Source organism: Polynucleobacter sp. AP-Sanab-80-C2 (assembly GCF_035012965.1).
Classification (GTDB): Bacteria; Pseudomonadota; Gammaproteobacteria; order Burkholderiales; family Burkholderiaceae; genus Polynucleobacter.
Window position 1 is genome coordinate 1 of the sequence record NZ_JAYGQS010000002.1, and the last position, 115,343, is coordinate 115,343.

Here is a 115,343-nt window from a genome sequence, read left to right on the forward strand (position 1 = left end):
GATATGGAGTCTTCAAGGGTACAAGCCCTAGAAAACCCATTTGGTCCCAAAGTATTGGGGATGTGATTGGTAAAGGTGTAAACCATGTGGTCGGTACCGGACGTAAAGCATGTGTCCGGTACGTACCTTAGTATTGCTGGTGGGTCGGGCGAGATTCGAACTCGCGACCAACGGATTAAAAGTCCGCTGCTCTACCGACTGAGCTACCGACCCAGTTAAGCCATAAATTATAGCAAGAAGTTTGTAGGCGATCCCTTGGTCTGCTGTGTCTGCCCGTAAGCCCTTGTAGTTACATGTAGCTTATGAGTTTGCTCTTCTGGCGACTGGTGGATTTTTGGAAAAATAATCCTTAATCCCCTTCAGAATAGCCTCAGCAATGCGGTCCTGGTAGCCATCATCATTCAGCCTGACTTCTTCTTGAGGATTGCTAATAAAGGCAGTTTCTACCAAGATAGAAGGAATGTCTGGTGCCTTTAAAACAGCAAAGCTGGCTTGCTCTACCTTTCCTTTATGTAAGGGCGCAAAACCACTAATTTGCTTCAGAATAGAGTTTCCAACCTGCAGCGAGTCTTTAATCTGAGCAGTGGTTGACATATCTAGGAGTAGATTAGCTACCTGTCGATCTTGGGTCTTGATATTGATGCCACCAATCAAGTCTGAAGCATTTTCTTTATTGGCCATCCAGCGTGCCATTGAACTACTAGCACCCATTTGCGAAAGCGCAAATACGGAAGCACCTTTAGCATGTGGCTGAATAAATGCATCCGCATGGATAGAAACAAAAAGATCCGCCTCAACTCGTCTGGCTTTTTGTACTCTCACATGCAGAGGTACAAAATAATCCCCATCTCTAGTTAAAAAAGGGCGCATATAGGCTTCACTCTCTATCTTGTCTTTGAGTCGCTTTGCAATCGAGAGAACTACATGCTTTTCTCTAGAACCTAATGAACCGATTGCACCCGGATCTTCGCCACCATGACCAGGATCAATGGCAATGGTGATCAGGCGTTTGTACTTAGCAGCTGCCGGAGCTTCTTTAGCCTCTGGTATGGCTTGTGCCACTGGCGACTTTGGCGCTTCCTTTTTAGTAGCAAACTGCGCAATGAAATCTACTTCTTCATTTGATTTAGCTAGAGCACTTTCCTTACGAGCGCTGCTTTTTACTAACTCCATCAAGGGATCAGGTGGAGTGGTAGGGTACAAATCAAAGACCATGCGGTAGTTGTATTCACCAACGGGGTCTAATGTGAAGAGTTGAGGCTTGATCGGTTCTTTTAAGTCGAATACTAAGCGCACTACTCCTGGCTGAAACTGACCTACTCTTACTTGCGCAATATAAGGATCATTAGGCTTGACCTTGGCTACTAAATCTCTCAAAGTGGGATTGAGCTCTAAGCCTTGCACATCAACTACCAGGCGATCAGGATTGGTGAGGATCTGCTGGCTAATAGGCAATGGTGTATCGGATTCCAGAGTGATGCGGGTGTAGTCCTCTGATGGCCAGACACGTACACCCAATATCTTGGCGCCCCAAGCAATCTCCACTTCTGTAAAAAGCAGTGCAAAGCTCAAGAACTTCGCTGAAGTTTTGAAATGCTGCCTTCTCGCAAGATTCGTTTGTCGAATAGTTTTTTTAATGCCCATTTACTTGCTTAAATTCTGTATTACATGATTCAGAACATGGTGGCCATCATTCAGGAGTGCTGTTATCGTCACTGATCTCTCATTCTCATCTACGCCCGGGAGTAATTCAATTTGTAGATCGAATGGTGGTAGAGTGCCTACAGCTTTTTCTGGCCACTCAATTAAACAAAAGCCAGGAATGTCAAAATATTCTCCAAAACCAGCTTCTTGCCATTCCAGAGGATCACGCATTCGGTAGAGGTCAAAATGATGCGCGGTAAATTCACCGCTATTGGTTTTGAGTGTGTAAGGCTCGCACAAGGTATAGGTTGGACTTTTGACCTTGCCCGCATAAGCCATTGATTGGATCAAATATCGTGCGAAGGTGGTCTTGCCTGCCCCTAAATTGCCAACTAGGGAGATATTGAGGTGTCCCTGTGGATTTTGTTCCATAAAACCAGTAATGCTGACGGCAAGTTGTCTGGCTAGGCTAGCGGTATCTGCTTCCTGCCTACAATGTTGCTTGATTATTGCTAATGGTGTTTCTGGGGTTTGAGCCATTGTTCTAGTTTATTCAATTATTGCGCTACATTCTCTATTCATATGCCTTTATCTGCCCATTCCTCTGCTCTAGACGAGTCTAAGTTACGTGCTTGGCTTGGAGAAAAGGCTATAGAGTTGGGATTCGATGGTTTGCGCATTACGGATACCCACCTGGGCTTGGCAAGCAAGCGTTTGCAGGAGTGGTTGGCAGATGGGCGTCATGGCCAGATGGAATACATGCAACGCCATGCGGATCTGCGTGCTGATCCACAGCGATTAGTGCCAGGTACTGTACGCGTCATTTGCGTCATCATGAACTATCTGCCACCCGATATCAATCTTGATACTGAGTGGCAACGCTTAGAGGATCCCTCTCAAGCAGTGGTCTCAATGTATGCCAGAGGTCGCGACTATCACAAGGTTTTGCGTCATCGCTTGCAAGAATTTGCCAAAGCTATCGAAGAAAAAATTGGCACTTTTGGATATCGTGTATTTACGGATTCAGCCCCTTTAATGGAAGTTGAGCTTGCTCGTAAAGCGGGTTTAGGTTGGCGTGGAAAACATACGCTCTTACTCAATCGTGAATCTGGCTCTACCTTTTTCTTGGGTGAGATCTTGGTCGATGTACCACTCCCAATCGATGAAGCGCAAGACGAACATTGTGGTACTTGTCAGTCGTGTATCGATGTTTGTCCAACACAAGCCATTACTGCGCCATATCAATTAGATGCACGCCGCTGTATCTCCTATCTCACCATTGAGAACCCTCAGGCCATTCCAATGGAGTTTCGCAGAGCAATGGGTAATCGCGTTTATGGTTGCGATGATTGTCAGTTGATTTGTCCATGGAATAAGTTTGCTAAGCGCACACAATTGCCAGACTTTGCACAGCGTCATGGTTTGGGACAGGCTAGTCTTTTGCATTTGTGGTCATGGACTGAAGCAGAGTTTGAAGAGCGCCATGAAGGCAGTGCGATTCGACGCATTGGTTATAGCCGCTGGCGCCGTAATCTCGCGGTCGCAATGGGTAATGCCCTAGCCAATCCAGTAGTAGCTAATGCAGACAAGAAAGCTATTCGAAAAGCCTTGAGTGAAGGTCTCTTATCAGCAGATGCACTCGTTGCGGAACATATTGAGTGGGCTCTCAATCCCATTCCTTAGGCAAGCTTAGACAATAATGGAGCCTAGCTCTTACAATTAGCCTATGTCATCAGCCGACCAACCTTATATTGATCCTAGCGAAATTGCACTAGAGGGTTCGGCAGCGGAGCGCTTTAAAAGTCCTCGCGATGCATTCTGGGTGGGAATGCGTGATGCAGCTGGAGCACCAGCCATGGTGCTCTTTGCTGGCATGGTGGGTTTTGGAGCCATGGGCAAAACCAATGGCTTTGATGTTTGGTTCACCACCTCTACCTCATTTTTTATGTTTGCCTTGCCAGGGCAGGTGGTCTTACTAGAAATGGCAATCACTGGTTCATCCGTCATTGCAATTGCTTTGGCAGTAACCTTAACTTCGACCCGCTTCATCACGATGACGGTGACACTCTTTCCGCAGTTTCATCAGAAGGATCGCAATCGAAGCTTATATGCTTCCGTCCATTTATTGGCCATGACGGCATGGGCAATTTCAATGCGTGAGTTTCATGCGATAGAGACCAAGCACCGCTTGGCCTATTTTGTAGGCCTTGGTTTACTCTGTTGGTTAATTTCGATTCCTGGAACGATCTTGGGTTTCTATTTAGCTGGCATGGTGCCGCCTGCTGTAACGCTGGGTCTAGTCTTTATTAATCCACTCTTCTTCTTATTAACGTTTACCGAAGTCAAACCTTGGATTAATCGTATTGCTCTTTTCATGGGTTGTATTTTTGGCCCGATCTTCTTTTTAATTGATCGCGATACCAGCTTACTGACAGCAGGTCTTGTAGGTGGGACTCTGGCTTACTTTATTGATCGCAAGTTCTTGCGTAAGAAAGCCGGAGTAGTAGGGTAATGAGTCCAATGGATACGATGACAAACGCGCTCTCGGGATGGGGTTTGTGGATTGCTCTAGTAGGCGCCTGTATTGGCACTTATTTCTGCAGAGCGATTGGTGTCATGCTTTCTCAAAGCATTAATCAAGAAAGCGAAATCTTTCGTTGGTTAGCGGCGGTGACCTACACCATGGTTGCTGCCTTGACGATTCGCCTGATCGTCATGCCTTTGGGTTTAATGGCTACCGTGCCTTTGTGGATTCGGATTTTGATTTGCGCCTTAGCGATTGGCGTGATGGTTTCTAAACCTTCTAAGCGTTTGGTTCCAGCCTTATTGACTGGAACCTTGCTGATGGTGGGTTATGGCGTGATTCGCTAAGCTTTTCATTCAACTGAAAGATGTGCCGCTAATATTCTGGCGATATGTACCGCTTCACGTTGCGTGCCGTCTGCAATTTGATGACGGCAACTAGTGCCATCCGCTACTACCCAACTATCGGGTGATTTACGAATGCTCGGCAATAGGCTCGCTTCAGCCATTTGCTTAGATACCTCGATATGCTCGGCTTCATAGCCAAAGCTACCGGCCATGCCGCAGCAAGATGATTCAATTAACTGAGGCTCTGCGTTAGGAATGAGTTTAAGTAGTTCCATGGCAGGTGTCACAGCTGCAAAAGACTTCTGATGGCAATGTCCATGAAAAAGGACTGGCTTACTGGCGGCTTTGAGTTGCAGGTTGAGTTTGCCTGCTTTCGCTTTGCTGGCTAAAAACTCTTCTAAGAGTTGCGCTTGCTGCGATACGGTCACGGCCCGCTCACCAAAACCCATCACTAAAGCCTCATCTTTTAGGGTAAAGAGACAAGAGGGCTCAAGACCAATAATTGGAATATTCTTTTGCGCGTAGGGCGCGAGATGATCGATGAGTTCACCGAGTGTTTCCTTGGCTTTATCCACCATGCCAGCTGCAAGGTAAGTTCTGCCGCAGCAAAATTCTTTGGAGCAAGTGTTTTGTTCTTTATTTTTAGCCTTGTTCTGACTCTTGTGCGGAATATGAATACGATAGCCAGCAGCAGTAAGAACGGTTATTGCCGCCTGCAGATTTTCATCTTCGAAGTAAGCATTAAAGGTATCGGCTAATAGCACTACCCCTGGTTGATTTGATAAGGCCTCAGGACTAAATTGATAGGGTGCGATTGCTTTTGGCTTACTCCAGAAAGTATTACCTTTCCAAATTGGCAAACTTCTTTGGGCGGAGATACCCATGATCCATTCTTGTAGCTTGGCAATCGGTGCAATGTGATTGCGCAGATTGAGGATCACTGGCAAGAGTGGAATACTGCTAATCGTGCCGGCATACTTGGGAAGATACGCCACTGCTAGATCACGTAAAGAATGACCAACCCGTTTCTTATAGGCTGATAGAAACTCAATTTTCATCTTGGCCATATCAACGCCAGTAGGACATTCACGCCGACAGGCTTTGCAACTCACACACAATTCCATCACCTCTTTAATGGCATCGCTGCCAAGTGGTGAAGTCTCGTCTTTGATATCGAGTTGATTGGAGAGTGCTAAGCGTAAGGTATTTGCTCTGCCGCGGGTCAGGTGTTTCTCATCCCGAGTCACACGATAACTGGGACACATCACCTCCGCATCAAACTTACGGCAGTGGCCATTGTTATTGCACATCTCTACCGCTTTAGCTAAGCCCATTGCAGGATCACCACCCGTGCCGGGCGCGGTAGTTTCTTCAGTAACAGGATTATTTTGTACGTTCCAGGCTGACCAATCTAATGCAGGCTGTAATGGAATCACTTGATAACTTGGCGAAAATCGAAAGTTACTCGCATCATCCATCTTTGGTGGATTAATAATCTTGCCTGGATTAAATAGTCCCTGAGGATCAAAGGCATGCTTGATTTCTGCAAGGGCTTCAGTGATCTTGGGGCCAAATTGCCATGAGATCCATTCACCACGACACAGGCCATCACCATGTTCACCACTGTAAGCACCTTTGTATTTACGTACCAAGGCAGATGCTTCTTCGGCAACAGCACGCATCTTTTGGGCGCCATCTCTGCGCATATCAAGAATGGGTCGGACATGCAAAGTACCAACTGAAGCATGGGCATACCAAGTGCCGCGTGAACCGTATTTAGAAAAGACATCCGTTAAGGCTTGGGTGTAATCTGCCAGACTCTCTAGCGGAACTGCGCAGTCCTCAATAAAGCTCACTGGCTTGCCATCACCTTTTAAGCTCATCATGATATTTAGCCCCGCTTTACGCACCTCCCATAAATTCTTTTGCAAGGAAGCGTCTGGCATAGATACCACTGAACCGGGTAAGCCTAAGTCACCCATGAGCTCTTGTAATGCCATGATTTTTTCAAGCAAGGGAGCATGCGCTTCCCCTGAAAACTCTACCAACAGAATCGCTTCTGGAGTTTGCGCAGTATGGTCAATCAGTGCAGTCTCAATCGTCTTCTTAAAACTGGGATTACTGCGTGCTAGATCAATCATGGTGCGATCGACTAACTCTACTGCAGTAGGTCCAAGTTTCACAATGTGTTGAGCACTATCCATGGCTTTGTAAAAGCTCGCAAAGTTCACAATGCCAAGCACCTTATGTTTCGGTAGTGGTGCAAGTTTGAGTTTGAGAGATTTAAAGTAAGCCAGCGTACCTTCGCTACCCACTAAAAGATGTGAGAGATTCACGCTGCCATCTTGCGTATAAGGTAGTTCACTTTGAGGGTGAAAGATATCGAGGTTGTAACCAGCGACTCGTCTGAGTACTTTCGGAAAGTGAGCTTCGATCTCTGGTTGAAGTGTGTTTGCTAAACCTTTTACAAAGTCACCTAACTGCTTAGCAACACCAGAGCTATTGGCGTAATTACCAAACTCGGCAATTTGACCATTCGCCAGCCAAGCATTGATACCCAAGACGTTATGCACCATATTGCCATAAGCAATAGAGCGGCTTCCACAAGAGTTATTACCTGCCATGCCTCCAATCGTGGCCTGCCCAGCAGTGGATACATCTACTGGATACCAAAGACCATGTTGCTTGAGGGAGCCATTGAGATGGTCCAGCACAATACCTGGCTCAACTTCCACGTAGCCTTGATTGAGATTGAGATCAAGAACATTTCTGAAGTATTTGCTGTTATCAATCACCAGTGCAGCGCCAGTAGTCTGGCCACACTGACTGGTGCCACCACCCCTTGGTAATACTGGTACACCAAGCTCAGCCGCAATCTGAATGGCTGTAGCAATATCTTCTGCGGTCTTGGGGACAAACACTGCCACTGGCATGGCTTGATAAATAGAGGCATCGGTAGCATAGCGACCACGACTTGCGCTATCGGTCATCACTTCGCCAGACGTTTCTTGGCGTAGGCGCTTTGCTAAGGTCGCTTGATCAATCATGACTTCTTTGAGGTCTAAGGGCTTATTCATTTAGCCATCTCCAGGCTGCCTGTTTCTGCTTTCAGAAGTTGTACGACAACATCACGCTTGTTCTGGACGTGCTGAATCATGATCTTGCGCATTCTCTGGCTATCACGTGCTTTTAAGGCATCGAGCATCTCTTGATGTTCTTCAACTGCCTTTTCCCATTTGACGCCGTCTTGGTTGGAGCGAAAGCGTAGCGCCTCGATACGAGTATTTACTTGAGTAAAGAGACGAGAGAGTACAGGGTTGTTCGCTGCTTGATTAATTAAATGATGGATACGTAGATTGAGTTTGTAATAACTCGATAAATCACGGCGCGCATACGAAGCCATCATTTCATACTGGAGTGCCTCTAATTCAGAGAGGCTGGCATCAGTAATATGATTTGCAGCCAGCTCTCCAGAGAAGCCCTCTAAGTCGGCAATCACATCAAAGGTGTGAATGACATCTTCCAAACTCAATTGCACAGCAATCGCTCCACGATTGGCGATCAACTCTACTAGGCCATCGGCAGCCAAGCGACGAATCGCTTCCCGAATCGGTGTGCGAGAAACGTTCAGGCTTTCAGCTAATTCACGCTCATTCAGTTTGCTGCCTGGTGCAATCTTTCCCTCTACCAAGAGTGATCTGAGTTTTTGGAAGATTGCCTCATGCAGATTCTGGGAATTTGGCTGCTCTGTGACCGTCATATTGAGAACCTATAATTTGTATACAAAAATATCAATAAGTCATGATAAAGCATAAATTATGGCTTTAAATGCTTAAATTAGGGTTTATTTTTATATTAAATGAAAATAAATTGTATACAAAATGGAAAATTGCCAAAATTTGTCATACACTAGCGGCTGAAACGAGTTCCTAGAATTCACCCCCTTTTAAATACCTAAACCCATCCATAGCGAGACAAAGCATGTTGAAACTTGATAACCACCCATCAGGACGCCATTTTTTACATATTCCTGGCCCAAGCCCAGTGCCTCCACGCGTATTACGCGCCATTAGCTATCAAACCATTGATCATCGTGGCCCCGAGTTTGGTGCGTTTGGCTTGAAGGTTTTGGATGGTATCAAGAAGATCTTCAAAACAGAGCAGCCGGTGATCATTTATTCCGCTTCCGGAACGGGATCATGGGAAGGCGCTTTAGTGAATGTTCTCAATCCTGGTGACACAGTCTTGTTTTATGAAACTGGTCAGTTCGCCAATTTATGGCGCGCACTTGGGCAACGCCTCGGTCTGAAGGTCGAGGTCGTTGGTAAATCTGGACAAGATTCTTGGCGTTGGGGCGTAGATGCTGCCGTGATTGAAGAGCGTTTGCGTAAGGACACTCAGCATGAAATCAAGGCTGTATGCGTAGTGCATAACGAAACATCGACTGGCGTTACTTCAAACATCGCCGCAGTACGAAAAGCGATCGACTCCTTAAAGCACCCCGCTTTGTTGTTAGTTGATAGCGTCTCTGGCCTTGGATCTGCAGACTACGAGCATGACAAGTGGGGCGCGGATGTTACTATTTCTGGTTCGCAAAAAGGTTTGATGTTGCCTCCAGGTATTGGCTTTAATGCCTTGTCAGCAAGAGCCATTGAAGTGAGCAAGCAAAACAAAATGCATAAAGCGTATTGGGCATGGGATGAAATATTGGAGTCCAATAAAAACGGTTACTGGCCAACTACACCCAGTACGAATTTAATGTACGGTTTGCATGAAGCGATGGACATGATGATGGCTGAAGGTTTGGACACAATCTTTGCGCGTCATCAGCGTTTGGCTGCCGCTTGTCGTGAAGCTGTTCATGCTTGGGGGCTCGAAATTCAATGTCAGGATAAGGATTGCTACTCTCCAGTGTTAACTTGTATCGCTACACCTGAAGGTATGGATGCCGACAAATTACGCAAACATGCTTTGGAGAAATTTAATCTCTCCTTAGGAACAGGCCTTGGAAAAATTAAGGGCAAAGCATTCCGGATTGGTCATTTGGGTGACTGTAATGAGCTCAATTTGATGGCTGCTTTAAGTGGGGTTGAAATGAGCTTGGGTGCTATGGGCTTTAAGCCTAAGGCTAGCGGTGTAGTAGCTGCTCAAGAATTCCTAAAATAACCACCATTTAGGCCCTTTCAGCTGCGTATAGGGCAAAGGCAGGGTGCAGATCGTCCGGGGTCAGACTTAAAGGGCTGAGCCTGGCTGCAGCCTTTATAATTCAGGCACTTGTATTGATGGCACTTTCATCACATAAAACATATTCGAGACAATAGTATTTAAAAAGGATTCAACATGTTGGCAACTAAACCTTATTTAACTCAAGCGGATGCTCAAAAGATTTTGGATGCAGCCAACAAGCATGCCGCTGAAAATAATTGGGCAGTCACGATCGCTGTTTGTGATGATGGTGGACATGTACTAGGTTTGACCCGTCGTGACGGATGCGCACCAGTATCTGCTTACATTGCTCAAGAAAAAGCGCGCACCGCTGCAATGGGTAAACGTGAAAGCCGTGTGTACGAAGAAATTATTAATAACGGTCGCACCTCTTTTTTATCTGTCCCACATATTTCGGGCATGTTAGAGGGTGGGGTCAATATCGAGGTAAATGGGTTTACCATCGGCGCAGTCGGCGTTTCCGGCGTTAAATCGACCGAGGATGCCGAAACCGCTAAGGCCGGCATTGCGGCCATCCTGTAAGTTACCTTGATCAATACTGCTACTGAAATAAATTCATCTACAGGGCTTGGCGACTTAGTCGTTCCTAGCGCCGCCCCTAGTGTTACCCCTCCAGCAACAATTACTTTTGCTGATTTTGGTTTAGACCCGCTGATTCAAAAAGCGGTTGCTGAACAAGGCTATAACACTCCTACTCCGATTCAAGCGCAATCAATTCCGCATGTTTTAGCGGGGAGCGATTTAATGGGTGCTGCACAAACTGGCACTGGCAAAACAGCAGCCTTTGTATTGCCAATTATTCAAAAGATTTTGCGTCATGCTAGCAACAGCGCCTCACCCGCACGCCATCCGATTCGCGCCTTAGTCTTAACTCCAACCAGAGAGTTGGCGGTGCAGGTAGCAGAGAACGCTGCTAACTACTCGAAGCATACGGATCTGCGCGCAGCTGTGGTCTATGGTGGCGTGGATATGAAAGAGCAAGTTGCTATCTTGCGTAATGGTATTGAGATCTTGATTGCCACACCAGGTCGCTTACTTGATCACATTGGGTCTAAAGTGGCTAATTTGTCCCAGGTAGAGATTCTGGTGCTAGATGAAGCCGATCGTATGCTCGATATGGGTTTCTTGCCTGATCTACAACGCATCATTAATTTGATTCCTGCGCAAAGACAGACCCTGTTGTTTTCGGCAACCTTCTCACCAGAAATTAAGAAGCTCGCGCAGAGTTATTTGCGTACACCGGTGACGGTAGAAGTAGCTCGTCAAAATGCTGCGGCCGACACGGTTAAGCAAGTCATTCATATGGTGTCAGCAAGTGATAAGCAGCGTGCAATTGTCCAAGTCTTAGAAAACCGTACGCGTCAAGGTTTATCGCGTCAGTGCATCATCTTCACCAATAGTCGTTTAGGTTGTGCCAAGTTAGCACGGGCCTTAGAGCGTGATGGTATTAAAGCAGGTGCGATTCATGGCGATAAGAGTCAGGGTGAGCGTACCTTAACTTTGGATGCATTCAAGTCTGGCGCGATTGAAGTGTTGGTGGCGACAGATGTGGCAGCGCGGGGTTTGGATATTCCAGATATGCCTTGCGTGATTAATCATGAGTTGCCTTATAACGCTGAAGACTTTATTCACCGCATCGGTCGAACAGGTCGTGCTGGTAGTACAGGGGATGCGATTGCTTTAGTAGATGCCAGTGAAAAGCGTTTATTAGACGATATTGAAAAGCTAATGAAACGTAAGTTGGATATCCAGCCTTTGCCTGAGGGTACTCCTGCTTATGCCAAGCCATCTACTAGTAGTAATGCCCCAGCAAAAATGTCAGACCCATTTTTCTATAAACCTTATGAGCCTAGCGCCGCACCACAGTCATCCGATGTAGTAAAGCCAGAAGTGAAAAAAGTGGGTATTGTGGCCGCTAAGCCAGCAGTTGGCGCCTTATTGGGCGGTTTCAAAAAGAAGTAATTAGCTCCAGGCATGAGTGGCTGCCAAGAGCCACTCTGCAATGGTGATCCTCTCACCATCAGGTAACCCAACCAATCCTAAATGTGTTGCAGCCTTGCGAAGCTCTACAAGAGAATGTGTTTGATCTTGTGTATTAATTTGGGTTGCTAAGGTTTGCTTACTCAATTTTTCGCCGTGTTCATCTAATACCAAGGGGAGATGTTTGTAATGAGGCGTTGTGTATCCCAAAAGAGTTTGTAAATATATTTGCCTAGCGGTGTTGCTTAGCAAATCTTCGCCACGTACGATATGGGTAATACCTTGCTCTGCATCGTCTACGACTACGGCGAGTTGGTAAGTAAAGAGACCATCACTTCTGCGCAGGATAAAATCCCCGACTTGTTGATTGAGATTCTGACTTTGAGTGCCAAGGGCTAAATCCTCAAAATCAATCTGGCAATTTGGGGGCAGCGCAACTCGCCAAGCTGCCTTCAGGCCTAAAATTTCAGAACTTGTATGGCTCTCTAGTTGACTTGCTCTGCACGTCCCCGGATAAACCATCTCTTGATTGCGCGGCGTTTGAACTCCAAGCTCCGCTAGGTTATTGGTAATTGTTTGCCGAGAACAGGTACAGGAATAGAGGCATTTGAGCTCATTGAGGCGTTCTAAAGCCTTTTGGTAGCGATCCTGATGTTTTGACTGAAATGTGGGAGCTTCATCCCAGAAAAGGCCACATGCGAGCAATTGGGACTGAATGAGCTGATCAGCCCCAAGGGTGCATCTAGGGGGATCCAGATCTTCTATTCTGAGCAGCCATTTACCACCATTTTTACGGGCATCTAACCAGCTTCCTAGGGCCGCAACCAGCGATCCCGCATGGAGTGGTCCAGTAGGCGAGGGGGCAAATCGCCCGCGATAGCCGTCGGCTGGGGATGAAGGGTTTTTGAGCTTGGACACAGCTAAAATCATCTCATGGCTTTACCCCGTTTTGTACATCTCCGCATTCATTCCGAGTTTTCGATTACGGATGGAGTCGTGCGCATTGATGATGCAGTAGCTGCAGCTGCCAAAGATGAAATGGGTGCCTTGGCTCTCACCGATTTAAGTAATTTGTTTGGCCTAGTGCGGTTTTATACAGCCGCTCGCTCTGGTGGTATTAAGCCGATTGCCGGCGCAGATGTTTGGGTGAGCAATTCCCAAGATCCCGATCAGCCTCACCGACTGTTATTGCTAGTACAAAACCATTCTGGCTACCTCAATCTTTGTGAGTTACTCAGTAGAGCCTCTTTGGATAATCAATCACGTGGTCGTGCTGAAGTCGATTCAGCTTGGTTTAGTGAACCTGCTGCAAAAGCGGAAGATAAGAAAGCCAATAGAACACTCTCTTACGGATTAATTGCGCTGTCAGGTGCGCGTATGGGTGAGCTTGGTGCCGCATTGTTAGCAGGTCAAGAAGATCAAGCTCAAAGCGTGGCGAGACGTTATGAAAAACTCTTCCCCAAATCGTTTTACATTGAAGTGCAACGCGGTGGTCATCCGCAAGATGAAAAGCAACTTCAGCTGGCATGCCATTTAGCCAATGAGTTAGATCTACCGGTAGTAGCGACACACCCAGTGCAGTTTATGCAAAAGAGTGACTTTACGGCGCATGAGGCGCGCGTTTGTATTGCTGAGGGTGAGCTGCTGGGCAACCCGCGTCGTCAAAAGAAATTTAACGATCAGCAGTATTTTTTGACGCAAGCAGAGATGGAAAAGCGCTTTGCAGATTTACCAGCAGCTTTGGCGAACTCAGTTGAGATTGCGAAGCGTTGCAACTTATCTCTGGTTCTAGGTCAGCCACGCTTGCCAGATTTTCCGACGCCACCAGGCATCACGTTGGATGAGTATCTTTTAGCGCAATCTGAAGTTGGTCTCAAGCGTCATATGGAGCGCAACTTTCCAGACCCAGAAGAGCAGGCTAAGGAGATGTCTCGTTATCACGAGCGCTTAGTGTTTGAGGTTAAGACGATTTCTCAAATGGGCTTTCCTGGTTACTTCTTGATCGTTGCAGACTTTATTAACTGGGCTAAAAACAATGGCGTCCCTGTCGGTCCAGGTCGTGGCTCAGGTGCAGGTTCTTTAGTGGCTTACTCTCTCGGCATTACCGATCTCGATCCACTCCGTTACAACTTACTCTTTGAGCGTTTCTTGAATCCAGAGCGGGTATCAATGCCCGACTTTGATATCGACTTTTGTCAGCACGGTCGTGACCGTGTGATTCAGTACGTGAAAGATAAATACGGTAAGGATGCCGTCAGCCAAATTGCGACTTTTGGCACGATGGCTGCCAGAGCAGCGATTCGCGACGTGGGCCGGGTTTTAGAGCAGGGCTATAACTTTGTTGATGGGATTGCGAAGCTTGTCCCCAATAAGCCAGGTCAATACATGACCATTGAAATAGCGAAAAAGGAAGAGAAGCAATTAGCCGAGCGTGAAAAGAATGAAGACGAGGTCCGTCAATTACTCTCATTGGCGCAGCAACTCGAGGGTATGACGCGTAACGTTGGCATGCATGCTGGCGGTGTTTTAATTGCCCCAGGTCGACTGACAGATTTTTGTCCGCTCTATACCCAAGAGAGCAAAGATCAAGATAGTAGCTCTGTGATTAGCCAATTTGATAAGGACGATGTTGAGGCCATTGGCTTGGTGAAGTTTGACTTCTTAGGTCTTACGACGCTCACTATCTTGGCAGCAGCAGAGCGCTGGATTAAAGCACTGCATGCTGATCGTAAGGATTGGAGTATTAGCGATATTCAACTCGATGATGAGCGAGCTTTCGACGTATTGAAACGGGCGAATACGGTTGCGGTATTCCAGCTAGAAAGTCGCGGCATGCAAGGCATGCTGCGCGATGCTAAGCCTGACCGCTTTGAAGACATTATTGCGTTAGTGGCTCTATATCGTCCTGGTCCGATGGATTTGATTCCAGACTTTATTGAGCGTAAGCACGGTCGTCAAAAAGTAGAGTATCCAGATCCGCGTATTGAACCCGTTCTGCGTGAAACCTACGGCATCATGGTGTATCAAGAGCAGGTGATGCAGATGGCACAGATGATCGGTGGCTACTCACTTGGTGGTGCCGATATGCTCCGCCGTGCTATGGGCAAGAAAAAGCCAGAAGAGATGGCACAGCATCGCAAGATCTTTAGTGATGGTGCAAAAGCAGGTGGCATCTCCGAAGGAAAAGCCAACGAGATCTATGACTTGATGGAGCGTTTTGCAGGGTATGGATTTAATAAATCTCATGCTGCTGCCTATGCTCTCTTAGCTTATCAAACTGCTTGGCTCAAAGCCTATTACCCTGCTGAATTCATGGCAGCCAACTTATCGCTCGCGATGGATGACACCGATAAGGTGAAGATTTTGTATGACGATTGTTTGGCAAACCAAATTCGGGTGTTCTCGCCCGATATCAATACGGGTGTCTATGAGTTCACGCCCTTGCGGGCACCCGATGCTGCGCCTGATGCGCCGATCAGTCATATTCGTTATGGCTTAGGAGCGGTTAGGGGTACTGGTGAGGCAGCGATTGAAGCCATTGTCAAAGCACGCGAAGCCGATGGACCATTCAAGGACCTGTTTGATTTCTGCGCTCGCGTAGATCGCAGACAAGTGAATCGGCGTGCTATAGAAGCACTGATGCGTGCAGGTGCGTTTGATAGCCTCTATAAGGACTCCCTAGCAGCTGGCGGCAATCTCTATGATGTTCGCTCTACCTTGTTGGCTTCTTTGGCAAGAGCGATTGAAGCGGCTGAACAGGCAGAAGCCTCGATTCATCAGGTAAGCTTATTTGAGGTTGCGGGCGAGGATCATCAACACCAGCCTGAGCTGGTACGCGAGCCTATTTGGTCTGAGAAAAAACGTCTCCAAGAAGAAAAAACGGCTTTAGGACTATGTTTGACGGGTCATATGTTTGATGCCTACCGCGAAGAGACCTCTCACTTCATTCGCCAGCCATTAGCGAAAATTACCGAAGGCAAAGATCAGCTGATTGCCGGCATTGTGACATCAGCACGCATGTTGACAGGTCAACGCGGCCGCATGATGATTGCGACGATTGATGATGGTACTGCCGCGCTAGAGGTCACTTTGTATAGCGAGGTCTATGAGCCCAACCGTTCCTGGCTAAAAGAAGATGAGCTCCTGATTGCTAAAGTAAATGTGACGCCAGATAAGTTCTCTGGTGGCATGCGAATTGTGTCTGAGGTGGTCATGGATATTACTGGGGCGCGGATGCGCTTTGCGCGCAATGTGCATGTATACCTGGATTCAGCGGTAGACATCAGAATGCTGCGTAGCCAAATTGGACCTTACCTCATGGCCAATCGCACTCGAGACCCGAAGTTGGGTGCGCATGTGCCAAGCCCCAATACAAATGATGGAGTAAAAGGTTTGATGTTGACGGCAGATGTGACTACAAGTGGTGGTGCTTGCTTAATGCAGTTCCCAGAAGAGATGCGCATTTATCCGGATGACGCCTGCTTGCATAGCCTCAATCAATTACTGACTTCAAAACAAAAAGATCCTGTGCAAGTTCAGTACCACTAGCCTTTATTTTCTTTCTAGGATCTTTTCTACTGCCTCAATGACTTGAGCGGGTTCTAGTAGGTCCAAGCATTCACTATTGCTATCTGCGCGATCTAAACAACCAGCCTTACGACACGGTACGCATTCCCCGGGACCTTGCAAGATAGTGATGTTGCCAACCGTTTGTGTGCGAGCGCGTAATTGATAAGGTTGCACGCCAATAAAGCCATTGGGCCATGGCCCAAAATTGGTGGGTGGTGTAGCGCCAAATAAAGCAATGGTTGGCGTATTGCAGGCTGCTGCTAAATGGGTGATGGAAGTATCTACTCCAATATACAAACTAGCTGCACGCAATAAAGATCCTGCTTGAGGGATAGATAGCTTGCCCGCAGTATCAATCACCTTTTGGCGAACCTTGGGTTCTAACAAGGATAGGATGTCATGGTTTAGTTGTAAGTCTTGTTTTGCTGGTGAAGCGCTTAGCACCACCTGAAAGCCGCGATTAACTATATAAGTAATGAGCTTCTGCCAATGGCCAAGAGGCCAGCGTTTGTAGGCTGTCAGAGGGCCTGGATGAATCACGACATAAGCATGAGTCAGTTCGCTGGCAATGACTGGTGTCAAAGGCTCGCCAATAGGTGGTGTGACATTAATCGGGTTTGCAAATAAATCGCTAGGGTTTCTGAAGAATACTTCCAGAAGGCGCAGTTTTTCAGTAATGACATGCTGTGTAAAGTAATCTACCTCAACGGTATGCATTGAAATGAATTTTTTCCAAGCATTTTGCTTATTTGCATTACTTTGCTTGCCTTGAGGATGTCCACCCAAAACGCCTACTCTATGAAATGCAGCAACCAAGCCATATAAGTAAGCACGATCGCTTGGCTGAGTCACAAAGGCGAGGTCATAGCGTTGAAAGAGTTGGTTAAATAATGAGAGGTATTCGCCAAACCCAGGTCGGTCAGAGGTTTCAATAATCTGGTCAATATCTGGATTACCCTTGAGCATATCGAGCTTGCCCTTGTATCCCAGAAAATGAAATTCAGCATCGGGCCACAGTTCACGTGCTTTGCTAATTAAAGGTGTTGTGACCAGTACATCGCCAATTTGCCGAGTCGCAATGAATAATACTTTTTTGGGCTTTAGGGTGGAGAAGTTGGTCATATGTGGATCGCTTACATTGCCTTTGCCAAAATCTTTTCACGCACACGCCGCGCATTTTCAGCAGCATTGCTCTGATCATGAATTTGATGAAAGAGATGCAATACTTCGGTAGACCATGATCCTGATTTGCGCTTGATATGATGCCGCTGTAAACGAAAGACAAAGTCAGCATCCTCGTGACCCCAGCCGGTCATGGTCTCGTCAAAGCCATCAATTGCTTGCGCATCGGTTTTCCAGCAAGCCATGTTGCAACCCTTAATACGCCGCCAAACAAATTTTTTATAGTCGCGCCAAGAACCATTGCCGAGTTTGATTTTGAGTGGCCAGTATTTATTAATACCACCATTTAGACGGTACTCCAAAAGCTTGGAGATAAATAGCTTAAAGTCCCAGCGGGAAGTGGCTAGCAACTCTTGTGTTAGTTTTTCATTGAGTAGGACTCGGCTGCCAGTAACGAGAAAGCCCTTTTGTGCAAGCTCGCGATGGCGAGCAACAAAATCCGGCTGAACCAGGCAGTCTCCGTCTAAAAAGATGAGGTAATCACCTTTAGCTGCTTCAATTGCTTGGTTGAGAATTTTGGTTTTTCGGAAACCTTGATCTTCTTGCCAAAGGTGCGTTATTGAAAGTGAATGTGTTGATTGAAAGGCACCAATGATTTGTTTAGTGCTCTCAGTAGACCCATCATCGGCGATGATGATTTCAAAATGATGGTCTGTTTGAGTAGCTAGCGATTCTAGGCAGAGCTTCAGGGCTTGCGGCCAGTTATATGTAGCCAGCAAAATCGAAATCATTTACGCGCTTCCTGATGGAGATGCCAGAGCTTGATGTAGCGGTAATACGTTCCCTGACCATTGGAGATGGCTAAGGCAAATCCTTGACCCCCATCCAAAAACCCAGCACGAATAATATAAGTGCGTATAAATGCCCAGACACCATGCAAAACTGCCTTTAAGGGGCTACTTGTTTTGCCTTGGGCAAACGCTTGCTCAGCAGAGGCTGTGGAATAACGATCCAGTTTTTGCAGCACCTTAGAGTAGTTCATGAAACTGTAGTGCAGCATGGGGTTTTCTAGCTTTGCGACAGCGCCATTGGGAATGAGTCGCTCATGGACTAAGTCATCTGAGAAGCGGGCAGTACCTCGCTTAAAGAGCCGGTCTACGTAATCTGGGCTCCACCCAGAGTGGCGAATGAAGCGGCCGCAGTACCAAGATAGTCTGGGAATGGCAAAACAATTGATCTGGGCGCTATGGTGAACTGCCGTCACAATTTCTGATCTGAGTGCAGGGGTGAGTCTTTCATCGGCATCTAGAGACAAAACCCAGTCACCCGTAGCCAAGTCCAAAGCGCGGTTCTTTTGGGGGCCAAAACCTGGCCAATCCGAGGGCTGAGCAATCGTCGCGCCATACTTTTGGGCGATTTCTAGGGTGCGGTCAGCGCTGTGGGTGTCGACCACCACAATCTGCTGGGCAATGCCTTTTAGAGAGGCTAGACAGTCGTCTAAATTGGCCTCTTCATTGCGGGTGATGAGTATGACTGATAAGGTGGGCATAATTCATTATATGAATGCTCAAGACCGGACCGCTCTAAATCGCTTAATTACCTATCTTAAGCCCCATATTGGGCTGATTATTGGTTCCTTAGTCGCCATGGCTTTTGTGGCTGCAGCGGAGACCTCGATCCCTGCTTTGATGAAGCCTCTATTGGACCGCGGCTTTACTGGTGGGCTTAATAACAAGCTCTGGCAGATACCCGTCTTTTTGGTTGGATTGGCGCTAGTACGTAGCCTAGCTCAGTTTCTATCGAATTATTTGCTTACCCGAGTCATCAATGCGGTCCTTCTCAAACTGCGTGAGCAAATGTTCCAAACCTTGTTGCATGCAAGTACTGCTTTCTTTCAAAAAAACTCAGCCTCCAATTTAATTAATGCCGTTGTTTTTGAAGTGAATAATGTGCTGTCAATTATGGGCGGCATGCTCATTAGCCTGGTGCGCGACTCACTAACTGTAGTGGGATTGATGGGCTACTTGATTTATCTCAATTGGAAACTCACATTAGTTGTGCTCATCATTTTCCCGGTCATTGCTTTGATCATGAGCAAAATTAATCGACGCTTGAGGTCGCTTAATCGCGAGCAACAAAACTTGACGAGTGAGTTGGCCTACATTGTTGAGGAATCTGCTGCCGGCTACAAAATTGTGAAGGTGCACGGTGCCCAAGAATATGAAATGAATCGCTTTTTGCAAAAAGCAGAGCGTTTACGCCAATTTGCTTTGAAGTCGGCCGTAGCGGGTGGTTTAAATCAACCCATTACACAGTTAATTGCTTCAATGGCGCTATCGATTGTGCTGGTGATTGCATTGATGCAGTCTTCTACTGAAGGTACTACGGTAGGCGGTTTTGCGGCGTTTATTACCGCAATGATGTTAGTGATTTCTCCTTTGAAGCATTTAGCTGATATCAATCAGCCTTTACAACGCGGTCTCACTGCGGCAGAAATGATTTTCGGCTTAATGGACCAGCCTTTTGAAGAGGCTGAAGATCGCAAGCAGAATATGAAGCCTTTGGATAAAGCCAAAGGTGCAATCCGATTTGAGAAGGTGGGTTTCTCATATCAGCAAGAGGCGGGGCGTAAAGATACATTGACCAATATTGATCTCACGATCAAGCCTGGCGAAATTGTTGCGTTTGTTGGACCTTCTGGTGGTGGCAAGTCAACCTTAGTCAACTTACTGCCTCGATTCTTTAAGCCAACCAGTGGCCATATTTACTTAGACGACTTGTCCTTAGAGGATATTGTGCTGGCGGATGTTCGCAAACAACTTGCCTTTGTAAGTCAGGATGTCATTTTATTTAATGACACGATTGCTGCCAACGTAGCGTATGGCGCGGCCAGTGAAGAGGGTATTGATCGTGGTCGGGTGATCGAGGCTTTAGAGGCGGCCAACTTGAGTGCCATGATTCGTGAGCTTCCCGAGGGGATTGATTCGATGGTGGGCGATAACGGCAACCGCTTATCTGGCGGACAACGTCAGCGTTTGGCAATTGCTAGAGCTATCTATAAAAATGCGCCGATTCTGATTTTGGATGAGGCTACTTCTGCCTTGGATTCTGAATCAGAGCGTCAAGTACAAGATGCTTTAGAAAGATTAATGGCTGGCAGAACTACCTTGGTGATTGCGCATCGCCTCTCCACGATTGAGCATGCAGACCGAATTGTCGTTTTAGAGCACGGTAAGATTGTGGAAAACGGCTCACATGAAGAATTGATCAAGCAAGATGGTCTATATGCCAACTTACATCGCATTCAATTCTCTAATGCGTAAGCTTGCTTAAATAGTCTGGATCCTTAGCTCAGAACGATATCGTATTGTTCTTGGCGGAAGCTGCCTTCTGCCTGGAGCGTAATCGGTTTGCCAATGAAATCGCCCAACTGCGCCAAGAATTGATTTTCTTCCTCAAGAAAGAGGTCAATCACGTCTGGTGCTGCTACGATCCGAAATTCTCGCGGATTAAATTGACGATGCTCACGTACAATCTCACGCAAGATCTCATAGCAAATCGTTTGTGCCGTTTTGATTTCACCTTTACCCATACAGGTAGTACATGGCTCACAAGTAATATGAGCCAGCGATTCACGAGTGCGCTTGCGAGTCATTTCTACCAAGCCTAATGCTGAAAATTCACTTACAGAAGTACGAGCGTGATCACGCTCCAAATTCCGCTTCAGTTCATGCAATACCGATTCTTGATGATCTTTGCCTATCATGTCGATAAAATCAATAATGATGATGCCGCCTAGGTTGCGTAAGCGCAGTTGCCGAGCAATGGCCTGAGCTGCCTCAAGATTAGTTTTAAATACCGTGTCATCCAAATTACGGGCGCCTACATAGCTACCAGTGTTGACATCAATCGTTGTCATTGACTCTGTTTGATCGATCATCAGGTAGCCACCGGATTTCAGATCAACACGTCGACCTAAGGCTTTATTAATTTCGGCATCGACATCAAATAAATCAAATAGGGCGCGTTCGCCACGATGCAAAGTGAGCTTGCCTAATAAGTTAGGCATATATAGATTGGCGAAGCCTTTGAGCTTCTCAAAATTCTCTGCCGAGTCGACCCGAATTTGAATTGTTTCTTCGCCAGCAACATCGCGCAATACCCGCTCAGCCAAGCTCAGGTCTTGGTAAAGTAGGCTAGGCGCAGCTTTGTGCTTCATTGCTTCACGAATACTTTCCCAAGTGGTTCTGAGATAGCGCATGTCATGTTGCAATTCGGTATCTGAAGCATCTTGGGCGCTGGTACGCACGATGATGCCGCCTTTCTCATCTTCAGCCATGAGTCCAGCCAGACGAGTTTTAATTGCTTCACGCTCTTCTGGTTGATCAATTCGTTGGGAGACACCGATATATTTTTCGGTAGCGGTATCGGTTCCTGCGGGAGGTAAGTAAACTAAATTACGCCCTGCAATACTGAGTTGGGTCGTCAGACGTGCGCCCTTAGTGCCTAAGGGGTCCTTCAAGACTTGGACTAATAAAGTTTGACCTTCAAATAGTAATTTTTCAATCTGGGGCTGCGGATTGCTTTGGGTGATGTCAGCAACGTGCATAAACGCAGTACGCTCCAAACCAATTTCAATAAAAGCAGACTGCATACCTGGTAATACGCGCACAACTTTTGCAAGGTAGATATTTCCAACAATACCACGTTGACGAGTTCTCTCAATTTGCAGTTCCTGAACCGCACCTTGCTGTATTAAAGCAACCCGCGTCTCTTGCGGAGTGATATTGATGAGTATCTCTTCATTCATATACAGTTAATTTGAGCGCGTTTGAGTAGTTGAGCAGTTTCATAAAGGGGAAGTCCCATGATACCGCTATAGCTACCCTTGATCGAGGGGATAAAGGCGCTTCCGCCACCTTGAATACCGTAGGCGCCAGCCTTACCAAAAGGTTCTCCGCTTCCAATATAGGCGTTGATTTGTGATTCCGACAGGACGGCAAACTGAACCTCAGATACTTGCAATAAAAATACCGGTGATTCTTCAGGCGTGATCGTCAGTGCCACCCCAGTGAATACCTCATGGGTTTTACCACTCAACATTCCCAGAATACGAGTAGCATCGGCAACATCAGAGGGTTTTCCGAGAATTTCACCATCGGGATGATTGGGAAGACTAACCGTGGTGTCTGCACACAAAATTGGCGCCCAAGGTAAGCCACTCTTTTTCCAGCGCTCTAGTGCAACAGCGCTTTTCGCTAAGGTCACTCGCTCTACATAAGCAAGTGCTTTTTCATGGGGGAGGGGTATTTCAATGCTTTCAACATCTTCACCCACTTGAGGAAGGAGCATTTCAAAGTGCACCCCTATTTGTTTTAAGAGCTCTTGACGGCGTGGACTTTGAGAGGCGAGATAAACAAAAGAATACACAGCATTACTCACGGTGATAGGGATGACCTTGAAGAATAGTCCAGGCGCGATAGAGTTGCTCAACCAGTAACACTCTAGCCATCGCATGTGGCAGTGTGAGGCTAGAGAGACGCCACATCGCTTGTGCATGCGTTTTGAGCTTGGCATCTAGACCATCGGCTCCACCAATTAAAAAGGTAATGTCAAAACCTTCTTGACGCCAGCTTGCTAGCTGAGTAGCTAGATTCTGGGTGGTTTGATCTTTACCGCGCTCATCTAGGGCAATGACGCGTGAGCCCTTTGGAATAGCTGCCAGGATTTTGACTGCTTCTTTTGCTGGAGTGAGATCAGGCTTGATTTCTTTAATCTCAATACTGCAATCCGCTGGCATGCGTTTGATGTAGTCTTGAGTTGCTGTTACAACCCAATCGGGCATCTTGTGACCAACTGAAACAATGGTTAAGCGCATCGGCTAAGTGGCGTGAATAAAAAAATTACTCGTCGTCTTCGGATTCGCTTGCTTTAGCTAGGCCTTTGGCACCAGCCAATTTGACGCGCACCGGTTTGGCGCCCCACATACCTTCTAGTTGATAGTAAGAGCGCAACATCGGCTGCAAAATATGAACCACAATATCACCGCAGTCTACGAGCACCCATTCACCAGTCTCTAAGCCTTCGATAGAGATCACTTCACCACCTTTGGCATTGACCTCTTCTTTGACAGACATGGCTAAAGACCGTGTTTGGCGATTGCTGGACCCTGTAGCAATAATCACGCGATCGAATAACTCGCTGAGTTTGGTGGTGTCATAAACGCGAATATCCTGCGCCTTAACATCTTCTAGGGCATCAATAATGACGCGTTGTAATTTACGTAAGTCCATGGTGTCTATGCAATATCTTTTAGTGTTGAGCTTGATCTTAGCTTGATTACTGGTACAAGCCCAGATTTGTAATGATTTCTAGTGTTTGTGATGGAATTTGCTCAGACTCAATAGAGCTTCGAGCAGGTGACTGAAGGCGACTTCTGAGGTCGGTAGAGGAGAGGTCTACTGCAAGACCTTCATCAATGTAGATGAGGCCAGCCGCTTGATTTTCAAGAGCTGCTGGATCAAAAGTTTGGCGGGTATCGAGTAATTCTTGAATTTCAGGGCTCATCTCAGCCATGAGATCGTAGTTTGGTCGGCTGGCTACTGCGAAATGCATGTACTGAAACAACTCGCGCCAAGCAACCCAAGTTGGTAGGTGAATCAATGAGTCCACTCCAGTCAACCAAATTAAGCTTGCTTGGGAACCAAAGCGTTCACGTAAGGATTTGGCAGTATCAATACTGTAACTCGGGCCAGCACGCTCAATCTCTATGCGATCAATACCGACTTGTGTGGGTATCTTCAGATATGAAAGTGCCTTGGCTAAATCAATACCGGCAGCCTCAGTGAGTTGATAACGAATTTCAGCGGCTGTAATGTTCGAGCCCTTCTGCCATGGTTCACCACTGGGTATGAGAAGTAGCTCGTCTAAGTGTAACTTTTTTGCAAAATGACTCGCTAATCTGAGATGCCCTATATGGGGCGGATCAAAGGTGCCACCCAGGATGCCAATTTTTTTACGAGCGCTCAAGCTAACCAATCACGTGGTTTGAGGTAATAGTCATACAGCTTAGCTTCTGGTGTCCCAGGCTTGGGCTGATAGTTGTACCACCACTGCACTACTGGGGGCATGGACATCAAGATGGATTCGGTGCGACCACCCGAGTGCAAGCCAAAGATCGTACCGCGATCAAAGATGAGGTTGTATTCCACATAGCGACCACGTCGGTACTCTTGGAATGCTTTTTCTTCAGCGGTAAAGGTATCTTGATAGCGGCGTTCAACGATTGGCAGGTAAGCATTAATAAAAGCATCACCTACTGCACGGGTCATTGCAAAACTTTTCTCAAAGCCCAGTTCGTTGAAATCATCAAAGAAAACGCCACCAATGCCACGGGGTTCTTCACGATGTTTCAAGTAAAAATACTCGTCACACCACTTTTTAAGGCGAGGGTAGAGCTCTGCTCCGAATGGATCAAGAGCATCTTTTGCAGTTTGATGAAAGTGTTTGCAATCCCCATCAACGCCGTAGTAGGGTGTGAGATCAAAGCCGCCACCAAACCACCAGACGGGTTCTTGATCTGGGGCTTGCGCAATAAAGCAGCGCACATTCATATGGGTGGTTGGAACCTTGGGATTATTAGGGTGGAAGACTACTGATACTCCCATCGCTTCAAAGCTGCGACCAGCTACTTCGGGACGGTGATGCGAAGCTGAGGGTGGCATTTGATCACCTCGAACATGAGAGAAGCCAACCCCACCCTTTTCGAGGATATTGCCACCATCTAGAGTGCAGGTGCGACCATAACCTTTGAGCTTGCTATCTTCAGGTTTATGCCATTCGTCTGCAGCGAAGGCTTTGCCATCTAATGCACTCATGGCATTGGTGATGCGATCTTGTAGCCCTAAGAAATAATCTTTTAAGACTGCGATATCAATTTGAGTATGTTGAGTTGACAAAGGTGCTCTTACTTTCATTTAAGTGCGCGATAGCCAATATCTTTGCGATATTGCATGCCATCAAATTCGATTTGATTAATTGCATCGTAAGCTTTTTGTTGGGCGCCGCGAACAGTATCCGCCAAGCCGACCACGCAGAGTACCCGTCCACCAGAAGTCACTACTTTGCCATCTTGTAGTTTGGTGCCAGCGTGGAAGGTGATTTGATCTTCGGTGTCAACCGGAATACCGGTAATGACATCGCCGTTACGAGGCGTGTCTGGATAGTTATGGGCAGCAAGCACTACCCCTAAAGCAGTGCGACGATCCCACTCAAGTTCGATTTCATTCAACTTGCCATCTACTGCGTGATCAAGAGCATTTACGAGATTACTACGTAAGCGCGCCATGATGGGTTGAGTTTCTGGATCACCCATGCGGCAATTGAATTCCAGTGTTTTGATTTTGCCATCTGGAGTAATCATCAGGCCTGCATAAAGAAAGCCTGTGTAAGGCAAGCCATCCGCCTCCATACCTTTAACAGTAGGCATGATCACTTCACGCAATGCCCGTGCATGAATTTCTGGGGTCACAACAGGCGCAGGAGAGTAAGCACCCATGCCGCCAGTATTGGGGCCTTGGTCACCATCTAATAAGCGCTTGTGATCTTGACTGGTTGCCAGCGCAAGAACATGTTTGCCATCTACGAGAACGATAAAGCTGGCTTCTTCGCCGGTGAGGAATTCTTCAATGACAACGCGGGCACCAGCATTGCCGAGTTTGTTATCGGCGAGCATCATCTCCACTGCAGCATGAGCCTCTTCTAAGCTCATGGCTACTACAACACCTTTGCCAGCAGCCAAGCCATCAGCTTTAATCACAATCGGTGCACCCTTAGCGTCAATGTAAGCATGAGCTTCTAGAGTGCTAGAAAATGTTTGGTAATCAGCCGTAGGAATGCCGTGACGTTTCATGAATGCTTTAGAAAAGTCTTTAGAGGATTCTAATTGAGCAGCCAGTTGAGTTGGTCCAAAAATACGTAAGCCATGATTACGGAAGACATCCACAATTCCTGCGGCTAATGGGGCTTCAGGACCAACAACCGTCAGGTGAATCTTTTCACGTTTCGCAAAATCAGCCAGCTCTTCTAATCCGGTAATCGGTAAATTCTCAATGCCAACAGCGGTTTGCTTGGCGGTTGCAGTACCGCCGTTACCTGGCGCCACATACACTTTTTGCACTCGAGGAGATTGCGCCAGTTTCCAGGCTAAGGCGTGTTCGCGTCCACCAGATCCAACGAGAAGAATTTTCATAATAGAAGAGTTAGTAAGAGTTTAAAGAGCAGCGTTGGTAAAGACTTCTTGTACGTCATCTAAGTTTTCAAGTGCATCCAGCAATTTTTGCATGCTCTCCGCTTGATCACCTTCCAGCGCAATCTCTGTTTCTGGTCTCATGGCAACAGTCGCTAATTCGGCTTTTAATCCTGCTTGAGAAAGCGCATCTTGCACTTTAGGAAAATCTGGCACGGGAGTTAATACCTCAAGTGATCCATCATCGTGAGTGATCACATCATCAGCACCCGCATCTAAGGCAACTTCCATCAGTTGATCTTCGCTAGTGCCGGGGGCAAATAACATTTGACCGCAGTGCTTAAATAGAAAGGCAACTGAACCTTCAGTTCCCATATTGCCACCATTTTTATTGAAAGCATGGCGCACTTCAGCAACGGTGCGAGTACGGTTATCGGTGAGGCAATCAACAATCACTGCTGCGCCGTTCATGCCGTAACCCTCATAACGAATCTCTTCGTAGCTCACTCCCTCTAAAGAGCCGGTGCCGCGCTGGATAGCTCGTTGCACATTGTCATTCGGCATGTTGGAATCTTTAGCCTTGTCGATCGCTAAACGTAAGCGAGGGTTAGCCGTCAGATCGCCGCCGCCTAATTTGGCAGCAACAGTAATTTCCTTGATGAGTTTGGTCCAAATCTTGCCGCGTTTTTCGTCTTGACGACCTTTGCGGTGCTGAATATTGGCCCACTTCGAGTGGCCGGCCATACGGGTAATTCCTTTTAATAATTTGGCTATAAGTCTCTATTTTAAGGGGTTCTATGCCCAAGGTAGGCGGCAACTAGGCAATTTTTGTTACACTCTCATGTCTTAGCAGTAACAAAGCATCAAATTGCGCAGAATTTCCACTGCAAACACCTGCCTCGGTGATGGAATTGGTAGACGTGCCGGACTCAAAATCCGGTGCCGCAAGGCGTGGCGGTTCGAGTCCGCCCCGAGGCACCATTTAACGGTCAATCAAGCCGTCAAATTTCTCCAAGCACTATATTTCGTAAGTTTCGGCTTTCTCACTCATTGCTTGCTCAACAATTTTCTTGGTGAGCGTGGGCGAGAAAAGTTCAATGAAGGTATACACAAAAGATCTTAGGTATGCGCCTTGTTTAACTCCAATGTGCGTGACGTTGTTGCCAAACAAATGACCTACGGGAATCACTTTGAGGTTGCGATCTCTTTCAGAGTCGTAGGCATGACCAGCAACAATGCCAATACCCATACCGGCTTCAACATAAGTTTTAATCACGTCAGCATCAATTGCTTCTAAGATGATGTCGGGTGTAATACTGCGTTGAGCAAAGGCCGCATCAATTTTGCTGCGACCTGCAAATGCTTTGTCGTAAGTAATGATTGGGTACTTTGCAATTTCTTCGAGCGTTACTGTTGCTTGATTTAGTAGCGGGTGACTCAATGGCACCATGACGACGTGCTGCCATTGATAACCCGGTAGAGCGAGGACGCCAGGTGTATTGGCTATTCCTTCAGTAGCAATGGCGATATCAGCACGGTCATGACTTAGTAGCTCCGCAATCTGCCCAGGGCTACCTTGTTGAATACTGACGCGCACTTTTGGAAAGCGCTTAGTAAATTCAGTCAGCACCTTAGGGAGTGCATAACGAGCCTGGGTATGGGTGGTGGCAATCACAAAGTTGCCTTGGTCTTGACTGGCAAAATCCTCGCCAACTCGCTTTAGTGTTTCCACTTCATCGAGGATTCGTTCTACCGAGCTTAGAATACGTTTGCCAGGCTCAGTGAGTGAGCGAATACGCTTGCCGTGGCGACGAAAGATCTCCACACCCAATTCATCTTCTAGTTCGATGATGGCCTTCGATACGCCAGGCTGAGAAGTGAAGAGTACTTTGGCGGCAGTGGTGAGATTGAAGTTTTGCCTAACTGCTTCGCGGACAAAACGAAATTGATGAAGGTTCATATAAGACTCCTATCTATATATCTAAAGAGATATAGGAATCTGATTCTATATGAATTTTTGGTCTTAGGCTTTAGAAACCCAACGTAAAGCAAGGAGCGCTAAAAGAAAGTAGAACATCGGCGGGACTAAGGCCGTCAAGAAGGTCGGCCATGCGCTTAACAAACCGACGTTGGAGAAAAGAGAATTAAATAGCTGGAAGCTCATCCCTAGCATGATTCCGCCAAACACTTTAATACCAACGCTGCCTGCACGTACTTTTAAGTAAGCAAACGGGAGGGCTAGAGCCAGCATCACAAAAATGGTGAATGGGTAAACTACTTTTTTCCAAAAGGCAATGGCGTGACGTTGTATATCTTGCTTGTTATCTTGCAGGTGAATAATGAAACGACCTAAACTGACAATCGACATTTTTTCAGGGCTGATCAAGAGTACGTTCAAAATTTGTGGCGTGACTTCAGACTCTAAGGTCAGAGTAGGGTGGGTAAATGTCCTCGAAGAAAAAACGGGGTTGAGAGGATCGGTCTGTTTGATTTCTTTGAAGCGTGTTTCGGTCACATCTTTTAATGCCCAAATTCCAGCTTCATCGAAATGACCTGATGGGGCGCTCCGAATCGATAGCAGATTGTAGTTATCGTTAAATTCATACATTCGAATATCACGAATCTCATTGTCTTTATCGACCTTACCCACATTCACATAGCGTACACCTGGTCGAACGGGACCGCTACCGTCCTCATCTCTGAGGCGATCTTTCACCCAAACGCCAGTCTTAAATTGCGCTGAGTAGCTAGTGCCTAAGGCCTTCATGCGAATTTGTTCAGACTTGCTTTCTGCATAAGGGCCGGCCCACTCACTCATGATGAGGGTTAGGAGCACCAGGGGCAATGAAATTTTGGTAAGTGTAATGAGGCCACGCTTGACATCAAGTCCTGCGATACGCAAGATGGTGAACTCAGATTGACTCGCTAGCATGGCAAATACATAAATGCTGCCAATCAAACCTGCAATTGGAATAATTTCAGAAATACGGCTCGGCGCCTTCAGCAATACATGGAGTAATGCGATTGGTAGGGTGTAGCCACCTTGAACTGAGCCTAGCTCGCTCAAGATGTCAAAGAATAAGAAGAGGGCAACTAAGGCAAACAAGATGAAGCCAAAGGCCGCATAGATCTGCTTAGCTAAATAACGCTCATAAATATACGGAAAGAGCAGTTTCATTTGTGAGAAAAGGATGCGGGAAGTTGACGACGCCACCACCGAATGGATGGATTGATGCGATTGCGTATCAGTACATATGCAATCAAAAATGCTAAAAGATGAATAGGCCAAATTCCGACAAACACACTGAACTTCCCTTGTGCAACAAAGTTTTGCGTGAGATTCAGTAGGTTGCTATAAATCAAATAAATAAGGACCGCATAAAACATCGCAGTGTAATTGCCTAAGCGGGGATTGACATACGCTAGTGGGATGGCAATCAGAACCAAGCCCAGAGCCATCAGTGGCAAACCTAGGCGCCAAAGGAGCTCTGCGCGATTGGCATTAAATGCTGTTGGATTATTGTCGTTCAGTAACTCGGAAACCGTTTTTTCTCGATCACGTGGGGCTGGCGCCAATGCTTCTTTGCTTCGGATCTTAGTGGTGTAATCATTGAACTCTAGGATTCTAAAATCTGGTGCAGTAGGCTGCCCTTCATAGCGCCGCCCATTATGCAAAACAATGGATTTTTCTCCGCCTTCGGCGTTTTGAATATAGCCAGTGGAAGCGACTGCAATACTGAGGCGCCCATTTTTATGGTCAGCTACGAATATATTTTTCACTTCACTTTTATCAACATCAAGCTCTTCAATAAAAAAGACGCGCTCTGCTCTGGCAGATTCTTTAAATTGGCCAGAAGTCACCATCGATACATCATCACGTTGCTGAAAGCGCTGGCTAATGAGGGTAGTTTCTCGATTAGCCCAAGGCCACACAAAAAGAGCCAGCAAGGCAATAATGATGATGAGTGGAGTAGCAAATTGCAAAATAGGGCGGACCAAGTTACTGATGCTTAATCCACTAGCAAACCAAACGATCATTTCAGAATCTTTGTACCAGCGCACTAAAACAATCAGTATGGCAACAAAGAGTGATACGGTTAATAAAACGGCAAGATAGCCTAGGGTAGCCAAAGAAATGAGAACGATGGCATCTTCAGGATTAACGGAACCATTGGCTGCATATCCCAAAATTCGAATCACCAAAGTGGTGACCATGATGGTGACCAAGACCAAAAAGACTCCGCCTGTAGTAAAGCTAAGTTCGCGGCGAAGGGCTTCTTTAAAAATCATGAATGGTGATGGATGGGTCTGAACGTAGTTCTGGGGGTATATGAAAAGCCAAAAGGACTTATTTTGATGTGGGAAAAATAGGTTAATCTCATGTCGGAGGATAATGGATAAACATCCTAGATTTCTATCTTTCGCCCTTGAATCGACCTAAAAATACTGCAATAGATTATGACAATTCAATTTAGCACCAAAATTTTCCCTCAAGCTGACCTGCAGAGTGCAAAACTGCTCAAACCGAGCCTCAAAACAATGCTGGCTCAAACTACAGATTGCCTCGTTTTGGGTTATTCCAAAGCTGACTTTGAAGGATTTGCGAGCAGTAAAGGTGCCAAGACCAAGGCCGGCGTTTTGGCGGAGTTAGATCTGCTCTTGGGCGGTTCAGTAAGTCACGCCAACGTTTTGGGCGATTTAGATAGCAAACAAGCCTCAGTTTGTTTATTGAGAGCGGATAAATCTTGGTCTGCGAATGCAGTCAAAGCTAAGCGGGTGCTATTACTCAGCATGGGTGATCTGCGCTTAACCGCCGATCAAAGTTTGACGGCTTATTCCAAAGTGGCACGTGCAGGATTAAAGGCATTGAGCGGTGGCTCAATTGAAAATGCAATTTGGTTTGCTCCGAGTTTTACGCTATCTAAAACATCTGAGAAGATTGCGCAAGAAGTGCGGCTCACTATTCAATATGCTGGCGATCAGGCTTATCGTTTTGGTGTGCGTCAACCGGCGATGAAATTTAAGGCGAAAGATAAGGCTGATACTTTTAAGCATTTGATCTTTGCAGGCAACAATGCTTGCGCCAAAGAATTAAAACTAGCGATTGAGCAGGGTGGTGCGATGGTTGAGGGGATGAACCTTGCCAAGGACTTGGGCAACCTTCCTCCTAATATTTGTACCCCAACTTATTTAGGTAAGACTGCACAGGGCTTGGCTAAAAAGACCGCCCTGAAGGTTGAAGTGTTGGGACTCAAGCAAATTGAAGCTTTGGGTATGGGCTCATTTTTGTCTGTTGCCAAGGGTTCTGAAACCCCGCCGCAATTTATCGTGATGCGTCACCAAGGTGGCAAAGCTGGAGAGGCTCCAATTGTCTTAGTTGGTAAAGGCATTACCTTTGATACGGGCGGTATTTCTCTGAAGCCTGGCGAAGCGATGGATGAAATGAAGTACGACATGTGTGGCGCCGCATCGGTCATTGGTACCTTGTATTCCGCCGCACTAATGAAGCTCAAGAGGAATGTAATTGGCGTAGTGCCTACATGTGAAAATATGCCATCTGGTAGAGCAACACGTCCAGGAGATATTGTGAAGAGCATGTCAGGTCAAACTATTGAGATTCTCAATACTGATGCTGAAGGCCGTTTGATATTGTGTGACGCACTAACTTATGTGGAGCGTTTTAAGCCTAAGGCCGTAATTGATGTAGCAACCTTAACAGGTGCCTGCGTCATTGCATTAGGACATGTGCATAGCGGCGTGTTTTCTGATGATGAAGTCTTGGTAGATGCTCTGACGAAAGCGGGTAAAGATTCCTTAGATACGGTATGGCGCTTACCTTTAGATGCTGCTTATCATGAGCAACTCAAATCCAATTTTGCGGATGTTGCTAATATTGGTGGACGCCCTGCAGGAAGTGTCACCGCAGCCTGCTTCTTATCGCGCTTTACTGAGAAGTACAAATGGGCTCACTTGGATATCGCTGGAACCGCATGGAAGAGTGGTGCTGCCAAAGGTTCAACCGGTCGTCCAGTTCCTCTATTGGTGAATTTCTTGCTTGAGCAAAAGTAAGTTAGCCAATTTATATGGCGCGCATTGATTTTCATAGCAATGTAAGTGACAAGCTGGAATATGCCTGTCGCTTGACCCGCAAAATCTGGAGCGCCACACCAGAGTGCCAGCCGGTTCGACAGATTGTGATTGTCGGTGAAAAAGGGGATCTACAGAAGTTGGATGATTTGCTTTGGACTTTCAGTAGTACTGACTTTATGCCGCATTGTTATATTGACGATGAAGCTGCTGCAGAGACACCCATCATTCTCACAGATAACTTTGCTTCACCTTATCTAAGCACTATTCCCCATGCTGACGTGATGATTCATTTGGGTATGCGCATGCCGCAAGATGTGCCGGCTTTAGTAGAGCGCTTTCCGCGGATTGTGGAAGTCGTAACAGTGAATGAAGCGGAGCGCTTAGCAGGGCGCGAGCGCTTCAAGGCCTATCGTGAATTAGGTCATGAGCTCCATAACTTTGATCAATCCAAGAGTTAATTTCCATTTTTCATGTTGATCCATCCACAGTTTGATCCGGCAGCACTGCGTATTGGATCCTTTGCGATTCACTGGTATGGCTTGATGTATCTCATGGCCTTTGCGCAATTTCTGTTGCTAGGTCGTTTACGCATTCGTACTCCTCGTTATCAGGCTTTGGGCTGGACCTATAAAGACCTAGAAGATTTATTATTTGCAGGTGTATTGGGTGTAGTGCTTGGAGGTCGCTTGGGTTATACCCTTTTTTACATGCCGAGCTTTTACCTTGCCAACCCATTGAGTATTTTGAAAATCTGGGAAGGTGGCATGTCTTTCCATGGCGGTCTCTTGGGTGTTCTGGTGGCCCTATGGTGGTTTGCAAAGAAACGCCAGACGACTTTTTTTGTAGTGAGTGATTTGGTGGCGCCTTTGGTTCCCTTTGGATTGGCATTTGGGCGCTTAGGTAATTTTATTAATGGCGAGTTGTGGGGTAGGCCAACCGATCTTCCTTGGGCAATGGTTTTCCCCCTAGTGGATTCCATTCCACGTCATCCATCACAAATTTATCAATTGCTGGGTGAAGGTGTTTTACTCGGAATCATTCTTTGGATGTATGCAAGTAAGCCTCGCCGGATTGGACAGATATCCGGATTATTTTTACTAGGCTATGGAGTCTGTCGTTTCTTGGCTGAGTATGCTCGTGAGCCCGATGCTTTCTTGGGGCTCTTGGGCCTTGGCCTATCGATGGGTCAGTGGCTCTGCATACCAATGATGATCTTCGGTACCTACTTGCTGCGCCGTCATTCGGCCCCCCTTATTTCTTAAAGGCTTCATCATATTAAGAATCCCTTTATCATTATTAGAAATTTAATGAAAATGCAGTTGATTTAATTGATTCATCCAGTAAGTAGTACTACATGGTTTATTGGATTTATTCACTGTTTTAATAGATAGGCTCCCATGCTGGAAAAGTTAGCAAAAGCGCGTTATTTTTCGCGTGTCACTGGCGCAGTAAACCGCCTCATTTCTGAGAGAGGCGAGTCTAATGCTGTAAGCATGGCGGATGATGTCATCAATAACTATCGAAAGCTTTCCAAAGATCAGCATTTGAAGTTTTTCACTTTCTTATTTGAAAAACTCAACCCAGATCCTGCTGCGGTGATGAGTGCAGCGCAAAACTTTTCTGCTGAAGCTAGCGCGCGTAATTACATCAAACTGCAGCGTGTTACTGAGCCTCCAAGGCAAGAATTATTTCGTCGCCTCAATCGCGCAAGCAATGGCACTGCAGCATTGGTAGGCATGCGGCGTGATTTATTGCAGCTACTAGAAAAGCAACCTGAACTCACAGCAGTTGATTTCGATTTACGCCACTTACTGTCTTCCTGGTTCAATCCTGGCTTTTTGAAGATGCATCGAGTGGATTGGAAATCCCCTGCTGAAGTCTTGGAGAAATTAATTCAACATGAAGCAGTGCATGCCATTGATGGTTGGGATGATCTACGTAGACGTTTGCAGCCTGATCGCCGTTGCTTTGCCTTTTTTCATCCGCAATTACCTAATGAGCCGCTGATTTTTGTTGAAGTAGCTTTGCTGCCTGAGATTCCCGCAGTGATTACTCCCCTAGTTGATAAGAAGGCGGAGACTGTTCATCAAAACTCCCAATACAAAGTCGCTGCGTTTTATTCTATTAGTAACTGCGAGCCTGGCCTGCGTGGCGTTTCGATGGGTAACTTTTTGATCAAGCGTGTTGCTGAGCAGTTGCATGCAGAGTTCCCTGGTCTGAAGACTTTTGTGACTCTCTCTCCCATTCCTGGATTTATTGATTGGGTTGCTGCAGGTGCAGATATCGCTGGCGACAAGACAGGAGTGCAATTAAAGCCAGCTATTCGCACTGCTCGGGAGAAAGCTCTAGAGACGATGGGTCTTGCTAATCAGTCTTGGACTGAACGACTAGGTGCTGGATGGCATCCTGATAATGCGAGTGAAAAAGAAAAGTCAGCCTTACTTTGTCTGGCAAGTATTTATCTTGGCCTAGGGTCTGCTGGCAGAAATGGCAACCCAGTAGCCAAGTTTCATTTGGGAAATGGTGCGAAGTTGCATCAAATTAACTGGGCGGCTGATCTTTCTCGTAAGGGATTACGACAGTCAGCAGCCCTGATGGTGAATTATTTGTACGATTTATCGTCAGTTGAGGAGAATCATGAGCGATTTACGCAGGGTGAGATTGATTACTCGCGTGCGGTAGGTCGTTTAATGCAGCCTTAGATAGTGATAAATGCAGGGTTTTGGAGTAGAAGCTCTAAAGCAGAATTTAGAGAGCATTCCCTTTAGAATGGGAAGAAGCTGGACAGTAGTAAGGCTCAGCAAAGCATTCAGTAGTGAATAAATGACGTAAATAACTTACAAACAATAGCCAAATAGGCTTGTGGAGGAGACATGATGATTCAGCAAACATTAAAGGGTTTTTTCAGAAAAGCTCTATTTGTCGTTTGTTTTGCACCATTAGCTGTAATGGCTCAAGAGTGGCCTAATAAACCCATTACATTTGTGGTTCCATTTCCAGCCGGCGGCGGAACAGATGCATTTGCAAGACCTTTGGCTGCTCAGCTTACTAAGCAGTTGGGTAAGCAAATCGTGATTGATAACCGTGGTGGCGCAGGCGGCACATTGGGCGCATCTATTGCAGCAAAAGCGGCGCCAGATGGCTACACATTTTTTATGGGCGCTGCTCATCACGCCATCGCCCCGGCAATGTATCCCAACCTAGACTACGACATTGAAAAGAGTTTTATTCCAGTAGCGATGGTTGCAAATCCACCACAAGTGATTGTGGTGAACCCAAAGAACGTGCAAGTGAAAGATCTTAAAGAGTTCATTGCGCTTCTTAAAAAGAATCCTGGCAAGTTTAACTATGCGAGTGCTGGTAATGGCTCTTCACACCACCTTGCTGGGGAGCAATTTAAAATGCTAACCAAGACTTTTATTACCCATATTCCTTATCGTGGCGCAGGACCAGCAATGCAAGATCTGATTGCCGGTCAAGTAGATATTGAATTTGATGGACTGGGTTCTTCTGCTGCACAGATCAAGAATGGTTCGATTGTGGCTTTAGCGGTAGCATCACAAAAGCGCGCACCTGGCTTTCCAACCATCCCTACGGCAGCTGAAGCTGGCTTGGTGGGTTACGAGGTTTCTACTTGGTATGGTTTGTTTGCCCCAAAGGGAACGCCACAGCCGATCGTTGACAAAATGATTGCAGAAGTACAAAAGGCTATTAATACACCGGACATGAAGACGATCTGGACTAACAATGGTTCTGATACGCCTAATTTATCCGGCGATGCTTTTGGAAAATTTGTTAATGCCGATATAAAGCGTTGGGCTGCGGTTGCTAAAGCTTCTGGCGCTAAATTGGATTAAGACTGCTTCCCTAAAATGTTTGTTTGATCAGAGGTTCTAATGAATTTGTATTCAGTATTGGAAAAAGGTTTTCCAAAAGATAAAAAAGCCTGCGCTATCGAAACGCATGATGGCCTCTATTACTCTTGGGGGGACCTAGAGCGCGCTACTGCGAAGATGGCTAATTTGCTGAAGAGTCTGCAGTTACCAACCGGTTCACGCGTAGCAGTTCAGGTTGAAAAATCTCCTGAAGCACTTTTTCTATACTTGGCTACGATTCGTGCTGGTTATGTGTATTTGCCTCTGAATACAGCTTATCAAGTTGCCGAGATGCAGTACTTCATTGAGAATGCTGAGCCTGCAGTAGTGGTTTGCAGCGGAAAAAATTTCTCTTGGGTATCTCAGGTTGCTTTTAAGGCTGGAACCAAACAAGTATTTACTTTAAATGAAGATCGTTCTGGAACATTGTTGGAGCGTGCTGGTAGCTTAAGCGACACCTTCAAGACGGTTGCCACGAAAGATGATGATTTGGCTGCAATCTTGTATACCTCCGGTACTACTGGTCGTAGTAAGGGCGCGATGCTAACCCATCAGAATTTATATAGCAATGCACAGGTCTTACAAAAGTTTTGGGGTTGGGTAAAAGGCGACGTACTCTTGCACGCATTACCCATCTTCCATGTGCACGGTTTGTTTGTAGCAGCTCATGGCGCATTAATTAATGGCAGCAAGATGATTTGGTTGCCGCGTTTGGATGTTACACAGCTCATTCATCATATGCCTCAATCGACTGTGATGATGGGCGTACCAACTTTCTATGTACGCTTGCTTGCTGATAAAGGCTTCACCAAGAAAGTGGCGCGCAATATGCGCTTATTTATTTCTGGTTCCGCCCCATTGCTTACAGAGACATTTAATACCTTCAAGGATGTCATTGGCCAGCCTATTTTAGAGCGCTATGGCATGAGTGAGACCGTGATGTTAGTTTCCAATCCATATAAAGGATCCCGCGTAGGGGGTTCTGTTGGTTTGCCATTGCCTGGCGTTAAAGTACGTGTGGTAAGTGAAGACAATAAATCTTGTGGTGTTGATGAGATCGGTAGCATTCAAGTTAAAGGTCCGAATGTATTTAAGGGTTACTGGCGCATGCCTGAGAAAACCGCCGAAGAATTTACTAAGGATGGTTGGTTCAAGACAGGTGACGTTGGCCGCTGGGGTGGTGATGCCAATGGCGGTAAAGCACCTAAGGATTACTTATGTATTGTTGGCCGCAGCAAAGATTTGATTATTTCCGGTGGCTATAACGTTTATCCAAAAGAGATCGAAAGTTTTATCGATGATATGGATGGCGTTGATGAGAGCGCAGTGATTGGTATTCCGCATCCTGACTTTGGTGAAGCTGTCATGGCTGTGGTAGTAGCCAAGCCTGGAGCTAAGTTGAATGCTGAAGCGATGATTGCCACCTTGAAAACCCAAATTGCTAATTTCAAGATACCAAAGCGTTTAGAAATTGTTTCTGACTTGCCACGTAACGCTATGGGTAAAGTACAGAAAAATATTCTGCGTCAGCAGTACACCGCTTAATTAAAAGCCAAATGCCTTGCGGCTTTCATTAAACATGAAGACTGCAAGCATTAATAGCATCACACCAAAGATGCGTTTGAGTTGAGCAACATTCAACTTACGCGCCATCTTTGCTCCAAGTGGAGCAGTGAAAATACTGATCGCCACAATACAGGCTACTGCTGGGACATATACAAAACCCAGAGATCCTGAGGGCAGGTTAGGGTGATCCCAGCTGCCATACATATAGCCAATAGTGGCGGCTGCAGCGATTGGAAATCCTAAGCCAGAAGAGGTGGCCATAGCGGTGTGGGGTTTAACATTGCACCACAGCATAAATGGCACGGTGATAAATGCACCTCCTGCACCAACTAAGCTGGCTAAGCTACCCGCAAATGCCCCAAAAGAAAATAAACCTAGACTGCCTGGCAACTCTCGTCCTGCGCTTGGTTTTTTATTCAGAATCATTTGAATAGAGCTATACACAATAAAGATGGCAAAGAAGAGTGATAACCAAGAGGTGTTGAGTGCTTCAAAGATTTCACTACCGCCAATCAAACTGCCAATCACTAAACCTGGGCTCAAGGCGGCAACAAGTTTCCAGTCAATCGAACCGTGTTTGTGATGCGCCCAAATAGCTGAAGTAGTGGTGAATAGAATAGTCGCCATGCCAGTGGCGATGGCCATGTGCACAATCACTTCTTGGTTAAAGCCTAGATGATTAAAAACTAAGATCATGAACGGCACCAAAATCATGCCACCACCAATTCCGAGAAGTCCTGCTAAAAATCCAGAGATACTGCCACACAGTATCAGCATCAGGATATCGCTTAGTAACATGAATTCCCCGCCTTGGCCGCTAGGCCGTCATCCTGAACCCAAAGGTTCAAGGTGGAACGGCTACTCTGCTTCGGGTGCATTAAGAGGTTCAGGGAGTGACCAAGTCTGAGTTGGCACTGTGAACTTGCAAAACGCTCACGCCCACAAGGTAAAGATCGTTCCGGATGCTTGCGCATCGGTTCAAGGAACTATTGGCCTTGGCGAACCAGGCAGGGAAAGAGTTTGCAACAAAGTGTCCACTTGTTCTTCAAGCCCACGAATTTCCGCTTGAAGACGAGCTACTTCATGAGAGCTCATATTTGAAGAAGAGCTTTGTTGCGATTGATTTTTCTGCAATGTAATGAAGTCACCTGCAATCTTGAGTGCGGCCATCATGCTGGCTCGTTCAATGCTGCGGTTACCACCGCTAATAGCCAGTTGAATTTGTTCATCGACCAACACACAGGCGGCACGAAGCAGTGGTTCGTGTTCAGTGCTGGTTGCTAGAGTGATCTTTTGACCGGCAAGAGTTACTTCAATGCGTTGTTGGCTCACTGTCGTCCTCTGGATTGGTTGGTGGAATTGCTTCGCCAAGTAAGTTTAGTTGACGACCATCACTTTGTTCTGGCAAGCGACTCAAAATGCGCTGAACCCGTTTTTGAGCATCCTCGATTTTGCCCTCAAGCAGCACATGACTTTGATTGAGATTGCGCACAGCTTCTTGAATTAGTGAAATCTTCTCAGACAGGCGCTGAATGGATGCGCTCAGGGCACCCAGATTTGCATCGCCAGTGAAATGAGAGATAGGCTCGTTCATATTGGCATTGTAGCCTCAGGTAGCCAAGGTGAGAGTCTGAGTGATAAGTGACTGATTATTGGGGCCAAATAATCCACACCCTCTTTTTTCTTGCTTTCCAAGGTGGTAATCCGCTAGTTAAAACTATATTTCGCACTTACGAATACCGATCTAGGGTCATTAGGATAGTAAAAATAATTGTTTGCATTGTTACTGTTGGGACCAGTTACGAAGCCATAGCCACCATAACTTGAGTATTGGGCATTTCCAACATTTTTAATCGTGAGTCGTGCATCCCAATTACCAAACTTGTAATTGGTATAAATGTCTGCAACGGTATATGAGGGCATGGTGGCTAAGGAGTTGTAATAAACCGGTGATGCATCATAGTGTTGGTTTCCAACGTAGTTCACAACACCGCCAACAGACCAATTACTTGTCAACGTATACGTAGCTCTAGCATTTAGCAATAGATTTGGTAGCTGAGGTATGGATTGATTTTGATATGGTCCACTTGCATAAAATGCATGTTGAACTGTTCCCCCAGCGCCAACTGACAATTGAGGGGTTAATGCAGTAAGTGCATTAAATATCACTCCATTTCGATTGATGTCATATGGGGAGTTAGAGTTAATGAAGGTAGAGGGGTTGTACATGATTTCATTTTGAGAAACTGAGCTAAAAATAGATGCGGTTAGATTGCTTTTAAGTACTTGCCAGTTCCCGCCAAGTTCATAGGTTTGAGCGGTTTGCGGCTTAAGAATTCCACCAAATGTTGAGCCGCCGCCATTTTTAGACCATCCCCAAAATTCATCGACATTGGGAAAGCGATAAGACTGATTCCATTTAATGTAGATTCTTTGCCCCTCAAGGTACCTAAAATTGAGTGCCACATCACCTGCATTTGCTGAGTAGGTTTGACTATCATTAGCGGCACCATTCCAAATGTCAGTACCACTAGCAGTTGCACTTTGAGTTTGGTATCGGTACCCCCCATTTAGTTCAATACCATTAGTAATAGGTAGCTTCTGAATAAAGTAGACCGACTGGTTATATAGACTAGCATTAGCTGCTCCTTGAAGCGGAAGGCTAGCTACACCCCAAGGTCCAGGCGGATAGACATTGGCTGCCGTTTGATTCATTACGGCGCTATAAGTATTGCTTGATGATTGGCTAGCCTTATTAAATTCATAACCCAAAATACTAGTTCCGAATGAACCAAAATCCCCCTTGATGCGTGGAGTAAAGTTGCCTTGCCACCCTTGAAACTTGGTAAAAGACGGGCTGATATAGGGATAGTCGCCAATGCCTGAGGCTTCAGTGGAGTAATAGGGCTGATTAAAGAAAGTATTTTTATTACTATAAAAGCCATCAACTTCTAGGTTGAAGGTGCTTCCTAGCTCCTTCGCTAGCCCAGCTCGAATACCAGTGTTGTTGGCGCCGGTGCCGGAACCTATATTGTTAAATTTTGCAGATTGCGGATTTCCCTGCCCAACTTGGCCTACAACTCCCCCAGGGTTTTGTTGATTTGAGTAGCTATAAAAAACATCGGCGTATACATTATCTTTTCCGCCCAAAGCTTGAGTAACTTTTGCATCAAAGGCGTATGCATTTGCAGAGGAGTTCTGTCTCCAGCCATTAGAGTTGGAGGTATTAGCGCTCAACTGTAATGTGGTTTGTTCCAAAGTATTTCTGAAAATAGCATTATTCACTAAAGTATTGAAGCTGCCATAGCTAGTGGAGACTTGATTTAGATCTCTTTTTCCGCCATTGGTGATAATGTTAATTACGCCTCCTATGGCACCATTGCCATATTGAACGCTAGCACCCCCATGTAATATTTCAATGCGATTGATTGAATCAAGTGGAATGGATTCCCAAGAAACAGAAGATGAATCGATGGGATTTATTTTTTGACCATCGACTAGAATAAGAGTCGTACTATTGGCTGTAACTCCATAGCCGCCCATGTCAATGGTGGCACCAAGATTTAATTGACCGCTATTGGTATTTCTTACATTGAGTCCACCTATCTGAGACAGAATGTCTGGAATATTATTAGAAGTGGATTCAGCAATTTCTTCGCGAGTAATGACTTGCACGTTTGCGGGTACTTCATTCAGGTTTTCTTCAAAACGTGAACCCGAGACAATGACTGTGGATTGAGCGTTTTGCGCGTATGAGAAAGATGCATTACTCAGTAAAAATAAGCTTATGCAAATTCGATTGATTTGCTTTTGTTTGAACTGCTGCTTCATTCGTTACTTTCTGTTATCGATTGCCTAGCTCACTTCCCCGTAAGCTGGGTCGAACAGAATTTCTCGTGCAGGAGATTGGCGTCAATTTGGCGGCAGGGTTGGACCGAGCGCTGTCATCGGCGCGCGAAGGTCCCCGTCCGCGAAATTCCACCTGTCTTGGCCGGTATCCGGGCTAGTAAATCTCAGAATCTGGCCTTCCCATGCGATTGACGCGCACAGTGGCGTATTTCAGATTCCTGACCTCCAAAATGATTATTTCGGAGACATTTACTTACCGTTGCGGGGGCAGCACACGTTTAGTGTTTCCCGTTTAACTCTATTGCATTGCAACAAAGCACCACGACTGTTCAATTCTAGCCTACTTAGATGCTGGGTTAGGGTTTTTATCAAGTTATTGGGATAAAAAAGCCTACAATATGAGACCCAGGATGAAGGAATCATGACCGTATTAGATAAGCACCCCGAAAAAAACTTGATTCGGCTTCAGTTGAGGCAAAACTCAGTTCTCAAAAGCCTCAATGAAACTGTGATGGCCGAATTAGAGCGTCATTTAGAGGTCTCGGATCTCAAAAAATCAGAAATACTCTTGCATCAAGGCGATCACCAGATGGAGCAGTATTTTGTGCTGGATGGCATTCTCAAGCGGATTGTTTCCAGTGCAGATGCTAAGGAAATGATTTTGCGTTTTGCGATTGAAAAAGATATTGAAACGAGCTATGCAGCATGGCGCCTAAAGACCGCAGCCCCCTACAGTATTGCCTGTGTAACCAAGGCTCGTGTGGCTCGGATGCCCCTTAAAAAGTGGGCTGAATTTCTAGATGAACATAAGTCCCTGAAGGAAAGTTTTGAATTTGAGGTCATGCGCTTGATGAGCGAGATCATGGCTCATACCATCACCTTGCATATGCTCGATGCCCCTGGCCGAGTAGAGCGCTTTTTACGCAAATATGAAGATCTCTTTGAGCTTCTCCCCAAAAAAGAGCTGGCCGCCTACCTGAATCTCTCTCCGGAGACTTTGAGTCGCCTCAAAACTAAGCATAAAGAGCTTTTTATATAAGCCTTCTGAAGCCTCATATCTCTTTGGGTATTGAGGATTTAGGGGGAAATTGACCGAAGTCAATGATGAACCCCCGCCCCAAGCCTAATATTCACCTCAGCCTAAGCGGGGGCAATACCCGTGGTGCGATTAATAACTTTATTGGAGACAGTAGCGCAAGCTAGATTGCATTAGCTCTCATTCGGGGCTATCCGTAATTCACATAAAAATTCTATGACAACAGATAACCAAAACACCCAATTAACTGATGGCTTTCACCTCGTGATCGATGCACTGAAAGCAAACGACCTCGATACGATTTTTGGTCTTGTTGGTATTCCAATTACTGACTTATGTCGTTTGGCTCAAGCTGAAGGTTTGCGTTTTATTGGCTTCCGTCATGAGCAACATGCTGGTAATGCTGCAGCGATTGCAGGTTACATGACGCAAAAGCCGGGTATCTGCATGACTGTTTCTGCGCCAGGTTTCTTGAACGGTTTAACAGCATTGGCTAACGCTACTGTGAACTGCTTCCCGATGATTTTGATTTCTGGCTCAAGCGAACGTGAAATCGTTGACTTGCAACAAGGCGATTACGAAGAGATGGATCAGCTCAATGCTGCTAAGCCTTATTGCAAGGCTGCTTATCGTATCAATCACATTGAAGATATCGGCATCGGTTTTGCTCGCGCGATTCGTGCAGCAGTTTCTGGTCGTCCAGGTGGCGTGTATTTAGATTTGCCAGCTCAGTTGCTTGCTCAAACCATGCCGGTTGAAGAAGCTAAAAAATCGATCTTCAAAGTAATCGATCCGGTTCCACGTCAGATCCCAGCTGCTGATGCAGTTGCGCGCGCATTAGATGTTCTTAAAGGCGCCAAGCGTCCATTGATTCTTTTGGGCAAAGGCGCTGCATATGCACAAGCTGACAAAGAAATTCGTGACTTAATCGAAAAATCGGGCATCCCTTATTTGCCAATGTCCATGGCGAAAGGCTTGTTGCCAGATAACCATCCACAATCAGCATCTGCAGCACGTTCATTTGTATTGGCTGAAGCTGATGCAGTAATGTTGGTTGGTGCACGCTTGAACTGGTTGCTTGCCCACGGTAAAGGCAAGACATGGGGCAAAGATCCTAAGAAATTTATTCAAATCGATATTCAGGCAAACGAAGTGGATAGCAACGTACAAATTGCTGCGCCATTAATTGGTGATATTGGTTCGTGCGTCAGTGAAATCTTGAAGGGTATTGCTTCAGTACCTAAGCCAAGTGCTGAGTGGACCAATGCCATCAATGAGAAAAAAGATAAGAACATGGCAAAGATGGCTGAAACTTTGGCCAAAGAAGCTACGCCGATGAACTTCCACGGCGCATTGCGAGTGATTCGTGATGTGATCAAGAAGAATCCAGATGTGAACTTGGTAAACGAAGGTGCCAACACACTCGACTATTGCCGCGCGATTGTGGACATGTATAAACCTCGTAAACGTTTTGACTCTGGTACTTGGGGCATTATGGGTATTGGTATGGGCTATGCGATTGGCGCTGCAGTTACTAGTGGTTTGCCAACGGTTGCAGTTGAAGGCGATAGCGCGTTTGGTTTTAGCGGTATGGAATTGGAAACGGTTTGCCGTTACAACCTGCCAATCACAACGGTTGTATTTAATAACAACGGTGTTTACCGTGGAACTGACGTAAACCCAACAGGCGGAGCTGATGTGGCGCCAACTGTGTTCGTGAAAGATGCCCGTTACGACAAGATGATTGAAGCATTTGGTGGCGTTGGTTACTACGTCACTACCCCAGCAGAATTAGAAGCAGCGTTAACGGAAGCGATTGCTGCCGGTAAACCAGCCCTCATCAATGCTGTTATTGATGAAACTGCAGGTACTGAGAGTGGACGTTTAACGAACTTGAACCCATCCACAGCAAGTGCTAAGAAATAAGCTTCGATTGGGAATTCAACACGGTAATAAAAAGTTAATATTTCGAGATTAAATTTAGAAGCAAACAAGAAACATTTAAGGAGAAACAAACATGACTAAACCATTAGACGGTATTCGCATCATTGACTTCACCCACGTTCAAGCGGGTCCTGCATGTACTCAGCTGTTGGCTTGGTATGGTGCAGACGTTATCAAAGTAGAGCGTCCAGGCTCTGGTGACGTAACGCGTAGCCAATTACGTGACATTCCAGGTGCAGATGCTTTGTACTTCACGATGCTCAACGGTAACAAGCGTTCTTTGACGCTCGACACGAAGACCCAAGAGGGTAAAGAAGTGTTGGAAAAAATGATCAAGACTTCTGATGTGATGGTTGAGAACTTCGGCCCCGGTGCTTTGGATCGTATGGGCTTTTCTTGGAAGCGTATTCAAGAATTGAACCCAAAGATGATCATGGCTTCTGTAAAAGGCTTTAGCGATGGCCATTCATACGAAGACTTAAAAGTGTATGAGAACGTTGCTCAGTGTGCTGGTGGCGCTGCTTCTACTACTGGTTTCTGGGATGGTCCTCCTACAGTTTCTGCAGCAGCATTAGGTGACTCTAATACTGGTATGCACTTGGCAATTGGTATTTTGACTGCTTTGATGCAACGTGAAAAAACAGGCCGTGGTCAAAAAGTTTCTTGCTCAATGCAAGACGCTGTATTGAACTTATGCCGCGTGAAGTTGCGCGATCAACAGCGTTTAGACAAAGTGGGTTACTTGGAAGAGTATCCACAGTACCCACACGGCTCATTCACTGACGTAGTGCCACGTGGCGGTAACGCTGGTGGTGGCGGTCAGCCAGGTTGGGTGTTGAAGTGTAAGGGCTGGGAGACTGATCCAAACGCATACATCTATTTCACCATTCAAGGTCATGCTTGGGAGCCAATTACTAAAGCTTTGGGCAAACCAGAGTGGGCAACTGATCCTGCATACATGACTGCCGAAGCTCGTCAAGACAAGATTTTTGATATCTTTGCAACCATTGAAGATTGGCTCAAAGACAAGACTAAGTACGAAGCTGTGGATATCCTCCGCAAGTTCGATATTCCATGTGCTCCAGTGCTTTCCATGAAAGAATTGGCTGCATCACCAGACTTGCGTAAGAGCGGTTCGATCGTTGAAGTTGACCACAAAGTACGTGGTAAATATTTGACTATCGGCAGCCCAATCAAGTTCTCTGATTTGGAAATTGAAGTGAAGCCATCTCCTGTGTTGGGTGAGCACACTGATGAAGTGTTATCTGACCTTGGTTACAGTACGGATGACATCGCTAAGTTGCACGCAGCTAAAGCGGTTTAATAACAATCACAATTGCTGTTCATTTGAAGGTGCTCCTCGTGAGCGCCTTTTTTATTCCCTAGGCAGGATCTGTTAAAGCGCCTTTTGAGCTTGAAAACTCACTGCCATGGCTCCATATGCCCCTAATAAAGGCTTGGTCGTGCTATTTGCTTAAAAATTAGGCATCTATTATTCATCCTGATTTCTCGCTGGTAAAATTGAGTCAATTCAAAATTTTCATTCTTATTAGGACTTAAATCATGGCAAAAGCACTAGAAGGGGTCAAAATCCTCGACTTTACGCACGTTCAATCGGGCCCAACTTGCACTCAGCTGCTGGCTTGGTTTGGTGCAGATGTAATCAAGGTAGAAAAATCAGGCGAAGGGGATGCTACTCGCGGTCAGCTACGTGATATTCCGGATGCGGATAGCTTGTATTTCACAATGCTCAACCACAATAAGCGTTCGATCACTGTCAATACAAAAACCCAAAAGGGCAAAGAAATTCTTGAGCGCCTCATTAAAGAGTGTGACGTATTAGTTGAGAACTTTGCCCCAGGTGCACTCGATCGCATGGGCTTTTCTTGGGAGCGTATTCAAGAGCTCAATCCAATGATGATCATGGCTTCTGTAAAAGGCTTTGGTCCTGGTCCATACGAAGATTGCAAGGTCTATGAAAACGTGGCGCAATGTGCTGGCGGTTCTGCATCGACAACCGGTTTTGATGATGGCCCTCCTATGGTGACTGGCGCACAAATTGGTGACAGCGGAACGGGTTTGCATTTAGCTTTAGGTATTGTGACTGCCCTTTATCAGCGCACTCACTCTGGCCGTGGTCAAAAAGTATTGGCAGCGATGCAAGATGCGGTGTTGAATCTGTGCCGCGTGAAGTTGCGTGATCAACAGCGCCTCGAGCGAGTGGGCTTGATGCAAGAGTATCCGCAATTCCCGAACGGCGAGTTTGGCGATGCTGTACCTCGCGCTGGTAATGCCTCCGGTGGTGGTCAGCCAGGCTGGATTGTGAAATGTAAAGGTTGGGAAACTGATCCCAATGCTTACATGTACGTTATAGTGCAAGCCCCAGTTTGGGAGGCGGTCTGTAAAGTCATTGGTCGCGAAGATTGGATTACCGATGTGAGATTTGCTTCGCCAATGGCACGCTTGCCCCATTTGATGGAGATCTTTGGTGAGATTGAAAAGTGGACCATGACTATGACCAAATTTGAAGTCATGGATGTATTGAATCAATACGACATCCCATGCGGTCCAATCTTGTCTATGAAAGAAATCGCTGAAGAGCCTGCACTACGTGCTACTGGTACTGTGGTTGAAGTTGATCATCCTATTCGTGGCAAATACCTCACAGTTGGTAACCCAATCAAGATGTCGGACAGTCCAACTGAAGTTACACGTTCACCTTTATTGGGCGAGCATACCGATGAGATTCTGAGTGAATTAGGTTATTCCACTGATGAATTAATTTCATTACGCCACGATAAGGTGATCTAAGATGCGGGTTGCGTTAATTGGGAGTGCCGATTTTGGTAAAGCTGCCTTAGAGGCTTTTTTAGATCGTGGCGATGAGGTTGTTGCCGTTTTTTGTCCGCCCGACAATCCCAAGTCAACTAAACCAGAGGTACTTAAAGAGGCTGCCTTAGCAAGAGGTTTGAACCCCTTGCAATTCGCCTCTCTCAAAGGTCCCGAGGCTGCTCAAGCCATGATTGATAGTCAAGCTGATATCTGTGTCATGGCTTATGTATTACAGTTTGTGCCGCAAGAACTTTGCAAGATTCCGAAGCACGGCACGATTCAATACCACCCCTCACTTCTACCAAAATATCGTGGACCAAGCGCTATTAACTGGGCAATTGCTTTGGGCGAAGAAAAAACTGGTCTAACCATTTTCCGTCCATCCGATGGTTTAGATGAAGGTGAAGTCATTCTGCAAAAAGAGGTACCTATCGGCCCTGATGACACATTAGGTAAGATCTACTTTGACCATCTTTTCCCGATTGGTGTGAAGGCATTGCTAGAGACGGCTGATTTGGTAGTTGCAGGCAAACATCAAGAGTTGGTCCAAGATGAATCGCACGCTAACTACGAAGGTTGGTTTGATGCCAATGCTGCCCAAATTCATTGGGCGACACATATTAGTCAAATCTATAACTTGATTCGGGCATGCAATCCAGCCCCTGGCGCATGGACCAAGTTTGGTGAGCAAAAGGTACAGCTCTACGATTGCCACAAGCATGTCGCGGCTACTTTTAGTGCCGTCAAAGGAAAACCTGGCGAAGTAACGCAAATCACTTTAGATTCTTTCTTCGTCGCCTGTCATGGCGGACAAATTGAAGTGCTCAAAGCTAAGGGTGCGGCAGGGAAAGTCACTGGTGCCGAGTTGGCTAAAGAGTTAAATTTACAAGTAGGGCAGTTCTTTACGCTTTAAATCTTTTTCTTGAGCGCTTGCTTAATCAAGTTATGACCAAAGAATCAACAATAGAGTCTGCAGCAGAGGTAAGCCCTCAAATTTCTCCCTCTAAGTCAGGGGTGATTAAGCAAGAGCAAGGTGAGAATCTTGCTGACCATGAACATTCGACCTATCAGAGATCTGCTAATGCAAGAAGGGCAGGTCTTAGTAAGCGTGAAATCATGGAAGAGTTATCTCGCGAAAGATTCCCCTGGGATGAGTAAATCACGGACAAGTCTAGAGATTAAACCTCTAGATTATCAATCAAGCGGGTTTTACCAAGCTTAGCAGCCGTGAGAATCACGAGTGGCTCACCAGCTTGCAAACTTTCATTGGAGGCGGGTGCTAAATCACTTTGTTGGCGGATGGCGATGTAATCTGGTTTCCAGCCGCGCCCCGTAAGAGTGGCAACAGCTTTCTTTTCAATCTCGGAGAGTGAATGGGTGTTCTGTTCTTTCGATTGAAGTACTTGCTCGCGAACTTCTTTGAGTACTCTTTGTAATTCAGGCGCTTCTGCACGTTCTTCTTTGGAGAGGAAGCTATTACGAGAGGAGAGAGCAAGACCATCATCAGCACGAATGGTCTCCCCTGCAACAATTTCAACTGGTAAAGCAAATTGCCTTGCCATTTGCCGAATAATCATCAGTTGCTGATAATCTTTTTTTCCAAACACGGCTACTTTAGGTTGCACACAGGAAAAGAGTTTGAGTACGACCGTACAAACACCCTTAAAAAATCCAGGACGGAACTCGCCTTCGAGGATGTCGCCGAGTTGTTGAGGTGGATCAACACGGTACTCTTGGGGTTGCGGGTAGAGGTCACGCTCAGTCGGTGCAAATAGGATGTACACACCTTCTTTTTCAAGCTTTTCGATATCCGCTTGCATCGTGCGTGGATAGCTATCGAAATCCTCATTCGGCCCAAACTGCAAGCGATTTACAAAGATACTGGCAACTACTGGATCCCCATGTTGCCTAGCTAAGCGCATAAGCGAGAGGTGGCCTTCATGCAGGTTACCCATGGTTGGTACGAAAGAAGCACGATTTTGTCCGCGCAGGTGATCGCGCAGCTCTTGAATGTCACTAATAATTTTCATGCAACAGGCGTATAGGCGAGGCGCACATAGATTGGCGCGTATGGCTCAGCTTGGGTAATTTCAATTAAGGCTTCACGAGAGAGTTCCAGCATGGCAATAAAGTTCACAATCACTATTGGAATGCCATTGCCAGATTTGATAGCGTCTTCAAATAATTCACCAAACTCAACAAATTTCGTATTTTGTAAGCGACGTAAAATGCGAGTCATGAAGTCGCGAACAGAGAGTTCTTCACGAGTAATCGTGTGATGCTGATTAAGTTTTGCGCGGTGTAGAACATCACGCCAAGCCATTTGTAAATCTTCTAAATTCACTTCTGGCCATGTGATGGCAACAGTAGTGTCAACAAAGCCATGGGCTACTTGGAAGTCACGACCTTGCTGGGGAATCTGATCTAGTTCTTGTGCAGCCAGTTTCATGCGCTCGTATTCTAAGAGGCGGCGTACTAGTTCTGCGCGGGGATCATCTACCTCTTCTTCGCTATCTGCTTTCTTCATTGGCAGCAACATGCGGGATTTAATTTCAATCAACATCGCCGCCATTAACAAATACTCAGCAGCAAGTTCAAGATTATGGTGACGAATTTGGTCTATATAACTCAGGTACTGTTGAGTAACCTGCGCCATCGGAATATCGAGAACGTTGAAGTTCTGTTTACGAATTAAATACAGCAAAAGGTCGAGTGGCCCTTCAAATGCCTCTAGAAATACTTCAAGTGCATCTGGCGGAATATAAAGATCAGTAGGGAGCTTAAATAGAGGCTCGCCATAAAGCTTGGCGAATGCTTCTGACATTCCATCGGTTACTGATGGAGTGCTATCTAGTAAATCGGATATTGGCTGAGTACTTGGCTCATTGCCTGCATTAGTCATTCGAGTAAACGTAGGCGCGTTGTTTTAATTTGGCGACTTTAGCGCGACGCTGATCTTCAACGGAAAGTGGCTCTTTGTCCCACAAGAGGGCGCGTCCAGCTTGCTGATCTGCCTCGAGGTGTGGTTTCTCAGTTTTGAGTTCACTTAAGAACTGGGTGAATTCAGATTGATATCTTGCCATCGTATTTCCTAAAATACTCAATAAATTCAATAACTTATGGTATTTAATTCCAAAAGTTATCTGGGGACTACGACCACCATTATAGGTGCTTTTTAGCCCCCGTTTTACAAGTTTGCTGCCAGCAAAGCCTCAATTTGAGGGGCTTCAACTCGAGTCATGAGGTGCTTATAGGTCTTGATTGGGTTCTTGCTGGAAAGCGGGGTATTGATATCGCTCCAGGATTGCGGAGGTAGAGAGAGAAATTCTTCTACTCCAATAGCTACCTGCGGAATGACAGGTTTGAGATAAAGACTCAGCATGCGGAAGGCTTCCAAGGTCACACTACAAACACGCTGTAAATCTGCTTCACGCTCTGGAGCTTTAGCGATTTCCCATGGTTTATTTTCATCCACGAAACCGTTGACCTTATCTGCGAGCTCCATGATTGTGCGTAAGGCTTTTGCATATTCGCGTGCTTCATAAAGCGCAGCAATTTTTTCACTGGCCGCAGCAATTTCTTTCAGTAATGGGTTGCTCATGGCTTCATCAGAAACGATGCCACCAAATCGTTTTACTAAGAAGCCGGCACTGCGACTTGCAATATTGATGTACTTGCCTAACAAATCGCTGTTCACACGTGCAACGAAATCTTGAAGATTTAAATCCAAATCTTCCATGCTGTCATTTAATTTAGTAGCAAAGTAATAGCGGAACCACTCAGGATTGAAGCCACACTCGATCACACTGCTTGCAGAAATCAATGTGCCGCGTGACTTACTCATCTTCTCGCCATCAACGGTTAAGAAGCCGTGAGCAAATACATTGGTTGGCGTGCGATAGCCTGCAAATTGCAAAGTAGCTGGCCAAAATAAAGTGTGGAAATACAGAATATCTTTGCCGATGAAATGGTATTGCTCTGTCGTTGTGTCTGGCTTCACCCATTCATCAAAATTGAGACCTTTAGCTTGGCAGTAATTGAGGAAGCTGGCGTAGTAGCCAATGGGGGCATCCAACCAGACATAGAAGTATTTGCCAGGCGCATCAGGGATTTCAAAGCCGAAATACGGGGCGTCTCTGGAGATATCCCAGTCACCCAACTTGTTATCTCCAGGCTCACCCACCCATTCCTTCATCTTGTTGCGAGCTTCAGTTTGGAGCGGAGTTTTAACTTGGGTCCACTCGCGTAAGAATGCTTCGCAACGTGGATCAGATAACTTAAAGAAGTAGTGATCGGAAATCTTTTTGATTGGGGTTGCACCACTCACTACTGAGAACGGATTTTTTAAATCCGTTGGTGAATAGGTGGCACCACATTTTTCACAGTTGTCACCATACTGATCTTTGGCGCCGCACTTGGGGCACTCACCTTTAATAAAGCGATCTGGTAAAAACATCTCTTTCACAGGATCGTAAGCTTGCTCAATGGCGCGCTTTTCAATGAAGCCTGCATCGCGTAACTTGAGATAAATGCTTTGCGCTAACTTTTCATTCTCAGGGCTATCAGTGGTGTAGTAGTTGTCGAATGAAATTAAAAAGTCATCGAAATCACGTTTATGCTCTTTCCAAACATTGGCGATGAGTTCTTTTGGCGTGATACCTTCTTTTTCAGCGCGCAACATGATCGGGGTGCCGTGGGTATCATCGGCCCCTACGTAATGAACCTCGTGACCACGCATCCGTTGAAAGCGAACCCAGATATCAGTCTGTATATATTCCACCAAATGGCCGATATGGATCTGACCATTGGCATACGGTAAGGCGGAAGTGACAAGAAGGCGACGCTGGGGGCTGCTCATGTAAAGCGGTCTTAAATAAGAAGTAACAAGGTTAAATTAGGGCTTAATCCACAATTATGCGGGCTTGAGCAGTAATTTTAGTCTGCGGTTAAAGTAAAACCCCGATTAGTCTCGATAAAATACGTTTGTACCCTATTTAGAAGGCGCCCAATGTCAGTAGTAGCAGCAAAACCGAACATTCAGATGTCTAATGCCTCCGTGCCTTTGGTGCACGAGGTAGAGATCATGGATGAGGCGGGGCGGGCTAAGCTTGCTCATATCCCTGGGGAGCGCCCACTGACTATCTACTTAGATAAACGCGAGGTGGTCACCTTGATGACCTTGGGTAGCGCCCCTGAGGCTCTAGTTTTAGGTTATCTAAGAAACCAGCGCCTAGTGGAGTCACCTGATGACATCGAAAGCATCCAAGTTGATTGGGAGACAGACTCTGCTGCAGTCAAGACACGCCGAAGCACGGTGGATATTGATGCTCTCACCAGCAAGCGCGTAGTGACCACGGGTTGTGGCCAGGGCACTATGTTTGGCGGTCTTATGGAGGAGATGTCAGAGATTCGCTTGCCCGATGGACCCAACTTGTCCCAAGAAGCAATTGTTACATTGGTGGATCACATCCGAGTACATGATTCCATCTATAAAAAATCAGGTTCAGTCCATGCCTGCGCCGTGTTTGAGAGGGCGGAAGATGGAGGCGTCAAACTCCTCCACTTTATTGAGGATGTTGGTCGTCACAATGCGGTCGACTCCATTTCTGGCTTAATGTGGTTGGCCAATAAACCTGGCAAAGATTTGATCTTCTTTACAACGGGACGCCTCACCTCAGAAATGGTGATTAAAGGCGCTCAAATGGGCGTTCCTTTCTTGCTCACAAGGTCGGGGGTCACCCTCATGGGCTTAGAGCTGGCCCGCAAAACCAATCTGACCATCCTATCCCGCTGTTCCGGTAAACACTTCGAGATCTACAACGCCCCAGAGCGGGTGGTTTTTACCCAAAAACCCCAATAAATTGCTGGGCGGGTGAGGTGAAGGTTTTACAATTCGCCCATGACTATTAAATCTGACCACTGGATCCGCCGCATGGGCGAGCAAGGCATGATCAGCCCATTTGAACCTGGGCAGATCCGCCAAGACGCTGCAGGCAACAAAATCGTTAGTTATGGCACATCAAGTTATGGCTATGACATTCGTTGCGCAGACGAATTTAAGATCTTTACTAACATCAACAGCACGATTGTTGATCCCAAAAATTTCGATGAGCAATCGTTCGTAGATTTCAAGGGTGAGGTTTGCATCATTCCTCCCAATTCATTTGCTTTGGCAAGAACGGTGGAGTACTTCAAGATCCCGCGTAGCGTCTTAACAGTTTGCGTAGGTAAGAGCACCTATGCACGTTGCGGCATCATCGTGAACGTCACACCATTTGAACCTGAGTGGGAAGGTTATGTCACTTTAGAGTTTTCAAATACCACACCATTACCTGCCAAAATTTATGCAGGCGAAGGTTGTGCACAAGTGCTCTTCTTTGAGAGTGATGAAGTGTGTGGCACATCTTATAAAGATCGCGGTGGTAAGTATCAAGGTCAGCGGGGCGTGACCCTGCCTAAGACTTAAATTTTTCTGTCATAAATTCGAGTTCGTAAACCTAAAGGGTTGCCATGAAATTTCGTTTCCCAATCATCATTATTGATGAGGATTTTCGTTCCGAAAATATTTCGGGTTCTGGTATTCGCGATCTTGCTGAGGCAATCGAAAGCGAAGGCATGGAGGTTATTGGCTTAACCAGTTATGGTGACCTAACTTCATTTGCTCAGCAAGCCTCCCGCGCTTCTTCATTTATCGTCTCGATCGATGATGAAGAGTTTGTTTCTGATTCTGAAGACCATGATCTTCCAGCGCTCAATAATCTCCGCGCATTTATTACTGAGGTCCGTAAACGTAACGAAGATATTCCGATCTTCTTATATGGCGAGACTCGTACCTCACGCCATATGCCTAACGATATTCTGCGTGAGCTTCATGGTTTCATTCATATGAATGAAGACACCCCAGAATTCGTGGCGCGTCACATTATTCGTGAAGCTAAGGTTTATCTTGATTCTTTAGCGCCCCCTTTCTTTCGCGCGCTCACGAACTACGCTTCAGAAGGCTCTTACTCCTGGCATTGCCCAGGGCACTCAGGTGGCGTAGCTTTCCTTAAGAGCCCAGTAGGCCGGATGTTTCATCAATTCTTTGGTGAGAACATGCTGCGTGCTGACGTTTGCAATGCCGTAGAAGAATTAGGTCAGCTCTTAGACCATACCGGACCAGTCTTGCAGAGTGAGCGCAATGCAGCCCGCATTTTCAATGCTGACCATTTGTTCTTTGTCACTAATGGCACCTCTACATCTAACAAGATTGTTTGGCATTCGACAGTAGCTCCTGGCGATGTCGTCTTGGTAGACCGTAACTGCCATAAGTCTGTGATTCACTCCATCACGATGATGGGTGCAATCCCCATTTTCTTAATGCCAACGCGCAATCATTTAGGCATTATTGGACCGATTCCAAAAGAAGAATTTGAGTGGGCCAATATCAAGAAAAAAATTGATGCCAATCCATTCATTAAGAATAAGAATGTTGTCCCTCGTGTGATGACGCTTACTCAGAGTACCTATGATGGCATTGTCTATAACGTCGAGATGATCAAAGAGATGCTTGACGGTAAAGTCGATTCACTGCACTTTGATGAAGCTTGGTTGCCTCATGCTGCCTTCCATCCCTTTTATAAGGATATGCATGCGATTGGCTCTGATCGAAAGCGCACCAAGAAGAGTTTGATGTTTGCCACCCAATCAACCCATAAGTTATTGGCTGGTCTCTCACAGGCCTCGCAAGTCTTGGTCCAAGATGCAGAAGATACGAAGCTAGATCGTGATTGCTTCAATGAGGCCTACTTGATGCACACCTCCACTAGTCCGCAGTACGCGATCATTGCTTCTTGTGACGTGTCTGCTGCCATGATGGAATCTCCAGGCGGCACGACCTTAGTTGAGGAATCGATTGCAGAAGCCATGGACTTCCGTCGCGCGATGCGTGAGGTGGATGATAAATTTGGCGCTGATTGGTGGTTTAAGGTTTGGGGCCCAGATCATTTAGCGGAAGAGGGTATTGGCGAGCGCTCTGACTGGGTATTGGAGCCCAATGCAAGCTGGCATGACTTTGGCAAACTCGCTAAAGGCTTCAATATGCTTGATCCCATTAAGGCTACTGTTGTGACCCCTGGCTTGGATATCGAAGGTAACTTTGGTTCTATGGGCATTCCAGCGAGCATCGTGACTAAATATCTTGCAGAGCATGGTGTGATCGTGGAGAAGTGTGGCCTTTACTCCTTCTTCATTATGTTTACCATCGGCATCACTAAAGGGCGTTGGAATACGCTTGTAACCGAATTGCAGCAGTTCAAAGATCATTTTGATAAAAATGCACCTCTCTGGAAAGTCTTGCCTGAGTTTGTAGCAAAACACCCACGCTATGAGCGCGTTGGTCTAAAAGATATCTGCCAACAGATTCATGAGTTCTATAAGAGTCGCAATGTAGCGCGTATGACGACAGAGATGTATACCTCTGATATGGAGCCAGCGATGATGCCTTCAGAAGCTTGGGCCAAGATGGCGCATAAAGAAGTGGATCGTGTACCACTGGATAAATTAGATGGTCGTGTCACAGCGATGTTAGTTACTCCATATCCGCCAGGCATTCCCCTCTTGATTCCAGGTGAGCGCTTTAACAAACGAATCGTGGACTATCTCTACTTTGCGCGTGACTTTAATGAAAAGTTCCCAGGCTTTGAGACTGATATCCATGGCTTAGTGAAAGCTGATCTAGATGGACGCAGTGAATACTACGTGGATTGCGTCAGGCAAGAGCGCGATATCACGCTTTAAGTCTGCTTGAGGATAAGGGCCATGCCCTGCTTCTGTGAGATCTTCTTATTTAACTGACTTATCTAGCTGGAAGCTTACTGGCGCATCTTCATCGACTTTGCTCGTCGAGTTATCTGATTTATTTTCTTCGCCAGTGAAATTGAAATCCTGACTTTGTACGATTGCGGCAGGTTTATCTAAGAGAGTAGTGACTAGCGCTGGGAAAGCCATCACTACGACAACCATCATGAGTTGCAGTCCCACCCATGGCAATGCACCCCAATAAATATCACTACTTTTTACCTCTTTTGGTGCTACACCTCTGAGATAGAAGAGCGCAAAGCCAAAAGGAGGGTGCATAAAAGAAGTTTGCATATTCACGCACAGCATCACACCAAACCAAACTAGAGCTGCACTTGCTGCGGCTTGTGGATTCCCATTCATTGAGTCGAGCAATACGGGTGAGAGCAACTTGACTGCTACCGGGGCAAGCAAGGGCACCACAATAAAGGCGATTTCGAAGAAGTCTAGGAAGAACGCTAAGAAAAACACAAAAAGGTTTACAACAATCAGAAAGCCAATCCAGCCACCGGGCAGACTTGAAAAAAGTTCCTCAACCCAGCGACCCCCATCGACCCCTTGAAAGACTACTGAGAAACAAGTCGAGCCAATCAAAATGAAGACCACCATCGCTGTAATCCGCATGGTGTTTTGATAGGCCTCTTGAATGAGCCCTTTGAGATTGGGAATATTTGCGCGTCGTATCCAGGCGAGTAACAATGCACCCATCGCACCCATAGCGCCTGATTCTGTAGGAGTAGCAATCCCAGTCATGATGGTGCCAAGCACCAAGAAGATGAGTACTGCTGAAGGAATGATACCCATGAGGCATTTTTTCCAGAGAGACCAGCCCTTAAGCGTCAACTCACCCTCAGGGGCGGGTGGCAAATCATCTGGACGAATGCGTGCCAAGAAAAAAGTGTAAAGAGCAAATAAGGCAATTTGTAAAAGCGAAGGCCCCCATGCACCTAGATACATACTGCCCACATCTGCACTACCGCTTTGGGTTTTGAGTTGATCGGCTAAAACAATCAGAACTAGCGACGGGGGAACAAGTTGGGTAATCGTTCCAGAAGCCGCTAAAACACCCGTAGCGTAGCGCATGTTGTATCCGTAACGCATCATCACCGGCAAAGAGATCATCGCCATAGCGATCACCTGAGCCGCTACAGTGCCCGTAATTGCTCCCAAAATAAAGCCGACAATGATCACGGAATATCCTAGGCCTCCACGTACTCTGCCAAAGAGCTGCCCCATCGAGTCCAGCATTTCTTCGGCGAGGCCACAGCGTTCAAGGATCGCACCCATAAAGGTAAAGAAGGGGATTGCTAGAAGAAGATCATTGGCTAGAACACTGCCGAAGATACGCTGAGGAATAGCTTGTAAAAAAGCCATACCAAAAAAGCCTTCGCTCATGGCGATGAGAGAGAAGAATAAACCAGCCGCCATTAATGAGAATGCCACCGGAAAGCCAATCAACATAAAGATGACTAGACCGCCAAACATCAAGGGAGGCATCCATTCTAGGGAGATCATTGCATGGGCTTGTCGTAATGGAGATCTTCAACTGGCAAGATCATCTTCCCCCTGAGTGCACCGATGCGTTTGATCATTTCAGATAAGCCTTGCAGGCTCAACATAAAAAAACCAAAGGGCACAATCAATTTAATGGGGTAACGCGCAAGACCACCGGAGTTCATCGAATGTTCCATCACTAACCAGGATGGATAGAAGAGGGTAGTCCACGAGAGCCAAGTAAATAGCAGGCAGGCAGGCATTAAAAAAAACGTCAAACCAAAAAGATCTACCCAGAGTCGACCCCGATCTGAGAGTTGGGAGTAAATCAGATCAACCCGGACATGCTCATTACGCTTCAAGGTGTATGAAGTACCCAACATGACTGCAGCAGCAAACAAGTACCACTGTAATTCGAGTGGCCAGTTATTGCTGATATCAAGACCATAGCGGAGTAATGCGTTTGCCGCGGAGACTACACAAGACAATAGAATCATGATGCTAGCGGCCTTGCCTAGCAATTGATTAACGCGATCAATACCCGAAGAGAGTTTGGACCAAAACCCCATGTGATCTAGAGATCTGCACGGCCTCGCTTAATGGCAGCGAGTACTTGTGTGGGTGCCGTACCACCAGCATGCTGGCGAGATTGCACAGAGCCATCAACAGTGAGCAATGCAAAGACATCATCGCCAATGAGCTCTGGGCGATTATCTAAGCCACAAGCAAAGCGCAGTTCAGACAAGCTCAGATCAGTCAGCATGCAGTTTCTGCCAACGCAAGCTTTCACGGCGTGTGCAACAGCTTCATGGGCATCGCGGAAGGCTAAGCCTTTCTTCACCAAGTAGTCAGCTAAGTCGGTAGCAGTTGCAAAACCTTCTTCAGCAGCAGCTTTCATCACATCAGCCTTGACTTCAATATGGGGAACCATATCAGCAAAGATGCGTAAGGTATCTTGCACAGTGTCAACTGCATCAAATAAAGGCTCTTTGTCTTCCTGATTGTCTTTGTTATATGCCAAAGGCTGACTCTTCATTAGCGTCAATAAAGAAATCAAGTCACCATAGACGCGACCCGTTTTACCCCGTGCTAATTCTGGAACATCAGGGTTTTTCTTTTGCGGCATGATTGAGCTTCCTGTGCAGAAGCGATCTGGTAAATCGATAAAGCCAAAGCGTGGGCTCAGCCAAAGCACAAGCTCCTCTGATAGGCGAGAAACATGCATCATTAAAATAGATGCAAAAGCACAGAACTCAATCGCAAAGTCACGATCTGACACCGCATCTAAAGAGTTATTGCAGATACCGTCAAAACCGAGAGTCTTGGCAACTTGCTCGCGATCAATCGGATAGGTAGTGCCAGCTAATGCAGCGGCACCGAGAGGTAAGCGGTTAAAGCGAGCGCGTAAATCTGCCAGGCGACTTGCATCACGACTAAACATTTCGTAATAAGCCATCAAGTGATGACCAAAGGTAATGGGCTGGGCTACTTGAAGATGAGTATGACCCGGCATGATGGTGCCAGCATGCTTTTCTGCAAGATCCAATAGGGCGGTACGCAAGGTTTTTAAAGTGGCAGCAATCTCATCTACACTGCCACGCAACCACAAGCGCAAATCAGTAGCTACTTGATCGTTCCGCGAGCGACCGGTATGCAGGCGCTTACCTGCATCACCGACAAGCTCCGTTAGGCGGGCTTCAATATTAAGGTGGACATCTTCTAGGGCCAATTGCCAGTGAAATTCACCGGCCTCAATCTCACTTTTAATCTGAGCCATCCCTTTTTGAATGTCAGCTAAATCCTGGGCGCTGATGATCTTTTGGGCTGCTAGCATTTGGGCGTGAGCCAAGGAACCTGCGATATCGACCATCGCAAAGCGTTGATCAAAGCCAATAGAGGCTGTATAACGTTGAACAAGTTCGTCAACCGGTTCAGCAAAACGGGCCGACCAAGCTTGGGCTTTGTTGGCTAGGGAATTTTTGGATGAGCTCATAAACACAGTATATTGGTGTAGGTCTTTAATTATTTTAAATGTTATGTCCCAAAACTTAAATTCTGTATCCCCTTCAAGTGCTCTGGAAGCCCCAAAGCGTCTAGTTATCGCCTCCCGTGAAAGTCGTCTGGCTATGTGGCAAGCCGAACACGTGCGAGATTGCCTCAAAAAGCTCTATCCTGGCTGCGACGTGCAGATTCTGGGGATGACCACTCGGGGAGACCAAATTTTGGATCGAGCCCTCTCTAAAGTGGGTGGCAAGGGCCTTTTCGTCAAAGAATTAGAAACTGCCCTCGAAGATGGAAGAGCAGATTTAGCGGTACATTCCCTCAAAGATGTACCGATGGTGATGCCTGAGGGATTCGATCTATCTTGTGTGATGGCTAGAGAAGATGCCCGTGATGCCTTCGTATCGAATGATTATGCAAGCCTGGAAGATCTTCCAAAAGGTGCTGTTGTAGGCACCTCGAGTTTACGTCGCGAATCCGTACTCCGCGCTAAATTTCCTGATTTAGAAATTCAACCTTTACGTGGCAACTTAGATACGCGTATGAGTAAGTTGGATCGTGGCGAGTATCAAGCCATTATTTTGGCTGCAGCAGGATTAAAGCGCTTAGGTCTAGAAAATCGTATTCGTGCTTGTCTTCCGTACGATCCCTACACACCAGCCGCTGGGCAAGGTGCTTTAGGAATTGAGACGCTAAGTAGTCATCCTAATATCAAGCAATGGTTGTCGCCACTCAATGACCTGCCAACCCTATATGCTGTCTCAGCAGAACGCATGGTCTCGCGTCAGTTAGGCGGTTCTTGTGAAGTACCCTTGGCAGCGCATGCCGTATGGGATCAGAACCAAATGCAAATTCGGTCTTTTGTCGCCAGCACCGATGGCAAAGCAATTTGTTTGGCCAATGGCAATGCATCGGTTCAGTCAGTGGAAGATGCCGAAGCTTTGGGGCTTGCGGTTGCAAAAGATTTACTCGCTCAGGGCGCTGCTGATTTAATTCCAAACATCCCAAAATAAAATTCGATCAATAGTTGCGATGAGCACAAAAACGATTGTGATCACCAGGCCGAGCGGTCAAGCTCGCCAGTTGATCGAAGTGCTCACCCAAACTATCGAGAAGAGCGGGATTGCTAAGCGAAGTCTGCCAGAAATCGTTGCACTTCCTTTGTTAACGATTGTTCCTAAGGATGATGAGCAGCTTGCTGACCACATCGCTAGCACCTTAAAAGATGCTGACTTGGCAATCTTTGTTAGCCCTAATGCCGTTGAATCTGTCATGCGTTTGCTTGAGCGGGACTGGCAAGACTTTTCTAAGAAGATTATTCCGATTGGCGTCATGGGTGGAAGTAGTGCTTTAGCCCTCAGGAACCATGGCATTGGGTCAGAAGCAAATCCGACCCCTGTGTTGATGCCGAAAAATAATGAGCAATGGGATTCAGAAGGATTGTGGCAAGAACTGCAAGGGCTGCAGTGGGATTGGTCCAACAAGAAGGTTGTGATTTTTAAGGGTGAGGGTGGCCGCGATTGGCTGGCAGAGACCCTCAAAAAGTCTGGCGCAAGAGTAGAAGCCATCTCTACATACACTCGTGTGCCCTTGGATACTCATAATCCCGCATGGCACGCCATACAGCAAATGGACGTTTCTAAATCTCTTTGGCTGTTAACCTCATCTGAGGCAGTACGTTATCTTGGCCAAGTGATGAAGGATCAATTGGTGCAGGGCTTGCAAAGTGCTAGCGCCTTATGTCCGCATCACAATATCGCTGATGCAGCCAAAGCCATTGGCTTTGGTGAAGTGTTAACTACCGAGTCAGGCGATGAAGCCTTAATTAAGGCCACATTAGCATGGATCACGATTTCGTAGTTGAGTAGTTGAGCAGGGCTGGTAAGAAAATTTCGTTCACCAAAATTGGGTGACCCTTTAAACGATAAAGGGTACGCCGTGCCCACAACGGTGAGCTCAGACCAACATGACTCTTCGAGCATTTTTTCCATAGAGCACTGCTTTTATCTAAGCGAGCAATATCGCGAGCAGGCTTTACTTTCGAGTGCATGCGCGTTTTCGCAAAGAGCACTGCACCTAATGGCTTTGTTCCTAAGCGCAATACTGCATGATTGCTACCACTCGCACTGAAAGTAGGGATGATGCTATGCGCCATGACGAGAGGAATATTATTCACGCAGAGTAAAACCTCACGAACGCGACAGCGTCTGATTTTGAAATGAAAATAGCGACTCTCATCGCTATTTAAGGTTTGAGGACAATCACGCAAAACCTGAACTTGCAGTTTTTGACCAATCGCATCCTCAATTTTTTGGGTTAGAGACCCAGTGTCCCTTAGCCATGGTTGCCACTTTCGTGGCGCCCGATGAATTTGACCGGAACCGACTCGATTCCATGCAGAACGGAGACGATTGCGGTCAGTCATATTTAGCTACCGCTAAAGTTACGACGTTGGCCGCCAGACTTTGGTTTGGCAAAGCGTGGGCCGGCCGGACGTGCAGGACGGGAATCCGCAGAACGTGCAGGACGTGAATCCGCTGAGCGAGCTGGACGGGAGTCACCTGAGCGGCTTCCACTTGTATTACCGCCGCCACCGCCACCAAAGCGTGACTCAGAACGAGCGCCGGAGCCATAGCGACCACCACCGCCGCCTGAGCGATTACCGCCAAAGCCGCCGCCAGAGCGACCACCACCAGGGCGGCCACCGCCACCACCAAAGCTAGGCTTGGCTTGTGGCTCAAGACCTGCGATGACTGAAGCAACAATATCTTGTTGAGTAAAGCGTTCGATATTACGAATCTTGGCGCGATCGCGATGTTCAACCAAAGTGATTGCAACGCCATTACGACCAGCGCGACCTGTACGACCAATGCGGTGTGTATAGTCTTCAGGCTTCATTGGCAGACCAAAGTTAATGACGTGACTAATGCGTGGCACATCAATACCACGAGCCGCTACGTCGGTTGCTACCAAAATCTTGGTATGACCTTTACGAAGTGATTCGAGACGACGCATCCGTACAGCTTGAGGCATTGCACCGTGCAGGGCAGTAGCTTCGTAGCCATTAGCACGCAAGGTATCAGCGATCTTTTCACTTTCTACTTGAGTGCTTGCAAACACAACCGCTTGATCCAAAGAGGCGTCAGCCAAAATATGCTCAAGGAGTTTGTGCTTGTGCGACATGCTGTCAGCCCAGTGCAACTTCTGCTCAATGTTGGCATGCTTTTCACCGGCGTGAGCAAGTTCGATACGCTTAGCATCTGTAGTCAACTCGTTTGCTAAAGACATAATCTTGGGCGCAAAAGTTGCAGAGAACATCAAGGTTTGGTTGCGACCAGCACAACGTTTATCAATCGCTTCTAGATCATCAGCAAATCCCATGTCGAGCATGCGATCAGCTTCGTCAATCACGAGCTGCTTAACATCATCTAATCGAATTGCTTTGCTATCGCACAAGTCGAGTAAACGACCTGGGGTTGCAACAACTAGCAATGCACCTTTTAATGCTTGGATTTGTTTGCCGTAAGGCATACCACCCATGACAGTAGCAATGCGGATGCCTTTCATGCCACGAACTAAGTTCACTGCATCGGCGGCAACCTGTTGCGCTAACTCACGAGTAGGGCAGAGCACTAATACTTTAGGTTGTGCACGACCGGGTACAGGTGAATTATTTGGGTTGCTTTCAATCAGTTGATTAATTAAGGGCAATAAAAAGGCTGCGGTTTTACCGCTACCGGTTTGGCTGCTGACCAATAAGTCGCCACCGGCCAAAGCAGCAGGGATAACCTGAGCTTGCACAGCAGTAGCTTGGGTGAAACCTAGTTCAGCAACGTTTTTAAGAAGTGGCGCCGCTAAGGCGAAATTCTGGAATTCAGTTCCAGTGCTCTTTGAGTCATTCGACTCAGGTTTAGTTTCTTTAGAAAAAGTCATGCTATTACACATCCCCTTAAAGGGATGTCTCCGTATGTTGCACCCATGGTTTTTTATAGGGTGCGATGGTCAAAGGCATCGACCATCAGACAAGCGGCAGCGCGTTTTTTTAACTTCGGTGTTTATAACTTCTAAACGATACGCTGAAATAGAGCTGGGGGGCGATGAATCATATTGCTTAAAAAAGCCTCCCATTATGGCAGTTTGAGACTGTGATTACAAGGGTTTTCCCGAATTAATTATGATGTTGTGATGGAATGGTTCACATTAAGCCTCTTATCACCTTCAAATGCAGGAATCGTGGACTTCTCAAGTTATTTGCTTGGGACGCTGCTCATCATCTTGCTACCTGGCCCTAATTCGCTTTATGTATTAACAATTGCAACGCAAAGGGGTTGGCGTGCTGGCGCTTGGGGTGCGCTTGGAATATTCATCGGCGATTTAGTGTTGATGAGTGCTGTTGCTCTAGGAGCCGCATCACTCTTGATGTCCTCACCTTTACTGTTTCAGTGTGTACGCATCATCGGGGCAATCTATTTGGTTTGGTTGGGAATAGGTTTGCTACGAAGCGGGCAACAGCGCTGGACGACGCAATCGCATTCAAAAGTATTTGAGATTCAAGCACGCTTAATGCAATTACATCCGCTGCTCGCTGCTCTCTCACTTTCTTTAACAAACCCGAAAGCAATCTTTTTCTTTATCGCTTTCTTCTCGCAATTTATTCGGCCAGATTTTGCACATCCAGCCCTGACTTTTATTTACCTTGCAACGGTTCTGCAGATGATGAGCATGACCCATCTAACAGGGCTGATCTTTATTGGGCAATTTTTCTCAAAGTATTTCAAGCATCACTACCGCTTTACTGCGGCAGTATGGATGCTTGCAGGCATCCTATTTATTGGATTTGCAATTCGTTTAATGGTTGACTGACTACTTTAAGCGACGCAACAACTGCTCCACTTTTTTTCCATAAGGCGGACGCACAGCTTGAGTACCTTTTAAGAGGCTTGTGCCAAACAGCCCACGCACTTGAAGAATTGGTTTTTGGTGACTAAAGGTATCAAAGCCTGCTTTACCGTGATAGCTGCCCATGCCGCTAGCCCCCACGCCGCCAAAAGGTAAGGAATCAACGGTGGCATGCAAGAAGACATCGTTAACAGTGATGCCACCAGAGCGCGTGTTCTCTATCACTTGCTGCAAATACTTTTTATTTTTACCAAACCAGTACAAGGCTAAAGGGTTCGGTTTGCTATTGACATAAGCGATAGCGGCTACAGTATTGGCTACAGTGATGATTGGCAAAATCGGGCCAAAAATTTCTTCGTGCAGTACCCGAGCATCATGAGGAACATCAATTAAAGCAATGGGTTCAAAGCGTCTTCCGCCTGCAGCAGGATTATTTAATAGCGGGATGACTTTTGCACCACGCTCCACGGCATCACTAACAAGGTGCTGCCAACGCTCTAGCCGGGCATCATCAATCGGGCCAGCTAGCTCTTCTGGGTTACTAAATTGAGTCTGTGCTGCTGCTTGCAGTTCTTGAATGAACTCAGCCTGACTGCTACTTTCAATGAGAACATAGTCGGGCGCAATACAAGTTTGACCGCTATTGAGCAACTTGCCATAAGCAATCGCCGCAGCAGTTTCCTTAAGTTTTGCAGAGGTATCAATAATGGCAGGGGTCTTGCCGCCAAGTTCTAGTGTCACTGGTGTTAGGTTTTCTGCGGCTGCGCGCATCACTTTTTTGCCTATAGCCCCTGATCCGGTAAACAATAAATGGGCAAATGGTAGAGCGGCAAATGGTTCCGCTACATCAGGACCGCCAGTGCTGACGCAAAATTCACTAGGGTGAAAGTATTCTTGAATTAAGCCTGCCAAAAATCCAGAGGTACGTGAGCTCCGTTCGGAGGGCTTTAGCCAAACGCGATTGCCAGCAGCTAATGCAGCAATAGCAGGAAGGAGAGCTAACTGTATTGGATAGTTCCAAGGGCTCATGATGCCAACAACGCCAATCGATTGGTTTTCTAGCCAAGCCTCTGAAGAGCCCATATACCAGGGGGTTTCCATGGGTACTGGTCTCATCCAGTGTTTTAGATGCTTGCGAGTGTATTTGCAGGCTTGATACACCATCTGAAATTCAGCGAGGCGAGTTTCGATCGGATGGCGAACGCCAAAATCAGCGATCAAGGCCTTGCATAGCTTTTCTTCATTGGCCGCAATCATTTTTTCAATTCGACCAATGCGCTCGAGCCTCACTTCTAGGGTGGGGTTGGGTTCAGCTGCGTAGGCTGCTTTGATTTCATCAAACTGGATAGTGAAGCGATTCATAGCGGATTAATAGTTGGCAAACATGTAAATAAGGTATTAGGATAAAGCCATGACTGAAATTGCTGATAAAAACCCACCTTCCTTAGAGCGAGCAACCCTAGGCGGAGGATGTTTTTGGTGTCTTGAGGCTGTTTACCAGCAGATTCAAGGCGTGAAAAGTGTCGTCTCGGGCTATGCTGGGGGCGCTAGACCCAACCCCTCTTATGAATCCATTTGCACAGGTGTAACAGGCCATGCAGAAATTGTTGATATTCAATTTGATCCCCAGGTAATCTCTTTCAGAGATCTACTGGAAATCTTCTTTGTGATTCACGACCCTACCACCTTGAACTATCAAGGTAATGATCGTGGGACGCAATATCGTTCGGTGATTTTTACCCATAGTGACGAGCAGACCAAGATTTCTCATGAGGTCGTGCAAGAGTTGGAGAATTCTAAAGTTTATGCGGATCCGGTCGTGACGCAAATTGATGATGCGCCAACAATTTACCCAGCTGAAGATTATCACCAGAACTATTTCCAGCAACATCCCCATCAAGGGTATTGTGCTGCTGTAGTGGCACCAAAGTTGGCGAAATTTAGAGCGAAATTTAAATCGCTGATTGCGCCAAAGTATGCTTAATCGCTAAGGTGCTTAAGGAGCAAGGCGATTGATTTTCCAATTGCTGCCATCGCGCTTGTAATGAATGCGATCGTGCAGCCTAGAAGGGCGCCCTTGCCAAAATTCAATCTCGGTTGGGTTTAGGCGATAACCACCCCAGTGCTCAGGGCGTGGAGGTTTATCACCAAATTCAGACTTGAAGCGTTTTTCAGCTTCTTCTAAAAACTCTCGGTTTGGAATAGCAGTGCTTTGGGGGGAAGCCCAGGCACCAATGCGAGATGCTGGAGGACGAGAATGGAAATACTGATCACTTTCCTCTGGGCTAACGCGCTCGACAACTCCCTGAATGCGGACCTGGCGTTCTAACTCATGCCAATGAAAGAGGAGTGCGGCTTGAGGGCGCACAGCAAGCTCTTTACCCTTTTGGCTCTCGTAGTTAGTAAAAAAGGTAAAGCCATTTTCGTCGGCACCTTTTAGTAAGACAATACGGGCAGAGGGATTTCCGGCTTTATCGGCGGTAGCTAAGGTCATGGAATTAGGTTCAGGACACTCTGCTGTGATGGCCTGGTTAAACCAAAGCTGAAACAGCAGCAAAGGATTGTGTGGAACCTCAGATTCTGAAAGCTGACCAAAGGTGTAGTTTTTACGGAGTTGAGCAATAGAGTCCATTTATTCAGTATAAAGAGAAGCTATGGCAGAAGACAAGATTGAAAACGTGGATGAAGGTGGTGTTGAAGAGCGCCGCTTCGGAGGGGTTTCTAGACTCTATGGACCTGAGTTGCGTGCCCGCTTTCAGAATGCCACTGTTGTAGTAGCGGGCCTTGGTGGCGTGGGATCTTGGGCCGCAGAAGCGCTGGCACGAACTGGCATTGGCCATTTAGTACTGGTCGATTTTGATCATATTGCAGAGAGTAATACCAATCGTCAGTTACATGCATTCGATGGTCAGTATGGCAAGGCTAAAGTCGAAGCAATGACCCAACGTATTTTGCAAATCAATCCTGAAATTCAACTAACTGCCTGTGATGAATTTTTAGAGCCAGAGAATCTCGACCGCATTATTCCTATGAATGCTTATGTTTTGGATGCTACTGATTCAGTGCAAACCAAAATTGCACTCTCAGTTTGGGCTCGGAAAAATCAGCGCGCTTTAGTCATGTGTGGTGCAGCCGGCGGCAAAACTGATCCTACTTCGGTACGCTGTGATGATTTATCCCGCACTGAACAAGATGCCTTGCTAGCCAAAGTACGCCAAGGGTTACGGCAGGACCATGGTTTCTCTAGAAACCTAAAACACCAGATTGGTATTCGAGCCATCTACTCTCATGAGCCTCGTGCTGGTGCTAGTACCGGCGGATTGGCTTGTTCTGGTTACGGCTCAACTGTCATGGTTACGGCCACTTGCGGTTTAGCTGCTGCTGCAGAGATCCTCAATCTGATCGGTCAAGATCAAAAATAATGGCATTGACCAGTTAGTTCAGAAAAATTCCTATAAATCCTTAAGGGGATTCCCTGTAGGAAATTACTGATTCTGTTGCAGTCATATCCAGCAAACGAACCTGATGCCTCATGATTTAAAAGCAATTTATATTTGCTGAGTATTTACTTTTGATCATTTAGTCACTTTAGTTATTTTTATCCCCTAGTGCAGATGACAAGTCCTCCCTAGACTTTGCTTCGTTGGTAAACCGCCAACGACAAATCGAAAGGAGGTCTCTTTTGCAGACTGAACAAACCGGCTTGAAACGCCACCTTAAAGTAAGGCACATTCGTTTAATGGCCTTAGGTTCAACGATTGGCGTTGGATTATTTCTGGGATCTGCGAGTGCAATACAAATCGCTGGACCGTCCATTCTCTTGGGATATCTACTTGCCGGAATCGTGGCATTCATCGTATTACGCACTCTAGGTGAGATGGCGGTGCATGAGCCCGTGGCAGGCTCTTTTGCTGCTTACGCCAATAACTATGTTGGACCACTAGCGGGGTATATGGTGGGTTGGGGTTATTGGACCTACTGGATTGTGGTCGGAATCGCCGAGGTCACAGCAGTTGGGATCTATATGGGGATCTGGTTTCCAGAGATACCTCAATGGGTTTGGGCGTTATCGTCGATCGTCATGATGGGTCTGATCAATCTCATTGCCGTAAAAGTATTTGGTGAGTTTGAGTTTTGGTTTGCGCTCATTAAGGTGGTAGCCATTGTGGCGATGATCACATTGGGTGGATCAGTCATTCTCTTTGGCTTTACGAATGATTGGCAGCCAATCGGCCTAAGTAATCTTTGGCAGCATGGTGGTTTCTTCCCTAATGGCATTAGCGGTATGCTGCTCTCTTTGCAAATGGTCTTATTTGCATACGTTGGCATCGAGATGATTGGTCTTTCTGCTGGAGAGGCGGAGAATCCGAAGAAAACGATACCCATGGCGATTGACTCTTTAGCTTGGCGCATCCTCATTTTCTATATGGGTGCGATCTTGGTTATCTTAGCGATCTTTCCATGGAATGAGGTAGGTCAGCAGGGCAGTCCATTTGTGGTGATGTTTGAGCGGATCGGCTTACGCGAGGCAGCCGGGTTGATCAACTTCGTAGTGATCACTGCGGCTCTCTCATCATGCAATGCTGGTATCTTCAGCGGTGGTCGACTTTTGTATGCTTTGTCATCAAACGGCTATGCCCCAGCGTCTTTTGCCAAGCTCTCAAAGTATGGTGTGCCGCATCGTGCGGTGATAGTAACTGTGGCGGTTTGTATGTCAGGCGTAGTGCTGAACTACTTTGTGCCTGATAAGGCCTTCCAATACATCATGGCAGCGGTCACCTTTGTGGGCTTGATGGTATGGATTGCCATCTTGTTTACCCAAATGAAGTTCCGTCGCTCTTTAAGCAAAGCGCAAGTAGCTGAATTGGGTTACCGCGCACCTTGGTGGCCTTATTCCTCATGGTTTGCTCTGGCATTTATTTTCTTAGTAGTAGTGCTGATGGGCTTTCATGAAGATGCGCGCATGGCCTTGATATTAGGCCCATGTCTATTAGGGGTGTATCTCGCGATGTTTTACATCGTTGGCTTGCACCGTAAAACAAAAAATAGTCGTCAATTTAAATAACAGGAGATAGCAATGATTATTGGCGTTCCACAAGAAGTAAAAAATAATGAATTTAGGGTGGGCCTCACACCAGGTAATGTCAGTGGCTTATGTAAGCAAGGGCATTCGGTATTGATTCAAAGAGGTGCTGGGATGCAAATTGGTTTGAGTGATGAGTCCTATCGTATTGCAGGTGCTACTTTGATCAACAGTGCAGCAGAAGTATTTCAGAAGGCAGAGATGATTGTGAAGGTGAAAGAGCCCCAGCCACAAGAATGTGCCATGCTGCGTGAGGATCAAATTTTATTTACCTATTTACATCTCGCGCCAGATCCAGCCCAAACCAAAGCCTTATTAGCATCCGGCGCGACATGTATTGCTTATGAGACGGTTACCGCCATGAATGGTGCTTTGCCTTTACTTGCTCCCATGAGTGAAGTAGCAGGACGAATGTCGATTCAGGCTGCAGCTTCCCATTTAGAAAAAACCCATGGTGGTTTGGGAGTATTGATGGCAGGTGTACCTGGTGTCTCGCCGGCTAAGATTGTGATTTTGGGTGGTGGAGTAGTCGGTCGCAATGCTTTACAAATGGCAGTAGGTATGGGCGCAGATGTCTGCATCTTCGATCGCGATATTGATCGCCTGCGTCAGATTGATATGTTCTATGGCAATCGCGTACGCACTTTTTATTCTGATAGTTTGTTAATTGAACAAGAAGTGTGTGAGGCTGATGTGGTGATTGGCGCCGTTCTTTTGCCAGGTGCTGCTGCACCTAAACTGGTGACACGAGAGATGGTCAAGAAAATGAAAGCAGGTGCGGTGATTGTGGATGTTGCGATTGACCAGGGCGGTTGCTTTGAAACATCGAAACCGACCACTCATGCAGATCCGACCTTCCTGGTGGATGGAGTACTGCATTACTGCGTAGCCAATATGCCAGGTGCAGTCGCAAGGACATCTACCTTTGCATTAACCAATGCAACCTATCCTTTTGTAGAGGCGTTAGCTAATCGTGGGGTGGTGAAGGCATTATCGATTGACCATCACCTACGCAATGGCTTGAGTGTTCATAAAGGTGTTTTGACTTCTCAGCCTGTCGCACAGGCTCAGGGTCTTGACTTTGCTCTTGCGGAGGAGCTCTTTGTAGTCTAGTCACCTGAAGGATTTACACTGGCTAGATACTTACTCATTAAAGCCACAAGATCCATGGACGTTTCAGCCTTAACCCTCTCCGCTGGTGTAGTTGCATTAGCGGAGATGGGTGACAAAACCCAATTACTTTCTTTAATGCTTGCTGCTCGCTACCCTAGGCAAGCACTAGCCATCATTGCAGGTATTTTTATTGCCACGATTGCAAACCATGCCTGCGCTGCCTTACTTGGACACTGGCTGATGACCCTAGTTTCTCCAGATGTGATGCGTTGGATTTTGGGCGCCAGTTTTTTAGGGATTGGTTTATGGCTTTTGGTTCCCGATCATATTGATGATGCGGCAGATTCTAAAGTGGCCGATCGTGCGCTTCAGGTATTGATGCTGACGGTTGTCCTATTCTTCTTGGCTGAGATGGGAGATAAGACGCAAATTGCAACTATTGCTTTGGGTGCTCGATATGAGGATGTGGTTTCGGTAACGATCGGCACTACATTGGGGATGATGTTGGCTAATGCCCCAGCGGTATGGATTGGTCAGAAATTTACCCAACGTATGCCAATCAAATGGGTGCATGCTGTTGCAGCAATCACGTTTATTGCTATTGGTGTGGCCACTCTGGCATGGAGTTAAGCTAATCCTCTACATTTGGGGATCTCTCGACTTAAAATAGTCAGATGAAAACTGATCTGCCTCAGAGCTTTCGTCGGCTCGAATATCTTCCCCCCGTATATACCTTTGACCAAGTTGAGTTGGATATTGCTTTAGATCCCGCCCGCACGATCGTGAAAAGCAAAATCGAAGTATTACCAGGCAAAAGTTTTGAACCTGGCGCACCTTTAGTGTTGGTTGGTCAGGAGTTGGAGTTTGTGAGTTTACGGATTAATGGCGAAGCGCATCGCCATTTTGAACTCACCCCAGAAACTTTGAGTATTCATTCTTTGCCAAATGAGGGTAAAGATAAATTCATTGTTGAAATTATTTCAGTGTGCGTTCCCAATAAGAACACCAGCCTCATGGGACTATATGTTTCGAATGGGAACTTCTTTACGCAATGTGAAGCAGAAGGCTTTCGGAAGATTACTTATTTCTTAGATCGCCCTGATGTGATGGCGCGTTATCGTGTGACTCTGCGAGCGCGTGAAGCTGAATGCCCTGTACTCCTTTCAAATGGCAATTTATTAAAAGAAGAGAAGTTACCCAACGGTTGGCATAGCGCAAGCTGGGAAGATCCATTTCCAAAACCCTCTTATTTATTTGCCTTAGTTGCTGGCAAGTTGGAGTGCATCGAAGAAACCATCACTGCTAGCAGTGGTGCCAAAAAGTTATTACAGATCTGGGTTGAACCGCATGATCTGAAGAAGACCCGTCATGCTATGGATTCATTGATTGCCTCGATTCATTGGGATGAAATGCGCTTTGGTTTGGAGTTGGATCTTGAGCGTTTCATGATTGTTGCAGTAGGTGACTTCAATATGGGTGCGATGGAGAACAAGGGCTTGAATATCTTCAATACCAAGTTTGTTCTAGCTCAAGCTGAAACTGCAACAGACGCTGACTTTGCCAATATTGAAAGCGTTGTAGCCCATGAGTATTTTCATAATTGGACCGGTAATCGAGTGACCTGCCAAGATTGGTTTCAACTTTCCCTCAAAGAAGGCCTAACTGTCTTTAGGGATCAAGAGTTTTCCGCAGATCAAATGGGTACTGAGTCTGGCAGGGCGGTTAAGCGTATCGAAGACGTGAGATTGCTACGTCAATTGCAATTTCCAGAGGATGCGGGTCCGATGGCCCATCCCATTCGCCCTGATGAGTATCAGGAGATTAATAACTTCTATACCGTTACCGTATATGAAAAGGGTTCAGAGGTTGTCCGAATGTATCAGACCTTGCTGGGCAGAGAAGGTTTTCGCAAGGGTATGGATTTGTATTTCAAGCGCCATGATGGACAGGCGGTCACTTGTGATGATTTCTTAGCGGCGATGGCTGATGCTAACGGTAAAGACCTCACTCAGTTCAGAAACTGGTATAGCCAAGCAGGTACGCCACGGGTGAAAGTGGCAGAGCACTATGATGCGGTCAATCATCAGTATCAACTCACTCTGACGCAAAGCTGTGCTCCAAGCCCTAGTCAGAATGAGAAAAAGCCATTTCATATTCCACTAAAGATCCGCTTGATTAATGCTGCCAATGATCAAACAGAGCAATTACTAGAGCTTACTGAACCAACTCAGTCGTGGACCTTTGACAATCTCACTGAGCGTCCCGTTCTATCTATTAATCGTAATTTCTCTGCGCCAATTAACATCGATTTTGAGCAAAGCGAGGTAGATCTCTTAACCTTATTCTCTAGCGATGATGATCCTTTTAATCGCTGGGAGGCGGGTCAAAAACTAGCCATGCAAATGATTTTGAACAAGCGCTTGCCTGATTCTGGTCTGATTGACGCTTACCGCAATCTATTGCTTGATCCCAATTTAGATCCTGCATTTAAAGAGCTTGCTTTGACGCTGCCTGCAGAGTCTTATTTATATGAGCAGTGCGCTAGTGTAGATCCCCAAAAAATCTTTACTGCACGTCGTGCATTCCGAAGAGAAATTGCTAAGCAGTTGCAACTAGAGTGGGCTGCGCTTTATCAGCAGAACCAAACGCCTGGACCATTTAAGTCTGATGCTCTTGATTCAGGAAAGCGTGCGCTCAAAAATCTCGCTCTCACTATGTTGCTTGAGGCTGATCTAAAGATTTGGGCGCCAATGGCAGCAAATCAATATCAAATTGCTGACAATATGACTGATCGCTATGCCGCATTGGCGACATTAGTCATTCATGGTGCTACGCCTGCCAATGATTGTTTGCATGATTTCTTTAGTCGCTTTGTAAACGATGCTCTGGTAATTGATAAGTGGTTTGCATTGCAATCGAGCCGTCCACCGGTTGATGGACTTGAGCTAACTCTTACTGATGTCAAACGTTTGCGTGAGCACCCAGCATTCAAGCTGAACAATCCAAATCGTGTACGTAGTGTGATTCATGCTTTTTGTGCCAACAATCTAGCAAGCTTTCATCAAGCTGATGGCAGTGGTTACGCTTTTTGGGCTGAAAGTGTCTTAGCTCTAGATCCCATTAATCCACAAGTTGCTGCGCGCCTCGCTAGAGCATTGGATCGCTGGCGCCTGTTTGCAGAGCCTTATCAAGGCAAGATGAAGACTGCCTTAGAGCGGGTGGCTGCATGCCCAACCCTCTCGCCAGATGTGCGCGAGGTTATTGGTAAGGCTTTGGGGGACTGATTTCTTATGACTTCGTTAGTGAAGTTGTTGGTTATAAGAAATACCAAGCTGGATCGCTAGTGACTCAAGGTGTTTATCAAGAGTCCAAATGAGTGCATTTTCTGATAGAAGAGTGGAGGCAAGCAGAGAGATGTCAATTGCACCGCATCCGGATTCATGAAGTTTATGCGTTTCAATAAACTGCAATGTTTCTTCGGTATTGGCTACAGTAGCTTGCTGCAGTTTTTTTAAATAATTTAGAGTTCTTGAGCGTGGCGACGGAGGAGATCCGCATGAAAGCTCAATCAAAATTAGAGGGTGGCATAGAATTCGATCATTTACTAACAAAGACGTAAATGATGGATTCAATTTTCTGAAGTGAGATACCCACACTGAGGTATCCGCTAAAACCATCGTCATGTTTATTGAGCACCATTGGATTTGCGCCGAGGAATGTTTTTCATTTGGGGCGCCTTACCCCCTAACGCAGCAAGTCGTTTAGCGATTTGTACCCGTACAAATACATTCATGGCTTCACGGAAAAGGTCTGCCTTATCCATGCCAGGATCAGCAAGATCTAGCCCGCTTTGATATAGGTCGTCATCAATGGTTACTGTAGTTCTCATGATTATTCTCATCAAATTTGATGTAAAACAACATCAATTTAGTCATCATATACGATGATTTTAGTCTTGAAAAGAGGAAAATTAGATCGAAAGCAAATAAGAACCTTCTTTTAGGTAAAACTTTCATTACAGGGCAAAATAGACCCTAATCTCAATAGCACCTTGGAGAAATCGCTTTGTCTTCCAGTACCCATACAAATTTCAAGCAATATCTAGCAACAACTAAATCTCAGGGCGTAGCAATTCCCGTTGGACTACAAGATTTGCTGGTTGCTGTTGTTAATACTTGTTCTACCTTAAGTCATGAAGTCGCTCAAGGAGCTTTAATTGGTTTATTAGGATCCGCAGGCACTGGTAATGTGCAAGGTGAAGTTCAGCAAAAGCTAGACATCATTGCCAACGATTTATTAATTGAGGGCGTTAAAGCTTGTAAGTCACTTGCTGGGCTGGCGTCTGAAGAAATGGAATTACCAGTACCAGTGCAAGGTACCGGCGACTATCTTTTATTGTTTGATCCATTAGATGGCTCTTCCAATATCGATGTGAATGTGTCTATCGGCACGATCTTTTCGGTACTCAAAAAGCAAGATCCACAAGCGTCATTACAAACTTCTGACTTTCTATTATCGGGTCGTCACCAAGTAGCGGCGGGTTATGTGGTGTATGGCCCTCAAACAACGATGGCTTTAACTTTGGGTGATGGCGTAGTGATGTTTACCTTAAATAAAGTGACCGGTGAGTTCTTGTTGATTAAAGATGCTGTCACGATTTCGCACTCTACTAAAGAATTTGCTATCAATATGTCTAATATGCGCCATTGGGCTGACCCAGTGCGCCGTTATGTAGAAGAGTGTTTAGCTGGTGCAGGTGGTGCGCGTGAAAAAGATTTTAATATGCGCTGGATTGCATCGATGGTGGCTGATGTGCATCGTGTTTTATCCCGAGGTGGTGTTTTTATGTACCCCTGGGATCAACGTGAGCCCCATAAACCCGGGAAATTGCGCTTAATGTATGAAGCCAATCCAATGAGCTTTTTGGTTGAACAAGCAGGTGGTGCGTCTACAAATGGTAAAGATCTGATTATGGATTTACAACCTACAGATTTGCATGAGCGTGTCTCTGTCATGCTGGGATCTAAAGAAGAGATTGATCGCTTACAGCATTACCATGCTTAAAGTGAATTAAAAAATCAAACCCAGTTTTCTAGCTTTAAGCCAGAAACTCTTGAAAACTCTTTGAGATTATTAGTGACTAGCGGTAAGTCTAATGCTAGCGCTTGTGCTGCAATCATCGTATCTAGCGAACCAATGGGTTGTCCTTGTTTCTCTAACTGAGCGCGCAATGTAGCATAGGCCCAAATGCAGTTGCTATCAAAAGGAACAATAGTCATTGGCGCTAGAAATAAATTGAGTGCCTGTTTATTTCTGATTGAATTTGTTTTTTCTACGCCATAAGCGAGCTCCGCAGCAACAATGGTAGATACACCAATCTCGCCAGACTGAAATGATTTGAAACGCTCTAGAACGCTAGGTGGTTTTTGATTGATGATGTAGATACAAATATTGGTGTCTAGCAAAATCAAGGGGCAATCTCCACCCGATCTTGTTGCTCTGGTTGATCACGAGTTAATTGCAGTCCTGGCTCAAAACTGTCTAAAGACGCGCAAATTGCTGTAAATAAACCATTTTTTGGCAAGAGGAGGACGCCGCCAGCAAAGTGCTGCACAGTGACTTCGGAATCTGTAAAACGATATTCCTTGGGAAGTCGCACCGCTTGGCTACGACCGGTTTTGAAGATTTGGGCTATGTCCATGATTTCCCCTCTTTTGATATGTATCAGTGATATATACTTTAATGAGATTCAATCTTTTTAGCAAGCCTATTTTTCAGTAGGATTGAGAATGCAAAAGGCCCAATCATAAGACTGGGCCTTTTAAATAGGGTTTAGCATTTTTACTTCATTGATTATGGCTTTACCTTTTCCTTTAAGTAGGCTAAAGACTCTTCTACTTGGTCAATCAGAATCAAGCAAACATCGCCTTCAGCAACTTCATTCAAGGCAGTATCAATTGCTTTGAATTCTCCATGGATCTCTTTCACTTGTTTGGCTTTCGTAGTGCCAACTAAGCCCTCTTGCAAAAGCTTTAAGACTTCGCCATCTTCACGACCACGTTGGCAAGCATCTTGATAGAGGATGACGTTATCAAAAGCGTTGCCCAAGATGCGCGTGAGATCCCGAATGTCTTCATCGCGACGATCTCCGGCACCACTAATAACCACATGACTTTTCTTGGGCTTCATAGATTCAACAGCACTTGCTAAAGCACGCATCGCATCAGGGTTATGACCATAGTCAGCAATTACCGTAGCTCCCTTGTGTTTGAATTGATTAAAGCGCCCTGGTACAGCGTTGGCAGTACTCTCAAAGCTATTTAAGCCACGCGCAATCTTCTCAGCATCAAGGCCTAAGGCCCAAGCAGCACCAATGGCTGCCATAGCATTTTCAATCTGAAAACCAAGTACGCCATTTTGGGTGAGGGGGATTTCGCTTACAGGGAAGCGATACATTACGCGCGATCCTTTAGAGGCAACAATGTAAGTGCCATCAAAGAAGATGACTTTCTTATTCTTGGCGCGATGCGCAGTGATGACGGGGTGATGTTGATTTTGGGCAAAGAAGATGACCCGCCCAGAGCACTTATCACCCATCTTGGCAACCATAGGATCTGCTCCATTGAGAACAGCCGCACCAGTTGGTGCTACGTTTTGCACAATCACCCGTTTTAGGATCGCTAAATCTTCTACGCTAGAGATATAGTTCAATCCTAAGTGGTCGCCTTCACCAATATTGGTTACTACGGCAACTTCACAACGATCAAAGCCCAAGCCCTCACGCAATAAACCGCCGCGAGCAGTTTCTAGAACAGCAGCATCGACATCGGGATGCATTAATACGTTGCGCGCACTTTTAGGGCCACTGCAATCACCGGTATCAATCAGGCGATGATTGATATATACGCCATCAGTGCCAGTCATGCCGACCCTCAGACCAGTTTCGGTGAGGAGGTGGGATATTAAACGGACTGTGGTTGTTTTGCCGTTAGTTCCCGTCACAGCAACTACTGGAATGCGGCCATCTTCGCCTGGCGGGAACATCGTATTAATAATGTCTTCTCCTACAGGGCGGCCTTTGCCGTAGGAGGGCTTTAAATGCATGCGCAATCCTGGGGCAGCATTGACTTCAACAATGCCGCCACCTTGTTGTTCTAAAGGTTTATAAATGGATTCGCAAAGGATATCTACGCCGGCGATATCTAAACCAATCATCTGGGCGGCCGCTATAGCACTAGCAGCGACGTCAGGGTGAACATCATCGGTAACATCGGTAGCAGTACCGCCGGTACTGAGGTTGGCATTATTGCGTAATAACACGCGCTCACCAGTTTTAGGAACGTATTGTGGTGTGAGTCCAGAGCTTGCTAGATGAGCTAATGCAATATCGTCAAAGCGAATCTTGGTTAATGCTGTTGCATGTCCATCGCCCCGCAATGGATTTTGATTTTCTTTTTCAACCAGTTCTGCAACAGTGTGTTTGCCATCGCCAACTACTTGAGCAGGCTCACGACGGGCTGCAGCAGACAAACGATTACCAACGACGAGTAAGCGATAGTCAGCACCAGGAAGATATCGCTCTACGATCGTCTCGCGTCCAAAGCCTTGGGTGACTTCAAAGCCTGCACGGACTTCTTCTTCGGTTTGGATATTGGCAACTACGCCTTTTCCTTGATTGCCATCTTTTGGTTTGAGCACAATCGGGCCACCAATCTTTTGAGCAGCACGCCATGCATCATCTACATTAGTCACAACTTCACCAATCGGCACAGATACTCCAGCCGCAGCCAAGAGATTTTTGGTAAGCTCCTTATCTTGTGCAATGGCTTCAGCAATAGCACTGGTGTCGCTGGTCTCTGCTGCCTGAATTCGTTTTTGTTTGCTGCCCCAGCCAAATTGCACCATGCTGCCTTCGGTCATACGGCGGAAGGGAATGTTACGCTGAAGTGCTGCATCAACGATTGAGCCAGTGCTTGGTCCAAGGCGCACATCTTCGTACAAAGCTTCTAACTCTGAGAGTGCTGCAGCTAAATCAAAAGGAGCATCGTTTAGGGTTGCTTGAATCAATGCAAAACCAAAGTCAAAGGCCATACGGCCAACAACTTCTTCGATGTATTCAACGACTACTTGATATACGCCGTCATCTATTGTTTGAACTGTACGACTGAAAGTCACAGGACAACCTGCTTGAGCTTGTAATCCCAGGGCAGCATGTTCTAGTGCATGCGCTAATGAGAGGGGCTCAGTTAAACCACCACGACGCATGCTTCCCAGTTGTGGAAAGCGTTCGCGAATCTTCGTTTCAAATTGGGGAATAGCATCAATCGAGCGCTCAGAAGGATCGCAAGTAACGATGGCTTCTAGGGCAGTGTGGCGGCTCCATAAATTGGGGCCACGTAGCATACGAATACGGGTGATTTCCAATTAAGCCCCTATTGCAGTTGTAGCATCTGGTACATAAGTTTCTGCACCAGCTTCAATCACGTTAAACGGAATGTCTAATGCCCAAGCAGCAGCAATCGCAGCGCCGAGATTCATAGTCTTCCATGGCATGGCGCTATTAGATTCAGAGTGGCGCGGCACGGGGATTGATTTTTGATCCAGCTTTCCAGACTTCAAGGTAATTTGTTGTTTGCCAACTAGTACGACGCGACCACCATTGAGCAGATGATTTTTAATCACTTCTGAATCTGAATGCTCGCTAAAGAAAATCACCTCACCATCACATAGCTCAGCCATCTGCAGACACATTGGATCATCGGCGTTTAGAACCCCCACACCGGTTGGTAGAACTACATCAATTTGAGTGCGCACAATACTAAAGACCTGATCTTCATCATAGATAGCGTACTGTGGGAAGTTGGCTTTAGGATCAACATTGAGTACGACACCAACTTGGCAGCGATCATAGGCCAATCCTTCGATCAGCATAGATAGGTGGTTATTTTCAATCACCGCCGCTTCTACGGCACGATTCAGGAGGGTGCGACGTGCGTTTTCCCAATTGGATGCATTGGTATTTGGAATCGAGCGACTGCCAAAAAATAAACCTTTACTGCAAGACAAACCAACATAGACGTTTGTGAGGCGTAGGAAATGAGCAATCATTTCAGCAACGGGTGTTTTGCCGCTCTCGCCACAAATGCCTACTAGTGGAATGCGGAAATCTGTGCCCTGAGGAAATAGGTGGTTTGCAATCTCTTTACCAACGGGTTGAGGTTTGCCACTAGCGGGCTTGAGATGCATTAGAAGACCTGGGCCAGCATTGACTTCTACGATGGCAGCGTTTTGCTCAGCAAGTGGGTGGCTAATGTCTTGGGCTACCAAATCAACGCCTGCAATTTCTAAACCAACCACACGTGCTGCTAGGGCTACTTGACTAGCAACATCAGGATGAACTAAATCGGTGACATCAAATGCTACATTGCCGTTACTCTGAATCAATACCTTTTGGTCTGTTGCTGGAATGCTAGTGCCAGTTAATTGTTGGCGAGCAAGTTCGAGTTCTACTGCAGAATCAATACGTACTGGATTGAGTGGATGTTCTTCTGCGGTGCCGCGACGGGGATCAGAATTAATCTGAATCTGAATCAGTTCTTGAACAGTATGTTTGCCATCGCCAGTGACCCATACAGTTTCCCCTTTTGCCGCAGCGACAACTTTGTTACCAACTACGAGTAAGCGATGTTCATCGCCAACAATATGACGCTCCACCAATACTTCGCTACCCTCATCAATGGCTACTGCGTAAGCAGCTTCAATTTCTTGTTGGGTATACAGATTAATAAACACACCTCGACCATGATTACCGTCGATGGGTTTGACAACCACTGGCAAGCCAATATCCTGTGCGGCCTCCCAGGCATCATCAGGACTAGTAACAGTTCGGCCTTCTGGGGTTGGTACGCCAGCGCTGCGTAGCAAACTCTTCGTTAAATCTTTATCACGGGAAATTGTTTCAGCGATTGCGCTAGTTTGATCTGTTTCAGCAGTCCAGATGCGCCGCTGTTTTGCGCCGTAACCCAATTGAACTAAATTGCCTGCCGATAAGCGGATAGAAGGAATGCCACGCTCCTCAGCTGCATTAACGATGCAAGCAGTGCTAGGTCCTAGTAATAAATCATCACCAATGTCACGCAGACTCTCAATAATATTTTGAACTTCAGCAACACAATCTTTATTGTCTTGCGCAAGAGCAAGAAAGAGGTCGCGTGCGTACTTGAGGGCGGTGAGGGTGACTTCCTCATTGATCGCGCTTACCATCACTTTGTAGACACCACGGCGATCACCGTCACGCGCTTTACCAAAGCCACCTGGAATACCTGCTAGGTTTTGCAACTCGAGCGTCAGGTGCTCCATGATGTGAGCAGGCCAAGTGCCTTCTTCGACGCGCTTGAGAAAGCCACCGGTTTCTCCGTAGCTGCAGCGATGTTCAACTAAGCTAGGCAGCGCTTTAACCAGGCGGTCATAAAAGCCGGGAATCAGATTAGAGGGATAGTCTTCAAGATCCCCGATATCAATCCAAACCTCAATCACGGGATGGTAAGTCCACATATTGGGGCCACGGAGATGCTTAACACTCAGGATCTCGATGGATTTATCTAGTAATTGGGGCATGTATGGTGTTGCAAAGGGGTTGGCGCCTGGATTTAGCAGGTGGCGCTGTTCACTGTCTCTCTGTTTATAGTTTTATTGAAAATCTACAAAAATAGCAAAAATACATAAAAAGGACTACTTGCCTAATTTAACGGTTTTCTACCCCCGAAAGTTGACAGGACCGATAAATCTAAAAAATCTAGCTCCACTATACTTTTAGGGTTAATGAAGCCAGAAATCCTTCCTTTTGCCCCTGTGCTACCAAGTGATTGGCTGAGCGTTCTTAAGGGTGACAAATCCCCCATTCAAAGCCTAGAGGCATTACTGGCTTGGGTCGAGCTTGATTTGGGTGCTGACTTGCACTTTGAAAGAAGTCTACTTTTGCTCACTGAAGAAGGCTTATTTTGGACCGATGGTGCAAAGTTTGAATCTTGGCCCGCTAGCTCAAGAGAGCATCTCGTTCATGGCGATCATGCTGGTGTGGGTCATTTAAAGCTCGAAACAGCGGATGCGCTGCAAAGAATTTGGTATTTCACCTTGGCAGTCAATCCTCAGGTTTTGCGTTTGCAGTCCAGCTTCAGAAAACTGACCCATGGCGCTGAGCAGGGTCGGGACGATGTGAGTGAGTATGACAGGCAGGTTTGTCCTGTTTGCTTGAGCCCTAAACCGGCTAACTCTGATGGTTGTCCAACTTGTGATCCTGAAGATGATAAGCCGCCATCAACTTGGACCTTGTTCAAATTATGGCGTTTTGCTAAGCCTTATAAAAATCAACTGTTACTCGGTTTTGTGCTGACACTGCTATCGACTGGCGCAACTCTGATTCCACCGTATTTAACGATGCCCCTGATGGATCATGTCTTGATTCCTTATGAGCGTGGTAATCCCATTGATTTTCAGTTAGCAAGCATGTATTTGTTTGCGCTATTTGGTGCGGCCATCATTGCTTGGGGATTGGGTTGGTGGAAAACTTATCTACTGGCTTTAGTAAGTGAACGTATTGGCGCAGATTTACGTAATACGACTTTCGAGCACTTACTCAAACTCTCGCTTGAGTACTTCGGTGGTAAGCGCACTGGTGACTTGATTGCACGTATTGGCGCAGAGACTGATCGCATCTGCGTCTTCTTGTCGCTATATGCATTGGACTTTGCGACTGATGTCCTCATGATTACGATGACCGCCGCTATCTTGTTCTCGATTGATCCTTTGCTGGCGCTAGTGACCTTAGCGCCATTGCCATTCATTGTGTGGATGATTCATGTTGTGCGCGATCGTTTGCGTTTTGGCTTTGAGAAGATTGATCGTATCTGGTCTGAAGTCACAAACATTTTGGCAGATACGATCCCAGGCATTCGGGTAGTCAAAGCGTTTGCGCAAGAAGATCGCGAGTTAAAGCGTTTTGTAGATTCTAATAAACACAATCTTCAAATTAACGATCGTGTAAATCGTGTTTGGGGTTTGTTCTCGCCAACCGTCACGCTCTTAACCGAGACTGGTTTATTAGTGGTGTGGGGTTTCGGTATCTGGCAAGTGGCACATCAGAAAGTCACCGTTGGTGTCTTGATTGCGTTTCTTGCATACATCGGCCGTTTTTATGTGCGACTCGATTCAATGAGTCGTATTGTGTCGCACACCCAAAAAGCAGCTGCGGGTGCCAAGCGTATCTTTGATATTTTGGATCATGTCTCGAGCGTTCCCGAACCGATTAATCCCGCACCTCTAGGGCCTGTCAGTGGGCGTATCTCGATGCGCGGCGTGGGTTTTCGCTATGGCAATCGTGCGGTAACTAAAGGTATTGATTTAGATATTGCTCCAGGTGAGATGATTGGTTTAGTAGGTCATAGCGGTTCAGGCAAGAGTACCTTGGTCAATTTGATTTGCCGTTTCTATGACGTGAGCTCTGGCTCTATATCCTTAGATGGGCGCGATATTCGTAGTATTGGTATTGCCGATTATCGGAAGTGTATCGGCCTGGTATTGCAAGAGCCATTCCTATTCTTTGGCACGATTGCAGAGAACATTGCTTACGGCAAGCCTGATGCTACTCGTGAAGAAATCATTGAAGCAGCACGTGCTGCCCATGCCCATGAATTTATTCTGCGCTTACCACTAGGCTATGACTCACTAGTGGGTGAGCGCGGTCAATCTTTATCTGGTGGTGAGCGTCAACGCATCTCGATTGCCCGTGCGCTCCTCATTAATCCAAGCATCTTGATTTTGGATGAGGCAACCTCATCCGTTGATACCACTACAGAAAAAGAAATTCAGCGTGCTTTAGATAACCTTGTTAAAGGTCGCACAACCATTGCGATTGCACATCGCTTATCAACACTCAGAAAGGCAGATCGCCTCGTGGTATTAGATAAGGGTGAGATTGTGGAGATTGGATCACACGAACATCTAATGGAAGCCCAAGGGGCTTACTACACCTTGTATCAAGCTCAGTTGCGTCATGCTGCAGAGTTAGTCGAGGGCGGCGCCATTGGAGAGAGTTTGGAAGAAAGCTCAGAAGAGGGTAAACGAGAAAAGCAGGAAGAAAAGCGAGAAGAGAAACTACAAGAGATCGCGAAAAATATTGGGGGCGCGGTATGACGCAAGCCAATCAATCTGCACATCAACTAAAGCGGGACTCTCTGGGTCGCATGATCTTCGTAGATGCTAAGGGCAATACGCATATTGGCGTACATCCTGTAAGAGCATTTCCAATTACGGCTCCAGGTGCTGGAGTGGGCATCATGGATCAGTCTGGTAAAGAAGTATTTTGGTATCCCGATGTTGCTGCCATTCCAAGGGATGAGCTTGCTGTGATTGAAGAAGAATTGGCTGCGCGCGAATTTATGCCAGTGATTGAGAGAATTACCAAAGTCTCTACTTTTGCTACGCCCAGTATTTGGGATATTGATACAGACCGAGGCCCAACTCGCATTCGCCTGAAGGGTGAAGAAGATATTCGCAGAATTGCTGGTAATACTTTGTTAATTGCAGACTCCAATGGCCTGCAGTTTTTAATCAAAGACTCTACTCAGTTAGACAAGCTCAGCAAAAAGCTTTTAGACCGTTTCCGCTAGAATTTATTTCGGTAAGCCGCTTTAGCTCAGTTGGTAGAGCAGTTCATTCGTAATGAAAAGGTCGCCAGTTCGATTCCGGCAAGCGGCACCAATCCTCATTTTATTTAGGGTAAACCCTATAAGACTCACCAAGCCCATATTGCAATTCCCGCTGCAATCAATAGACTTATTTTTTGTACGTTTTTTGTGCATTAAATGCCATTAGTAACATGCAGTGTAAGTACACTAAGCCTAGCCTTTGGCTTTATTTATCAGGGTTTCCACTATGTTAGGGTGGCCCATGTGTAACGATTTTGAAATTATTGATGGTAGTCAAGTTCAACATGCACATCTTGTTTAAAAATCACACACAAATTAAATAAGTAAATAAGCCAAATTAAATTGGTAAACATTTTTGGAGACATACTTTATGAAGATGAAGTTTAAGAGAGCATTGATTTCCACCACCTTAGCCCTCGGTGTAGTTGGTGTTTCACCTGCATTTGCAGCATGGGAGCCAAACAAGCCAGTTGAATTCATTATTCCTGCTGGTCCTGGTGGTGGTGCTGACCAAATGGCTCGCATGATCCAAGGAATCATCACTAAAAATAATTTAATGAAGCAGGCGGTGATCCCTGTGAATAAGGGTGCTGGTGCTGGTGCTGAAGGTTTCTTGGCAATGAAAGAAGCCAAAGGTGATCCCAATAAGATTGTGATCACACTTTCTAATTTATTTACAACGCCATTAGCAACCGGTGTTCCATTTAATTGGCAAGACATTACTCCGGTAGCAATGTTGGCGTTAGATCAGTTTGTGTTGTGGGACAACGCAGAAAAGCCTTATAAGACAGCCAAAGAATACATTGACGCTGCTAAAGCTGCTGGTCCGGGTAAATTCAAAATGGGCGGAACCGGTTCTAAGCAAGAAGATCAAATCATTACCGTAGCCATTGAAAAAGCAACAGGCGCTAAATTTACCTACATTCCTTTCAAAGGGGGTGGCGATGTTGCTGTTCAGCTGGTTGGTAACCACGTTGATTCATCCGTGAACAACCCAATCGAGGCGGTAGCGCAGTGGCGTGCTAACAAATTACGTGCATTGTGCGTATTTGATGACACCCGCATGCCATACAAAGAAAAAATTACCGATACTCAATCATGGTACGACGTGCCGACTTGTAAAGAGGCAGGTGTAACAACTGACTACACCATGTTACGCGGTATTTTCATGGCTCCAGGTGTCACTCAAGAGCAGGTTGATTTTTATATCGATTTATTTAAAAAGGTACGTGCTACACCAGAGTGGAAAAAGTTCATGGCTGATGGGGCATTTAATCAGACATTTATGACGGGTAAAGAGTTTAGAAACTGGCTGACATTAAACGAAGCATTGCATAAGCAATTAATGACTGAAGCTGGCTTCTTGGCTAAGTAATTTGTGGAAATCTGATAGGGCCTCCATTGGGGGTCCTATTTTTTGAGTAAGTGCATTAATTAACCTTAATAAAAATATAAAAATGTCCGAACATACAAATAATACAAATCAAGACTCAGTTATTAGCATAAGAGCAATGGATGTGATTACCTCTATCTTGTTTCTTGCTGTAGGCTTGACAGTGATGATTGGCAGCCTTAAGTTGGGTGCTAGTTGGGGCGCTGATGGCCCGGAGGCTGGTTACTTTCCTTTCTATATCAGCTTGATCATCATGCTTTCTAGTACGGTTACTTTGTATCAAGCCGCCATCGTGAATAAGAAAAAGAAAACAGAAACGTTTGTTGAAAAAGAGCCGTTCAAGCAAGTCATGGCGGTGTTACTGCCAGCGATTGTTTTTGTTCTAGGTGTGCAATTGATTGGCATCTATGTTTCTTCCGCTATCTATATTGCAATCTTTATGGTGTGGTTAGGAAAATACCCAATTTGGAAGGCGGTTGCTGTATCGATTGGAGTAAGTGCAGCCCTTTACCTCATGTTTGAATTCTGGTTCCAAGTTCCATTGCCACATGGCTCATGGATTAATCCACTCGAGTTCGTAGGCGTGCAATAAAAAAGAATAACTATTAAAAAAGATTAGAAAAGAAGGAGTCCAAGTTGGAAGAAATTAATGCTCTATTCAACGGCTTTGCCGTTGCAATGACGCCCTTTAACTTATTGTTGATGCTCGTTGGCGTAACGCTCGGTGTGATCATCGGTGTGTTGCCAGGTTTGGGTGGCGCAAACGGAATTGCGATTCTGTTGCCATTGACTTTCACTATGCCGCCAACCTCTGCAATCATCATGCTTTCCTGTATTTATTGGGGCGCATTATTCGGCGGTGCAATTACATCGGTTCTATTTAATATTCCTGGCGAACCATGGTCGGTTGCGACAACCTTTGATGGTTATCCAATGGCTCGTAATGGTAAAGCTGGTGAGGCGCTGACTGCTGCATTCACATCTTCATTTGTAGGCGCTTTCTTTGCAATTGTGATGATTACTTTCTTGGCGCCGTTGGTAGCGAAGTTTGCGCTCCAATTTGGTCCGCCAGAATTCTTCTCGGTCTATCTGCTCACCTTCTGTAGTTTCGTAGGCATGAACAAAGGTTCGCCGTTTAAGACTATTTCTGCCATGATGCTCGGCTTCGCCCTGGCAACTGTTGGTATGGATACCGTTACCGGTCAATTGCGTTTGACGTTCGGTAATCCGGAGTTGATGCGTGGCTTTGACTTCTTGATCGCGGTGATTGGTTTGTTTGGTATTGGTGAGATTCTCCTCTCCATGGAAGAGGGCTTGGCATTCCAAGGTGCTGCAGCGAAGATTCGTGGCAAGGTTGTGCTCGAAACATGGAAGCAATTGCCTAAGTACTGGGCTACTTCATTACGCAGCTGTCTGATTGGTTGCTGGATGGGCATTACTCCAGGCGGCGCTACTCCTGCATCCTTCATGGCTTACGGCGTAGCCAAGCGCGTATCTAAAGACGGTGATAAGTTTGGTACTGGCAAGATGGAAGGTATTGTTGCGCCAGAAACAGCAGCTCACGCTGCAGGAACAGCAGCGCTCCTCCCAATGTTGTCCTTAGGCATTCCAGGTTCACCAACCGCAGCAGTGTTGCTTGGTGGTCTATTGATCTGGGGTCTACAACCTGGTCCATTACTCTTCGTTGAGAAACCAGACTTTGTTTGGGGATTGATAGCCAGTATGTACTTAGGTAACTTGGCTGGCTTGTTTGTGGTGTTAACTTGTGTGCCTTTGTTTGCCTCTATCTTGAGAATTCCATTCTCCATCATTGCACCAGTCATTATTGTGATTTGTGCGGTAGGTGCCTACACTGTTCACAATGCAATGTTTGACGTTTGGTTGATGCTCGGCTTTGGGGTGGTTGGTTATGTCTTTAAGAAATTAGACTACCCAATGGCGCCAATGGTTTTGGCCCTGGTATTAGGCGATCGTGCAGAAGACTCCTTCCGTCAGTCGATGTTGTTCTCACAGGGAAGCTTAGATATTTTCTTCTCTAACGCATTGGTGGGTGGTATTACATCCCTTGCATTAGTGCTTCTCTTCTGGCCATTGATTGGCAAGGTGATTGGCAAGAAAAAGGCTGCAGCAGCTTAAGAAGAAATACGCTAGAAATAGCGATTTCCAGTAGAAAAGGGGCGTAAGCCCCTTTTTTCATGCAAAAGTCATAAATCCGATAAAATTCCACCATCATGAATTTCCGCAAAAACCACCTCATTCACTGGATTGCTGCAAGCGCAATCGCGATGAGTGCACTTGCCCCAGCCGTTTCACAAGCAGTATCGCTGGCAAAGCATGGTCAAGGTCTTACGATGGAGATTTGCTCTACTAGTGGCGCCAAGATGGAAATCAAGGTGCAGACAGATGACCAAGAGGTCGCTGATCAAGCGCAGCCCTGTCCATATTGTGTATCTCAGAACAGCATCACCCCAGCTTTCAATACCAGCCTCACATTTGCAGCACCAATATCTGTTGCGTTGCTACCTCAGCTTTTCTATCAATCACCCAAGCCACTCACGGTTTGGGTAACACCTCCCTCAGCAGCACCTCCAGTACAAGCCTAAATACTTTTTAGGGCATAGCCTAGCTATGTAGTTGGCAACACAGTTGTAACTAAGTTGCCGTCATATTGCGTGGAGAAGTAAACCTTGTTGTACACAAAGAAAATCAGTGCATGCATTGTCATGTTATTGGCTTCAATCGTCATTAGTGCCCAGTCACAAGCACAGTTTGCTCCGCCGCCTAACTATGATCAAAAGTTGGCTGATATGGTTGTTACTGCAACAAAATCAGGAACCCTTCTGCGTGATATGACTCAGAACACCACAGTTTTGACCAAGGAAGAGTTAGAGATTTCACCCGATCAAACCATTGACCAAGTATTAAAGAACCAATCAAGCGTATTTTTGAATGATCAACCTTTTTATGAAAAGGATCCTACTGGTCAAAGTATTAACGTTCGTGGACTGGGAAATGCTAGAACATTGGTTTTGATTGACGGCGTTCCTGCCAATGATGCTATGTATGGAACTGTGCAATGGAATTTAGTTCCCATGTCAGCCATTCAAGATGTTGAATTTATCCGTGGCGGCGTTTCTAGTTTGTATGGAAATATGGGTATGGGTGGCGTGATTAATATTACAACCAAGCCTATTAGCGAAAATAAGGGGGAGATATCGGGAAGTATTGGTTCTTATGCCACTGGAACTGTAGCAGTGTCAAAAGAGTTGGCAATGAGTGACTCATTTAAATTGCGAGCTTCAGCTGATTATTTCAGTACTGAGGGATATCAGAATATTGCAACTATCTCTCCTTCTTCGCGGAGTGCGTTAAAGACGGGCATGGGTAATGAAAGTGCTGAAAATGCAAATTACAGATTGCAAGGGTCAGCAAAGCTCAGTCCAGATACAGATAGCTTTTTTAATCTTGGTCTGCATTCAATGTCAAACCTACCAACGGGCGGTTATAGTTTTGCAAGAAAATCCACTAACGAGATGACGCTTTCTGGAGGCTCCACCACAAGACTAAATTCTAGCGAGCAGGTTCAAGTAAATGCCTATTATGAGAACACCACATTGCAACAGCAAAATGTGAGCTCAAGCAATCCTTATATTAATGCTACGTTTCATAATCCCTATTATCAAGTTGGTGGATCGGGTCAATATACAAAAAATCTTCAGGATCAGGCAATTGATCAAGTGATTATGAGTGTGGATGCGAAGCAGTTATCGGCATCTAATTTTCAGAATAACTATGCCTCACCTGGTGCCGCAAATTACCAAACCAGTAAATTAGGGGCGCTGACCTCGCAGGTTGTTGCACAGGGCACCCAAAATTTTGCAGGTCTTTTAGGTCAAGTGAAATCAAATCTCAATGCCATTCCTCTGCAGGTAACTTTATCGGCTAGGGTAGATAACTGGACTAGTCAGATCCCAACGAACTATACGCAAGCTGTGGGAGGCGCACAGGTCAGCACGGCTGTACCCAATCAATCCAAAACAAAACTAAGCCCAAATCTGGGTTTGTTATACCGCGCATCTAAGGAGTTGGACTTTAGGGCTGCAGCTTATCAGGCATTTCATGCTCCTGGTCTCAATAACTCTATCCGCAGTTATGGATCGGGCTCGAGCTATGTTGGTAATAATCCGTTCTTAACTCCAGAAAATATGACTGGATATGAGATTGGATCTGACTATCGATGGAAGTCAGGATTTATTCAAGTTACTGGATTTAATGCAAATGTTACTAACGCAATTGCTACTTATACCCTTTCAAGTAGTCAAATTGCTAGTACCTGTTCTCCAGTATGTAGTAGTGGCGCTAAATCGTATAGCAATGATCAATCACTTCGTAGTACTGGATTGGAGATGCAGGCACATTGGGATGTCAGCTCAAAATGGGCTACCGATCTTAGCTATACCTTAACTAAGGCAGTGTTAACTTCTACTTATGGGGCAATTGATACAGCCTTAAATCCTACGGGCGTACAGATCGCCGGCACGCCTAGAAATATGGCAAGTGCAAATATCACTTACTATTCCATTTCAAAAACAAGCTTGACGACTTCAGTGCGCTATATTGGAAATTCTTGGTATGACACAGCCCATACCCTGCCAATTCCGGCGTATGCAGTATTGGGAGCGAGGGTGAACCATGAGTTGACTCCCAATACATCAGTTTATTTAAGTGCGGTAAATCTGTTGAATCGTAATTACATTACCTTTGGCTCTGGTTCTCAATATATTGCTGGTCAGCCTCAGACAATTACCGTTGGCGCACGTATCATCTTTTAATGATGAAATCCCATTTTTTCCCTTCGGCATGGTTAACTACATTAAGAGCCTTCTTAATAGGAGTGCTTTGTGTATGTGGTCGAGCAGAGGCCCAAATGGATCATTCATCTCCTATGGTGGCAGCAAAGATAAACAATACTTGTCAAGGAGTGGGTTTGGAGTGCGCCAATGCAGCCACTCCATTTTTTGCTCTTGATGGCAAATTACTCCTAGCGTGGACTACAAATGGAGTTGTATCAGTAGGGCAGTCATCTGATCTCGGAAAAACATGGATAGCGACTGTCAAAATTGCAGAGCATGGTAAGTCATTAGATACTGGTAGCGATGCCCGCCCCCAAATAGTGGCTGATAAACAGGGCAACGTCTTTTTGGCTTACGCCTTTTTTAAAGACTCCCATTGGAATGCGCAGATTAATACGGCTAGATCTACTGATGGCGGTAAATCTTTTACTGTCCCGGTATCCTTGGTTCAGGATAGTTCTAGTCAACGTTTCCCATCGGTATTGATCAGGCCGGACGACTCTATTTTTATTTCTTGGATAGATAAGCGCCTAGTAGTATCTGCCAAGCAGGGTGGTTCTAAACGTTTAGGCGGTTCAATTGCTTATTCATTTTCAAGTGATGGCGGAAAAACATTTAAAGCTGAGCAATTTGCAAATGAGAGTAGTTGTGAATGTTGTCGCATTGGTAGCGGTCTAGATCCACAAAACCAACCCGTGATTGTGTATCGAGCTATATTCCCAGGGGGTATTCGGGATCAAGCAAGCCAAGTTATTGCTACCAAAGGTGCTGAGCCAATTCGTCGAGTCGCAGATGATGATTGGAAGACCGATGCTTGTCCGCATCACGGTCCATCAATTGCAGTTTCTGGATCTGGAAAATTTCATGTCGCTTGGTATACCCAGGGAAATAAGCGCTCTGGTGTTTTTTATGCCAACTCTAGCAATCAAGGATTGAGTTATTCTGCGCCCGTCAGAATTGGAGCAGAAGGAGCGAACGTTTCTAGGCCTTATCTCTTAGCCTTGGGACAACAGGTATGGTTAGCATGGAAAGAATTTGATGGAACTCACGCTTTGGTTTACATGAAACAATCTACTGATGATGGTAAAACGTGGAGTACTCCACAGATGATTTCTAAAACAAATGGGTATAGCGACCACCCCTTATTGATCAATCAAGGAGATACGGTATTTTTATCTTGGCTGACAAGAGTCGACGGGTATCAATTGATTCAGCTTGGACAAAAACAATGAGAAGATATTTATTCGCCTTAATCATTACTATTGGGTCGATAAACCTTGCCTTTGCTGATAAGGCAACCCTGAAGCCTTATCAAAGTGGTGAATGGTCTAATTTAGTGAAGAGTGCTAATGGCGCACCCATCGCCATTCATTTTTGGGGGGTTACCTGCCCGTCATGTGTCAAGGAGATGCCGCAGTGGGGGCTGTTCGTGAAGAGTCATCCGAATGCAAAAATAGTTTTTATTCAGGTTGATGATGTTTCACACGACGCAATGAAAAAAATGCTGAGCAAAGCGGGCTTGGATAAGGCGAATAATTATTATGTCGCTGCGCCTTTTGATGAGCGCTTGCGTTATGAGATCGATCCTAAGTGGCATGGCGAGACGCCAACAACAATCTTGATAGATAAAAACGGAAAGGCTTCCCGTAAAACAGGTTTGATTAATTTTCAGCAACTACAGTCCAAGCTGGTTACTGGCGACTAGAACAATCAATTAACCGATAGAAATTAGGCTTCAGCAAATATGCGTACCTGGTTAATGAAACGAAATTGCTCATTGACACCCAAACAAGTGGGGTGGTTCTATGCGTCTATCTGCGCTTTTTCTTTCTTAATTGCAGGATTCTTTTTGGCTCTTGGTATTTGGATGGTAATCATTTTTACCTCCCTAGATATCTTGGCTTTAACATTTGCTCTTTATATCTACACCCGTCATGCGCTAGATTATGAAAAAATTTCTATTGACGACAAAGTCTTGGTTGTTGAGCAAAGTTGGGGTGGCAAATTAAAAACCCATGTATTTAATACCTTGTGGACTCGGTTAGAACGCGAGGGCTTTAAGGGCAGGCGTTTGGCATTAAAAAGCTCAGATCATTCTCTGCCCATTGGACTATTTGTCCGTCAAGACCAGTTTGAGGTCTTTGAGCAGGAGTTGAAAGCGCATTTAGGTAATCGTTAGAATAAATTTAAAACTGTTTTAAAGAAGAGGGATGTCAATATGAAATCAAAATTACTCGTAACCATGTGTGCGGCAATGGGAATTGCTTTAAGCGGTGCTGCTATCGCGCAAAACGCTTCAGTGGGCTCTATTAAGATTGAGAATGGCTATACCCGCGCTACTGCCCCTGGGCAACAAGTTGCTGGCGGCTTTCTGAAGATTGAAAATAAAGGGGCTGCTGATCAATTGATATCGGCTAGCTCACCGGCTGCAGGTGAAGTGCAGTTACATGAGATGGCCATGGATGGCAATGTGATGAGGATGCGTCAAGTAAAAGATATCGCTTTACCCGCTAATGGCGCTGTTGAGCTAAAACCCGGTGGTCTGCATTTAATGTTCATGAATATTAAAGCACCTTTGACTGTGGGTGAAACTGTTCCAGTCAAACTGAAGTTTGCCAAAGCAGGTGAAGTCGAAGTGAAGCTACCAGTCAATGCTACAGCTCCAATGAAGCATTGATAGTGGCTGAGCAGTAGAAATTAAAAAGCCCCTGAATCAAATCAGGGGCTTTTTTACTAGACTGCTGATTCAGTTTGCTTAAGTAAGATCTAAATCCAAATCTGTCACCGCACCTTTGCTAGCACTGCTAGCAAGGCTTGCATACTTTGCCAAGAGGCCGCGGGTATAGCGTGGCTTAGGTTGTTTCCAAGCTGCGCGGCGTTTAGCAATCTCTTCATCACTCACATTGAGTTGAATGAGGAGCTTGTGAGCGTCGATGGTTACAGAGTCACCTTCATGGATGAGGGCAATGACGCCCCCCACATAAGCTTCTGGAGCTACGTGACCAACGACCATGCCCCAAGTTCCACCAGAGAATCGACCATCAGTAATAAGGCCTACAGACTCACCTAAGCCTTGACCTACTAAGGCAGAGGTCGGGGAAAGCATCTCGCGCATTCCGGGGCCACCTTTAGGGCCCTCATAGCGAATGATCACGATGTCACCATCTTTGATCTTTTGCGCCATGATGGCTGCCATAGCATCGTCTTCAGAATCAAATACACGCGCTGGGCCAGTAATCGATGGGTTCTTAAGACCCGTAATCTTGGCTACGCAACCCTCTGGAGAGATATTGCCCTTCAGAATGGCTAAGTGGCCTTGTTTGTATAAAGGATTGTCTAAAGCGCGAATCACTTTTTGATCAGCACGCGGCACCGAAGGGATATCTTTCAACACTTCTGCAATCGTTTTGCCAGTAATGGTCATGCAATCGCCATGTAGCAAGCCACCATCAAGCAAAATTTTCATTACTTGTGGAATGCCGCCAGCCTGGTGCAAGTCGGTTGCCAAATAAGTGCCGGATGGTTTCATATCCACAATGACAGGAACGCGCTTACGAATACGTTCAAAGTCATCAATCGTCCAATCGATTTCAGCCGCACTAGTAATGGCGAGGAAATGCAATACCGCATTGGTAGACCCGCCGACTGCCATGATGACGCTGACTGCGTTCTCAATCGATTTCTTGGTAATGATGTCGCGTGGACGTAGATTGTTCTTGATAGCTTCTACTAAAACGCGGGCAGATTCAGCGGCGCTTGCGACTTTTTCTGCATCTTCGTTGGCCATCGTAGAAGAGTAGGGCAGACTCATACCGAGGGCTTCAAAGGAGGAGCTCATCGTATTGGCTGTGTACATACCGCCACAAGAGCCGCTTCCTGGACAGGCATGTTGTTCCACACCCTTCAGATCTTCTTCGTTCATGCGGCCGGAAGTAAATTCACCAACAGCTTCAAATGCAGAAACGATATTGAGGTCTTTGCCTTTGTAGTGACCTGGCTTAATCGTCCCACCGTAAACATAAATGGCAGGAACATTGGTGCGGGCAATAGCCATCATGCCGCCGGGCATATTCTTATCGCAACCTCCGATCACTACTACACCGTCTTGCCATAAACCATTGACGCAAGTTTCAATGCTGTCAGCAATGACTTCGCGAGACACAAGCGAGTATTTCATGCCTTCAGTGCCCATGCCAATCCCATCAGAAACCGTGGGCGTACCGAACGTTTGTGCTTTTGCGCCTGCTTCTTCAAGTGCAGTTACAGCCGCATCGGTTAATTTTTGCAGACCACTATTACAAGGAGTAATCGTTGAGTGGCCGTTCGCAACGCCAACCATTGGCTTGGAGAAATCCTTTTCTTGATAACCCATGGCGTAATACATCGAGCGATTAGGTGCGCGAGCGACTCCCTCGGTGACCATACGTGAGCGTTCGTTAAGGCGTTTCATGCTTATTACTCCAGAAAAGGTTTGTTTTGAAAGGCTCTATTGTGCCGTGAGATGGGCTAAAGGGTGCGCTGAACGAAGGGGCAATACATACCCATCTTAATGTTGCACTGCAATACTAAAAAACGAGCCTCGTTCTCTCAGGTATGTTTGACTAGAAAAGCCGCTTCCTTCGGATTTTCAGGGGCTGAAAAATGTCGTGCTGATATTTCTGCGTAAGGCCAATGTTCAATAAAGTATTATATTTATCAATGCATTAGAATTACTACGATAAAAATAGTGAGACAGTTACGCCATGGACAATCCTGCAAAACTTCCGGAGATACGAAAAGAGGCTTTTTCTAAGGCCAGGGAGAGTCTTGGTTTAAGCGCTAAGGATTTATCGGTTATGGCCTGTCTTTCTGTTCGCCAAATTGAGCAAATTGAAAATGGCGAATCCAGTTCTTTCTATGGTCTTCAAATTAAGGTCACTGCAGCAAAAAAAGTTGCCGCATTATTAAAACTCAATTTAGAAGATGCTTTTGACTTTGGTGAGGCGCCGATGGCGAAGAAAGCTGAAGTTGAAAAGGTAGCAGAAGAAAAGAAAGAAATTCCTGCTGTAATCACTCCACCGGTAGAAAAAAAAGTATCACCTGTAAAGCCTGAAACAGCTAAGCCGCTAGAGAAAATAAAAGAACTCGTCACTATTTCATCGAATTCATCAGGCCAAGAAAAAAATCCTCAGAAAAAATTATTGATTCTTCTAGGCATCGCGGTAACTTTAATCTTTGCAGTTGTAAATCTACGCCCACTATTTTTCCCAGAGCCAGTTAAGCAAGAGATTGTGATTTTGGAAGAAGTTGCTCCAGCAAATCCACCTGCAGAGCCGGTAGCTGAAGCCAAGCCAGAGGAAAAGCCTGTTGCGACTGTGCTTGCTGTTGCTCCTCCTGCACCAGCGGCCGCTCCAGCAATTTCCTTGGAGTGCCCGCCTGCAGATTCGTCAGTAGTGAGCTACAAAACGGATGCGCCCAAAAAGTCTGGGGATGTTGTATTTTTTCAATCTAAAACTGCGCAAACAGTCTGTGTTGTTGACGCTAGTGGCAAGACGCAAAACAAAACTCTAGAGCCTGGAGTGGGAGCTAGTATTTTGGGAAAACCACCTTTAAAGGTTTTAACTTCTGGCTTAGCTCAAGTAGATATGTATTACCAAGGAATGAAAGTTCGTCTTTCCAATCCCACTGCTAAGACTATTATTTTGGAGCAGGCTGAAATCATTCAGCCTTCCGCTCCCTTAGATTCTCAGTTACGTTAACGTTGTTGAGTGGTTAAGCTGAGGCTGTCAATCGACAGTCTTGATTAAACTGCTGATTCGTTTGTTTCACCTGTACGAATACGAATCACTTGCTCAACCGCGGTAACGAAAATTTTCCCGTCACCAATTTTCCCTGTGCGCGCAGCTTTGGTGATTGCCTCAAGTGCTACCTCAACGCGATCACTGGCAACCACAGCCTCAACCTTTACTTTAGGCAAAAAGTCGACCACATACTCAGCGCCACGGTAGAGTTCGGTATGACCCTTTTGACGGCCAAAGCCCTTGACTTCAGTCACAGTTAGGCCAGTAACTCCTACTTCGGCCAATGCTTCACGAACTTCATCGAGTTTGAACGGTTTGATGATTGATGTAATGAGTTTCATGTATTCCCCCTAATGCAGTAATCATACCTAGAACTGGAAAAAAGTGCCAAATTCGGACTTTCCTGACAGACTAGGCTCTAAATTGAGAAGTAATCGGATAGCGCCAATCGCGGCCAAAGGCGCGCGTTGTCACGCGCACCCCTGGAGGAGCCTGGCGGCGCTTGTACTCGTTTAATTTGATCAGGCGCGTTACTTTTTCAACGCTCTCTGGATCAAAGCCGGCAGCAATGATTTGCTCAATGGATTGGTTTTGCTCCATATACCGCTCAACGATGCCATCTAAAACCTCGTAGGTTGGCAGGCTGTCTTGGTCTTTTTGATCTGGGCGCAATTCAGCAGAAGGAGCGCGCGTCAAAATGCGCTCCGGAATGACGGGAGCAATGCTATTGCGATAAGTGCATAAACGATAGACCAGAGTTTTGGCAATATCTTTAATCACTGCAAAGCCACCAGCCATGTCGCCATACAAAGTGCAATAACCCACTGCCATTTCACTCTTGTTACCGGTAGTCAGAACGAGTCGCCCCGTTTTATTCGAGAGTGCCATCAACATCGTGCCACGCACACGCGCTTGAATGTTTTCTTCTGTGGCATCAACCTGCATGTCTTTGAACTGCTCAGCTAAGGCTTGCTCGAGAGCGTCAACGGGACCACTAATTGGAATCTCATCGTATTGAACATTCAGATTCTCGGCTAATTCACGGGCATCAATCCAAGAGATATCGGCGGTATAGCGCGATGCCATCATCACAGCGCGCACTTTATCTGCACCAAGGGCGTCAACCGCAATCGCCAATACAAGAGCGGAATCTACACCGCCTGATAAGCCAATAATCACACCAGGAAAGCGGTTCTTGTTCACATAGTCGCGCACACCCAGTACTAAGGCTTGATAAGCCTGAGCCTCAACACTTTGGGGTGGGGAGATTGAGCCTTTTTCGAGCTCACCTCCGGAACTGACATTTACAACACCTAGTCCAGTTTCAAACTGGGGCATAGACATGACCACTTCGCCATGGCTATTTAATGCAAAAGACCCGCCGTCAAACACCAATTCATCTTGACCACCAACGGCGTTGACATAGACTAAAGGCATTTTGGTTTGCTCAATGTGAGCACGTAATACATCGATACGCAGCGCCTCTTTTTTCAGGTGATAGGGCGATGCATTCGGAACGAGTAAAACGTGTGCGCCAGCCGCATGGGCTTGTTTCGCTGGTCCTGGATGCCATGCATCTTCACAGAGAATCAGACCATACTGAATGCCTGCGCAGTCAAATACACAAGCTTGCTTACCGGGCACAAAGTAACGCACCTCATCAAAGACTTCATGATTAGGTAGCTCTTGTTTGGCATAGCCTGCAATGACCTTGCCGTTCCGTAAAACGGAAGCATAGTTTTGTAGACCTGCTGACGTTAATTTTGGGTGACCTACTACGACCGTCAGATCTGGATATTGGGATAGATCTTGTACCAAAGCATCGAGCTGCTTTTGCGCAGCCTCAATGAAGGCAGGCCGGAGCAATAAATCTTCTGGGGGGTAGCCGGTCAGAGAAAGCTCAGGGGTAACAACAAGCTTGGCGCCTTGAGAAAAGGCCTCTTGAGCTGCTTTGTGAATCAGTTGCGCGTTACCAGCCAGATCACCCAGCAGCGGGTTCATTTGGGCTAAGGCAATTTTCTGTGCGCTCACTCCGAATCACAAAGCCTTTACTATCAATTGAATCAACACTAAGTTAAGCGTGCTCTTTGTTGTAACGATCGATGCCCTCAAGAATCTCTGTATGAGCATCAGCAACGCCACCCCAGCCCTTTACTTTCACCCACTTACCTGGCTCGAGATCTTTATAGTGCTCGAAGAAGTGCTGAATTTGGTTTAAGCGCAATGGGTTGATATCTTCTGGTTTTTGCCAGTGTGTGTAGATTGGCAAAATCTTATCTTCTGGGACGGCCAACAATTTAGCGTCTTGTCCACCTTCATCTTCCATTTGCAAAACACCAAGTGCGCGGCAAGCAACCACGACACCCGGAATCAGTGGAAATGGAGTAATCACGAGAACGTCAACAGGGTCACCATCGCCAGCAATGGTTTTATTGATGTAGCCATAATTGCAGGGATAGTGCATGGCAGTACCCATAAAACGGTCAACGAAAATGGCGCCACTTTCCTTGTCAACTTCATATTTGATTGGATCCGCATTCATGGGGATTTCAATAATGACGTTGAAGCTTTCAGGGATCTTTTTACCTGGCTTGACGTTGTCGAGACTCATAAATACTCCGAATAATGATTAGTAAATACCCTGATCCTGTGGAGGGGGCGCAGGGGTGATTCTGTTACATACTGTTACGGCTTAAAGACATAGTTTAAAGCTTTCAGAAACCGGGTCGACCTAAGCGCAAGTAGCAAAAAACAATAAAGATTAAATTTAGGGAGTTCAAGCATGAGTAATGTCACTTTAGGCTTGTATTTTGCCTTGGTATGCGGAGTCATAGCCGTGATTTACGGTTTTGTGATGCGCAGCTGGATTTTGAAGCAAAGTACGGGCAACGCCAAAATGCAAGAGATTGCGGAGGCGATCCAGCAGGGTGCGGCGGCCTACTTATCACGCCAATATAAAACGATTGCGATCGTTGGAGTGATTCTCACCATTCTGATGGCGCTCTTTTTGGATTTTGCGACAGCGATTGGTTTTGTCGTGGGCGCGGTTCTCTCAGGTGCATGTGGTTTCATTGGTATGAATGTGTCAGTCCGTGCAAACGTGCGCACCGCTGAGGCTGCAACCAAGGGTATGAATGAAGCTCTCAACGTGGCCTTTAAGGGTGGCGCGATTACCGGTATGTTGGTAGTGGGTCTTGGACTCTTGGGTGTTGGTCTGTTCTTTATGTTCCTCGTTTCCATTGGCGCAGGACAAGACCTCTCCGCAGTATTGCATCCCCTCATTGGCTTGGCATTTGGCTCTTCATTGATTTCGATCTTTGCACGTTTAGGTGGCGGTATCTTTACTAAAGGTGCAGACGTTGGTGCTGACTTAGTAGGTAAAGTGGAAGCAGGCATTCCGGAAGATGATCCACGCAATCCAGCAGTGATTGCCGATAACGTCGGTGATAACGTTGGCGACTGCGCTGGTATGGCAGCTGACTTGTTTGAAACGTATGCTGTGACATTGATTGCAACCATGGTGCTGGGTTCATTGATGGTCGCTGGTGCTCCCGTAGCAGCCATCATCTATCCATTGGTGCTAGGTGGCGTATCGATTATTGCTTCGATCGTTGGCTGTTCGTTTGTTAAAGCAACCCCTGGTATGAAGAATGTGATGCCTGCTTTGTATAAAGGTCTGATCATTGCGGGCGGCTTATCACTGGTTGCCTTTTACTTTGTCACAAACTTCATCATGCCTGATGATGCGCTGGGTATTCCGGGTAGTCAGTGGCGTTTATTTGGCGCAACTATTGTTGGCCTCTTGCTTACTGCTGCTTTGGTATGGATTACCGAGTACTACACTGGTACTCAGTTCAAGCCAGTACAGCATATTGCTGAAGCATCGACTAAAGGTCATGGCACAAACATCATTGCTGGCTTAGGCATCTCAATGAAGTCAACTGCTTATCCAGTCTTGTTTGTTTGCGCAGCGATTTATGCAGCATATTGGTTGGCTGGTTTATATGGCATTGCGATTGCCGCTACTTCGATGTTGTCGATGGCTGGTATCGTTGTGGCACTAGACGCTTACGGACCAATTACCGATAACGCAGGTGGTATTGCGGAGATGGCAGGTTTGCCACAAGCAGTGCGTGATATTACTGATCCATTGGATGCAGTGGGTAACACAACTAAAGCAGTTACTAAGGGTTACGCCATCGGTTCTGCTGGTTTGGCTTCATTAGTCCTCTTTGCCGATTACACCCATGCTTTAGAAGGTATCGGCCAGCAAGTCTCCTTTGATCTGTCAAACCACATGGTGATCATTGGTCTCTTTATTGGGGGCATGATTCCTTACTTGTTTGGGGCGATGGCGATGGAAGCAGTAGGCCGTTGTGCTGGTGCAGTTGTTGAGGAAGTGCGTCGTCAATTCCGCGATATTCCAGGAATTATGGAGGGCACCGCGAAGCCTGAGTACGGTAAAGCGGTAGACATGCTCACGTCCGCGGCGATTAAAGAGATGATCGTTCCTTCATTGTTGCCAGTGGTTGCTCCAATCGTAGTTGGTCTCTTGCTAGGACCTGCTGCATTGGGGGGTTTGCTCATGGGCACAATCGTGACAGGTTTGTTCGTTGCAATCTCGATGTGTACTGGTGGCGGCGCTTGGGACAATGCCAAGAAATATATCGAGGAAGGTAACTTCGGTGGCAAAGGTTCTGAGGCGCACAAAGCTGCTGTGACTGGTGACACTGTAGGTGACCCCTACAAAGACACTGCAGGTCCTGCAGTCAACCCACTGATCAAGATCATCAACATTGTGGCATTGCTCATCGTGCCACTTTTGCCAGTGATCTCACGCTAAGTAATACTTAGTAAGTAATATGCATTAGTAACAAAACTGCAACAAATAAAAAAGCCTAGCATTGCTAGGCTTTTTTATTCGAGAAACTTTCGGAAGACTTAATCTAAAGTTTCTAAGTAACGTTGCGCATCTAATGCAGCCATACAACCGGTACCAGCACTAGTAATCGCTTGACGGTAGATGTGGTCTTGAACATCACCAGCAGCAAACACACCAGGAATATTGGTGGCTGTTGCATTACCCTCCAATCCTGAGTGAGTTTTGATATAACCATTATTCATTTCTAGCTGACCAATAAAGAGCTCGGTATTGGGTTTGTGACCAATCGCGATAAATGCACCAGTAACGGCGATATCTTCCGTGCCGCCATCTTGTTTCTTGATGCGCACTCCAGTCACACCTTTTTCATCACCGAGAACTTCATCTAGTGTGGCATTCAATTTCAGCTCTACCTTGCCTTCGGCAACTTTGGCCATCAAGCGATCATTCAAAATAGGTTCGGCACGGAATTTATCGCGACGGTGAATCACGGTCACTTTTTTGGCAATACCTGTGAGATAGAGCGCTTCTTCCACCGCAGTATTGCCACCACCTATCACGCATACATCTTGATTGCGATAGAAAAAACCATCGCAAGTTGCACAACCAGATACGCCGCGCCCCATAAACGCTTCTTCACTTGGAAGGCCAATGTATTGAGCGGAAGCACCGGTGCTAATAATCAAAGCATCACAGGTATAAGTTCCAGAGTCACCCACTAAGCGAATGGGCTTCTCTTTGAGAGCCGCTGTATGAATGTGGTCAAAAATGATCTCGGTATTGAAATGCTCCGCATGCTTCAAAAAGCGGTCCATGAGCTCTGGGCCTTGCACGCCTTCTGGGTCGGCGGGCCAGTTTTCAACGTCAGTGGTGGTCATTAATTGACCCCCTTGAGCCAAGCCAGTAATGAGGGTAGGCTGTAAATTGGCTCGGGCGGCATAGACTGCAGCGGTATAGCCGGCAGGACCAGATCCGAGGATGAGAACTTTTGAGTGTTTTGGGGTATTTGTAGTCATACCCAAATTATAGGTTTGCTTGTTTACAATCGGTAGAACATGGCGAGAACCGTATACCCGAAATCCCAATTGCCCCAGTCCCCAGAAAAAGGCGGGCCGGATCGGATGCCCCGCCTGCTCCTAGAGGCCCGTTGGTTTATTTCCCTAGGCTTATGCCTTGGACTATTTGCCATTTTGATTACCTATTCCAAGGCTGACCCAGCCTGGTCACATGCCAGTTTTCAGGCTCCCAAGAACCTAGGTGGCCGTTTTGGGGCTTATTTAGCGGATTTGATGCTCTACATCTTTGGGATTTCTGCTTTTTGGTGGGTTGTGCTATTCGGGCGCCGGGTTCTAAATGGCTGGAGGGAGCTTTGGAGTATCCCTTTGCCCCCAGATCCAGAAGCTAAACCTGACTCTCTCTTAATGCGTTGGTTGGGCTTTGGTTTAACTTTGGCGTGCAGTATGGGGCTTGAGTCCATTCGTTTGCATACTCTGTCCTGGCAGCTTCCTAGACCTCCTGGTGGTATTTTGGGAGAGTTAATCGGCGACCCTTTGCAAATGTCTTTGGGTTTTACAGGTGCAACCTTAGTACTTCTATTTGGACTTTGTGCAGGCCTTTCTTTATTCCTGCATTTCTCTTGGCTAGATATTGCTGAAAAAGTTGGGCGAATCTTGGAAGTATCTTTTCATCGCATACGCGAGCGTCGCGATAGTGAAGAAGATCGTAAGCTAGGTGAAGCTGCTGCTGAAGAGCGGGAAGAGTTTGTGGAAGAGATTCGGGGGCGTGTTGAAGTGGCAGCGCCAGTACAGATTGTGCGTGCACCCATAGAGATCGCAAAGAGCGCTCGTGTAGAGCGTGAAAAACAACAACCACTATTCGTTGATATCCCTGATTCTGAATTGCCACCACTGGCATTGTTAGATCCAGTTCCTGAAGTAAAAGAAACCATCTCCGCTGATGTCTTAGAATTTACGTCGCGTTTAATTGAGCGGAAGTTAGCTGAGTTCAATGTTCAGGTAACCGTGATTGCCGCTTACCCTGGTCCCGTAGTAACACGTTATGAGATTGATCCGGCGATCGGCGTGAAGGGTAGTCAGATTGTTAATCTCTCCCGTGACTTAGCACGCTCACTGGGTGTTGTCAGTATGCGTGTAGTGGAAACCATTCCAGGTAAAACGTGTATGGCTTTGGAGTTGCCAAACCCAAGGCGCCAATCGGTTTACTTGTCTGAGATTCTGACTTCACAGGTATATAACGACAATCATTCTTTATTGACTCTCGCTTTAGGTAAGGATATTTCAGGCAGTCCTATGGTGGCTGACTTGGCGAAGATGCCGCACTGTTTGGTAGCGGGTACAACGGGTGCTGGTAAGTCGGTTGGTATCAATGCCATGATTCTTTCGCTGCTCTTTAAGGCAAAGCCGGATGAAGTGCGGTTGATCATGATTGATCCAAAGATGCTTGAGATGGCAATGTACGACAAGATCCCGCATCTGCTTTGCCCAGTAGTGACTGATATGAAACAAGCGTACAACGCATTGAACTGGGCGGTAAACGAGATGGAGCGTCGTTACAAGCTCATGAGTAAGTTTGGCGTGCGTAACTTAGCTGGCTTTAATAAGAAGATTCTGGAAGCAGAAGAAAAGGGTGAGAAGCTCACTAATCCATTTAGCTTGACGCCAGAAGATCCAGAGCCAATCTACAAGGCACCAGTTATCGTGATCGTGATTGATGAGTTAGCTGACTTGATGATGGTCTCTGGCAAGAAGATTGAAGAACTCATTGCCCGTATTGCGCAAAAAGCGCGTGCTGCAGGAATTCACTTGGTATTAGCAACACAGCGCCCTAGCGTAGATGTGATTACGGGCTTAATTAAAGCGAACGTGCCAACCCGTATCTCTTTTCAAGTCAGCAGCAAGATCGATAGCCGCACGATTTTGGATCAGCAGGGTGCTGAGGCACTTCTCGGTATGGGCGACATGCTGTATATGGCCCCAGGTACTGGCCTGCCGGTTCGGGTACATGGCGCATTCGTATCAGATGATGAAGTACATCGTGTGGTGGAATGGCTTAAAGAGAAGGGCGAAGCTAACTACATTGATGGTGTACTCGAAGGCGCAGATGAATCCAATATCGATGCCTTAACAGGTGAGAGCGGTGGTGAGTCTGATCCACTGTACGACCAAGCAGTCGCGATTGTTCTAGAAAATAAACGCCCATCCATCTCATTAGTGCAACGTCATCTGCGTATTGGCTACAACCGTGCAGCACGCCTCTTAGAAGATATGGAAAAAGCCGGTCTTGTATCCAAGATGGGCAATGGCGGCAATCGCGAAATTTTGCATCGTTCCTCCGAGTAAGGTTTGATTTTGCAAAGATTCTTATCAGCATTAGCGATTCAAATCTCCATCGGTATTGCGACGATTCTTTTTTCAGGTGTAGCGATCTCGCAAAGTGAGAGCGGCTCAGACCAATTACGCCAGTTTGTGCGTAATTCCAAAACGGCAGAAGGTGATTTTGTGCAACAGCAGCTCCGTGCGCCGAAAGCGAATGAGCCGCAAGACAAAGGTCTCAAAGTCGTGCGTCAGACGCAAGGCCATTTTGTCTTTCAGCGTCCGGGTCGTTTTGTGTGGGATACCCAAAAACCATATGAGCAAAAACTGATTGCAAATGTCAATCAACTCATCTTATGGGATAAGGACTTAAATCAAGCCACTTTTCGTCCAGCAGGACAAGCATTGGCATCAACACCAGCAGCTATTTTGTTTGGTGAAAACTCATTAGATCAACATTTTGAATTGATCGAAGGTGAGGAGCGCTTAGGAATGAAATGGGTCGCCTTAGTTCCTAAAAGTGACCCCAATGCCAAGAAACAAGGTGACCTGCCATATACCAAGATCTCGATTGGTATGGTTAATGGACTGCCCAAAGCGCTGGAGTTAATGGATGGCCTGGGAAGTGTGGTCTTAGTCACCCTCGATAAAATCCAACTCAATGTCAATTTGCCTGCCAACCGCTTTAATTTCATGCCTCCTGCAGGAGCTGAAGTCTTACGCTTAAACTAGAGTCTAAATAAACAAGCACACCTAATCTATAGAGCATTAAATGATTGATCCGCAATTACTCCGCAAAGATATCGCCGCTGTTGCAGCGCGTTTAGCTACTCGCAAATTCCGGCTAGATGTTGAGAGGTTCAACACCCTTGAGTCTGAGCGTAAGTCTTTACAAACCAGCACTGAAGAATTACAAGCCAAACGCAATCAGTTATCTAAAGCGATCGGCATGAAGAAAGGCAAAGGCGAGGATGCCTCTGCTGAGATGGCTGAAGTTGCTCAAGTAAATACTGATATGGAAGCCGGCGCATCCAGATTAAGTACGCTACAAGTCGAGATTTCTGATTTCTTGATGGGTATTCCCAATCTGCCAGATGATTCTGTGCCAACGGGTAAAGACGAAACTGAAAATAAAGAAATCAAGCGGTGGGGTACAGAACCTATATTTGATTTTGAGATCAAAGATCACGTAGATCTAGGCGGTCCATTAGGATTGGATTTTGAAGTAGCTGCCAAGATTAGCGGTTCTCGCTTCGTGGTTCTCAAAGGGCCGATTGCAAGATTACATCGTGCCTTAGCGCAATTCATGATCGATACCCATGCAAGTAATCATGGTTACCAAGAAGTCTATGCGCCTTATATGGTGAACGCTGCCTCAATGCGTGGTACTGGCCAATTACCGAAGTTTGAAGAAGACCTCTTTAAGGTTCCTCGTCAAATGGGTGGGGAGGATGGTAACAGAGAGTCAAAAACGGAAAACTTCTACCTCATTCCAACGGCGGAAGTTCCGGTAACTAATTTAGTAAGAGATGAGATCGTCAATGCCGATAATCTCCCTCTAAAGTTTGTTGCTCATACCCCATGCTTTCGCTCTGAAGCGGGTAGCTATGGTCGTGATGTCCGCGGGATGATTCGTCAACATCAGTTTGACAAAGTCGAGTTAGTACAAATCACTAAACCAGAAAACTCCATGCAAGCCCTCGAAGATTTAACGGGTCATGCTGAGAAGATTTTAGAGTTGCTCGAATTACCATACAGAAAAGTATTACTCTGCACTGGTGATATGGGATTTGGTAGCACCAAGACTTACGACTTAGAGGTATGGGTACCTTCACAAAAGGCATACAGAGAAATTAGTTCTTGCTCCAGCATGGGTGACTTCCAAGCAAGACGGATGCAGGCTAGATTTAAGGAGGGGCAAGGCAAGCCAGAACTCCTACATACATTAAATGGTTCTGGACTTGCAGTGGGCAGGACATTGGTCGCGTTAATTGAAAACAAGCAACAAGTAGACGGCAGCATTGCGATTCCAAAAGCGTTGCAACTCTATTTGGGTGGCTTAGAAGTGCTCAAGCCGATTTATTAATAGCGAGCTTCAGAGCGCATCTTTCGGATTACTGATTTCCCCATTCTCATGGAGCCTCGAAACTCCCTTAGTTCACGAAGAAACTTTTCCCTATCAAATGGTACTTTGGTAGATTCTGCTGATTCTGGGTTTGGTTGAGGTTTATTGACCATGATTGATTATTCGATTTCTTTCTCCAATTATCAAGAAACTTAAGTCCACGTGGGCATACGGGTCATTTTGGTTGCTAGTTATAATTGCCCTTCGGTTCGGAGAGGTGGCAGAGTGGTCGAATGTACCTGACTCGAAATCAGGCGTACTGTCAAAGGTACCGAGGGTTCGAATCCCTCCCTCTCCGCCAAATTGTCAAAAAAGTGCTTAAATCTATCAACGATCTTATTTTTAGTGAGTAAGATCTCGAACGGTTAAAGGAAGCTCATATCATGATGACCCCCGATGAGATAGAAAAATTAATACCTGCAGAAACTGCTAAATTTCGCTCACCCATTCCTACTCAAGCGATATCAAGCGATGAGTTTATGCCGTCTATACAAACTCCTAAGCAAAAAGAGCTAGAGAAGCGTATTAAAGAACTTGGCTCAAGATTTGCCAAGCATCAAGGAGTCTCTCGCCGGAGATTCTTTCAAGGTGCCGCAGGAATGGCAGCAGCCTTTGTTGCCATGAATGAAACCTTTGGCCCGCTTTATGGGGTTAGTCACGCTGAAGCGGCAACACCAGAACTGGCAAACGAACGCGCTGCATCGCTCAAAAGTCAATTCATCATGGATATGCATACTCACTATCTGCGAGATGACACTCGTTTAGAGGGATTTGTCAGATCACGCAAGGCAGTGGGGAAGGCAGCTTGGAATCCCGCCCTTGCAGGCAAGCCACAAACTTTAGATGATTTGAAATTTGCAAACTATTTTAAAGAGGTCTTCTTAGATAGTGATACTAAAGTCGCCTTAATTTCTGGATCAGGCTCTGAAGATCCGCGGGATTGGTTTTTAACCAATGAAATGAAGGCGCAGGCCCGTAAAACAGTAAACCAAGAGGCTGGTACTAAGCGTATGTTCTCACATGCAATTTTCATGCCCGGAACACCTGGATGGCTAGAAAAAGCAGAAGCGGATTATGAAAACCTCAAGCCAGATTCATTTAAAGGCTACACCATTGGCGATAACACCAATAAACAACTTTCTACACATCCTTGGCGACTTGATGATGAGAAGTTGCTGTATCCCTTTTATGAAAAGCTAGCAAAGTGGAGTAAGACGCAGCCAAGTCTTGCGAACGTTTGTGTACATAAAGGTTTATATCCACCGTCTGTGACACAGCAGTACCCACATCTATTACCTTATGCAAAAGTCGATGACGTTGCCAAAGCGGCAAAAGATTGGCCACAATTAAATTTCGTAATTTATCACTCCGCGTTTCGCTACACAGGTGGCACTTGGGATGAGGGTTGGCAGCAGTTCAGGCGCACAGGCCGAATTGACTGGGTAACTGACTTGGCACAGATTCCTCAAAAAGCTGGTGTCAATAATGTCTATGGTGATTTAGGACAAATCTTTGCTCAGAGTACTATTGCTGAACCAAGACTCTGTGCTGCGATGTTAGGTCAACTGATTCAGGGCCTTGGTTCTGATCACGTTGTCTGGGGAACCGATGCCATCTGGACAGGATCACCGCAATGGCAGATTGAAGCCTTACGCCGTCTTGAGATCCCAGAGGATATGCAAAAGAAGTATGGTTTTAGCCCCTTAGGCTCTGCTGATGGACCAGTCAAACGCGCTATCTTTGGCGATAACTCAGCGCGACTCTATCACTTTACTCAAGCACAACGCAGTGCGCTTGCAGGGGATAAGGTGGCTCTGGCTAAATTTAGTTATGACGAGTTTGGTGATGGTAGAACCAATCTGCGATATGGCTATATGCAAGCATAGATTGGGGTAATTTAATTGCAAGGTAAAAACATGGCTAGTTTTACAGCTGTATTGAGTCGGCTTTTCTTGGTATGTATGGGCGTCGTCTTGCTTGCCTGCTCAACACCACCGAGCAGATTTGGTGTTTATCAGCAGTCTGATGGAACTATTGGCGTGCATTCTCCAAAGGATGCCAAGGAAGAAGAAGCTCAGGAAATGGCGGTAGCAGAGTGCAAGAAGCTCGGAAAACGAACTGCGACGATTGTCGATAGTCGGAAAACGGTCAATGACCGCTTTCCGATGACGTACAACTATTTGTGTAGATGAGTCTTAAATTAAGTGAGATGAAGCGCTTAGCTAAGCAACCATTTCTTAATAGACTTATTGACGCACATAGCATCTAAGGCAAGACCAAAGAACTCAGAGCCATTCGTGACCATGCTTTCAATGGCTTCTACTTTGCCTGACTTGATGCCGCGCAGATAAGTCGCTGCACGATAACGCAGGAAGTGCTCAGTTTCACCTTCTTCATTCTCCGTTGAGCAAAGTTCTAGATTGCCATAGCGGGTTTCAGGATTGATATTAAGGATGGATAAGCTTAATGCACCAACTAATTTCTCTGGTACTGGGATTGGTACATAGGAGTAGAGCGAAATCAACATCTCTTCTTCATCTACTTCAATGATGTGATCAATATCCAAAACATCTTGTTCAGTTAACTCAGTCTCACCTGAATCGCCACCACCAAAAGTAGACTCAAACTGCAACATTGCCGTATTGCTGCCTTTAGAGATTTCGATCATGTCAGGGTAGCCAAGCAAACCTTTCCACCAATACATGAGAGAGAAAGTGCAGGGCTTTACTTCTACCAACCCTTTGTTAGTCGATTTAGCGAAGTAGAGACCATAAAACTCATCATCTTTTTCTAGACCATATTGATCAACCTTAGATGATTTGGCAACAGGTTTAGTGCTAGCCTTTTTGTTAACTTTCTTCGCTGCTGGTTTCTTAGTGGGCTTCTTAGCTGCCGCTTTTTTAGCAACAGGTTTCACTACCTTTTTTACCGTCTTTTTAGAGGCTACTTTTTTAGCAGCTACCTTCTTAATAGCTTTCTTTGTAGGGGCTTTTTTTACCACCTTGGTCGCTACTTTCTTTTTTGCTGGTGACTTCTTTGTAGCCATGGTCTATTACCCTTCATTTTTGGTAGTTAATGTGCATCAGCACTGATAGATATTACTGCAAATTAATTGCAATAAATACCAAGCCTATATGGGGTTTTTCCTGCTAAATATATTACGTGGGGCAGAATAAAAATATTGCCTAGCTTATTGTTCTCTTGGGTAGGCATTGATACACTGAAACTACGCATTATGAATAAACCCAGTCACTTTTGAATGAGGGAATCTATGTTTCCAGAATATCGCGAATTAATCACCAAGCTAAAGACAACAGACCGTCACTTTTCCCATCTGTTTGATAAACACAATAACCTGGATGCCAAGATTCTGCGGATGGAAGACCATAAAGAGCCGAGTACGCCAGAGGAAATTGAAACTCTAAAGAAAGAAAAGTTGCTGCTAAAAGACCAGATTTACGCAGTGCTTAAGAAAGCCAGCGCCCAATAGAAGGGTAATCTTTCTTGAGGAGGCAGGCTTTGAGCAACTGATTGCCTGCTTCTGTTGTGCGCCCACCTCATGGCTACATTGGCCACAAACATCGTTATCCGCATCAAAGTAGCTAACCTCTTCTTGACAGGCGGGGCATTTAGATAAGTTATCTGCGCCCATTTAAAATGAAGATGTAATGAACAAATCTCTCAAACTCTTCTTACTCTTTTTGGCATCTATTGTTGCTATCGCTACTTTAGGCATTTGGTATGCAGCATCGTCGATCAACCCAGCTCAGTTAACGCAATTGCTGAGTTCCTCCGTGAAAGAAGCCACCGGCCGTGATTTGAAGATTGCTGGACCTGTTAGCCTGAAATTATTTCCCTCACTAGGGATTGTTGCGCAGAAAGTTTCATTGAGTAATGCATCGTGGGCCAATAAGACTGATATGTTAACGGTCAAGCATGTAGAGTTAGATATCGAATTACTCCCCTTGTTAAGAAAAGAGATTGCATTCAATGCGATCAATCTGAATGGTGTAGAGGCACAATTACAGACCAATAAAGCTGGCGACGGTAACTGGGATTTCTCGCCACCAGTTTCATCTGGAGTTAAGGTGAGCAATGCGACTCAGTCACCATCGAATAGTTCTGTAGCTGCATCAAGTTCGACCTCAGACCAAGTTGACCCTGTCAGGATTAAAAATTTCAGCATTACAGATGCACATTTGAGTTATGAAGGTTTTGGTGCTGAACCTAAATCTATTCTGCTGTCTAAGTTATCGCTAGTGGGTAGTAGCAATAAAACAGAGATAGTGGGTCAAGCGCAGTACGCCAACTATCAATTACTGATTAAAGGCAGGACTAGTAATTTGCATGATGCTTTAGACAACTGGGATCTGAGCCCCGTCAAACTGCCCTTAGATTTTGATCTCACAGTGAATGGCAAAACCTTAGCCATCAATGGCGAAATAGATAAAAAGCCTAAGAGCTTGCCAAACTTTAATATCAATCTGAGCTCTAAAGCTTTTGAGTTTGCTCCCTTAGCTGGCTCAGCAGTCCTCGCTGGTGCTAGTGGTGCTAAAAGTTCTCCCCCTCCCTCTTCAAAACCACGTGGAAAGTTTTTCTTTAGTGATGAAGCCTTGCCATTCGATATGTTGCCCTATGCTAGTGGAAAGCTTGCTATCAATATTCAAGAGCTGAGTATTCCAGGTCATGTGCCGCTGACGGATTTAAAAGGAATCTTTGTTTTTAATGGCCCTAAAATCGATGTCAATGATCTCTCTTTCGGTCTTGGCAAAGGTACTGCTCAAGTGCGCGCTAGCCTTGCTGAATTTCAAGGTCCTAATCCGCGCATTTCAATGAAAGGTATGGCAAAGGGATTTACTCTGGAGCAGCTGATGGATGCAGTTGATGCTAATACGAAGGTCAAGGGTGGAGATACAGAGCTTGCCTTTAATCTTCGCAGTACTGGAATTTCGATGCATCAATTAGCGAGTCGGGCAAATGGCGCAGCGCAAGTTTCAATTGGTAAAGGTAGCCTAGATTCTCGCTTTATCGATGGTGGTGGTGATCTCCTCATCACGATTGTGAATGCCGTGAATCCAATGCGTAAGCAAACTGATCAAACCCTGTTAGAGTGCGCAGTTGTCTATCTACCAGTCGGTAATGGCCAGGTCACCTTGAATGATTCTATTGGGGTGGTAACAGATCGTTTGGATATGGTGCTATCTGGCTCAGTAGATTTAAAAACAGAGGCTTTAAATATCAAGATTGATCCTAGAGAAAAATCTGGACTGACAACGGGTGTCAATTTAGCGGGCTTAGTGAAGCTTCAGGGAACCTTGCTCAATCCTCAGGCAGGCGTCAATAAAGAAGGCGTAGTGAATAGCGCTATATCGATTGGCTTAGGAATTCTGACGGGTGGGGCAACGATCTTGGCTGAGAACGCTAAATCTATCGCTACCAAGAATGCGGTCCAGCCTTGTAAAGCAGCGCTACATTCTTGGTCAGATATTTATCCAGGTGCTAACTAGTTAAAAAACTAAGCCGCTCACAAATAGGCTAAACAAAGAAATAAAGATGCTGGCAAAGAATGCGGTCCAGAAGCTGGAGATCGTAAAGCCACTCACTACTGCTGATACCAACATTAACACCAAGGCATTTACTACCAATAAGAAGAGGCCCAAGGTCAACACGGTCAATGGCAATGTTAGCAATATCAGCAGAGGCTTCACGATGGCATTAGCAAAGCCGAGAAGCAGGGCGGCGATTAATAGCGAGCCGCCATCAGCAAATCGCAGTCCGCTAAAGATATAACTAGCCACCCATAGAGACAAGGAAGTTAAACCCCATTGAATTAGAAATGGCATTAAGTTGCCCATGATTTATCCCTTTAATTATTATTAATGATTGGTCTAGGGTTTATATAGTATCAGCCGATCTAATAATGCGGCGGAATATCATCTTTTAAGCTACCACTACCTACGCCGCCGCTGCTAGCTTGCTCTTTGATGGCCTTGAGTTCGCGATACAGAAACTCAATTTGCTGTTGTTGTTTATAGACAGTCTCATTGAGTTTCTCAATAAGGTCCTCAGTAAAACTGAGCTTGATTTCGAGGTTGGTAATTCGGTCATCAGTCATTGGCGGCGCCTTATTTAGTAACAAGCTCAAATCGACCATCTTCCATTTCAGCTTTGGGCCTAATCCAAAAATCGTGCGATTGGAGTGATTCATAGACATAAGCTGGCTCTAGAGTGGCTTCAATATTTGCTAGAAAAGCAACCTTATAAAATCCACCGGTCTTTATATGTCTCAACTTTGCTCCAGGTTTAAAAAGTCCATCATCAGGATCAGCCATTTTCGGTTTACTCATAAAACGCACTTTCTAGGTATGATTTGGTGATGGCAAATTCCATCCCGTACTCCATTCTAGATATATCTCCCATTCCACAGGGGTTTACTGCCGCCGATGCGCTGCGAAACTCCTTGGATGTGGCGCAGCATGCTGAGAAGTGGGGCTATACCCGCTATTGGGTAGCAGAGCATCACAATATGACTGGTAACGCTAGCTCAGCAACGGCTGTATTGCTTGGATACTTGGCAGCGGGTACATCACATATTAAAGTAGGCTCTGGTGGAGTGATGCTCCCCAATCATGCCCCTCTAGTGATTGCAGAACAATTTGGCACTCTAGAATCTCTATATCCTGGTCGTATTGAGTTGGGCTTAGGCCGAGCACCTGGAACTGATCAAATGACAGCGCGCGCATTGCGTCGTGATCTACTAGGCAGCGATGATCGCTTCCCCCAAGACGTGCGCGAACTACAGCATTACTTTGGACCTATTCAGGAGGGGCAGTCTGTAAAAGCGATTCCAGGAGCCGATACTAATGTACCGATTTGGATCTTAGGCTCTAGTCTCTATGGCGCTCAATTGGCCGCTCATTTTGGTTTACCGTATGCCTTTGCATCTCATTTTGCGCCTGAGCAGCTATTAGAGGCGATGTCGATTTATCGAGAACTCTTTAAACCATCTGCGCAACAAGCGACACCTTATTCTGCATTTGTCATGAATGTGGTAGCTGCCGATACCGATGAAGAGGCGCAGTATCTGTTTACAAGCTTGCAACAAAATGTAGTGCGCATGCGTCGCAATACACGTGGTCAACTACCTCCGCCAATTGCTGATCTGGATGGGTTTTGTGAACCCCATGAGCAAGCAGCGGCAGCACACACTTTGCAATGTTCTTTGGTGGGTTCAATCGAGACGATTAAAAAAGGAATACGTACTTGGTTAGATCGTACCGGTGCAAATGAAATCTTATTTACTGGCCAGATCTTTGATCATCAAGCGCGTCTCAAATCATTTGAGATAGCAGCGAGGGCTGCTCAAAGTCTATAAAGCGTTCACTCCAAAATAGCGTTGTAGTCAGAGGTGATGTAAACACTTTCCTTTGTGGCTTTATTCGCTAGCTTGAGGACTTCATTGTCTTTGCTGATCAACATGCAGGGCTTTGCCGTATAAGCAATGTTTAAAAAGACTTGATCATCTGGATCACGACATTGCCATGGTGCGTTGATCAAGGTTTTGTCGTCTATGGTTCTAGCCAAACTGCGCCACTCATTAAGGATATTTACTTGATGAATTTGTTCAAGACAGAAGAGGGGGCGACTAATAACATCAGCAAGCTCTTCAAAAGTTTTTGGGCTTGCTAAAGCATGAATCTGCCCATTAATAAGTGCCTGCTTGAGATGAATTGCTCTGAAGTCATTAAATACAAAGATATCTAATAAGACATTGGTATCAAAGACAACGGACTTCATTTAGTCTAGCTTTGATTGGAGCGCCAGATTTCTGGGGTGATGGTCACCTGGCCTTGATCGGACGAAATATAGGCTTCACCATCTTGAATATTGACGTGGATGACCATGCTGCGCTCAACCAGCTTATTGAGCTCTTTAGCCTGTTCTGCGGGAATGGAGATGACTTGTAGATTGCGAGCACGATTTAGTTTGTTGG

The 115,343-nt window shown here is 46.0% G+C and carries 103 protein-coding genes, 4 tRNA genes, 1 other RNA gene, 2 pseudogenes and 1 riboswitch (1 of these 111 running past the window's edge); of the genes and pseudogenes, 57 read left to right on the forward strand and 53 right to left on the reverse strand.

All coding sequences use genetic code 11. The features are described from left to right. Positions 1-137: 137 nt before the first annotated feature. From VC178_RS03225 to tsaE, 3 genes are all read right to left on the reverse strand, one after another. Positions 138-213, reverse strand: a tRNA-Lys gene (locus VC178_RS03225). A gap of 87 nt (positions 214-300) precedes the next feature. After that, positions 301-1,644: an N-acetylmuramoyl-L-alanine amidase gene (locus VC178_RS03230; protein WP_323481591.1), complete on the reverse strand. Its 1,344-nt coding sequence runs from the start codon at positions 1,642-1,644 to the stop codon at positions 301-303. Next, entirely contained in the window at positions 1,645-2,184 is a 540-nt protein-coding gene (gene tsaE, locus VC178_RS03235; RefSeq protein WP_215296579.1) for a tRNA (adenosine(37)-N6)-threonylcarbamoyltransferase complex ATPase subunit type 1 TsaE, read from the reverse strand. Between the two features lie 42 nt (positions 2,185-2,226). Here tsaE and queG point away from each other — a divergent pair, with 42 nt between their 5' ends. Genes queG through VC178_RS03250 form a run of 3 tightly spaced genes read left to right on the forward strand, consistent with a single transcriptional unit; the run spans position 2,227 to position 4,515 of the window. Further along, positions 2,227-3,327: a tRNA epoxyqueuosine(34) reductase QueG gene (gene queG / locus VC178_RS03240; RefSeq protein WP_323481592.1), complete on the forward strand. Its 1,101-nt coding sequence runs from the start codon at positions 2,227-2,229 to the stop codon at positions 3,325-3,327. Between the two features lie 43 nt (positions 3,328-3,370). Next, positions 3,371-4,156 (forward strand): AzlC family ABC transporter permease, encoded by a 786-nt coding sequence (locus VC178_RS03245; RefSeq protein ID WP_216123908.1) that lies wholly within the window; start codon positions 3,371-3,373, stop codon positions 4,154-4,156. Further along, entirely contained in the window at positions 4,156-4,515 is a 360-nt protein-coding gene (locus tag VC178_RS03250) for an AzlD domain-containing protein (RefSeq protein ID WP_215296582.1), read from the forward strand. The genes VC178_RS03245 and VC178_RS03250 overlap by 1 nt, the downstream gene beginning before the upstream one ends. A gap of 5 nt (positions 4,516-4,520) precedes the next feature. On the opposite strand, the gene VC178_RS03255 is transcribed toward VC178_RS03250, so the two are convergent. Beyond that, the gene (locus VC178_RS03255) at positions 4,521-7,592 is read right to left on the reverse strand and encodes an FAD-binding and (Fe-S)-binding domain-containing protein (RefSeq protein WP_323481593.1); all 3,072 of its coding nucleotides are present in this window, start codon (positions 7,590-7,592) and stop codon (positions 4,521-4,523) included. Further along, positions 7,589-8,275, reverse strand: a complete 687-nt coding sequence (locus tag VC178_RS03260) for a GntR family transcriptional regulator (protein ID WP_323481594.1) — start codon at positions 8,273-8,275, stop codon at positions 7,589-7,591. The genes VC178_RS03255 and VC178_RS03260 overlap by 4 nt, the downstream gene beginning before the upstream one ends. A gap of 221 nt (positions 8,276-8,496) precedes the next feature. Here VC178_RS03260 and VC178_RS03265 point away from each other — a divergent pair, with 221 nt between their 5' ends. The 3 genes from VC178_RS03265 (at position 8,497) to VC178_RS03275 (ending at position 11,703) form a co-directional block, all read left to right on the forward strand. After that, entirely contained in the window at positions 8,497-9,681 is a 1,185-nt protein-coding gene (locus tag VC178_RS03265; protein ID WP_323481595.1) for a pyridoxal-phosphate-dependent aminotransferase family protein, read from the forward strand. A gap of 177 nt (positions 9,682-9,858) precedes the next feature. Then, positions 9,859-10,263, forward strand: a complete 405-nt coding sequence (locus tag VC178_RS03270) for a GlcG/HbpS family heme-binding protein (protein ID WP_215320789.1) — start codon at positions 9,859-9,861, stop codon at positions 10,261-10,263. 6 nt (positions 10,264-10,269) lie between these two features. Further along, positions 10,270-11,703, forward strand: coding sequence for a DEAD/DEAH box helicase (locus VC178_RS03275; protein ID WP_323481596.1), 1,434 nt, complete (start codon positions 10,270-10,272; stop codon positions 11,701-11,703). On the opposite strand, the gene gluQRS is transcribed toward VC178_RS03275, so the two are convergent. Further along, the gene (gene gluQRS, locus VC178_RS03280; RefSeq protein WP_323481597.1) at positions 11,704-12,651 is read right to left on the reverse strand and encodes a tRNA glutamyl-Q(34) synthetase GluQRS; all 948 of its coding nucleotides are present in this window, start codon (positions 12,649-12,651) and stop codon (positions 11,704-11,706) included. It abuts the gene before it with no gap. A 3-nt stretch (positions 12,652-12,654) separates the two neighbouring features. On the opposite strand from gluQRS, the gene dnaE reads away from it, so the two are divergent. After that, the gene (gene dnaE / locus VC178_RS03285) at positions 12,655-16,269 is read left to right on the forward strand and encodes a DNA polymerase III subunit alpha (RefSeq protein WP_323481598.1); all 3,615 of its coding nucleotides are present in this window, start codon (positions 12,655-12,657) and stop codon (positions 16,267-16,269) included. Between the two features lie 3 nt (positions 16,270-16,272). On the opposite strand, the gene VC178_RS03290 is transcribed toward dnaE, so the two are convergent. Genes VC178_RS03290 through VC178_RS03300 form a run of 3 tightly spaced genes read right to left on the reverse strand, consistent with a single transcriptional unit; the run spans position 16,273 to position 18,961 of the window. Further along, entirely contained in the window at positions 16,273-17,412 is a 1,140-nt protein-coding gene (locus tag VC178_RS03290) for a glycosyltransferase family 9 protein (protein WP_323481599.1), read from the reverse strand. An 11-nt stretch (positions 17,413-17,423) separates the two neighbouring features. Continuing rightward, a complete protein-coding gene (locus VC178_RS03295) occupies positions 17,424-18,203 on the reverse strand; it encodes a glycosyltransferase family 2 protein (RefSeq protein WP_215296590.1) in 780 nt (259 codons plus the stop codon). Then, positions 18,200-18,961, reverse strand: coding sequence for a glycosyltransferase family 2 protein (locus VC178_RS03300; protein ID WP_323481600.1), 762 nt, complete (start codon positions 18,959-18,961; stop codon positions 18,200-18,202). The genes VC178_RS03295 and VC178_RS03300 overlap by 4 nt, the downstream gene beginning before the upstream one ends. A 10-nt stretch (positions 18,962-18,971) precedes the next feature. Here VC178_RS03300 and msbA point away from each other — a divergent pair, with 10 nt between their 5' ends. Further along, a complete protein-coding gene (msbA, locus tag VC178_RS03305; protein ID WP_323481601.1) occupies positions 18,972-20,735 on the forward strand; it encodes a lipid A export permease/ATP-binding protein MsbA in 1,764 nt (587 codons plus the stop codon). 23 nt (positions 20,736-20,758) lie between these two features. On the opposite strand, the gene rng is transcribed toward msbA, so the two are convergent. From rng to VC178_RS03345, 8 genes and pseudogenes are all read right to left on the reverse strand, one after another. Beyond that, on the reverse strand, positions 20,759-22,222 hold the full coding sequence (gene rng / locus VC178_RS03310; RefSeq protein ID WP_215296593.1) for a ribonuclease G: 1,464 nt from the start codon (positions 22,220-22,222) through the stop codon (positions 20,759-20,761). After that, positions 22,219-22,854, reverse strand: a complete 636-nt coding sequence (locus VC178_RS03315; protein WP_371819549.1) for a Maf family protein — start codon at positions 22,852-22,854, stop codon at positions 22,219-22,221. Before VC178_RS03315 ends, rng begins: the two co-directional genes overlap by 4 nt. Beyond that, complete coding sequence (gene rlmH / locus VC178_RS03320; protein WP_323481602.1) at positions 22,847-23,290, reverse strand: 23S rRNA (pseudouridine(1915)-N(3))-methyltransferase RlmH; 444 nt, start codon at positions 23,288-23,290, stop codon at positions 22,847-22,849. The genes VC178_RS03315 and rlmH overlap by 8 nt, the downstream gene beginning before the upstream one ends. A gap of 28 nt (positions 23,291-23,318) precedes the next feature. Continuing rightward, positions 23,319-23,705: pseudogene (gene rsfS, locus VC178_RS03325) on the reverse strand (ribosome silencing factor); the annotation flags it as partial. 46 nt (positions 23,706-23,751) lie between these two features. Next, positions 23,752-24,441 (reverse strand): nicotinate-nucleotide adenylyltransferase, encoded by a 690-nt coding sequence (locus tag VC178_RS03330; RefSeq protein ID WP_323481603.1) that lies wholly within the window; start codon positions 24,439-24,441, stop codon positions 23,752-23,754. Further along, positions 24,438-25,289 (reverse strand): oxygen-dependent coproporphyrinogen oxidase, encoded by an 852-nt coding sequence (gene hemF, locus VC178_RS03335; protein ID WP_323481819.1) that lies wholly within the window; start codon positions 25,287-25,289, stop codon positions 24,438-24,440. The genes VC178_RS03330 and hemF overlap by 4 nt, the downstream gene beginning before the upstream one ends. A 95-nt stretch (positions 25,290-25,384) precedes the next feature. Beyond that, positions 25,385-26,662, reverse strand: a complete 1,278-nt coding sequence (gene purD, locus VC178_RS03340; protein WP_215296599.1) for a phosphoribosylamine--glycine ligase — start codon at positions 26,660-26,662, stop codon at positions 25,385-25,387. A gap of 21 nt (positions 26,663-26,683) precedes the next feature. Continuing rightward, positions 26,684-27,403, reverse strand: coding sequence for a YebC/PmpR family DNA-binding transcriptional regulator (locus tag VC178_RS03345; RefSeq protein WP_215296600.1), 720 nt, complete (start codon positions 27,401-27,403; stop codon positions 26,684-26,686). 152 nt (positions 27,404-27,555) lie between these two features. Here VC178_RS03345 and VC178_RS03350 point away from each other — a divergent pair. Then, positions 27,556-27,640: transfer RNA gene (locus VC178_RS03350), tRNA-Leu, on the forward strand. Positions 27,641-27,677: 37 nt separating this feature from the next. Here the strand turns inward: VC178_RS03350 and VC178_RS03355 are convergent. The 3 genes from VC178_RS03355 to lptF form a co-directional block, all read right to left on the reverse strand. Then, the gene (locus tag VC178_RS03355; protein ID WP_323481604.1) at positions 27,678-28,619 is read right to left on the reverse strand and encodes a CysB family HTH-type transcriptional regulator; all 942 of its coding nucleotides are present in this window, start codon (positions 28,617-28,619) and stop codon (positions 27,678-27,680) included. Between the two features lie 63 nt (positions 28,620-28,682). Continuing rightward, positions 28,683-29,837: an LPS export ABC transporter permease LptG gene (gene lptG, locus VC178_RS03360; RefSeq protein ID WP_323481605.1), complete on the reverse strand. Its 1,155-nt coding sequence runs from the start codon at positions 29,835-29,837 to the stop codon at positions 28,683-28,685. Then, on the reverse strand, positions 29,834-30,949 hold the full coding sequence (lptF, locus tag VC178_RS03365; protein WP_323481606.1) for an LPS export ABC transporter permease LptF: 1,116 nt from the start codon (positions 30,947-30,949) through the stop codon (positions 29,834-29,836). Before lptF ends, lptG begins: the two co-directional genes overlap by 4 nt. A 249-nt stretch (positions 30,950-31,198) precedes the next feature. On the opposite strand from lptF, the gene VC178_RS03370 reads away from it, so the two are divergent. The 6 genes from VC178_RS03370 (at position 31,199) to VC178_RS03395 (ending at position 38,169) form a co-directional block, all read left to right on the forward strand. Then, positions 31,199-32,728, forward strand: a complete 1,530-nt coding sequence (locus tag VC178_RS03370) for a leucyl aminopeptidase (protein WP_416350540.1) — start codon at positions 31,199-31,201, stop codon at positions 32,726-32,728. A 14-nt stretch (positions 32,729-32,742) separates the two neighbouring features. After that, the gene (locus tag VC178_RS03375; protein WP_323481608.1) at positions 32,743-33,207 is read left to right on the forward strand and encodes a DNA polymerase III subunit chi; all 465 of its coding nucleotides are present in this window, start codon (positions 32,743-32,745) and stop codon (positions 33,205-33,207) included. A gap of 12 nt (positions 33,208-33,219) precedes the next feature. Beyond that, on the forward strand, positions 33,220-34,011 hold the full coding sequence (gene lgt, locus VC178_RS03380) for a prolipoprotein diacylglyceryl transferase (RefSeq protein ID WP_215296605.1): 792 nt from the start codon (positions 33,220-33,222) through the stop codon (positions 34,009-34,011). Between the two features lie 135 nt (positions 34,012-34,146). Next, positions 34,147-35,451 carry a malonyl-CoA decarboxylase gene (locus tag VC178_RS03385; protein WP_323481609.1) on the forward strand — a complete coding sequence of 435 codons (1,305 nt, stop codon included), beginning with the start codon at positions 34,147-34,149 and terminating at the stop codon, positions 35,449-35,451. Between the two features lie 174 nt (positions 35,452-35,625). Then, positions 35,626-36,606, forward strand: a complete 981-nt coding sequence (locus VC178_RS03390; protein ID WP_416350541.1) for a Bug family tripartite tricarboxylate transporter substrate binding protein — start codon at positions 35,626-35,628, stop codon at positions 36,604-36,606. A 39-nt stretch (positions 36,607-36,645) separates the two neighbouring features. Next, positions 36,646-38,169, forward strand: a complete 1,524-nt coding sequence (locus VC178_RS03395) for a malonyl-CoA synthase (RefSeq protein ID WP_323481610.1) — start codon at positions 36,646-36,648, stop codon at positions 38,167-38,169. Here the strand turns inward: VC178_RS03395 and VC178_RS03400 are convergent, their stop codons facing one another. From VC178_RS03400 to VC178_RS03415, 5 genes and pseudogenes are all read right to left on the reverse strand, one after another. Then, a complete protein-coding gene (locus VC178_RS03400; protein ID WP_215296608.1) occupies positions 38,170-38,988 on the reverse strand; it encodes a sulfite exporter TauE/SafE family protein in 819 nt (272 codons plus the stop codon). Further along, a non-coding RNA gene (gene ssrS, locus VC178_RS03405) (6S RNA) lies at positions 38,989-39,207 on the reverse strand. Positions 39,208-39,306: 99 nt separating this feature from the next. Then, positions 39,307-39,522 (reverse strand): annotated as a pseudogene (locus VC178_RS11430) (cell division protein ZapA); the annotation flags it as partial. Then, a complete protein-coding gene (locus tag VC178_RS03410) occupies positions 39,503-39,784 on the reverse strand; it encodes a hypothetical protein (RefSeq protein ID WP_215296609.1) in 282 nt (93 codons plus the stop codon). The pseudogene VC178_RS11430 and the gene VC178_RS03410, both read right to left, overlap by 20 nt. 113 nt (positions 39,785-39,897) lie before the next feature. Beyond that, on the reverse strand, positions 39,898-42,021 hold the full coding sequence (locus tag VC178_RS03415; RefSeq protein ID WP_323481611.1) for a TonB-dependent receptor: 2,124 nt from the start codon (positions 42,019-42,021) through the stop codon (positions 39,898-39,900). Between the two features lie 140 nt (positions 42,022-42,161). Next, a riboswitch (cobalamin riboswitch) is annotated at positions 42,162-42,378 on the reverse strand. 82 nt (positions 42,379-42,460) lie between these two features. On the opposite strand from VC178_RS03415, the gene VC178_RS03420 reads away from it, so the two are divergent. The 6 genes from VC178_RS03420 (at position 42,461) to VC178_RS03445 (ending at position 49,009) form a co-directional block, all read left to right on the forward strand. Then, positions 42,461-43,078 carry a Crp/Fnr family transcriptional regulator gene (locus tag VC178_RS03420; RefSeq protein ID WP_215296611.1) on the forward strand — a complete coding sequence of 206 codons (618 nt, stop codon included), beginning with the start codon at positions 42,461-42,463 and terminating at the stop codon, positions 43,076-43,078. A gap of 213 nt (positions 43,079-43,291) precedes the next feature. Further along, positions 43,292-45,001 (forward strand): oxalyl-CoA decarboxylase, encoded by a 1,710-nt coding sequence (oxc, locus tag VC178_RS03425; RefSeq protein WP_216178403.1) that lies wholly within the window; start codon positions 43,292-43,294, stop codon positions 44,999-45,001. A 91-nt stretch (positions 45,002-45,092) separates the two neighbouring features. Further along, the gene (gene frc, locus VC178_RS03430; RefSeq protein ID WP_215296613.1) at positions 45,093-46,343 is read left to right on the forward strand and encodes a formyl-CoA transferase; all 1,251 of its coding nucleotides are present in this window, start codon (positions 45,093-45,095) and stop codon (positions 46,341-46,343) included. A 239-nt stretch (positions 46,344-46,582) separates the two neighbouring features. Further along, on the forward strand, positions 46,583-47,830 hold the full coding sequence (gene frc / locus VC178_RS03435; RefSeq protein ID WP_215319978.1) for a formyl-CoA transferase: 1,248 nt from the start codon (positions 46,583-46,585) through the stop codon (positions 47,828-47,830). A 1-nt stretch (position 47,831) separates the two neighbouring features. Beyond that, complete coding sequence (locus VC178_RS03440) at positions 47,832-48,764, forward strand: methionyl-tRNA formyltransferase (RefSeq protein WP_323481612.1); 933 nt, start codon at positions 47,832-47,834, stop codon at positions 48,762-48,764. A gap of 32 nt (positions 48,765-48,796) precedes the next feature. Further along, the gene (locus VC178_RS03445; RefSeq protein WP_215296616.1) at positions 48,797-49,009 is read left to right on the forward strand and encodes a hypothetical protein; all 213 of its coding nucleotides are present in this window, start codon (positions 48,797-48,799) and stop codon (positions 49,007-49,009) included. Between the two features lie 20 nt (positions 49,010-49,029). Here the strand turns inward: VC178_RS03445 and panC are convergent, their stop codons facing one another. The 4 genes from panC to metG form a co-directional block, all read right to left on the reverse strand. Next, entirely contained in the window at positions 49,030-49,881 is an 852-nt protein-coding gene (gene panC, locus VC178_RS03450) for a pantoate--beta-alanine ligase (protein WP_323481613.1), read from the reverse strand. Further along, complete coding sequence (locus VC178_RS03455) at positions 49,878-50,753, reverse strand: segregation and condensation protein A (protein ID WP_215296618.1); 876 nt, start codon at positions 50,751-50,753, stop codon at positions 49,878-49,880. The genes panC and VC178_RS03455 overlap by 4 nt, the downstream gene beginning before the upstream one ends. Beyond that, complete coding sequence (locus VC178_RS03460) at positions 50,746-50,934, reverse strand: DUF3460 family protein (protein ID WP_215296619.1); 189 nt, start codon at positions 50,932-50,934, stop codon at positions 50,746-50,748. Before VC178_RS03460 ends, VC178_RS03455 begins: the two co-directional genes overlap by 8 nt. A 104-nt stretch (positions 50,935-51,038) precedes the next feature. Next, positions 51,039-52,709: a methionine--tRNA ligase gene (metG, locus tag VC178_RS03465; protein WP_416350534.1), complete on the reverse strand. Its 1,671-nt coding sequence runs from the start codon at positions 52,707-52,709 to the stop codon at positions 51,039-51,041. A gap of 150 nt (positions 52,710-52,859) precedes the next feature. Between metG and VC178_RS03470 the strand changes: the two genes are divergently transcribed. Genes VC178_RS03470 through VC178_RS03480 form a run of 3 tightly spaced genes read left to right on the forward strand, consistent with a single transcriptional unit; the run spans position 52,860 to position 56,629 of the window. Next, a complete protein-coding gene (locus VC178_RS03470) occupies positions 52,860-53,711 on the forward strand; it encodes a formate dehydrogenase accessory sulfurtransferase FdhD (RefSeq protein ID WP_215296621.1) in 852 nt (283 codons plus the stop codon). Between the two features lie 39 nt (positions 53,712-53,750). Next, positions 53,751-54,317 (forward strand): dCTP deaminase, encoded by a 567-nt coding sequence (gene dcd, locus VC178_RS03475; RefSeq protein ID WP_215296622.1) that lies wholly within the window; start codon positions 53,751-53,753, stop codon positions 54,315-54,317. 44 nt (positions 54,318-54,361) lie between these two features. Then, positions 54,362-56,629: an arginine/lysine/ornithine decarboxylase gene (locus VC178_RS03480; protein WP_216178410.1), complete on the forward strand. Its 2,268-nt coding sequence runs from the start codon at positions 54,362-54,364 to the stop codon at positions 56,627-56,629. A 45-nt stretch (positions 56,630-56,674) separates the two neighbouring features. Here the strand turns inward: VC178_RS03480 and VC178_RS03485 are convergent, their stop codons facing one another. From VC178_RS03485 to argH, 3 genes are read right to left on the reverse strand one after another with little or no spacing between them, the layout of a single operon-like run. Then, entirely contained in the window at positions 56,675-58,204 is a 1,530-nt protein-coding gene (locus VC178_RS03485) for a TRAP transporter large permease subunit (RefSeq protein WP_323481614.1), read from the reverse strand. Further along, positions 58,201-58,752, reverse strand: a complete 552-nt coding sequence (locus VC178_RS03490) for a TRAP transporter small permease subunit (protein WP_215296625.1) — start codon at positions 58,750-58,752, stop codon at positions 58,201-58,203. The genes VC178_RS03485 and VC178_RS03490 overlap by 4 nt, the downstream gene beginning before the upstream one ends. A gap of 5 nt (positions 58,753-58,757) precedes the next feature. Then, positions 58,758-60,176: an argininosuccinate lyase gene (gene argH, locus VC178_RS03495; protein WP_215296626.1), complete on the reverse strand. Its 1,419-nt coding sequence runs from the start codon at positions 60,174-60,176 to the stop codon at positions 58,758-58,760. Positions 60,177-60,219: 43 nt separating this feature from the next. On the opposite strand from argH, the gene hemC reads away from it, so the two are divergent. Further along, on the forward strand, positions 60,220-61,197 hold the full coding sequence (hemC, locus tag VC178_RS03500) for a hydroxymethylbilane synthase (RefSeq protein WP_251370057.1): 978 nt from the start codon (positions 60,220-60,222) through the stop codon (positions 61,195-61,197). Between the two features lie 19 nt (positions 61,198-61,216). Further along, positions 61,217-62,044, forward strand: coding sequence for a uroporphyrinogen-III synthase (locus VC178_RS03505; RefSeq protein WP_215296627.1), 828 nt, complete (start codon positions 61,217-61,219; stop codon positions 62,042-62,044). Here VC178_RS03505 and VC178_RS03510 read toward each other — a convergent pair. Together VC178_RS03510 and VC178_RS03515 are read right to left on the reverse strand one after the other, a co-directional pair. Further along, complete coding sequence (locus VC178_RS03510) at positions 62,031-62,609, reverse strand: chorismate--pyruvate lyase family protein (RefSeq protein ID WP_215296628.1); 579 nt, start codon at positions 62,607-62,609, stop codon at positions 62,031-62,033. The genes VC178_RS03505 and VC178_RS03510 overlap by 14 nt on opposite strands. 2 nt (positions 62,610-62,611) lie before the next feature. Continuing rightward, positions 62,612-64,117: a DEAD/DEAH box helicase gene (locus VC178_RS03515; protein ID WP_215320000.1), complete on the reverse strand. Its 1,506-nt coding sequence runs from the start codon at positions 64,115-64,117 to the stop codon at positions 62,612-62,614. Positions 64,118-64,369: 252 nt separating this feature from the next. Here VC178_RS03515 and leuE point away from each other — a divergent pair, with 252 nt between their 5' ends. Next, positions 64,370-65,047 carry a leucine efflux protein LeuE gene (gene leuE / locus VC178_RS03520; protein ID WP_323481615.1) on the forward strand — a complete coding sequence of 226 codons (678 nt, stop codon included), beginning with the start codon at positions 64,370-64,372 and terminating at the stop codon, positions 65,045-65,047. Here leuE and VC178_RS03525 read toward each other — a convergent pair whose 3' ends face one another. Next, positions 65,048-66,445: an aldehyde dehydrogenase family protein gene (locus VC178_RS03525; protein ID WP_323481616.1), complete on the reverse strand. Its 1,398-nt coding sequence runs from the start codon at positions 66,443-66,445 to the stop codon at positions 65,048-65,050. A gap of 49 nt (positions 66,446-66,494) precedes the next feature. Between VC178_RS03525 and msrA the strand changes: the two genes are divergently transcribed. Further along, complete coding sequence (gene msrA, locus VC178_RS03530; RefSeq protein ID WP_323481617.1) at positions 66,495-67,067, forward strand: peptide-methionine (S)-S-oxide reductase MsrA; 573 nt, start codon at positions 66,495-66,497, stop codon at positions 67,065-67,067. 12 nt (positions 67,068-67,079) lie between these two features. Here msrA and pdxH read toward each other — a convergent pair whose 3' ends face one another. Next, positions 67,080-67,715, reverse strand: coding sequence for a pyridoxamine 5'-phosphate oxidase (gene pdxH, locus VC178_RS03535; RefSeq protein ID WP_323481618.1), 636 nt, complete (start codon positions 67,713-67,715; stop codon positions 67,080-67,082). A gap of 22 nt (positions 67,716-67,737) precedes the next feature. Here pdxH and VC178_RS03540 point away from each other — a divergent pair, with 22 nt between their 5' ends. From VC178_RS03540 to pepN, 5 genes are all read left to right on the forward strand, one after another. Further along, positions 67,738-68,505, forward strand: a complete 768-nt coding sequence (locus VC178_RS03540; protein ID WP_216124001.1) for a ThiF family adenylyltransferase — start codon at positions 67,738-67,740, stop codon at positions 68,503-68,505. A gap of 317 nt (positions 68,506-68,822) precedes the next feature. After that, entirely contained in the window at positions 68,823-70,148 is a 1,326-nt protein-coding gene (locus VC178_RS03545) for an amino acid permease (RefSeq protein ID WP_304608872.1), read from the forward strand. A gap of 12 nt (positions 70,149-70,160) precedes the next feature. After that, the gene (gene ald, locus VC178_RS03550) at positions 70,161-71,279 is read left to right on the forward strand and encodes an alanine dehydrogenase (protein WP_215296636.1); all 1,119 of its coding nucleotides are present in this window, start codon (positions 70,161-70,163) and stop codon (positions 71,277-71,279) included. 54 nt (positions 71,280-71,333) lie between these two features. Further along, positions 71,334-71,909 (forward strand): TMEM165/GDT1 family protein, encoded by a 576-nt coding sequence (locus tag VC178_RS03555; protein WP_323481619.1) that lies wholly within the window; start codon positions 71,334-71,336, stop codon positions 71,907-71,909. A 44-nt stretch (positions 71,910-71,953) separates the two neighbouring features. Then, positions 71,954-74,563, forward strand: a complete 2,610-nt coding sequence (pepN, locus tag VC178_RS03560) for an aminopeptidase N (RefSeq protein ID WP_323481620.1) — start codon at positions 71,954-71,956, stop codon at positions 74,561-74,563. Between the two features lie 15 nt (positions 74,564-74,578). Here pepN and VC178_RS03565 read toward each other — a convergent pair whose 3' ends face one another. Together VC178_RS03565 and VC178_RS03570 are read right to left on the reverse strand one after the other, a co-directional pair. Then, complete coding sequence (locus VC178_RS03565) at positions 74,579-74,962, reverse strand: VapC toxin family PIN domain ribonuclease (RefSeq protein WP_323481621.1); 384 nt, start codon at positions 74,960-74,962, stop codon at positions 74,579-74,581. Between the two features lie 2 nt (positions 74,963-74,964). After that, complete coding sequence (locus tag VC178_RS03570) at positions 74,965-75,168, reverse strand: type II toxin-antitoxin system VapB family antitoxin (RefSeq protein ID WP_215296639.1); 204 nt, start codon at positions 75,166-75,168, stop codon at positions 74,965-74,967. Between the two features lie 176 nt (positions 75,169-75,344). Here VC178_RS03570 and VC178_RS03575 point away from each other — a divergent pair, with 176 nt between their 5' ends. Beyond that, the gene (locus VC178_RS03575; RefSeq protein WP_323481622.1) at positions 75,345-76,343 is read left to right on the forward strand and encodes a class 1 fructose-bisphosphatase; all 999 of its coding nucleotides are present in this window, start codon (positions 75,345-75,347) and stop codon (positions 76,341-76,343) included. Positions 76,344-76,357: 14 nt separating this feature from the next. On the opposite strand, the gene vapC is transcribed toward VC178_RS03575, so the two are convergent. The 4 genes from vapC to cphA (VC178_RS03595) all read right to left on the reverse strand — a co-directional run bounded on the left by vapC (position 76,358) and on the right by cphA (VC178_RS03595) (position 81,896). Beyond that, entirely contained in the window at positions 76,358-76,750 is a 393-nt protein-coding gene (vapC, locus tag VC178_RS03580) for a type II toxin-antitoxin system tRNA(fMet)-specific endonuclease VapC (protein ID WP_323481623.1), read from the reverse strand. Beyond that, positions 76,747-76,980: an antitoxin gene (locus VC178_RS03585; RefSeq protein WP_215296641.1), complete on the reverse strand. Its 234-nt coding sequence runs from the start codon at positions 76,978-76,980 to the stop codon at positions 76,747-76,749. The genes vapC and VC178_RS03585 overlap by 4 nt, the downstream gene beginning before the upstream one ends. A gap of 152 nt (positions 76,981-77,132) precedes the next feature. Beyond that, a complete protein-coding gene (gene cphA / locus VC178_RS03590) occupies positions 77,133-79,703 on the reverse strand; it encodes a cyanophycin synthetase (protein ID WP_215296642.1) in 2,571 nt (856 codons plus the stop codon). Beyond that, complete coding sequence (gene cphA, locus VC178_RS03595) at positions 79,704-81,896, reverse strand: cyanophycin synthetase (protein ID WP_323481624.1); 2,193 nt, start codon at positions 81,894-81,896, stop codon at positions 79,704-79,706. Positions 81,897-82,100: 204 nt separating this feature from the next. Here cphA (VC178_RS03595) and VC178_RS03600 point away from each other — a divergent pair, with 204 nt between their 5' ends. The 12 genes from VC178_RS03600 to VC178_RS03655 all read left to right on the forward strand — a co-directional run bounded on the left by VC178_RS03600 (position 82,101) and on the right by VC178_RS03655 (position 93,908). Further along, positions 82,101-84,470 carry an ABC transporter ATP-binding protein gene (locus VC178_RS03600; RefSeq protein ID WP_323481625.1) on the forward strand — a complete coding sequence of 790 codons (2,370 nt, stop codon included), beginning with the start codon at positions 82,101-82,103 and terminating at the stop codon, positions 84,468-84,470. Then, positions 84,467-84,946 carry a DUF1854 domain-containing protein gene (locus VC178_RS03605; protein WP_216124020.1) on the forward strand — a complete coding sequence of 160 codons (480 nt, stop codon included), beginning with the start codon at positions 84,467-84,469 and terminating at the stop codon, positions 84,944-84,946. Before VC178_RS03600 ends, VC178_RS03605 begins: the two co-directional genes overlap by 4 nt. A gap of 15 nt (positions 84,947-84,961) precedes the next feature. Next, positions 84,962-85,037 (forward strand) — tRNA-Thr (locus tag VC178_RS03610). 324 nt (positions 85,038-85,361) lie between these two features. Continuing rightward, positions 85,362-86,360, forward strand: a complete 999-nt coding sequence (locus tag VC178_RS03615; protein ID WP_215297326.1) for a Bug family tripartite tricarboxylate transporter substrate binding protein — start codon at positions 85,362-85,364, stop codon at positions 86,358-86,360. A gap of 82 nt (positions 86,361-86,442) precedes the next feature. Then, positions 86,443-86,970 (forward strand): tripartite tricarboxylate transporter TctB family protein, encoded by a 528-nt coding sequence (locus tag VC178_RS03620; protein WP_215296646.1) that lies wholly within the window; start codon positions 86,443-86,445, stop codon positions 86,968-86,970. A 44-nt stretch (positions 86,971-87,014) separates the two neighbouring features. Beyond that, the gene (locus tag VC178_RS03625) at positions 87,015-88,514 is read left to right on the forward strand and encodes a tripartite tricarboxylate transporter permease (RefSeq protein ID WP_215296647.1); all 1,500 of its coding nucleotides are present in this window, start codon (positions 87,015-87,017) and stop codon (positions 88,512-88,514) included. 95 nt (positions 88,515-88,609) lie between these two features. Further along, a complete protein-coding gene (locus VC178_RS03630) occupies positions 88,610-88,981 on the forward strand; it encodes a DUF2946 family protein (protein WP_323481626.1) in 372 nt (123 codons plus the stop codon). 87 nt (positions 88,982-89,068) lie between these two features. Further along, positions 89,069-91,210, forward strand: coding sequence for a TonB-dependent receptor (locus tag VC178_RS03635; protein ID WP_323481627.1), 2,142 nt, complete (start codon positions 89,069-89,071; stop codon positions 91,208-91,210). 95 nt (positions 91,211-91,305) lie between these two features. Then, positions 91,306-92,463 carry a sialidase family protein gene (locus VC178_RS03640; protein WP_323481628.1) on the forward strand — a complete coding sequence of 386 codons (1,158 nt, stop codon included), beginning with the start codon at positions 91,306-91,308 and terminating at the stop codon, positions 92,461-92,463. Next, positions 92,460-92,936 (forward strand): TlpA family protein disulfide reductase, encoded by a 477-nt coding sequence (locus VC178_RS03645; RefSeq protein WP_323481629.1) that lies wholly within the window; start codon positions 92,460-92,462, stop codon positions 92,934-92,936. Before VC178_RS03640 ends, VC178_RS03645 begins: the two co-directional genes overlap by 4 nt. Before the next feature lie 54 nt (positions 92,937-92,990). Beyond that, on the forward strand, positions 92,991-93,410 hold the full coding sequence (locus VC178_RS03650) for a DUF2244 domain-containing protein (protein WP_323481630.1): 420 nt from the start codon (positions 92,991-92,993) through the stop codon (positions 93,408-93,410). A 39-nt stretch (positions 93,411-93,449) separates the two neighbouring features. Further along, complete coding sequence (locus VC178_RS03655) at positions 93,450-93,908, forward strand: copper chaperone PCu(A)C (RefSeq protein ID WP_323481631.1); 459 nt, start codon at positions 93,450-93,452, stop codon at positions 93,906-93,908. 78 nt (positions 93,909-93,986) lie between these two features. On the opposite strand, the gene ilvD is transcribed toward VC178_RS03655, so the two are convergent. Then, positions 93,987-95,681, reverse strand: coding sequence for a dihydroxy-acid dehydratase (ilvD, locus tag VC178_RS03660; protein ID WP_216124035.1), 1,695 nt, complete (start codon positions 95,679-95,681; stop codon positions 93,987-93,989). 292 nt (positions 95,682-95,973) lie between these two features. On the opposite strand from ilvD, the gene VC178_RS03665 reads away from it, so the two are divergent. Continuing rightward, positions 95,974-96,969 carry a helix-turn-helix transcriptional regulator gene (locus VC178_RS03665; RefSeq protein WP_323481632.1) on the forward strand — a complete coding sequence of 332 codons (996 nt, stop codon included), beginning with the start codon at positions 95,974-95,976 and terminating at the stop codon, positions 96,967-96,969. 44 nt (positions 96,970-97,013) lie between these two features. Here the strand turns inward: VC178_RS03665 and VC178_RS03670 are convergent, their stop codons facing one another. The 3 genes from VC178_RS03670 to ppa all read right to left on the reverse strand — a co-directional run bounded on the left by VC178_RS03670 (position 97,014) and on the right by ppa (position 99,622). Continuing rightward, positions 97,014-97,352, reverse strand: coding sequence for a P-II family nitrogen regulator (locus tag VC178_RS03670; RefSeq protein WP_215296656.1), 339 nt, complete (start codon positions 97,350-97,352; stop codon positions 97,014-97,016). Positions 97,353-97,422: 70 nt separating this feature from the next. Beyond that, a complete protein-coding gene (locus tag VC178_RS03675; RefSeq protein WP_323481633.1) occupies positions 97,423-99,042 on the reverse strand; it encodes an NAD+ synthase in 1,620 nt (539 codons plus the stop codon). A gap of 43 nt (positions 99,043-99,085) precedes the next feature. Further along, on the reverse strand, positions 99,086-99,622 hold the full coding sequence (gene ppa, locus VC178_RS03680; RefSeq protein ID WP_215296658.1) for an inorganic diphosphatase: 537 nt from the start codon (positions 99,620-99,622) through the stop codon (positions 99,086-99,088). A 171-nt stretch (positions 99,623-99,793) separates the two neighbouring features. Here ppa and VC178_RS03685 point away from each other — a divergent pair, with 171 nt between their 5' ends. After that, positions 99,794-101,854, forward strand: coding sequence for a sodium-translocating pyrophosphatase (locus tag VC178_RS03685; RefSeq protein ID WP_215296659.1), 2,061 nt, complete (start codon positions 99,794-99,796; stop codon positions 101,852-101,854). A 98-nt stretch (positions 101,855-101,952) separates the two neighbouring features. On the opposite strand, the gene trxB is transcribed toward VC178_RS03685, so the two are convergent. Beyond that, positions 101,953-102,909 (reverse strand): thioredoxin-disulfide reductase, encoded by a 957-nt coding sequence (gene trxB / locus VC178_RS03690; protein ID WP_323481634.1) that lies wholly within the window; start codon positions 102,907-102,909, stop codon positions 101,953-101,955. Between the two features lie 39 nt (positions 102,910-102,948). Here trxB and VC178_RS03695 point away from each other — a divergent pair, with 39 nt between their 5' ends. From VC178_RS03695 to VC178_RS03720, 6 genes are all read left to right on the forward strand, one after another. Next, a complete protein-coding gene (locus tag VC178_RS03695) occupies positions 102,949-105,252 on the forward strand; it encodes a DNA translocase FtsK (RefSeq protein WP_215296661.1) in 2,304 nt (767 codons plus the stop codon). Positions 105,253-105,261: 9 nt separating this feature from the next. Beyond that, a complete protein-coding gene (locus VC178_RS03700) occupies positions 105,262-105,957 on the forward strand; it encodes an outer membrane lipoprotein carrier protein LolA (protein ID WP_323481635.1) in 696 nt (231 codons plus the stop codon). 40 nt (positions 105,958-105,997) lie between these two features. After that, on the forward strand, positions 105,998-107,311 hold the full coding sequence (gene serS / locus VC178_RS03705) for a serine--tRNA ligase (RefSeq protein WP_323481636.1): 1,314 nt from the start codon (positions 105,998-106,000) through the stop codon (positions 107,309-107,311). 250 nt (positions 107,312-107,561) lie between these two features. Continuing rightward, a tRNA-Ser gene (locus tag VC178_RS03710) sits at positions 107,562-107,651 on the forward strand. An 82-nt stretch (positions 107,652-107,733) separates the two neighbouring features. Further along, positions 107,734-109,236 carry an amidohydrolase family protein gene (locus VC178_RS03715; protein ID WP_323481637.1) on the forward strand — a complete coding sequence of 501 codons (1,503 nt, stop codon included), beginning with the start codon at positions 107,734-107,736 and terminating at the stop codon, positions 109,234-109,236. A gap of 51 nt (positions 109,237-109,287) precedes the next feature. Continuing rightward, positions 109,288-109,542 (forward strand): hypothetical protein, encoded by a 255-nt coding sequence (locus VC178_RS03720; RefSeq protein WP_251370060.1) that lies wholly within the window; start codon positions 109,288-109,290, stop codon positions 109,540-109,542. 26 nt (positions 109,543-109,568) lie between these two features. On the opposite strand, the gene VC178_RS03725 is transcribed toward VC178_RS03720, so the two are convergent. After that, positions 109,569-110,396: a hypothetical protein gene (locus VC178_RS03725; RefSeq protein WP_323481638.1), complete on the reverse strand. Its 828-nt coding sequence runs from the start codon at positions 110,394-110,396 to the stop codon at positions 109,569-109,571. Positions 110,397-110,621: 225 nt separating this feature from the next. Between VC178_RS03725 and VC178_RS03730 the strand changes: the two genes are divergently transcribed. Both VC178_RS03730 and VC178_RS03735 read left to right on the forward strand, forming a co-directional pair. Next, the gene (locus tag VC178_RS03730) at positions 110,622-110,840 is read left to right on the forward strand and encodes a YdcH family protein (protein WP_216124060.1); all 219 of its coding nucleotides are present in this window, start codon (positions 110,622-110,624) and stop codon (positions 110,838-110,840) included. Positions 110,841-111,018: 178 nt separating this feature from the next. Continuing rightward, a complete protein-coding gene (locus VC178_RS03735; protein ID WP_323481639.1) occupies positions 111,019-112,857 on the forward strand; it encodes an AsmA family protein in 1,839 nt (612 codons plus the stop codon). Here the strand turns inward: VC178_RS03735 and VC178_RS03740 are convergent, their stop codons facing one another. From VC178_RS03740 to VC178_RS03750, 3 genes are read right to left on the reverse strand one after another with little or no spacing between them, the layout of a single operon-like run. Next, positions 112,858-113,208, reverse strand: coding sequence for a phage holin family protein (locus tag VC178_RS03740; RefSeq protein WP_215297330.1), 351 nt, complete (start codon positions 113,206-113,208; stop codon positions 112,858-112,860). It lies immediately after the preceding gene. A gap of 56 nt (positions 113,209-113,264) precedes the next feature. Next, entirely contained in the window at positions 113,265-113,465 is a 201-nt protein-coding gene (locus VC178_RS03745) for a SlyX family protein (protein ID WP_323481640.1), read from the reverse strand. 10 nt (positions 113,466-113,475) lie between these two features. Further along, positions 113,476-113,697, reverse strand: coding sequence for a hypothetical protein (locus tag VC178_RS03750; RefSeq protein ID WP_323481641.1), 222 nt, complete (start codon positions 113,695-113,697; stop codon positions 113,476-113,478). A 29-nt stretch (positions 113,698-113,726) separates the two neighbouring features. Here VC178_RS03750 and VC178_RS03755 point away from each other — a divergent pair, with 29 nt between their 5' ends. Further along, complete coding sequence (locus VC178_RS03755) at positions 113,727-114,725, forward strand: LLM class flavin-dependent oxidoreductase (protein WP_216124063.1); 999 nt, start codon at positions 113,727-113,729, stop codon at positions 114,723-114,725. A gap of 5 nt (positions 114,726-114,730) precedes the next feature. Here VC178_RS03755 and VC178_RS03760 read toward each other — a convergent pair whose 3' ends face one another. Then, on the reverse strand, positions 114,731-115,147 hold the full coding sequence (locus VC178_RS03760) for a putative toxin-antitoxin system toxin component, PIN family (protein WP_323481642.1): 417 nt from the start codon (positions 115,145-115,147) through the stop codon (positions 114,731-114,733). A 5-nt stretch (positions 115,148-115,152) separates the two neighbouring features. Next, positions 115,153-115,343 carry the 3' end of a YaeQ family protein gene (locus VC178_RS03765; protein WP_216124065.1) on the reverse strand. Its footprint extends 358 nt past the window's final position, so the window shows 191 of its 549 coding nt (coding positions 359-549); its start codon lies beyond the right edge, outside the window; the stop codon is at positions 115,153-115,155.

What these genes read in the sequence shown, in the direction of transcription:
- VC178_RS03300 (WP_323481600.1), bottom strand. Translation starts at nt 18,961, where the DNA reads ATGCCCACCTTATCAGTCATACTCATCACCCGCAATGAAGAGGCCAAT.
- VC178_RS03655 (WP_323481631.1), top strand. Translation starts at nt 93,450, where the DNA reads ATGAAATCAAAATTACTCGTAACCATGTGTGCGGCAATGGGAATTGCT.
- VC178_RS03230 (WP_323481591.1), bottom strand. Translation starts at nt 1,644, where the DNA reads ATGGGCATTAAAAAAACTATTCGACAAACGAATCTTGCGAGAAGGCAG.
- VC178_RS03345 (WP_215296600.1), bottom strand. Translation starts at nt 27,403, where the DNA reads ATGGCCGGCCACTCGAAGTGGGCCAATATTCAGCACCGCAAAGGTCGT.
- VC178_RS03290 (WP_323481599.1), bottom strand. Translation starts at nt 17,412, where the DNA reads ATGACCAACTTCTCCACCCTAAAGCCCAAAAAAGTATTATTCATTGCG.
- VC178_RS03245 (WP_216123908.1), top strand. Translation starts at nt 3,371, where the DNA reads ATGTCATCAGCCGACCAACCTTATATTGATCCTAGCGAAATTGCACTA.
- leuE (WP_323481615.1), top strand. Translation starts at nt 64,370, where the DNA reads ATGGAATGGTTCACATTAAGCCTCTTATCACCTTCAAATGCAGGAATC.
- VC178_RS03415 (WP_323481611.1), bottom strand. Translation starts at nt 42,021, where the DNA reads ATGAAGCAGCAGTTCAAACAAAAGCAAATCAATCGAATTTGCATAAGC.
- VC178_RS03605 (WP_216124020.1), top strand. Translation starts at nt 84,467, where the DNA reads ATGACGCAAGCCAATCAATCTGCACATCAACTAAAGCGGGACTCTCTG.
- VC178_RS03685 (WP_215296659.1), top strand. Translation starts at nt 99,794, where the DNA reads ATGAGTAATGTCACTTTAGGCTTGTATTTTGCCTTGGTATGCGGAGTC.
- argH (WP_215296626.1), bottom strand. Translation starts at nt 60,176, where the DNA reads ATGAGCTCATCCAAAAATTCCCTAGCCAACAAAGCCCAAGCTTGGTCG.
- VC178_RS03485 (WP_323481614.1), bottom strand. Translation starts at nt 58,204, where the DNA reads ATGATCTCCCTAGAATGGATGCCTCCCTTGATGTTTGGCGGTCTAGTC.
- hemF (WP_323481819.1), bottom strand. Translation starts at nt 25,289, where the DNA reads ATGAGTGCATTAGATGGCAAAGCCTTCGCTGCAGACGAATGGCATAAA.
- trxB (WP_323481634.1), bottom strand. Translation starts at nt 102,909, where the DNA reads ATGACTACAAATACCCCAAAACACTCAAAAGTTCTCATCCTCGGATCT.
- dnaE (WP_323481598.1), top strand. Translation starts at nt 12,655, where the DNA reads ATGGCTTTACCCCGTTTTGTACATCTCCGCATTCATTCCGAGTTTTCG.
- VC178_RS03375 (WP_323481608.1), top strand. Translation starts at nt 32,743, where the DNA reads ATGGCGCGCATTGATTTTCATAGCAATGTAAGTGACAAGCTGGAATAT.
- VC178_RS03250 (WP_215296582.1), top strand. Translation starts at nt 4,156, where the DNA reads ATGAGTCCAATGGATACGATGACAAACGCGCTCTCGGGATGGGGTTTG.
- VC178_RS03570 (WP_215296639.1), bottom strand. Translation starts at nt 75,168, where the DNA reads ATGAGAACTACAGTAACCATTGATGACGACCTATATCAAAGCGGGCTA.
- VC178_RS03255 (WP_323481593.1), bottom strand. Translation starts at nt 7,592, where the DNA reads ATGAATAAGCCCTTAGACCTCAAAGAAGTCATGATTGATCAAGCGACC.
- VC178_RS03265 (WP_323481595.1), top strand. Translation starts at nt 8,497, where the DNA reads ATGTTGAAACTTGATAACCACCCATCAGGACGCCATTTTTTACATATT.
- VC178_RS03480 (WP_216178410.1), top strand. Translation starts at nt 54,362, where the DNA reads ATGAAATTTCGTTTCCCAATCATCATTATTGATGAGGATTTTCGTTCC.
- cphA (WP_323481624.1), bottom strand. Translation starts at nt 81,896, where the DNA reads ATGCCCCAATTACTAGATAAATCCATCGAGATCCTGAGTGTTAAGCAT.
- VC178_RS03440 (WP_323481612.1), top strand. Translation starts at nt 47,832, where the DNA reads ATGCGGGTTGCGTTAATTGGGAGTGCCGATTTTGGTAAAGCTGCCTTA.
- VC178_RS03725 (WP_323481638.1), bottom strand. Translation starts at nt 110,396, where the DNA reads ATGGCTACAAAGAAGTCACCAGCAAAAAAGAAAGTAGCGACCAAGGTG.
- ald (WP_215296636.1), top strand. Translation starts at nt 70,161, where the DNA reads ATGATTATTGGCGTTCCACAAGAAGTAAAAAATAATGAATTTAGGGTG.
- VC178_RS03585 (WP_215296641.1), bottom strand. Translation starts at nt 76,980, where the DNA reads ATGGACATAGCCCAAATCTTCAAAACCGGTCGTAGCCAAGCGGTGCGA.
- VC178_RS03460 (WP_215296619.1), bottom strand. Translation starts at nt 50,934, where the DNA reads ATGGCAAGATATCAATCTGAATTCACCCAGTTCTTAAGTGAACTCAAA.
- VC178_RS03750 (WP_323481641.1), bottom strand. Translation starts at nt 113,697, where the DNA reads ATGAGTAAACCGAAAATGGCTGATCCTGATGATGGACTTTTTAAACCT.
- VC178_RS03735 (WP_323481639.1), top strand. Translation starts at nt 111,019, where the DNA reads ATGAACAAATCTCTCAAACTCTTCTTACTCTTTTTGGCATCTATTGTT.
- VC178_RS03510 (WP_215296628.1), bottom strand. Translation starts at nt 62,609, where the DNA reads ATGACTGACCGCAATCGTCTCCGTTCTGCATGGAATCGAGTCGGTTCC.
- lgt (WP_215296605.1), top strand. Translation starts at nt 33,220, where the DNA reads ATGTTGATCCATCCACAGTTTGATCCGGCAGCACTGCGTATTGGATCC.
- pdxH (WP_323481618.1), bottom strand. Translation starts at nt 67,715, where the DNA reads ATGGACTCTATTGCTCAACTCCGTAAAAACTACACCTTTGGTCAGCTT.
- queG (WP_323481592.1), top strand. Translation starts at nt 2,227, where the DNA reads ATGCCTTTATCTGCCCATTCCTCTGCTCTAGACGAGTCTAAGTTACGT.
- VC178_RS03760 (WP_323481642.1), bottom strand. Translation starts at nt 115,147, where the DNA reads ATGAAGTCCGTTGTCTTTGATACCAATGTCTTATTAGATATCTTTGTA.
- VC178_RS03695 (WP_215296661.1), top strand. Translation starts at nt 102,949, where the DNA reads ATGGCGAGAACCGTATACCCGAAATCCCAATTGCCCCAGTCCCCAGAA.
- VC178_RS03395 (WP_323481610.1), top strand. Translation starts at nt 36,646, where the DNA reads ATGAATTTGTATTCAGTATTGGAAAAAGGTTTTCCAAAAGATAAAAAA.
- VC178_RS03400 (WP_215296608.1), bottom strand. Translation starts at nt 38,988, where the DNA reads ATGTTACTAAGCGATATCCTGATGCTGATACTGTGTGGCAGTATCTCT.
- msrA (WP_323481617.1), top strand. Translation starts at nt 66,495, where the DNA reads ATGACTGAAATTGCTGATAAAAACCCACCTTCCTTAGAGCGAGCAACC.
- VC178_RS03370 (WP_416350540.1), top strand. Translation starts at nt 31,199, where the DNA reads ATGCTGGCTCAAACTACAGATTGCCTCGTTTTGGGTTATTCCAAAGCT.
- VC178_RS03540 (WP_216124001.1), top strand. Translation starts at nt 67,738, where the DNA reads ATGGCAGAAGACAAGATTGAAAACGTGGATGAAGGTGGTGTTGAAGAG.
- rng (WP_215296593.1), bottom strand. Translation starts at nt 22,222, where the DNA reads ATGAATGAAGAGATACTCATCAATATCACTCCGCAAGAGACGCGGGTT.
- VC178_RS03755 (WP_216124063.1), top strand. Translation starts at nt 113,727, where the DNA reads ATGGCAAATTCCATCCCGTACTCCATTCTAGATATATCTCCCATTCCA.
- VC178_RS03470 (WP_215296621.1), top strand. Translation starts at nt 52,860, where the DNA reads ATGTCAGTAGTAGCAGCAAAACCGAACATTCAGATGTCTAATGCCTCC.
- purD (WP_215296599.1), bottom strand. Translation starts at nt 26,662, where the DNA reads ATGAAAATTCTTCTCGTTGGATCTGGTGGACGCGAACACGCCTTAGCC.
- ppa (WP_215296658.1), bottom strand. Translation starts at nt 99,622, where the DNA reads ATGAGTCTCGACAACGTCAAGCCAGGTAAAAAGATCCCTGAAAGCTTC.
- dcd (WP_215296622.1), top strand. Translation starts at nt 53,751, where the DNA reads ATGACTATTAAATCTGACCACTGGATCCGCCGCATGGGCGAGCAAGGC.
- pepN (WP_323481620.1), top strand. Translation starts at nt 71,954, where the DNA reads ATGAAAACTGATCTGCCTCAGAGCTTTCGTCGGCTCGAATATCTTCCC.
- metG (WP_416350534.1), bottom strand. Translation starts at nt 52,709, where the DNA reads ATGAGCAGCCCCCAGCGTCGCCTTCTTGTCACTTCCGCCTTACCGTAT.
- VC178_RS03355 (WP_323481604.1), bottom strand. Translation starts at nt 28,619, where the DNA reads ATGAACCTTCATCAATTTCGTTTTGTCCGCGAAGCAGTTAGGCAAAAC.
- rlmH (WP_323481602.1), bottom strand. Translation starts at nt 23,290, where the DNA reads ATGCGCTTAACCATTGTTTCAGTTGGTCACAAGATGCCCGATTGGGTT.
- VC178_RS03640 (WP_323481628.1), top strand. Translation starts at nt 91,306, where the DNA reads ATGGATCATTCATCTCCTATGGTGGCAGCAAAGATAAACAATACTTGT.
- VC178_RS03505 (WP_215296627.1), top strand. Translation starts at nt 61,217, where the DNA reads ATGAGCACAAAAACGATTGTGATCACCAGGCCGAGCGGTCAAGCTCGC.
- lptF (WP_323481606.1), bottom strand. Translation starts at nt 30,949, where the DNA reads ATGATTTTTAAAGAAGCCCTTCGCCGCGAACTTAGCTTTACTACAGGC.
- VC178_RS03445 (WP_215296616.1), top strand. Translation starts at nt 48,797, where the DNA reads ATGACCAAAGAATCAACAATAGAGTCTGCAGCAGAGGTAAGCCCTCAA.
- VC178_RS03630 (WP_323481626.1), top strand. Translation starts at nt 88,610, where the DNA reads ATGAATTTCCGCAAAAACCACCTCATTCACTGGATTGCTGCAAGCGCA.
- VC178_RS03385 (WP_323481609.1), top strand. Translation starts at nt 34,147, where the DNA reads ATGCTGGAAAAGTTAGCAAAAGCGCGTTATTTTTCGCGTGTCACTGGC.
- VC178_RS03615 (WP_215297326.1), top strand. Translation starts at nt 85,362, where the DNA reads ATGAAGTTTAAGAGAGCATTGATTTCCACCACCTTAGCCCTCGGTGTA.
- VC178_RS03620 (WP_215296646.1), top strand. Translation starts at nt 86,443, where the DNA reads ATGTCCGAACATACAAATAATACAAATCAAGACTCAGTTATTAGCATA.
- VC178_RS03600 (WP_323481625.1), top strand. Translation starts at nt 82,101, where the DNA reads ATGAAGCCAGAAATCCTTCCTTTTGCCCCTGTGCTACCAAGTGATTGG.
- VC178_RS03555 (WP_323481619.1), top strand. Translation starts at nt 71,334, where the DNA reads ATGGACGTTTCAGCCTTAACCCTCTCCGCTGGTGTAGTTGCATTAGCG.
- VC178_RS03545 (WP_304608872.1), top strand. Translation starts at nt 68,823, where the DNA reads ATGGCCTTAGGTTCAACGATTGGCGTTGGATTATTTCTGGGATCTGCG.
- VC178_RS03645 (WP_323481629.1), top strand. Translation starts at nt 92,460, where the DNA reads ATGAGAAGATATTTATTCGCCTTAATCATTACTATTGGGTCGATAAAC.
- frc (WP_215296613.1), top strand. Translation starts at nt 45,093, where the DNA reads ATGACTAAACCATTAGACGGTATTCGCATCATTGACTTCACCCACGTT.
- VC178_RS03730 (WP_216124060.1), top strand. Translation starts at nt 110,622, where the DNA reads ATGTTTCCAGAATATCGCGAATTAATCACCAAGCTAAAGACAACAGAC.
- VC178_RS03745 (WP_323481640.1), bottom strand. Translation starts at nt 113,465, where the DNA reads ATGACTGATGACCGAATTACCAACCTCGAAATCAAGCTCAGTTTTACT.
- VC178_RS03455 (WP_215296618.1), bottom strand. Translation starts at nt 50,753, where the DNA reads ATGACTAATGCAGGCAATGAGCCAAGTACTCAGCCAATATCCGATTTA.
- hemC (WP_251370057.1), top strand. Translation starts at nt 60,220, where the DNA reads ATGTCCCAAAACTTAAATTCTGTATCCCCTTCAAGTGCTCTGGAAGCC.
- lptG (WP_323481605.1), bottom strand. Translation starts at nt 29,837, where the DNA reads ATGAAACTGCTCTTTCCGTATATTTATGAGCGTTATTTAGCTAAGCAG.
- VC178_RS03650 (WP_323481630.1), top strand. Translation starts at nt 92,991, where the DNA reads ATGAAACGAAATTGCTCATTGACACCCAAACAAGTGGGGTGGTTCTAT.
- gluQRS (WP_323481597.1), bottom strand. Translation starts at nt 12,651, where the DNA reads ATGATTTTAGCTGTGTCCAAGCTCAAAAACCCTTCATCCCCAGCCGAC.
- VC178_RS03490 (WP_215296625.1), bottom strand. Translation starts at nt 58,752, where the DNA reads ATGGGGTTTTGGTCCAAACTCTCTTCGGGTATTGATCGCGTTAATCAA.
- tsaE (WP_215296579.1), bottom strand. Translation starts at nt 2,184, where the DNA reads ATGGCTCAAACCCCAGAAACACCATTAGCAATAATCAAGCAACATTGT.
- serS (WP_323481636.1), top strand. Translation starts at nt 105,998, where the DNA reads ATGATTGATCCGCAATTACTCCGCAAAGATATCGCCGCTGTTGCAGCG.
- panC (WP_323481613.1), bottom strand. Translation starts at nt 49,881, where the DNA reads ATGAAAATTATTAGTGACATTCAAGAGCTGCGCGATCACCTGCGCGGA.
- frc (WP_215319978.1), top strand. Translation starts at nt 46,583, where the DNA reads ATGGCAAAAGCACTAGAAGGGGTCAAAATCCTCGACTTTACGCACGTT.
- msbA (WP_323481601.1), top strand. Translation starts at nt 18,972, where the DNA reads ATGAATGCTCAAGACCGGACCGCTCTAAATCGCTTAATTACCTATCTT.
- ilvD (WP_216124035.1), bottom strand. Translation starts at nt 95,681, where the DNA reads ATGAAACGCCTTAACGAACGCTCACGTATGGTCACCGAGGGAGTCGCT.
- VC178_RS03515 (WP_215320000.1), bottom strand. Translation starts at nt 64,117, where the DNA reads ATGACTTTTTCTAAAGAAACTAAACCTGAGTCGAATGACTCAAAGAGC.
- oxc (WP_216178403.1), top strand. Translation starts at nt 43,292, where the DNA reads ATGACAACAGATAACCAAAACACCCAATTAACTGATGGCTTTCACCTC.
- VC178_RS03390 (WP_416350541.1), top strand. Translation starts at nt 35,626, where the DNA reads ATGATTCAGCAAACATTAAAGGGTTTTTTCAGAAAAGCTCTATTTGTC.
- VC178_RS03295 (WP_215296590.1), bottom strand. Translation starts at nt 18,203, where the DNA reads ATGATTTCGATTTTGCTGGCTACATATAACTGGCCGCAAGCCCTGAAG.
- VC178_RS03260 (WP_323481594.1), bottom strand. Translation starts at nt 8,275, where the DNA reads ATGACGGTCACAGAGCAGCCAAATTCCCAGAATCTGCATGAGGCAATC.
- VC178_RS03665 (WP_323481632.1), top strand. Translation starts at nt 95,974, where the DNA reads ATGGACAATCCTGCAAAACTTCCGGAGATACGAAAAGAGGCTTTTTCT.
- VC178_RS03715 (WP_323481637.1), top strand. Translation starts at nt 107,734, where the DNA reads ATGATGACCCCCGATGAGATAGAAAAATTAATACCTGCAGAAACTGCT.
- VC178_RS03525 (WP_323481616.1), bottom strand. Translation starts at nt 66,445, where the DNA reads ATGAATCGCTTCACTATCCAGTTTGATGAAATCAAAGCAGCCTACGCA.
- VC178_RS03420 (WP_215296611.1), top strand. Translation starts at nt 42,461, where the DNA reads ATGACCGTATTAGATAAGCACCCCGAAAAAAACTTGATTCGGCTTCAG.
- VC178_RS03565 (WP_323481621.1), bottom strand. Translation starts at nt 74,962, where the DNA reads ATGACGATGGTTTTAGCGGATACCTCAGTGTGGGTATCTCACTTCAGA.
- VC178_RS03670 (WP_215296656.1), bottom strand. Translation starts at nt 97,352, where the DNA reads ATGAAACTCATTACATCAATCATCAAACCGTTCAAACTCGATGAAGTT.
- VC178_RS03410 (WP_215296609.1), bottom strand. Translation starts at nt 39,784, where the DNA reads ATGAACGAGCCTATCTCTCATTTCACTGGCGATGCAAATCTGGGTGCC.